Source organism: Clostridium sp. CS1-1, assembly GCF_056135525.1.
Map to the genome: position 1 here is coordinate 2,479,874 of NZ_CM148680.1, position 115,343 is coordinate 2,595,216.

General features: G+C 31.2%; 112 protein-coding genes, 3 tRNA genes and 10 pseudogenes (2 of these 125 running past the window's edge). 24 read left to right on the top strand and 101 right to left on the bottom strand.

Features of this window, described 5'->3' with window-relative positions; all coding sequences use genetic code 11:
- Positions 1-509, top strand: partial view of an adenine deaminase gene (gene ade, locus AC0N0V_RS11650; RefSeq protein WP_474464308.1) — the 3' end only. It extends 1,228 nt beyond the left edge of the window; 509 of the gene's 1,737 nt are visible here — the last part of the coding sequence; the start codon falls outside the window, past its left edge; its stop codon occupies positions 507-509.
- Positions 510-739: 230 nt separating this feature from the next.
- Here ade and AC0N0V_RS11655 read toward each other — a convergent pair whose 3' ends face one another.
- From AC0N0V_RS11655 to nagZ, 4 genes are all read right to left on the bottom strand, one after another.
- Positions 740-1,600 (bottom strand): nitroreductase family protein, encoded by an 861-nt coding sequence (locus tag AC0N0V_RS11655; RefSeq protein WP_474464311.1) that lies wholly within the window; start codon positions 1,598-1,600, stop codon positions 740-742.
- A gap of 197 nt (positions 1,601-1,797) precedes the next feature.
- A complete protein-coding gene (locus AC0N0V_RS11660) occupies positions 1,798-2,448 on the bottom strand; it encodes a hypothetical protein (protein WP_474464313.1) in 651 nt (216 codons plus the stop codon).
- Positions 2,449-2,461: 13 nt separating this feature from the next.
- Positions 2,462-2,560: a ParA family protein gene (locus tag AC0N0V_RS11665; RefSeq protein ID WP_474464314.1), complete on the bottom strand. Its 99-nt coding sequence runs from the start codon at positions 2,558-2,560 to the stop codon at positions 2,462-2,464.
- Between the two features lie 205 nt (positions 2,561-2,765).
- The gene (gene nagZ, locus AC0N0V_RS11670; RefSeq protein ID WP_474464316.1) at positions 2,766-4,202 is read right to left on the bottom strand and encodes a beta-N-acetylhexosaminidase; all 1,437 of its coding nucleotides are present in this window, start codon (positions 4,200-4,202) and stop codon (positions 2,766-2,768) included.
- 408 nt (positions 4,203-4,610) lie between these two features.
- Between nagZ and AC0N0V_RS11675 the strand changes: the two genes are divergently transcribed.
- The gene (locus AC0N0V_RS11675; RefSeq protein ID WP_474464318.1) at positions 4,611-5,774 is read left to right on the top strand and encodes an Ig-like domain-containing protein; all 1,164 of its coding nucleotides are present in this window, start codon (positions 4,611-4,613) and stop codon (positions 5,772-5,774) included.
- A 160-nt stretch (positions 5,775-5,934) separates the two neighbouring features.
- On the opposite strand, the gene AC0N0V_RS11680 is transcribed toward AC0N0V_RS11675, so the two are convergent.
- The 3 genes from AC0N0V_RS11680 to AC0N0V_RS11690 form a co-directional block, all read right to left on the bottom strand.
- Positions 5,935-6,798 (bottom strand): MerR family transcriptional regulator, encoded by an 864-nt coding sequence (locus AC0N0V_RS11680; RefSeq protein WP_474464320.1) that lies wholly within the window; start codon positions 6,796-6,798, stop codon positions 5,935-5,937.
- A gap of 108 nt (positions 6,799-6,906) precedes the next feature.
- Positions 6,907-7,329, bottom strand: coding sequence for a VOC family protein (locus AC0N0V_RS11685; RefSeq protein ID WP_474464322.1), 423 nt, complete (start codon positions 7,327-7,329; stop codon positions 6,907-6,909).
- A 339-nt stretch (positions 7,330-7,668) separates the two neighbouring features.
- Positions 7,669-8,223: a flavodoxin family protein gene (locus AC0N0V_RS11690; RefSeq protein ID WP_474464324.1), complete on the bottom strand. Its 555-nt coding sequence runs from the start codon at positions 8,221-8,223 to the stop codon at positions 7,669-7,671.
- 148 nt (positions 8,224-8,371) lie between these two features.
- Here AC0N0V_RS11690 and AC0N0V_RS11695 point away from each other — a divergent pair, with 148 nt between their 5' ends.
- A complete protein-coding gene (locus tag AC0N0V_RS11695; protein ID WP_474464326.1) occupies positions 8,372-8,692 on the top strand; it encodes a winged helix-turn-helix transcriptional regulator in 321 nt (106 codons plus the stop codon).
- Here the strand turns inward: AC0N0V_RS11695 and AC0N0V_RS11700 are convergent.
- The 4 genes and pseudogenes from AC0N0V_RS11700 to AC0N0V_RS11715 form a co-directional block, all read right to left on the bottom strand.
- Positions 8,685-8,945: pseudogene (locus AC0N0V_RS11700) on the bottom strand (recombinase family protein); the annotation flags it as partial. The gene AC0N0V_RS11695 and the pseudogene AC0N0V_RS11700 overlap by 8 nt on opposite strands.
- 135 nt (positions 8,946-9,080) lie before the next feature.
- On the bottom strand, positions 9,081-9,743 hold the full coding sequence (locus AC0N0V_RS11705; RefSeq protein ID WP_474464327.1) for a flavodoxin family protein: 663 nt from the start codon (positions 9,741-9,743) through the stop codon (positions 9,081-9,083).
- Complete coding sequence (locus AC0N0V_RS11710) at positions 9,743-9,889, bottom strand: hypothetical protein (RefSeq protein WP_474464329.1); 147 nt, start codon at positions 9,887-9,889, stop codon at positions 9,743-9,745. Before AC0N0V_RS11710 ends, AC0N0V_RS11705 begins: the two co-directional genes overlap by 1 nt.
- A 67-nt stretch (positions 9,890-9,956) precedes the next feature.
- Entirely contained in the window at positions 9,957-10,292 is a 336-nt protein-coding gene (locus tag AC0N0V_RS11715) for a winged helix-turn-helix transcriptional regulator (protein WP_474464331.1), read from the bottom strand.
- An 865-nt stretch (positions 10,293-11,157) separates the two neighbouring features.
- Here AC0N0V_RS11715 and AC0N0V_RS11720 point away from each other — a divergent pair.
- From AC0N0V_RS11720 to AC0N0V_RS11730, 3 genes are all read left to right on the top strand, one after another.
- Positions 11,158-11,248, top strand: a tRNA-Ser gene (locus tag AC0N0V_RS11720).
- 9 nt (positions 11,249-11,257) lie between these two features.
- Positions 11,258-11,333: transfer RNA gene (locus AC0N0V_RS11725), tRNA-Ala, on the top strand.
- Between the two features lie 5 nt (positions 11,334-11,338).
- A tRNA-Tyr gene (locus AC0N0V_RS11730) sits at positions 11,339-11,423 on the top strand.
- A 273-nt stretch (positions 11,424-11,696) separates the two neighbouring features.
- On the opposite strand, the gene AC0N0V_RS11735 is transcribed toward AC0N0V_RS11730, so the two are convergent.
- The 5 genes and pseudogenes from AC0N0V_RS11735 to AC0N0V_RS11755 all read right to left on the bottom strand — a co-directional run.
- Positions 11,697-12,044 (bottom strand): hypothetical protein, encoded by a 348-nt coding sequence (locus tag AC0N0V_RS11735; RefSeq protein ID WP_474464333.1) that lies wholly within the window; start codon positions 12,042-12,044, stop codon positions 11,697-11,699.
- 884 nt (positions 12,045-12,928) lie between these two features.
- Positions 12,929-13,279, bottom strand: a pseudogene (locus AC0N0V_RS11740) (peptide deformylase); the annotation flags it as partial.
- 162 nt (positions 13,280-13,441) lie between these two features.
- The gene (locus tag AC0N0V_RS11745) at positions 13,442-13,906 is read right to left on the bottom strand and encodes an SRPBCC family protein (RefSeq protein WP_474464334.1); all 465 of its coding nucleotides are present in this window, start codon (positions 13,904-13,906) and stop codon (positions 13,442-13,444) included.
- Between the two features lie 41 nt (positions 13,907-13,947).
- Positions 13,948-14,025 (bottom strand): annotated as a pseudogene (locus AC0N0V_RS11750) (MBL fold metallo-hydrolase); the annotation flags it as partial.
- A 9-nt stretch (positions 14,026-14,034) separates the two neighbouring features.
- Positions 14,035-14,175 (bottom strand): annotated as a pseudogene (locus AC0N0V_RS11755) (MFS transporter); the annotation flags it as partial.
- Positions 14,176-14,448: 273 nt separating this feature from the next.
- Between AC0N0V_RS11755 and AC0N0V_RS11760 the strand changes: the two are divergent.
- Positions 14,449-14,586: a hypothetical protein gene (locus AC0N0V_RS11760; RefSeq protein ID WP_474464336.1), complete on the top strand. Its 138-nt coding sequence runs from the start codon at positions 14,449-14,451 to the stop codon at positions 14,584-14,586.
- Positions 14,552-14,733 (top strand): annotated as a pseudogene (locus tag AC0N0V_RS11765) (ABC transporter ATP-binding protein); the annotation flags it as partial. The gene AC0N0V_RS11760 and the pseudogene AC0N0V_RS11765, both read left to right, overlap by 35 nt.
- A 254-nt stretch (positions 14,734-14,987) precedes the next feature.
- On the opposite strand, the gene AC0N0V_RS11770 reads toward AC0N0V_RS11765, so the two are convergent.
- Positions 14,988-15,740 carry an MBL fold metallo-hydrolase gene (locus tag AC0N0V_RS11770; protein ID WP_474464338.1) on the bottom strand — a complete coding sequence of 251 codons (753 nt, stop codon included), beginning with the start codon at positions 15,738-15,740 and terminating at the stop codon, positions 14,988-14,990.
- A 109-nt stretch (positions 15,741-15,849) separates the two neighbouring features.
- On the opposite strand from AC0N0V_RS11770, the gene AC0N0V_RS11775 reads away from it, so the two are divergent.
- On the top strand, positions 15,850-16,263 hold the full coding sequence (locus AC0N0V_RS11775) for an Lrp/AsnC family transcriptional regulator (protein ID WP_474464340.1): 414 nt from the start codon (positions 15,850-15,852) through the stop codon (positions 16,261-16,263).
- A 519-nt stretch (positions 16,264-16,782) separates the two neighbouring features.
- Here AC0N0V_RS11775 and AC0N0V_RS11780 read toward each other — a convergent pair.
- Together AC0N0V_RS11780 and AC0N0V_RS11785 are read right to left on the bottom strand one after the other, a co-directional pair.
- Positions 16,783-17,346, bottom strand: a complete 564-nt coding sequence (locus AC0N0V_RS11780) for an ATPase (RefSeq protein ID WP_474464341.1) — start codon at positions 17,344-17,346, stop codon at positions 16,783-16,785.
- A complete protein-coding gene (locus tag AC0N0V_RS11785; RefSeq protein ID WP_474464342.1) occupies positions 17,346-17,519 on the bottom strand; it encodes a hypothetical protein in 174 nt (57 codons plus the stop codon). Before AC0N0V_RS11785 ends, AC0N0V_RS11780 begins: the two co-directional genes overlap by 1 nt.
- A gap of 839 nt (positions 17,520-18,358) precedes the next feature.
- Between AC0N0V_RS11785 and spoVB the strand changes: the two genes are divergently transcribed.
- Positions 18,359-19,861, top strand: coding sequence for a stage V sporulation protein B (spoVB, locus tag AC0N0V_RS11790; protein ID WP_474464343.1), 1,503 nt, complete (start codon positions 18,359-18,361; stop codon positions 19,859-19,861).
- 102 nt (positions 19,862-19,963) lie between these two features.
- Here spoVB and dnaB read toward each other — a convergent pair whose 3' ends face one another.
- From dnaB to AC0N0V_RS11825, 7 genes are all read right to left on the bottom strand, one after another.
- Entirely contained in the window at positions 19,964-21,247 is a 1,284-nt protein-coding gene (dnaB, locus tag AC0N0V_RS11795; RefSeq protein WP_474464516.1) for a replicative DNA helicase, read from the bottom strand.
- Positions 21,248-21,299: 52 nt separating this feature from the next.
- Entirely contained in the window at positions 21,300-22,475 is a 1,176-nt protein-coding gene (locus AC0N0V_RS11800) for a DnaD domain protein (RefSeq protein WP_474464345.1), read from the bottom strand.
- Positions 22,462-23,037: a sigma-70 family RNA polymerase sigma factor gene (locus tag AC0N0V_RS11805; protein ID WP_474464346.1), complete on the bottom strand. Its 576-nt coding sequence runs from the start codon at positions 23,035-23,037 to the stop codon at positions 22,462-22,464. Before AC0N0V_RS11805 ends, AC0N0V_RS11800 begins: the two co-directional genes overlap by 14 nt.
- Positions 23,038-23,064: 27 nt before the next feature.
- Positions 23,065-23,787 (bottom strand): hypothetical protein, encoded by a 723-nt coding sequence (locus AC0N0V_RS11810; RefSeq protein WP_474464347.1) that lies wholly within the window; start codon positions 23,785-23,787, stop codon positions 23,065-23,067.
- A gap of 312 nt (positions 23,788-24,099) precedes the next feature.
- Positions 24,100-24,243, bottom strand: coding sequence for a YvrJ family protein (locus AC0N0V_RS11815; protein ID WP_474464348.1), 144 nt, complete (start codon positions 24,241-24,243; stop codon positions 24,100-24,102).
- 151 nt (positions 24,244-24,394) lie between these two features.
- Positions 24,395-24,613, bottom strand: coding sequence for a DUF2922 domain-containing protein (locus AC0N0V_RS11820; RefSeq protein WP_474464350.1), 219 nt, complete (start codon positions 24,611-24,613; stop codon positions 24,395-24,397).
- 33 nt (positions 24,614-24,646) lie between these two features.
- Positions 24,647-24,871, bottom strand: coding sequence for a DUF1659 domain-containing protein (locus AC0N0V_RS11825; protein WP_474464352.1), 225 nt, complete (start codon positions 24,869-24,871; stop codon positions 24,647-24,649).
- Positions 24,872-25,106: 235 nt separating this feature from the next.
- On the opposite strand from AC0N0V_RS11825, the gene AC0N0V_RS11830 reads away from it, so the two are divergent.
- Positions 25,107-25,889: a ribonuclease H family protein gene (locus AC0N0V_RS11830; protein ID WP_474464355.1), complete on the top strand. Its 783-nt coding sequence runs from the start codon at positions 25,107-25,109 to the stop codon at positions 25,887-25,889.
- 190 nt (positions 25,890-26,079) lie between these two features.
- Here AC0N0V_RS11830 and AC0N0V_RS11835 read toward each other — a convergent pair whose 3' ends face one another.
- Positions 26,080-26,832 carry an SDR family oxidoreductase gene (locus AC0N0V_RS11835; protein WP_474464359.1) on the bottom strand — a complete coding sequence of 251 codons (753 nt, stop codon included), beginning with the start codon at positions 26,830-26,832 and terminating at the stop codon, positions 26,080-26,082.
- 181 nt (positions 26,833-27,013) lie between these two features.
- Positions 27,014-27,139 carry a hypothetical protein gene (locus AC0N0V_RS11840; protein ID WP_474464360.1) on the bottom strand — a complete coding sequence of 42 codons (126 nt, stop codon included), beginning with the start codon at positions 27,137-27,139 and terminating at the stop codon, positions 27,014-27,016.
- A gap of 100 nt (positions 27,140-27,239) precedes the next feature.
- Here AC0N0V_RS11840 and AC0N0V_RS11845 point away from each other — a divergent pair, with 100 nt between their 5' ends.
- Positions 27,240-27,779 (top strand): TetR/AcrR family transcriptional regulator, encoded by a 540-nt coding sequence (locus AC0N0V_RS11845; RefSeq protein WP_474464361.1) that lies wholly within the window; start codon positions 27,240-27,242, stop codon positions 27,777-27,779.
- A 246-nt stretch (positions 27,780-28,025) separates the two neighbouring features.
- Here AC0N0V_RS11845 and AC0N0V_RS11850 read toward each other — a convergent pair whose 3' ends face one another.
- A complete protein-coding gene (locus AC0N0V_RS11850; protein ID WP_474464362.1) occupies positions 28,026-28,634 on the bottom strand; it encodes a DnaJ domain-containing protein in 609 nt (202 codons plus the stop codon).
- A 307-nt stretch (positions 28,635-28,941) separates the two neighbouring features.
- Between AC0N0V_RS11850 and AC0N0V_RS11855 the strand changes: the two are divergent.
- Positions 28,942-29,331, top strand: a pseudogene (locus tag AC0N0V_RS11855) (ribonuclease H family protein); the annotation flags it as partial.
- 53 nt (positions 29,332-29,384) lie between these two features.
- Here AC0N0V_RS11855 and AC0N0V_RS11860 read toward each other — a convergent pair.
- The 17 genes from AC0N0V_RS11860 to AC0N0V_RS11940 all read right to left on the bottom strand — a co-directional run bounded on the left by AC0N0V_RS11860 (position 29,385) and on the right by AC0N0V_RS11940 (position 53,990).
- Positions 29,385-29,768 carry a HEPN domain-containing protein gene (locus tag AC0N0V_RS11860; RefSeq protein ID WP_474464364.1) on the bottom strand — a complete coding sequence of 128 codons (384 nt, stop codon included), beginning with the start codon at positions 29,766-29,768 and terminating at the stop codon, positions 29,385-29,387.
- Positions 29,761-30,069 (bottom strand): nucleotidyltransferase domain-containing protein, encoded by a 309-nt coding sequence (locus tag AC0N0V_RS11865; RefSeq protein WP_474464366.1) that lies wholly within the window; start codon positions 30,067-30,069, stop codon positions 29,761-29,763. The genes AC0N0V_RS11860 and AC0N0V_RS11865 overlap by 8 nt, the downstream gene beginning before the upstream one ends.
- Before the next feature lie 192 nt (positions 30,070-30,261).
- Positions 30,262-30,507, bottom strand: coding sequence for a DUF2442 domain-containing protein (locus AC0N0V_RS11870; RefSeq protein WP_474464368.1), 246 nt, complete (start codon positions 30,505-30,507; stop codon positions 30,262-30,264).
- Between the two features lie 115 nt (positions 30,508-30,622).
- Entirely contained in the window at positions 30,623-30,682 is a 60-nt protein-coding gene (locus AC0N0V_RS11875) for a hypothetical protein (protein ID WP_474464517.1), read from the bottom strand.
- Positions 30,667-30,864 carry a hypothetical protein gene (locus AC0N0V_RS11880; protein ID WP_474464369.1) on the bottom strand — a complete coding sequence of 66 codons (198 nt, stop codon included), beginning with the start codon at positions 30,862-30,864 and terminating at the stop codon, positions 30,667-30,669. Before AC0N0V_RS11880 ends, AC0N0V_RS11875 begins: the two co-directional genes overlap by 16 nt.
- Positions 30,865-31,062: 198 nt before the next feature.
- Positions 31,063-33,447, bottom strand: a complete 2,385-nt coding sequence (locus AC0N0V_RS11885) for a DUF2357 domain-containing protein (RefSeq protein WP_474464371.1) — start codon at positions 33,445-33,447, stop codon at positions 31,063-31,065.
- Positions 33,419-36,049: an MrcB family domain-containing protein gene (locus tag AC0N0V_RS11890; RefSeq protein ID WP_474464372.1), complete on the bottom strand. Its 2,631-nt coding sequence runs from the start codon at positions 36,047-36,049 to the stop codon at positions 33,419-33,421. Before AC0N0V_RS11890 ends, AC0N0V_RS11885 begins: the two co-directional genes overlap by 29 nt.
- A 389-nt stretch (positions 36,050-36,438) precedes the next feature.
- Entirely contained in the window at positions 36,439-36,840 is a 402-nt protein-coding gene (locus AC0N0V_RS11895; RefSeq protein ID WP_474464374.1) for a hypothetical protein, read from the bottom strand.
- Positions 36,841-37,749, bottom strand: a complete 909-nt coding sequence (locus tag AC0N0V_RS11900) for a ParA family protein (RefSeq protein ID WP_474464376.1) — start codon at positions 37,747-37,749, stop codon at positions 36,841-36,843. It abuts the gene before it with no gap.
- Between the two features lie 214 nt (positions 37,750-37,963).
- Positions 37,964-41,068, bottom strand: a complete 3,105-nt coding sequence (locus tag AC0N0V_RS11905; protein ID WP_474464378.1) for a helicase-related protein — start codon at positions 41,066-41,068, stop codon at positions 37,964-37,966.
- 11 nt (positions 41,069-41,079) lie between these two features.
- Positions 41,080-44,538, bottom strand: a complete 3,459-nt coding sequence (locus tag AC0N0V_RS11910) for an Eco57I restriction-modification methylase domain-containing protein (protein ID WP_474464380.1) — start codon at positions 44,536-44,538, stop codon at positions 41,080-41,082.
- A gap of 362 nt (positions 44,539-44,900) precedes the next feature.
- Entirely contained in the window at positions 44,901-46,166 is a 1,266-nt protein-coding gene (locus AC0N0V_RS11915) for an FRG domain-containing protein (protein ID WP_474464381.1), read from the bottom strand.
- 269 nt (positions 46,167-46,435) lie between these two features.
- Positions 46,436-48,013 (bottom strand): RNA-dependent RNA polymerase family protein, encoded by a 1,578-nt coding sequence (locus AC0N0V_RS11920; RefSeq protein ID WP_474458070.1) that lies wholly within the window; start codon positions 48,011-48,013, stop codon positions 46,436-46,438.
- Positions 48,014-48,209: 196 nt separating this feature from the next.
- Positions 48,210-48,860 carry an AbiU2 domain-containing protein gene (locus tag AC0N0V_RS11925; protein ID WP_474458072.1) on the bottom strand — a complete coding sequence of 217 codons (651 nt, stop codon included), beginning with the start codon at positions 48,858-48,860 and terminating at the stop codon, positions 48,210-48,212.
- A 245-nt stretch (positions 48,861-49,105) separates the two neighbouring features.
- A complete protein-coding gene (locus AC0N0V_RS11930) occupies positions 49,106-51,004 on the bottom strand; it encodes a 3'-5' exonuclease (RefSeq protein WP_474458074.1) in 1,899 nt (632 codons plus the stop codon).
- Positions 51,005-51,289: 285 nt separating this feature from the next.
- The gene (locus AC0N0V_RS11935; RefSeq protein ID WP_474458075.1) at positions 51,290-53,449 is read right to left on the bottom strand and encodes a DEAD/DEAH box helicase; all 2,160 of its coding nucleotides are present in this window, start codon (positions 53,447-53,449) and stop codon (positions 51,290-51,292) included.
- Positions 53,450-53,630: 181 nt separating this feature from the next.
- On the bottom strand, positions 53,631-53,990 hold the full coding sequence (locus AC0N0V_RS11940; protein WP_474458076.1) for a hypothetical protein: 360 nt from the start codon (positions 53,988-53,990) through the stop codon (positions 53,631-53,633).
- Positions 53,991-54,396: 406 nt separating this feature from the next.
- Between AC0N0V_RS11940 and AC0N0V_RS11945 the strand changes: the two genes are divergently transcribed.
- Positions 54,397-55,281 carry an FRG domain-containing protein gene (locus AC0N0V_RS11945; RefSeq protein ID WP_474458078.1) on the top strand — a complete coding sequence of 295 codons (885 nt, stop codon included), beginning with the start codon at positions 54,397-54,399 and terminating at the stop codon, positions 55,279-55,281.
- A gap of 47 nt (positions 55,282-55,328) precedes the next feature.
- Here the strand turns inward: AC0N0V_RS11945 and AC0N0V_RS11950 are convergent, their stop codons facing one another.
- From AC0N0V_RS11950 to AC0N0V_RS11990, 9 genes are all read right to left on the bottom strand, one after another.
- Positions 55,329-55,454, bottom strand: a complete 126-nt coding sequence (locus tag AC0N0V_RS11950) for a hypothetical protein (protein WP_474458079.1) — start codon at positions 55,452-55,454, stop codon at positions 55,329-55,331.
- 210 nt (positions 55,455-55,664) lie between these two features.
- Positions 55,665-55,937, bottom strand: a complete 273-nt coding sequence (locus tag AC0N0V_RS11955; protein WP_474458080.1) for a barstar family protein — start codon at positions 55,935-55,937, stop codon at positions 55,665-55,667.
- Between the two features lie 12 nt (positions 55,938-55,949).
- Positions 55,950-56,498, bottom strand: coding sequence for a ribonuclease domain-containing protein (locus AC0N0V_RS11960; protein WP_474458081.1), 549 nt, complete (start codon positions 56,496-56,498; stop codon positions 55,950-55,952).
- 43 nt (positions 56,499-56,541) lie between these two features.
- Complete coding sequence (locus tag AC0N0V_RS11965) at positions 56,542-57,009, bottom strand: low molecular weight protein-tyrosine-phosphatase (RefSeq protein ID WP_474458083.1); 468 nt, start codon at positions 57,007-57,009, stop codon at positions 56,542-56,544.
- Positions 57,010-57,355: 346 nt separating this feature from the next.
- Positions 57,356-57,967, bottom strand: a complete 612-nt coding sequence (locus AC0N0V_RS11970; RefSeq protein ID WP_474458085.1) for a CPBP family intramembrane glutamic endopeptidase — start codon at positions 57,965-57,967, stop codon at positions 57,356-57,358.
- A gap of 1,292 nt (positions 57,968-59,259) precedes the next feature.
- On the bottom strand, positions 59,260-60,447 hold the full coding sequence (locus tag AC0N0V_RS11975) for an acetyltransferase domain-containing protein (RefSeq protein ID WP_474458086.1): 1,188 nt from the start codon (positions 60,445-60,447) through the stop codon (positions 59,260-59,262).
- Positions 60,448-60,724: 277 nt separating this feature from the next.
- Positions 60,725-61,000 carry a hypothetical protein gene (locus AC0N0V_RS11980; RefSeq protein WP_474458087.1) on the bottom strand — a complete coding sequence of 92 codons (276 nt, stop codon included), beginning with the start codon at positions 60,998-61,000 and terminating at the stop codon, positions 60,725-60,727.
- A gap of 103 nt (positions 61,001-61,103) precedes the next feature.
- Positions 61,104-61,595 carry a hypothetical protein gene (locus tag AC0N0V_RS11985; protein ID WP_474458089.1) on the bottom strand — a complete coding sequence of 164 codons (492 nt, stop codon included), beginning with the start codon at positions 61,593-61,595 and terminating at the stop codon, positions 61,104-61,106.
- A gap of 120 nt (positions 61,596-61,715) precedes the next feature.
- Positions 61,716-62,156: a thermonuclease family protein gene (locus AC0N0V_RS11990; RefSeq protein ID WP_474458090.1), complete on the bottom strand. Its 441-nt coding sequence runs from the start codon at positions 62,154-62,156 to the stop codon at positions 61,716-61,718.
- Between the two features lie 376 nt (positions 62,157-62,532).
- Between AC0N0V_RS11990 and AC0N0V_RS11995 the strand changes: the two genes are divergently transcribed.
- Together AC0N0V_RS11995 and AC0N0V_RS12000 are read left to right on the top strand one after the other, a co-directional pair.
- A complete protein-coding gene (locus AC0N0V_RS11995) occupies positions 62,533-64,119 on the top strand; it encodes a hypothetical protein (RefSeq protein ID WP_474458091.1) in 1,587 nt (528 codons plus the stop codon).
- An 802-nt stretch (positions 64,120-64,921) separates the two neighbouring features.
- The gene (locus AC0N0V_RS12000; protein WP_474458093.1) at positions 64,922-65,953 is read left to right on the top strand and encodes a beta family protein; all 1,032 of its coding nucleotides are present in this window, start codon (positions 64,922-64,924) and stop codon (positions 65,951-65,953) included.
- Here AC0N0V_RS12000 and AC0N0V_RS12005 read toward each other — a convergent pair.
- A complete protein-coding gene (locus AC0N0V_RS12005; RefSeq protein WP_474458095.1) occupies positions 65,948-66,172 on the bottom strand; it encodes a hypothetical protein in 225 nt (74 codons plus the stop codon). The two genes, AC0N0V_RS12000 and AC0N0V_RS12005, sit on opposite strands and share 6 nt — an antisense overlap.
- Before the next feature lie 153 nt (positions 66,173-66,325).
- Between AC0N0V_RS12005 and AC0N0V_RS12010 the strand changes: the two genes are divergently transcribed.
- Positions 66,326-66,724, top strand: a complete 399-nt coding sequence (locus tag AC0N0V_RS12010; protein WP_474458097.1) for a (deoxy)nucleoside triphosphate pyrophosphohydrolase — start codon at positions 66,326-66,328, stop codon at positions 66,722-66,724.
- Between the two features lie 93 nt (positions 66,725-66,817).
- Here the strand turns inward: AC0N0V_RS12010 and AC0N0V_RS12015 are convergent, their stop codons facing one another.
- From AC0N0V_RS12015 to AC0N0V_RS12045, 7 genes are all read right to left on the bottom strand, one after another.
- Positions 66,818-67,693, bottom strand: a complete 876-nt coding sequence (locus AC0N0V_RS12015) for a DUF4351 domain-containing protein (protein WP_474458099.1) — start codon at positions 67,691-67,693, stop codon at positions 66,818-66,820.
- 207 nt (positions 67,694-67,900) lie between these two features.
- Positions 67,901-68,728 (bottom strand): DUF3427 domain-containing protein, encoded by an 828-nt coding sequence (locus tag AC0N0V_RS12020; protein WP_474458101.1) that lies wholly within the window; start codon positions 68,726-68,728, stop codon positions 67,901-67,903.
- A 238-nt stretch (positions 68,729-68,966) separates the two neighbouring features.
- A complete protein-coding gene (locus tag AC0N0V_RS12025; protein ID WP_474458103.1) occupies positions 68,967-69,614 on the bottom strand; it encodes a lactate utilization protein in 648 nt (215 codons plus the stop codon).
- A 163-nt stretch (positions 69,615-69,777) separates the two neighbouring features.
- Entirely contained in the window at positions 69,778-70,371 is a 594-nt protein-coding gene (locus AC0N0V_RS12030) for a TetR/AcrR family transcriptional regulator (RefSeq protein ID WP_474458105.1), read from the bottom strand.
- A gap of 167 nt (positions 70,372-70,538) precedes the next feature.
- Positions 70,539-71,285 (bottom strand): nitroreductase family protein, encoded by a 747-nt coding sequence (locus AC0N0V_RS12035; protein ID WP_474458106.1) that lies wholly within the window; start codon positions 71,283-71,285, stop codon positions 70,539-70,541.
- Positions 71,286-71,677: 392 nt separating this feature from the next.
- Positions 71,678-72,055, bottom strand: coding sequence for an HRDC domain-containing protein (locus AC0N0V_RS12040; protein ID WP_474458108.1), 378 nt, complete (start codon positions 72,053-72,055; stop codon positions 71,678-71,680).
- Positions 72,056-72,123: 68 nt separating this feature from the next.
- Positions 72,124-72,414: a YciI family protein gene (locus AC0N0V_RS12045; protein WP_474458110.1), complete on the bottom strand. Its 291-nt coding sequence runs from the start codon at positions 72,412-72,414 to the stop codon at positions 72,124-72,126.
- 380 nt (positions 72,415-72,794) lie between these two features.
- On the opposite strand from AC0N0V_RS12045, the gene AC0N0V_RS12050 reads away from it, so the two are divergent.
- On the top strand, positions 72,795-75,197 hold the full coding sequence (locus tag AC0N0V_RS12050) for a cell wall-binding repeat-containing protein (protein WP_474458112.1): 2,403 nt from the start codon (positions 72,795-72,797) through the stop codon (positions 75,195-75,197).
- 242 nt (positions 75,198-75,439) lie between these two features.
- On the opposite strand, the gene AC0N0V_RS12055 is transcribed toward AC0N0V_RS12050, so the two are convergent.
- The 19 genes and pseudogenes from AC0N0V_RS12055 to AC0N0V_RS12145 form a co-directional block, all read right to left on the bottom strand.
- Entirely contained in the window at positions 75,440-76,843 is a 1,404-nt protein-coding gene (locus AC0N0V_RS12055) for an MATE family efflux transporter (protein ID WP_474458113.1), read from the bottom strand.
- A gap of 151 nt (positions 76,844-76,994) precedes the next feature.
- Positions 76,995-78,056, bottom strand: coding sequence for an iron-containing alcohol dehydrogenase family protein (locus AC0N0V_RS12060; protein ID WP_474458115.1), 1,062 nt, complete (start codon positions 78,054-78,056; stop codon positions 76,995-76,997).
- Positions 78,053-78,712: an MtnX-like HAD-IB family phosphatase gene (locus AC0N0V_RS12065; protein ID WP_474458117.1), complete on the bottom strand. Its 660-nt coding sequence runs from the start codon at positions 78,710-78,712 to the stop codon at positions 78,053-78,055. Before AC0N0V_RS12065 ends, AC0N0V_RS12060 begins: the two co-directional genes overlap by 4 nt.
- 159 nt (positions 78,713-78,871) lie before the next feature.
- Positions 78,872-79,015, bottom strand: a complete 144-nt coding sequence (locus AC0N0V_RS12070) for a hypothetical protein (protein WP_474458118.1) — start codon at positions 79,013-79,015, stop codon at positions 78,872-78,874.
- A complete protein-coding gene (locus AC0N0V_RS12075) occupies positions 79,005-79,424 on the bottom strand; it encodes a 2-thiouracil desulfurase family protein (RefSeq protein WP_474458119.1) in 420 nt (139 codons plus the stop codon). Before AC0N0V_RS12075 ends, AC0N0V_RS12070 begins: the two co-directional genes overlap by 11 nt.
- A gap of 67 nt (positions 79,425-79,491) precedes the next feature.
- Positions 79,492-79,728, bottom strand: a pseudogene (locus AC0N0V_RS12080) (GyrI-like domain-containing protein); the annotation flags it as partial.
- A 385-nt stretch (positions 79,729-80,113) separates the two neighbouring features.
- Positions 80,114-80,374: a hypothetical protein gene (locus AC0N0V_RS12085; protein WP_474458121.1), complete on the bottom strand. Its 261-nt coding sequence runs from the start codon at positions 80,372-80,374 to the stop codon at positions 80,114-80,116.
- Between the two features lie 109 nt (positions 80,375-80,483).
- Positions 80,484-82,343, bottom strand: coding sequence for an ABC transporter ATP-binding protein (locus tag AC0N0V_RS12090; RefSeq protein ID WP_474458123.1), 1,860 nt, complete (start codon positions 82,341-82,343; stop codon positions 80,484-80,486).
- 3 nt (positions 82,344-82,346) lie between these two features.
- Complete coding sequence (locus AC0N0V_RS12095) at positions 82,347-84,065, bottom strand: ABC transporter ATP-binding protein (RefSeq protein ID WP_474464518.1); 1,719 nt, start codon at positions 84,063-84,065, stop codon at positions 82,347-82,349.
- 219 nt (positions 84,066-84,284) lie between these two features.
- Positions 84,285-84,641 (bottom strand): MBL fold metallo-hydrolase, encoded by a 357-nt coding sequence (locus tag AC0N0V_RS12100; protein WP_474464519.1) that lies wholly within the window; start codon positions 84,639-84,641, stop codon positions 84,285-84,287.
- Positions 84,629-85,219: a hydrolase gene (locus AC0N0V_RS12105; RefSeq protein ID WP_474458124.1), complete on the bottom strand. Its 591-nt coding sequence runs from the start codon at positions 85,217-85,219 to the stop codon at positions 84,629-84,631. Before AC0N0V_RS12105 ends, AC0N0V_RS12100 begins: the two co-directional genes overlap by 13 nt.
- 125 nt (positions 85,220-85,344) lie before the next feature.
- On the bottom strand, positions 85,345-86,532 hold the full coding sequence (locus AC0N0V_RS12110; RefSeq protein WP_474458126.1) for a multidrug efflux MFS transporter: 1,188 nt from the start codon (positions 86,530-86,532) through the stop codon (positions 85,345-85,347).
- A gap of 261 nt (positions 86,533-86,793) precedes the next feature.
- Entirely contained in the window at positions 86,794-88,443 is a 1,650-nt protein-coding gene (hcp, locus tag AC0N0V_RS12115) for a hydroxylamine reductase (RefSeq protein WP_474458128.1), read from the bottom strand.
- Between the two features lie 320 nt (positions 88,444-88,763).
- Positions 88,764-90,233, bottom strand: a pseudogene (locus AC0N0V_RS12120) (phospho-sugar mutase); the annotation flags it as partial.
- Positions 90,234-90,391: 158 nt separating this feature from the next.
- Positions 90,392-91,513 (bottom strand): RNA-guided endonuclease InsQ/TnpB family protein, encoded by a 1,122-nt coding sequence (locus AC0N0V_RS12125; protein WP_474458129.1) that lies wholly within the window; start codon positions 91,511-91,513, stop codon positions 90,392-90,394.
- Positions 91,514-92,069: 556 nt separating this feature from the next.
- Positions 92,070-92,333, bottom strand: a pseudogene (locus AC0N0V_RS12130) (phospho-sugar mutase); the annotation flags it as partial.
- 373 nt (positions 92,334-92,706) lie between these two features.
- Complete coding sequence (locus tag AC0N0V_RS12135; protein WP_474458131.1) at positions 92,707-94,242, bottom strand: MBL fold metallo-hydrolase RNA specificity domain-containing protein; 1,536 nt, start codon at positions 94,240-94,242, stop codon at positions 92,707-92,709.
- A 44-nt stretch (positions 94,243-94,286) separates the two neighbouring features.
- Positions 94,287-94,796: a ferritin gene (locus AC0N0V_RS12140; protein ID WP_474458133.1), complete on the bottom strand. Its 510-nt coding sequence runs from the start codon at positions 94,794-94,796 to the stop codon at positions 94,287-94,289.
- A gap of 20 nt (positions 94,797-94,816) precedes the next feature.
- On the bottom strand, positions 94,817-95,194 hold the full coding sequence (locus tag AC0N0V_RS12145; protein ID WP_474458134.1) for a desulfoferrodoxin: 378 nt from the start codon (positions 95,192-95,194) through the stop codon (positions 94,817-94,819).
- Between the two features lie 522 nt (positions 95,195-95,716).
- On the opposite strand from AC0N0V_RS12145, the gene AC0N0V_RS12150 reads away from it, so the two are divergent.
- Positions 95,717-96,484, top strand: a complete 768-nt coding sequence (locus AC0N0V_RS12150) for a transposase (protein ID WP_474458135.1) — start codon at positions 95,717-95,719, stop codon at positions 96,482-96,484.
- Positions 96,485-96,765: 281 nt separating this feature from the next.
- On the opposite strand, the gene AC0N0V_RS12155 is transcribed toward AC0N0V_RS12150, so the two are convergent.
- From AC0N0V_RS12155 to AC0N0V_RS12180, 6 genes are all read right to left on the bottom strand, one after another.
- Positions 96,766-97,134 carry a class I SAM-dependent methyltransferase gene (locus AC0N0V_RS12155; protein ID WP_474458137.1) on the bottom strand — a complete coding sequence of 123 codons (369 nt, stop codon included), beginning with the start codon at positions 97,132-97,134 and terminating at the stop codon, positions 96,766-96,768.
- A 28-nt stretch (positions 97,135-97,162) separates the two neighbouring features.
- A complete protein-coding gene (locus tag AC0N0V_RS12160; RefSeq protein ID WP_474458138.1) occupies positions 97,163-97,456 on the bottom strand; it encodes a CD3324 family protein in 294 nt (97 codons plus the stop codon).
- 329 nt (positions 97,457-97,785) lie between these two features.
- Positions 97,786-98,403: a DUF1062 domain-containing protein gene (locus tag AC0N0V_RS12165; RefSeq protein ID WP_474458140.1), complete on the bottom strand. Its 618-nt coding sequence runs from the start codon at positions 98,401-98,403 to the stop codon at positions 97,786-97,788.
- Between the two features lie 562 nt (positions 98,404-98,965).
- Entirely contained in the window at positions 98,966-99,844 is an 879-nt protein-coding gene (locus AC0N0V_RS12170) for an alpha/beta fold hydrolase (protein WP_474458142.1), read from the bottom strand.
- 325 nt (positions 99,845-100,169) lie between these two features.
- The gene (locus AC0N0V_RS12175) at positions 100,170-100,448 is read right to left on the bottom strand and encodes a CD3324 family protein (RefSeq protein ID WP_474464520.1); all 279 of its coding nucleotides are present in this window, start codon (positions 100,446-100,448) and stop codon (positions 100,170-100,172) included.
- A 900-nt stretch (positions 100,449-101,348) separates the two neighbouring features.
- Entirely contained in the window at positions 101,349-101,546 is a 198-nt protein-coding gene (locus AC0N0V_RS12180) for a cold-shock protein (protein ID WP_318798804.1), read from the bottom strand.
- 297 nt (positions 101,547-101,843) lie between these two features.
- Here AC0N0V_RS12180 and AC0N0V_RS12185 point away from each other — a divergent pair, with 297 nt between their 5' ends.
- On the top strand, positions 101,844-102,386 hold the full coding sequence (locus tag AC0N0V_RS12185) for a tyrosine-type recombinase/integrase (RefSeq protein WP_474458144.1): 543 nt from the start codon (positions 101,844-101,846) through the stop codon (positions 102,384-102,386).
- 418 nt (positions 102,387-102,804) lie between these two features.
- Here AC0N0V_RS12185 and AC0N0V_RS12190 read toward each other — a convergent pair whose 3' ends face one another.
- Complete coding sequence (locus tag AC0N0V_RS12190; RefSeq protein ID WP_474458146.1) at positions 102,805-103,404, bottom strand: LysM peptidoglycan-binding domain-containing protein; 600 nt, start codon at positions 103,402-103,404, stop codon at positions 102,805-102,807.
- Positions 103,405-103,581: 177 nt separating this feature from the next.
- On the opposite strand from AC0N0V_RS12190, the gene AC0N0V_RS12195 reads away from it, so the two are divergent.
- Positions 103,582-104,265, top strand: coding sequence for a hypothetical protein (locus AC0N0V_RS12195; RefSeq protein ID WP_474458147.1), 684 nt, complete (start codon positions 103,582-103,584; stop codon positions 104,263-104,265).
- On the opposite strand, the gene AC0N0V_RS12200 is transcribed toward AC0N0V_RS12195, so the two are convergent.
- A complete protein-coding gene (locus AC0N0V_RS12200; protein ID WP_474458149.1) occupies positions 104,260-104,484 on the bottom strand; it encodes a hypothetical protein in 225 nt (74 codons plus the stop codon). The two genes, AC0N0V_RS12195 and AC0N0V_RS12200, sit on opposite strands and share 6 nt — an antisense overlap.
- Positions 104,485-104,640: 156 nt before the next feature.
- On the opposite strand from AC0N0V_RS12200, the gene AC0N0V_RS12205 reads away from it, so the two are divergent.
- A complete protein-coding gene (locus AC0N0V_RS12205) occupies positions 104,641-105,039 on the top strand; it encodes a (deoxy)nucleoside triphosphate pyrophosphohydrolase (protein ID WP_474458151.1) in 399 nt (132 codons plus the stop codon).
- Positions 105,040-105,220: 181 nt separating this feature from the next.
- On the opposite strand, the gene AC0N0V_RS12210 is transcribed toward AC0N0V_RS12205, so the two are convergent.
- From AC0N0V_RS12210 to AC0N0V_RS12225, 4 genes and pseudogenes are all read right to left on the bottom strand, one after another.
- A complete protein-coding gene (locus AC0N0V_RS12210; RefSeq protein WP_474464521.1) occupies positions 105,221-106,303 on the bottom strand; it encodes a DUF3427 domain-containing protein in 1,083 nt (360 codons plus the stop codon).
- A 177-nt stretch (positions 106,304-106,480) separates the two neighbouring features.
- Positions 106,481-106,642 (bottom strand): annotated as a pseudogene (locus tag AC0N0V_RS12215) (helicase-related protein); the annotation flags it as partial.
- Between the two features lie 15 nt (positions 106,643-106,657).
- A complete protein-coding gene (locus AC0N0V_RS12220; RefSeq protein ID WP_474458153.1) occupies positions 106,658-108,115 on the bottom strand; it encodes a DEAD/DEAH box helicase in 1,458 nt (485 codons plus the stop codon).
- A 119-nt stretch (positions 108,116-108,234) separates the two neighbouring features.
- Entirely contained in the window at positions 108,235-108,567 is a 333-nt protein-coding gene (locus AC0N0V_RS12225) for an NADase-type glycan-binding domain-containing protein (protein ID WP_474458154.1), read from the bottom strand.
- A gap of 342 nt (positions 108,568-108,909) precedes the next feature.
- Between AC0N0V_RS12225 and AC0N0V_RS12230 the strand changes: the two genes are divergently transcribed.
- Together AC0N0V_RS12230 and AC0N0V_RS12235 are read left to right on the top strand one after the other, a co-directional pair.
- Positions 108,910-110,049: a hypothetical protein gene (locus AC0N0V_RS12230; RefSeq protein WP_474458155.1), complete on the top strand. Its 1,140-nt coding sequence runs from the start codon at positions 108,910-108,912 to the stop codon at positions 110,047-110,049.
- A 406-nt stretch (positions 110,050-110,455) separates the two neighbouring features.
- The gene (locus AC0N0V_RS12235) at positions 110,456-111,148 is read left to right on the top strand and encodes a GGDEF domain-containing protein (RefSeq protein ID WP_474458156.1); all 693 of its coding nucleotides are present in this window, start codon (positions 110,456-110,458) and stop codon (positions 111,146-111,148) included.
- A 468-nt stretch (positions 111,149-111,616) separates the two neighbouring features.
- Here AC0N0V_RS12235 and AC0N0V_RS12240 read toward each other — a convergent pair whose 3' ends face one another.
- The 7 genes from AC0N0V_RS12240 to AC0N0V_RS12270 form a co-directional block, all read right to left on the bottom strand.
- On the bottom strand, positions 111,617-112,417 hold the full coding sequence (locus AC0N0V_RS12240) for a GIY-YIG nuclease family protein (protein WP_474458157.1): 801 nt from the start codon (positions 112,415-112,417) through the stop codon (positions 111,617-111,619).
- Between the two features lie 111 nt (positions 112,418-112,528).
- Positions 112,529-112,810: a hypothetical protein gene (locus tag AC0N0V_RS12245; RefSeq protein ID WP_474458158.1), complete on the bottom strand. Its 282-nt coding sequence runs from the start codon at positions 112,808-112,810 to the stop codon at positions 112,529-112,531.
- A 63-nt stretch (positions 112,811-112,873) separates the two neighbouring features.
- Positions 112,874-113,146 carry a barstar family protein gene (locus AC0N0V_RS12250; RefSeq protein WP_474458159.1) on the bottom strand — a complete coding sequence of 91 codons (273 nt, stop codon included), beginning with the start codon at positions 113,144-113,146 and terminating at the stop codon, positions 112,874-112,876.
- 12 nt (positions 113,147-113,158) lie between these two features.
- Entirely contained in the window at positions 113,159-113,707 is a 549-nt protein-coding gene (locus AC0N0V_RS12255) for a ribonuclease domain-containing protein (RefSeq protein ID WP_474458161.1), read from the bottom strand.
- A gap of 219 nt (positions 113,708-113,926) precedes the next feature.
- Positions 113,927-114,034: a hypothetical protein gene (locus AC0N0V_RS12260; protein WP_474458163.1), complete on the bottom strand. Its 108-nt coding sequence runs from the start codon at positions 114,032-114,034 to the stop codon at positions 113,927-113,929.
- 145 nt (positions 114,035-114,179) lie between these two features.
- Positions 114,180-114,743, bottom strand: coding sequence for a Uma2 family endonuclease (locus tag AC0N0V_RS12265; protein WP_474458164.1), 564 nt, complete (start codon positions 114,741-114,743; stop codon positions 114,180-114,182).
- 107 nt (positions 114,744-114,850) lie between these two features.
- Positions 114,851-115,343: the 3' end of an SGNH/GDSL hydrolase family protein gene (locus AC0N0V_RS12270; protein WP_474458166.1), read on the bottom strand. Its footprint extends 743 nt past the window's final position; the window shows 493 of its 1,236 coding nt (coding positions 744-1,236); its start codon lies beyond the right edge, outside the window; its stop codon occupies positions 114,851-114,853.

Here is a 115,343-nt window from a genome sequence, read left to right on the forward strand (position 1 = left end):
ATATAAGTGAATTAAATAATAAGGAAGAATTTAACTCAGATATAAAAAAAGACTTGATTAAAATAGCTGTCATTGAAAGACATAAAGGAACTGGGAACATTGGACTTGGAATTATTAAAGGTTTGAATATAAAATCAGGCGCAATAGCAACAACAATAGCTCATGATTCTCATAATATGATTGTTGCCGGTTGTAGTGATGAAGATATGATTTTTGCAGTGAAAAAACTTAAAGAAATAGGCGGAGGTATAATCGTTGTTAACGATCAAAAGGTATTGGCTAGTATTAAGCTCGAAATTGGAGGACTTATAACAATCCGTAAGTCACAGGAAGTAATATCTGATCTTTATTTACTAAATAATGCAGTAAATGAGATTTCACCGGGTATTAGTTTTAATCCGTTTTTAACTTTATCCTTTTTGTCTCTTCCGGTAATTCCTGCTCTAAAGATAACTGATAAGGGATTATTTGATGTTATAGATTTCAAATTTATAAATGCAGCAGAATAATAGGTTATATCCAAAGCAGCTTATTATGACTTTCAATAATAGTTGTTCTTGGGAAATATAATATAAAAACCTCTAATTAACAGTTAGATATAAAATGTACCTTATAGAGTAGACTTTTTTTAGTGTCTACTCTATAAGGTACATTTTATTTTTAAGCATTGGCTTTGAAAGTACGTAGTAGGTACAAAATCATACTCGTATTGCATTTTATCATTTACATTTACAACATACTACCTCTTCCAACTTATTATATATTCTGCGTTATTTTCATTTGTAGATAAGGATTTATTAAACTGCCACTCACCCTTTAATCCATACTCCCTAGCAGTTAACTCGAAATGGCACATTGCAATACCCATATCTATTTTTTGTATATCATACTCTAAAGCAGCACCGTATCCTTTTGTACGTTGTAAATAAAAATGAAAACTATCCTCATCCTTTACTATTCTCCAGGGCTGCTTATTAGAGGCTGATGGAGCAAGGCGTACCATCTCTAAAGCTATTGAATACTCATTAGCCTCTTCCTTTGATAAAGTCTTTTCAAAGTTACCATCGTAGAAAAGTTCATTCCAAGCTTTTCTGTTTTTTGATCCTGAAGCTAGCCTAAATAAGGAATCAACTATACTTCTATTTTCGCTGGGATTACCGATAGGAGTTACTATTGGAAGCAATTCGCTATCTTTTAAATCTATTGCTTTAGCAAATTCACCCTTTTTAAATGTGCCTCCAAGCCAGCAAGTTCCAACACCTAAGGAAGTACAGTATAATATAAGCTTTTCCATTTCGTATCCCAGTTCTTCCATGTTTCTATCTTCTTTTTCTACCGCAGAAGCTATAAAAGATGTGGCTCCTTTGATAACACCATAAGTACCCAATTTTACGCTTGAGCCTGAAGGCGTCTTATTACTGCCGATTATTTTAAATCTAACTTTAGAACTAAAAGGACCTTTTAAATCAGTACAAAAGTTTATTAATTTTTCTTCTATTTCTTTTGAGATGGGTTCGTTCTTATAAGTTCTAACAGATGTTCTGATTTTTATAATATCTGAAATAGATCTATCGAATAGTTGAAATTGTTCATTTTCCATGTTTATTTATATCTCCCTAATTTATTCTTTTTTAATTATACCAAACTTTGTTTAATTATAGTGTAGTTATAACTTTAAACTTTGATAGAATTCATGCAATTAAGCCAATGCTTATTAAGCATTGGCTTTTAGCTTTAACATTTCTAAAATTCAATATGATAATGTGATTTTACAATACCACAATCTATTTTTTAAGGCTAAGTATAAAATACCCTACCACTTTCCGCAAAATCTTTAACTTTATCTAAAATATACTGCACTAACTTGTCTTTGTTTTTCCACTTATAAGCGTACCCCTTAAGATCTGGTACATATTCTTTTATAATCTGTATTAATTCTCCATTGGAGAGATAATTAAGTTTGTCCTTTAATTTTCTTTCTCCCTCTTTTCTATAAAACACAATTGGGTCAAATAAGGGTTTATCTTCTGTGATATTTTCAATTTTTTTAACAAAAGAGCTATCCCATTCTATAGTAAACTTTACCTTAAAATCTTTTATATGTTTATATTCCTTTTCAATATCTTTAATAAAATTTTCAACTTCTTCTATTTTCATTATAATACTTTCCGAGTTACTAATATCCTCTTCTTGTTTACTATTAAGTATATACTGAATCATTTTTTCCTGTTCTTCTATTTTAAACTTTAATTTATTTATCTCTTCATTAATATAATCAGCGCCTGTTTGGCTTTCATCTATGGCCTTCGCTCCATTGTCTAGAGTTGATGTTTCTATAGCCTTTTTTACCTGTCTAACATATTTTAAACTAGCTCCAATTTTACTTGCAATCTCCTTGTCTTCCATTCCAAGTTCGAATAATTTAATTATTTCATTTTTTTTACTCATACAAACCTCTCTTTTAAATTGCTCTACTAATAAACTTGGCTGCTAAGGCCACGGTTGTAGTAGTTTTACCAACTCCACCCTTTAAATTAATTATGCTAACGATTTTAGCCATTGGCTCCCCCATTAAGTAAATTACTCACCATATCTATATTATTATTTAGGGAACTTAACTATGCATGTGATATCGTTAAACTAATAGCGTATTTGAAGAGAAGCCAAATGCAAACCGTATCAGTCAATAACTTTTCAAATGAAGCTGACTCATGTTAATCCTGATGAAGTCAATTGTCTATCCCTCCTTTTTCTACTCTAAATCCCTATATTTGCTGCTGAATAGCCTCAATATCATTATTGATTTTATTAACATCGATTGAGTTTATTGTAGCATCATTTAAGTTATATTTTTGTTTTAACTTCAGTATCCTGTATACGCTCTCATTTATCCTTTCCATAGAAATTGTGCCATTTCTTGCTGCATTTATTAAAGCATTAATTACTTTTTCTTCATAATCATAACTATGGGCCACTAAAACTATATCGCTTCCTGCATTAACTGATATAACGGCAGCATTGCTTATATCGTAGTATTTGACAATTGCACCCATTGTTATATCATCAGTAATAACTACACCCATGAAGCCTAATTGCCCTCTTAAAATATCTGTAATTATTGTCTTCGATAACGAAGCAGGATATGCCGAATCAATTTTATATAATAATATGTGGGCAACCATTACTGCATCTGCTCCATTATTGATTGCAGCTTCAAAAGGTATCAATTCAAAGCTTTTAAGCCTGTTCAGATCATTGCTGACAGCTGGCAGTCCTACATGAGAGTCAACAGATGTATCACCATGTCCTGGAAAATGCTTGACAACTGGGATTACACCACCAGCCTGGATACCTTTCATGGTCTGTACACCCAATTTGCTTACAATTTGAGCATTGGAGCCAAATGATCTGTCTCCTATTACAGGATTGTTGGGATTACTGTTTATATCCAAGACAGGTGCAAAATCCATGTTAAAGCCAAATGCTTTTGTTTCTTCCGCTATGGTATATCCAATCTTATAGGAAAGCTCACCATTGTTCACTTTCCCTATTACTTCATTAGAAGGAAACTTTCTAAACCCTGAAGGCATCCTGCTTACCCTTCCGCCTTCCTCATCAACCGATATAAATAAAGGTATTTTATTTATACGATTAGTAATCTTTATATAGTTTATTAAAGCTAAAAGCTGGCTCGCGTTCTTCACATTATATCCATATAAAATAAAGCCGCCAACATGATAATTTCTAATCAAAGACCTGACCTGGTCATTAACTTCATAGCCATCGAATCCTACTACAATCATTTGACCAATTTTTTCTTCCAGTGTCATTTCACTGATCAACTTTGCTATAGGATCGTATACCGGCACGCAAAGCTTTTGTCCAATAAATATTGCATTGGGATTTGCTATCTGAGGATTCGCAGACAATAATTCTTGAATGGTTACAGAATATTTACCGGCTATTGAAAACAAGGTATCTCCACTTTTTATCGTATAAGTAGAATGCCCTGAGGGACATCCAAGAGGTATGCATATATGTTGCCCAACCGAAAGATAATTGGGATTGATTCCCGGATTTGCTTCCAGGATACTTGCAAGGCTCACATAATGTGCTAGAGCAATTTTATATAACGTATCTCCTGGTTTAATAATATAGGAATACTGGTTTTGTGGACACTGCCTGTTGAGATGATACAGCATAAAATTTTCACCACTTTCACATGTCTTTCTATGCTATATTATGTTCTCTATTAAGGAACTGTTACGTATAGCAAATATTATTTTCCCAATATTATTCGAAAAATAAATTTTTTCAAAATAATTAATAAAGTACCCCCCTAAATTTTGGAATTAGTTCGAATTAATATATAGGGGTATTATTCTATATTATGATAATCATGGGATAAACCTTACTAATTTAAACTATTTATTGGTGGTGATATACATTAAATTAAAAACTCTTAACCAACTTTAAAATTTACTATACCATTCGGATAACCTGGTGTTTAAACACTAAAGATTATATTTAGTTATTTACAAGAGATAGATTTAGGGACATTTTGTACTATGTAACTATTTGTTTGGAAAAAATATCATGGAGGGATAGATATGAAAATAAAAAGTAATTCAAAAATAATTAATTTTTCATTGTCTACGTTACTTGCTCTGTCTTTATCAGTAGTAACATCATACTCCAAGGCATATGCAGCATCAAGCGGACCAGAGCTTCTGATAACCGAGGTTATGCCTATGTCTCAAACTGGTGATGATGCTTATGAGTATATTGAGTTATACAATAATTCAGATAATGCGATAGATTTAAAGGAGTATAAATTACCTTATCAAAATGTTGACATAACAAATTCAAAGATTATGCCATCAAAGTCTGCATTGGTGATTTGTACAAGAAGTAATACCTCACTCGTAAACTTTAATACATTTTATGGAACAAATCTTACCGAAGATAGGTATATGACACTCCCACTTGCAAATGCAGTTCTAAGCAATAGTACATCTGAAAGCATTTTACTAGCTAAAGATGACGGTGCTGTGACTATAAGAGCTAATTACGATAAAGAAAACTTTGAAGTTAAAAAAAGTGTGACATATCGATATCCTCAAACAGGATTTGATATGCGTTTGCTAGGCAAGGATCAAAATCCAACACCTGGAGCTGTAGCAGCTGATCAAATTCCATACACTGGAATAGGCGTTACAGGATTAAAGCTTAATAAGTCGTTAATAAATATGGAAGTTAACCAAACCGCAACAATATATGCAACCATATCCCCTATTACCGCAAGTAATAAAGCTATAACATGGACATCAAGTGATACCAGTATTGCATCTGTAAGCTCAAGTGGAGTGATAACAGCAAAATCACAGGGAGTAGCTGTAATAACAGCAAAAACTGTGGATGGTGGATATACAGCTAATTGCCAAGTTACAGTATCAAGCAAAATAGATAATACCCTTCCTGTTACAAGTATAAGAGTAAACAGACCGGTTGTTACAATGAAACAAGGACAAAACAAAAAATTGACAGCTATAGTTTTCCCGGATAACGCAGCACATAAATCCGTAAAGTGGGAATCAGATAATCCTGAAGTTGCCATAGTCTCTTCTGATGGAAGAGTTGTAGGATTAAATAGTGGAATTGCCATAATAACTGTAACTACAGATGATGGAAAATACTCTGCTAAATGTTATATATATGTAGAAGAAAACAAAGGCAAAGCTAAGGGACATTCAAATCATTGGAAATATAAGTAACTATTGAAAAGCCCGCGACATCAATCGTGGGCTTTAATGATGTAGACGAAGTGCATCTACATCCGTAATACAAATAATATAACAAACTTAGGAAATATATATTAATTAAACCACACATAATGTTAGTTTTGTTCAATCAGACAAATTGGAATTTGTCTGACTACCATTTTTTTGTTTCTGGATAGTCTTTAATAAATTTTTCATTTACTTCTAATAATCTTTCATAATATTGATTATATTCTACACTTAATCTCCTCATTGCAGGAATAAATTTATGATAATAACCACTTGATTGGCAAAATTGTTTAGCAAGCTCCATTAATTTATTTGCTGGAGAGTTTTTGTATTCATCAGTTTTTTTGTACTCAATATATTCCTTTAATGCATCTTTATTATTTTTCATAAATTCTTCATAGTTTTTTACATTTTCTTCTTTTGATTTTATGATTTTAGTTATATCATTTATGCTAAACTTACTTGTATATCCATCTAAATAATCTTGTAAATCCTTTGGAATTTCTAAATTAGGACTATTATCTAAAAATTCTACAACTTCCTCAAAGGCTTGTTTTTGTTCTTCTGTTTCTATTATTCCATTAAGATAATAGGAAAAATTCATGCTAAAAACTCTTCCATAATAGCTTGGAAACATATCTAGTAACCTTTCTAAAATGGTTGATTTCGCTGTAATATAATTTATTTCTCTTTCTACATTTTCTAATTTATTTCCATCGCATAACTTTTTTAGTACCACTTGTTTTTCTTTCTGTCGATCTAATTCTAAAGATTTTTTATAAACAATATCTGTTAATAAATTTGGATTTTTCAGAATAGCTTTTATGTCAGATATGTTTAATCCTAATTTTCGATATAAAGAAATTTTTTTCAACTTCTCTATATCTTCACTTGAAAAATCTCGATACCCATTGTCTAATATTTGAGGATTTATTAATCCATGTTCATAGTAATATTCTATAGCTTTTTTTGTTAAATCAGTTTCTTTGGAAACTTCTCTTATTAGCATTCTTATCACCTCTAGTTTAACTTTAACTTAACCCCTAAGGTAATAGTCAATAGTGTTTTGAGAGTTTTATAAATTTACTACTTATTATACTCAACCTTAAGTTGGAATTTATTTAACTCTTTTGAACATTGGATGATTTTCATTGAACTCAACTAAATCCCACAAGTTGCCATATAAATCTTTAAATACTGCAACCGTTCCATAATCCTGTTTTTTAGGTTCTCTAACAAAGTCTATTCCTATTTTTCTCATTTCATTATAATCACGCAAAAAATCATCAGTTCCTAAGAAAAGAAAAACTCTTCCCCCTGCTTGGTTTCCTATAAAAGGCTCTTGTTCTGGCTTAGATGCTCTTGCAAGTAATATTGTTGTTCCATTTGAACCTGGTGGAGATACTACTACCCATCTTTTTTCTTGCTCAGGTTGATATGTATCTTCTACTAATGTAAAATGAAGTTTTTTTGTATAAAACTCGATTGCTTCATCATAATCTTTTACTACTAAAGCAATATGTACAACTGATTGAATCATTATTTTTCCTCCTTATTCTATTATAATTAAAACGATAATTAACCAACAAATAAATTATAATTTATACTTCACTTATAAAATTAAATAATACGCCCAATATTCGTTATAATGTTTTATGTAATCATTATATATTATAACCAATTTTATATTACTTGTGATGCGCTATTTTTACTTATAAATATAGCCTTAGCCAATTAAAATCAATGGCTAAGGCTATAAATCTCACTTACTTATTATTGATTCATAGTTTAAGAAGATTGTATTCTAACCATGTAGATATTTATTACAATTTAATTTCATCTACCATTGTGCTTATTGGATACCTGGTGTGTTAAAAATTTATTCAACTAAATTTTCCCCGTCTTTAAATGCTCTTAAAGATAACTCATCAAACATTGCTGAATCAGGATTATGACTAGTTCCGCAGTAATGAATGCTATCCTGTAACTTCCAGCCTAATTCTTCTAACATATTATTGGCAAACTTAACGCCTTCCGTACCTATCTTAGGATCAGGATTCCCTTGAGTAAATATTGTTATTAACTTTTTATCTGGATACTTTGGCTTATAATCGTTCCCAAGCATTGGGAATGTACGATCAAACCAAACTTTTGATTGTCCTGTAATTGTATAATAATATATTGGAGACCCAAATACGATAGCATCTGCTCCCTTAATAGCTTCATACATCGGTTGAAGATAATCATTAACTGCACAACCATCATGAGTACGACAATAAAAGCATCCTTGACATCCACGAATTCCAGAATCATTTAAATCAAATTCAATAACCTCAGCACCTTTAGATTTAACTCCTTTTGCCACTTGTTCTAATAATTTTGCAGTATATCCATTCTTTCTTGGACTACCGTTGAAAATAACTACCTTTGACATCTCTTATTTCTCCTTTTAAATATAAAATTTTCTTGAATCAGTCAATTATCTATTGACTAACTTTATTATATTAAGTAACATATAAATCAACAAGTACGCAAAAAATGTTTAGTTACTAATATTTATATAAGTAATGGAGGTTGCTTTTATGGAAAACTGTTCTATAGAATATGCTTTAAAAATTATAAATGGAAAATGGAAACTATTAATAATTTGGATTATGTCTCAAAACGGAGTTGTTCGTTTTAATGAACTACAAAGAAAGGTTACAGGCATATCAAGCCTAATGCTCTCAAAAAATTTAAAGGAACTTGAAGAAGATTGTCTTATTATCCGCCATCAATACAATGAAATTCCACCAAGAGTAGAATATGAATTATCAGAACTTAGTCAAAAACTTATAGCTGTTTTACAGTTTCTTGGTGAATGGGGAGATGAAGTTTATAAACATAAACATCCATCTATCTAACGCAAATTTTTATATTTACAGGATTTATCATCAACTTTCTTCTGGAAACAAAATAAAGAGGAGAGCCTCCTCCATCATCTGGACTTGGTTCTCCTCCGTTACTTAGATACATTATTAAATTATCATTTATATTAAGATCTATTGATTCTATATCTCTAGTTTTATTTATCGTGATTTTAGAAATTAGCATATGCAGTAGCCTCTTTTGCTGTTCACTTGTAGGAAATTCTGACAGCATCTTATTGAGGCAGCTTCTCCCTTGCTTTTATTTCTTACTTATTATTGCTTATTATTCTTTGCTTATTATATGATTCACCGTAACAGGTATAACGTAGACTTTTTATTGTTATAAGATTTAGTAATAAATAAAGCCTCTTATCTGTTTTTATTAAATGCAGAATTGCTCTAATAATTTATTAGTTTCCTCTGATAATTTCATGTTAATCGCAATTTCCTTTCCTGCCTCTTCTAAATTATGTATATACTGAGTAATAATTGGTTGTAATTCTTCTGTTTCACTACTCAAAAGCTTTCCTTGTGTCGCATAAATCTCTCCAACTAACTCTGTATTCATCTTAGATACAACCCTGTTAATCCAAAGTGATACTACTTGGAATTCTGACCTATCTGAAAAACCACAGCTGGATATCATAACTATCTTAGGGGATTGCGGCTCTATTGGCTTTATATGTCCATTTTCCTCTTTTACATCTTTTCTTGAATGAGGATTACCTGTCATTGTCATTCTGTCCATGAAGACCTTCAGCATACCTGAAATGTTTTCAAAATATACTGGCGTAGCTAATACGATAATATTGGCTCCACCAACAGCACTTAAAACCTCCATCATGTCATCTTTAATTACACATTGTCCTGGACTTTTGAACCAGCATGAATGGCAACCTCTGCAGTGTTTAATATCTTTTTCTGCTAAAAATATATTTACAGTTTCTGCCCCTGCTTCTTCTGCCCCCTTTAGAAATGCACTAACCATTATATTTGTATTACCTGACTTGCCTTTTGAACTACCATTAATTACAGCAATTTTCATTATTCTATTTCCTCGCCTTCATAAGAATATCCATTACCCGTATTATATAAATCTTCTATAGTTGCATTACGAGTAAACTCATCCATATCTTCATCTTGTCTATCAATTTCATAGATATAATAGCATTTTTTCTTTATCTTTGTCAACTACACATTTGTTGTAATAATGCAGTTTCAAGCGTTTGTTTTAAAAAAATAAAAAGAATGACTTTTATCATTCCTTTTCATATTCTCTATAATATTTTATTGACCAATCCTCAATCATTTTTAAGGCCAGATATAACTCTTTACCTTTTTCCGAAAGGTAGTACTCAACCTTTGGAGGAACCTCAGGGTAAATTTTCTTATAGATAATTCCATCTTCCTCCAGTTCTCTAAGTTGTTCATTTAGCACCTTTTGACTCACTCCACAGGTTATTCTTTGTAATTCCAGAAATCTCTTTGGTCCATCATCAAGATGGCATAATATTACAGCCTTCCACTTCCCCCTGATTATTTCAAATCCTAAATCTAATAGGCATACGTATTGTTTCCCCTGGTAATCAATCATAAATCCTCACCTCTATAAATATTATTAACCAACTAATTTTCAAATATGTTCATGGTATACCCATATATTCATATTTGAAAGTATATCTTCAATCAAGTTCCATAACAAGTAAATATTAATTCCTCCGATATCCTGAGTAATGCAGTAATTTCAGTAGTAGACAAGAGCAGAAAAGTTATTTATAGTACACAAACTGACTCAGATGGAACCGCTGGACTTTCAATAAATTTAGCTGCTGGTACTTACTATATAAAAGTTTCCGCATTAGATGGAAGTATTATTGAATCCGGTGTTTACAGAATAGACGGATGGTCTACATCAGGTTGGGCTAGTTTTTAATATAAAAAGCAGATTAAGTATCACAACAGTCTTTTCCATTGAAGCAAGATCTTAATTCAGATGGGGATTCTTTTACCCCATCTGAATTTTAGAGCTGCGAATGCATGGCTTACTTGGCGTTGAACTCCCAGTTAAGCAGAGGACCAAAATCTATGATTTTGTGTGAATCGGTCAAGCAGACATCTCAAATCTATGATTTGATGATGGTCGCTTACTCTGTGAGTACTCCTCTGACGCTAGGAAGAGGAGTTTCATATTAGCAAATTCGCTATGCTCATTAGTATCCTCGGGGAACGTTAATAATTTGTGAACACAAATTATTTTGCTATTAATTTTCACACTACAACGCAACCAGGTGTGTCAACACAAGGAATCATTACTATAATTTCAAATAACGCAGAAAGCTCAACCTAATTTTAAATTATAGCATATTATTTATATAATAACTTTTCTATTTATGATATTATATTCCTCGCCGATTAAAATACTAATAGTTTTCAATCAATAGTATATTTAATTTATTCATGGAAAGATGGTCGAGTTGGTTTAAGGCACCGGTCTTGAAAACCGGCGTACGGGTGACCGTACCTAGGGTTCGAATCCCTATCTTTCCGCCACAAAATTATGGGGGTATAGCTCAGTTGGGAGAGCACCTGCCTTGCACGCAGGGGGTCAAGAGTTCGAATCTCTTTATCTCCACCATATTTGGAGGAGTTCCCGAGTGGCCAAAGGGGGCAGACTGTAAATCTGTTATCATTGATTTCGATGGTTCGAATCCGTCCTCCTCCACCATTAAATAATAGCATGGCCTCTTGTCTTTCATATCTTTTCACACCTTTTTAATCAATCGGATATTTTATTGCATTTTTCACAGCTTTATCTTCAACAGCCTTAGTTAAATCAATTTGAAAATGCTCACAAATTCTTACCAAATACCAAAATACATCTGCAATTTCTCACTTGTACTAGCCACAATCTTTTGAAAATGAAACAATTTTCTTCCTTATCTCATCTATTGTCATTTGTGTATCATCCATTTTATGTCCCCCTTATCTTATATTTTATTCAATATATTCCATCAGGAATATTACCGTACAATTTTTCATTAAGACAACTGCATTGTTCCTCATCTAACTCTAGTGCATTATTTTTATAAAGAATATCAACTACATGTTCCCAATGGTTGAATGAACTTATAGAAATTGCCTTTTGCACTGTATATCGAAGCCGTTCTTCATTCTTATAAAATCGCGGTTGTTCCGCATCATTATAAAACCTAACTGCATATTCTCCTGAAGCAACAGCTCTACCGATTTCCAAAAGAACATCACTTGTACTAGAATTAACAGTATCTATAATAGTTTGTAATGGTATAATATCTTGGAGTTTATACTTACTCCCCATTTTAGCCATGATAAAATCCTCCCTAATTAATAACTGTCGGAATTTCCTCCAATGAATAATTCTTTTATTATATTATAGTCCAAGCAACTATTAACATAAACAATTTTTTATTCTTTATTTCTCTCGTCCCTTATCTAATATATACCTATTTCAAAAATTTTGTTTTCATAATCATATAGTCGCAAACCACAGTATAAAAAGAACCATAAGTAGATTAATTAATAAAAAATCCACTTATAGTTCTTTCATAATAGAGCACGCAATAATCTACGTTGCACTATTATAGATAACATATATTACCTTACTATGATGTTTCCACCATAATAAAGCAGTTCATTACCTATAATAATGGTTCCTTCGACTATATAAAATATCTACATAACTATATATAATCTTTCGACTATATATAACCATCTCAACACTCCATATAATCTTAGCTCGACCCTATATCATAAGTTGGAACCCTAATATAATCAATTTAATCGACTATATTAAAGCTTTTCCCCACAATATAGAATCTTCCCTCTGACTATATATAAACTAACTAAATAACCTATATATAATCGTTGGCCGACTCATATATACCTCTTTTAAAAGCATATATAAATCTTGGCTCAACTGTTACATACCCTATGCTATTATAATAACCTTTTTGTGTTTATCATATACTGGAACATTTTTCATATTATCTAGAAGGCCAAATGTGTAATATGTGAACTAAAGAGAGAATAGATATAAATCTAAAGCTATATAATTTAAGAATACATATGGGTAAAAGTAATTTTGCTAAGAAATCTGTTATTTTGATTTTATCAAACTTAGCTACAAGTATATTGGGGTGGTTTCAACTCAAGGTTATCCCCTATTCTAACAACTCAACTTTTTTAGTTCGATTAGATTATTATACCTTCAAAATGATCCATTTCATGTTGAATTATTTGTACTGTAAATCCAGTAAACACTTGCTTTTGTTTCTTAAAATTTCTATCAAGATACTCCACCTCTATCATTTCATATCTCTTTGTTTTTCTAAATCCAATTAAAGATAAACAGCTCTCTTCTGCTTCATAAAGCTTTTCTTTATTTAATATAACTGGATTTATCATAGGCACAATAATGTTGCCTACAGCAAATACCAATATACGCTTTTTGGCTCCAATCATATTACCAGCCAATCCAACACAATGCTCTAAGTTTGCTCTTAATGTATCTATTAAATCATCAATTACTACTATATCATTTTTATATTAGCACCTAATAAAACTTATCATAGAACACATTATATATGTATAATATGTTTCTATTTAACTCTCTCACTAAAACTCATCTCTTTTCTTTTTATGCTTTTTCTATGTATAACATGTTAATAACTTTGCTGATAATTCGTCATAAAAAAATAATACGAGTTAACTGTGACAGAACTTCATCAATCTATCCTCCAATTGTGCAAGAACCAGTGGCCATGCTTGTTCATGTCCATTCTTTGACTCTTCATCTGGAAACCCTGCGTGAGTTAATCGTAATACAGTTCCATCCTCTCCTTGTTTCAATTCTACAGTCACAATTGTTTCAGCACCTTTAGTTCCACCAGCACCCGTTATCCATGTAAGTTCAACCAGTTGGTCAGGCACAAGTCTAAGAAAACGCCCATAGTGTGGATGGCGATTCCCTTCAAAAGCTGTTTCAAAGAAAAAAACAGTGTTGACTTCTCCTTTCATCAAGACTGAACCCGGTTCCGCAAACCAGAGGTCAAACTGTTCAGTCCAAGCTCGATACAAAATGGTAGGTAAAAATGGCATTGTCCTCTCTACAGAAAGACTAAATGGTCGTAATGACAAATCGGGAACACAAATTGGTATTGTTTGTTTCATAGTTTACTCTCCTTTAATTTAAATTGTTAAAATTCTCTATAAAATTTTTCTACATGTTTTCTTGAATTTCCTGCATCTACAGCTAATGAATATCGGTCTCCATTTATATATCCAAGCACAGGCCTATCAGTCTCTTCTTCATTAGCTTTTGCATGAGCAGGAACATGCAAAAATAAAAATAATGTAGAAATCCCTATAACTGCTGTAATAACATCTATAAAAAATATTGTTTCTATAGAAGCCATAGTTAAAAGTGCACCTCTAAGCATAGGGGATATTAGCAATATTAGTGATTATATACTACAGTTTGTTGCATTCACCTTCTACATAACTCCTTTCTTTATTATATAACCATTTTATACATAAATTAAGCTTTAGTTAATACCTGCTGCTTATATGAAATGACTAAACTTTACCGAAAAAGTGTTATGCTGTCAATGTTAAACTCATTAGAATGTCTTTAGTAAATAAAAATCAAGGAAACTATTATTGAAGAGCTTATTTTTGTAGGCTCTTTTTTAGTGATAAAGAGAGGTAATAATATGATAAAAGTTGATAACTTGTCTTACTCATTTCCCCAAAAGGACCTATTTAATAACATTTCATTTACATTAGAGGATGGAGAGCATTGTGCCTTTATAGGAACAAATGGCACTAGAAAAAGCCATAGAAAATTATAACGGTGCAATTTTAATGATTTCTATTCTATAGTAAACTGTATGGATTTCGTTTTAATTATTGAAGATAAGATAATTAGAAAAATGAGCATACGAAAATTTAGAAAGATGATTTATGCTAGTCATTTTGACAAAGACTATTTAGAAATACCTTGGAGATCCAGAGAATTTCCAAATTATGACCACCTATAACTGGTGGTATTCATTAAACAATAGGAAAACCCTCGACTAATTAATTAGTGGAGGGTTTCATTGGCGGGTCATTACCTATTCATAATCGTTGTCCCAATCATATTTACCTCTAGCTAGAAGCACATATAACTTTTGACTCAACTGTTACATCCCCTATGCTATTATATTGACCTTTCGCAATTTGTTATATACTGGAAAAGTCTTATTATTTATTAAAAATTTAATACTTCTCCATCTTCAGGTATAAAAACAGTGGTATCAATTTTATTGATGCTAATATAATCTTTTAAGTCCTTTCTTGATATTCTACAGTGATTCCATGCTTCCATGTGTACAGCGACAACTTGGATATCTGCATATTTACTGCATAATTCATGGATATCTTCAGTTGCCATTGTAATTGGCTTTCCATGTTCAAATTGTGCACCGCCACAATTACACACTACTATCGCAGGTTTAAATTTTTCTATTGCTTCTGCAACATCTTCACACCAAACAGTATCTCCCGCAACGTAAACTGATGGTTCTTTAGGAGCTGATATAACAAAACCTGACACTGGTGCCATTGCTTCAGCTATTTCATCATGGCCATGCCTTCCATTTGTACGATTAAAGTTTATATCGCCCCAGGTATAACTAGTGTTAACAGGATGTACATCTGTAAAGCCATAGGATCGTAATTTTGTTTCATCCTGAACTTGACATACTATAGGAATATTTTTAGGAAGCATTTTTGCTGCTGTGTCATCAAAATGATCTCTATGGGTATGAGTAATAACTATAGCATCACAATTGATAATAGAATAAATGCTTACAGGTAATTCTACTAATGGATTGCGGCTTTGGTTTGGTACATTTTCAATAGGTGCCACAGCTCCTGCCTGGCTTAACAAAGGATCTACAAGTAACCTTTTACCATTTATATTTATTATTAAAGTAGCATGACGAATCAATTGAATCTTCAATGTTTATCCCTCCAGTTATTTATGATATATTTATTATATACTGACTACTCCTTGAGCAGAGAAACTAAAATAGTCAAAATAATTTCGTCGTGAAAGGATTTTCATTATTATGCTTGATCAAACAGATATACAGATCTTAAATCTACTTACTAAAAATTCACGGATGCAGTGGCAGGAAATTGGTGATGAAGTTCATTTAACTGGCCAAGCGGTTAGAAATAGAGTAAATAGAATGGAAAAGTTAAGAGTTATACAAGGATATACAATAAAGATTGATTCTACGATACTTGGAAGGGAATTAATTGCTTTTGTAACTGTTTTTATGAAAACTACTGACCATTTAGCATTTCAAACATATGTGCATAATAATTCTCTAATAACTGAAGCCCAAAGAATAAGCGGAGAAGGCTGCTATTTGCTAAAAGTGACAGCCCCCACTCAAAAGGAGCTTGTAGATTTATTAGATGAAATTTTACAATACGGAAATTATAAATTGAATTTATCAATAGAAAACATAAAGTAATAGATTGATTTTGGATATGTTACTGTTTAGTTCCAAAATAAAAAGAACTGTAAGCAGATTAATTAATAAAAAACCTACTTACAGTTCTTCTATAATAGAGCACGCAATAATCTACGTTGCACCACTATAGATAACTTATATTACCTTACTATGATGTTTCCACCATAATAAAGCAGTTCATTGCCTATAATAATGGTTCCTTCAACTATATAAAATATCTACACAACTATATATAATCTTTCGACTATATATAACCATCTCAACACTCCATATAATCTTAGCTCGACCCTATACCATAAGTTGGAACCCTAATATAATCAATTTAATCGACTATATTAAAGCTTTTCCCCACAATATAGAATCTTCCCTCTGACTATAATAAGCTATTTTTACCATTTAATATTATCCGTGAAATTTATACTTTTACAAGTATAAATTAACGGCTGCTACGCCCTGGATAAGTTCAATTAGCACTTTTAACAAAGTGAAACTAGCTTAGTATATTTACTTTAAGCTAGTTTATTTTAGAATATAGCTACTCCATTTAGGAATTACATCTCTTTTCCATATAATTATTCCATTACACATATAAGCTACATGTTTAAATTTATTAGTATTATCATATATATTTATTTCATTACATACCTTTAGTACATTTTTTAAATTATCTAGTGATTCATAATATCTTCTTTCTATAGCTTCCTCTGGAATTCCATGCCCACCTTTTAAAACTCTAATCCTAACTCTTTCTTTAGCAATATCTGGAGTCTCAACCCCAATATAATTCATTACAACGTTAAAACCTCGTTGTCTTGCTTTTTCTATATTTCTTATAATACTTTTACCTGAGAGAGTCGTTTCTTGATTAAAAGATATCTCATTTTTGATATAGTAATTTATAAGTTTTACGGCTTCTCTCGCACATTTAATTTGAAGATTGTTGTCTTTCCATGTGCCTATTCTTGCTACCATTTCATCCGTATTTATTCTTTCCTCATTCTTGTTTTCTTCGTAATAGATAGACTTATAGATTGATGTCTTACCAACACCATTTACGCCTGCAAATACAGTATATGTCGCCATTACTCTTTACCGATTACCTTTTCTTGTTCCTTCTGCAGCACTATATCAGATAAAGTAATATAAAAATTTTGTTCCTCTTTTGTTTTTGCTTTTTTAAATAATTCTTTTAAATCCTTATATGAATAGTTCAAGAATTGATCATATAAACTGTTTTGTTCTTTTAGCTTTTCCATAGAACTTCCTCCAATGAATAATACTTTTATTATATTATAGCCTAACCAACTATTAACATAAACAATTTTTTATTCTTTATTTCTCTCGTCCCTTATCTAATATATACCTATTTCAAAAATTTTGTTTTCATAATCATATAGTCGCAAACCACAATATAAAAAGAACCATAAGTAGATTAATTAATAAAAAATCTACTTACAGTTCTTCTATAATAGAGCATGCAATAATCTACGTTGCACCACTATAGATAACTTATATTACCTCACTATGATGTTTCCACCATAATAAAGCAGTTCATTACCTATAATAATGGTTCCTTCGACTATATAAAATATCTACACAACTATATATAATCTTTCGACTATATATAACCATCTCAACACTCCATATAATCTTAGCTCGACCCTATACCATAAGTTGGAACCCTAATATAATCAATTTAATCGACTATATTAAAGCTTTTCCCCACAATATAGAATCTTCCCTCTGACTATATATAAACTACTCTGCCCATTGCTATCATCCGTAAAATTTATACTTTTACAAGTATAAATTAACGGCTGCTACACACTGGATAAGTTTAACTAACACTTTTGACAAAGTGAAGTTTCACTTAAATAACCTATATATAATCGTTGGCCGACTCATATATACCTCTTTTAAAAGCATATATAAATCTTGGCTCAACTGTTACATACCCTATGTTATTATAATAACCTTTTTGTGTTTATCATATACTGGAACATTTTTCATATTATCTAGAAGGGCCAAATGTTGTAATATGTGAACCACAGATAGAATAGATATAAATACTAAGTTATATAATTTAGGAGTACATATGGGTAAAAGTAATTTTGCTAAAAAATCTATTATTTTGATTTTATCAAACTTAGCTACAAGTATATTAGGGTTCATATTTTCTATAACCTTATCAGAAGAATTAGGGCCTGAAGGTATGGGGCTGTATGGACTTATTAGACCGCTATACAGAGTTCTTTTATGTCTTGTATCTGGAGGTTTAGTTACTGCTGTTTCAAAAGTATGTGCTGAATATTATGGAAGAGGAGATTATAAGAACTTAAAGAGAACTATAAAAACTTTAATGACATTTACAATTTTATGGTCAGTATTTATAGCAGTTTTAGTATTCTTATTTTCACCTGTTTTAAGTACATATATTATTAAAGATGTAAGAACAGTTAATGCTCTAAAATTACTATGTCCAGCTATGGTTTTTATAGCGCTTTCCAGCTGTTTAAAGGGATATTTCTTTAGCACTATGCAAGTTAGTGTTCCAGTAGTTATAGATATTTTTGAAAAAGCTATTAGGATAGCTGTTTTAGTAGCTATCATTGGTAGTCTCCAAGTAGTTAATGTTACTGAAACTGTTACAGGTGCCTATTTTGCACTATGTATTGGAGAATTTATTTCTTTTACATTTCTTTATGTGTACTATAGATTAAATACAAAAAAAGCTCCAATTTCAGCAACTAAAGGCGAAAGTAGAGCTCAACTTTTGTTTAATACAATATCAATTTCCTTTCCTCTTCTTATAACAAGTTTAGCATCATCCTTACTTTCTACTTGCGCTACATTAATTATTCCTAGACGACTAGTAAGTTCAGGCATTGAATATAAGGTGGCTTTAGGTATGATTGGAAAATTCAATGGAATGGCTAGGAATATTGTGTTTTTTCCACTGGTAGTAATAGAATCCATATCAATTCTATTGGTGCCGGATTTATCTAAGAATTTGAGTAGAAAAAATTATAGATCCTTAGATGACCGTATATCCAAAGCAATAGGGTTATCCTATCTTTTAGGAGCCACAGTTTTTACAATAACTCTATGTATAGGAGATAGCTTAGGATTTATACTTTATAAGAGAAATGATCTAGGAGACTATATAAAGCTTGCCGCTGTAGCTGCACCGTTTTTTTATACAACTACTACAACCATTGGAATTCTTAACGGTCTAGGCAGGCAAAAAATAATTTTAAGAAACTCACTAATAATATCCTTGCTGAAGATACTTCTTTTATACATTCTTACTGGGATTCCATCAATAAATATTTACGGATATGGAGTAACAAATATTATAACTTCTATAATATCTCTAAACCTTAATTTGTGGGAGATTAAAAAGACAGTATATTTATCCTTTAACTTTTTCAGTCTTATCATAGATACCTTAATTGTTGGACTTACATATTTCTTATTAATCTCAATAAAAGGTATACTACCTTTCAGCATATTAGTGATTAACAATGTATTAATAATAATTTCAGCCTTCTCCATAGTATTCTTACTTAAAATCATTGTTAAAAGAATTCATCTATAAAAAAATGATAATAGTGCTTCGGCTTAAAAGACTTAAGGAAATGTGTTCTACCAAACTTACACAGGGGTATTGGCATACTACTTTTGCAAATAGCTACACTCTTTATCCAACACTCTGAATATCTGGCCTCCACCTTAGCCTCGTAGTTCCAACTTCCCCGTTCCTGTTTTTTGCCACAATACACTCCATAACTCCCTTACTATCGCTATCCTTATTGTAGTACTCATCTCTATACAAAAACATAACCACATCGGCATCTTGTTCTATACTTCCTGATTCTCTAAGATCAGAAAGCATAGGCCTATGATCACTTCTTGCCTCTGGTGCTCGGGATAGCTGTGAAAGTACAACAATGTTAATATCAAGCTCCTTTGCCATAAGTTTAAGCTTTCTTGTAATCCTTGATATCTCTTGGTTTCTATTTTCCGTCCTTTCTCCATTTTCTATAAGCTGAAGGTAGTCAATTATTATAAGATCTAACCCTTCCTTAATCTTTAATTTTCTACACTCTGCTCCGATGCCATTTAAGGTAAATATTTTGTCATAAATTTTTATTGAGGAAGCAGCCAGGTTCGATGCTTCTTTAGAAACCTCACTCCACTGTTCTTCCGTTAATGCTGCATTTTTTATATTTTCCAAAGGTATTTTTGTGCGAAAAGCTATAATTCTATCCATCACCTGACTTACTCCCATTTCAAGGTTAAAGAAAGCAGTTTTAGCTTGTCCTTTAAAAACTGTGTTTAAAAGTAAATTTAATGCCATAGCAGTCTTTCCCATGGATGGTCTAGCTGCAAGGATTATTAAATCTTCCTTTGAAAATCCTCCAAGCATTCTGTCTAGTGTTCTATAGCCGCTCTTTATTCCCTGTATATCCCCACCTTTTTCGTATCTTTCCTGAAGGGTATCCATGAAATTATATAGTATTTTTTCTATATCTCCATCTTCCTTAAGCTCTGAACTTTTTATGGCTAATAGAGAATTCTGAGCATAGCTTATTAAATCCTCAGAGGAATCCTCTCCTTTTTGAAGTTTTCCAATGGATGTATTAAAAATCTTTAAAAGTTCCCTGTTATTAAACTTTTCTTTTACTATTTCTCCGTATTTTCTTATGTTAGCTGTGGTTACAACTGAGCCTAAAATATCCGTTAGATAGCTTATCCCTCCTGCTTCCTTCAGATTCTCTCCTAGTTTTTCTGAAAGGGTAACAATATCTACAGCTAAGTTATCTTCGTGCATTTTCTTTAGCTTTTTATATATGATTTTGTGCTTTAAGTTATAAAAATCCCCTGAGTCTAAAAAGTCTATAACCTCACAAATACTCTCAGGTTCCATCAGTATAGCTCCAATTACACTAACCTCTGCGTTAAAGTTATATATTTTATCCATATTCAATCTAATTCCCCACCTTTTCTCATACTGATTATTTTTCTTAACTCCTTTAATCTAAATATCTATAAGCATCTGCATTACATCTATGCTCCTGCTTTTCCTTGATTCCTTTACTTCTGTAAGCTTTAAGTTTTTCCATGGTGAATAGACCTAGAGTTCTCCAATTTTTAAAAACAGACTCTAAGTATCCAGTATGAGCAGCATTATATTTAACTGCTTGCATAATGGCTTCGATTATTACTTCTTCTTCAAATTCCTTAAGCCAAATTATGATTTTTTCAACATCTCTTATAGTGGCCTGACGTATATTTTTATTAAAGGACTGCAGAATTTTGCTTCGTTTATTTTCCTGAGATTTATGCTGTAGTTTGCTTTTACTGTTATTATCTATTACTTTTTGTTTATAAGAAGATTCTTTTTTATTATATGTTTTTTCTTCTTCTTCTTTTTCCCCTAGGGGCTTAGAAGCCCCTTCTAAGCCCCTAGAAAGAGACTGATTTTCCCTATCGTTATCTAAAAAGACATTTTCCTTATTGGTCTCTAGACTAATCTGTCTATCTCCATTTTCCACCCCATCCTTAGCTAGATTACTACCTATAGCTTCAGCAGTATTATTTTCATCTATAGATTCCTTGTAGAAATCATTGTTGTACGTTTTGTTATCCTCTATTATTTGTACCTTTTCATTAACTATTTCCGCCGCTTCTTCTGCACCTTCTATTACTTCAGTTCTCTCCTTAAAATCCCCCAGCTCTTCTATAGTTACCTCCACTTTTTCTTTCCTAGCCCTTACTATATCCTTTGAATCTAGAGGAATACCTTGAAAAATCTCATCTACAGCATAGCCTTTCTTTGAGCATATTTTATAGAGTATGCTTATAAACTTCTTATTTTTAACTTCTTTTAATTCTTTGTTTATACAGGTTATAGTATTTCTACTGTTTATAAAATTGTACTTCATCCAGTTTAATATCATAATTTCTCTTGTTTCTGCACAGTATAATATCTTCCCATAGTCCTCAAATCTTTTAATAAGTCTATCTATAGTTTCTCTGCTATAGCCAAGTTCAGCCTCTGCCATTCTCTTAGGAAGCTCATATATACCGCATTGAGTTGTCCTTGGGCTTGTCATAAGATAAAGGAAAAAGTATTTATCCTCTGGTGTAAGTTCCATAATAAATCCATCTTGCCAAAATAAAGTTTGAACCTGTCTATAAATCGCCATTGTAATCAATCTCCTCTAAATATCTTCTTAATTTTATAAGTGCCTCTTTCTTCATATCTGCAGCTCTTCTATAGCTTTTGCCTTTAAATTTAGCATAATCTTGCAGGGTCTTGTTCTCAAAGTAAAACCAATAAATTATTTCTTTTTCATTTTCCGAAAGCCTGTCTATAGCTTTTCTTAGCATCCTCTTTTCTTCCTCACTAATAAAACTTTCTTCTAAATCTTCTTCTGAAGATAAAATATCTATTAGCTCATGGCCTTCTTCATTTAAACTATTAAGGCTGCAGTAACTTGTCTTTTTTACATTGTCCCTTATCAAATTGTAAAAGTTTCTTCTAATTGTATTAGTTACATAGCTGATAAAGCCATTGCTTTTATTTACATCAAACATATTCACAGCCTTAATAATTAAGACCCGACCATGCTGAATTAAATCATCTACCTCATAGCCTTTTAGATATATAGTTCTAGCAGTTTTAATAACAAAAGGAGTGAACCTTTTTATTATTTCTTCCATGGACTCCTTATCCCCTGATTTAGCTAAAACAACTTTTTCAATCAAAGCTTTCTCACTAATACTAAAACCCCCTTATACTATTATCATTTCTGTAAGCTTAACTATCTCTATGAGATCAGTTAGCTCTGCTATATTTACAGAATTTATGTACTCCCATATATGCCTTAAGAAGGCAAAAATAATCGTTACCAGACAGTGAAACCTTTTTATCTGCTCCTTATTTTCAATCTTACTTATTGCTCTTCTAAGGGTTCTTTTTACACTGTCTACCTTAACACCTTTTTTGCTAGCATATTCAATAAGACATTGTCCCGAAATATGTGATGATAAAACCCTATCTTCCTCTTTACTTAATTTATCTTTAATGAAACTTTTGTAACTCTCACTGACTATCATATTACTTACTAAAAGGTCATCAAATTTCTGTTCTGAATTTGAGTTATCTTCTTCAAAAAGAGAGGCCATATCTCCAACAAGTATATTATGATTATTAAATTTTTTATTTTTCTTCATAACTTTCTTAGTTTTGTTTTCTAAGCTCTTTGTAATTAAACTTGTTAGCTTCCAGTAATTATTTTCAGAGACCTTCTCAATACATTCAATGATGTTTACATTGCACTCTTGTGTATAGTCACCTTGAAAAATATTTAATTCTTCAAGATTCCACTTTCTGTAACCGTTTACTATCAAGCCTTGAAAGTTATCAATTATTATCTGGATACTTTCCTTATCACCTTTCTTTGCATCCTTTATTAATTTTTTCATTTTCTCATGACATAATTTTTCAAATGACACTAGTTAATCCCCCTTAATGCAAACTACTCCTCTTTTGTTTTCCCTCTATAATATAAAGACCCCAGACGCCTAAAAATCCGGACAGTTTTTAAGAAAAACTTTTCAGCATATAACTCCAGATTTTTCAAGCATTTCTTTTAACAGCCGATTTTATTACATAACAAAACTTTATTTAACCATTTTTAACCTTTTTCATCAAATAATTCTGTCACCAAAAATAGAATTTTGTCTTATATTTTTAATAAATCCGTTGTCTGAAATAAGAAAAAAGGCTAGCTCAACGAAATAATTTCGCAATACTAGCCTTTTTCTCTACTTTTTTATGATAGCGTTAGATAGATTGTTTATGCTCTGTGTTAAAACCTCTAGTTTACTTTCGAGCCTTACCAGAAGATACACAGATACTGCAATGGGAAACCCAATGTTACCTATCATATTAAAAAGATCAGAATTCATTATCTCACCTCTTCTTCTAGAATGACTACCTTCTCTAATACTCTTTCATATGGCATAGAGTCAAAAGAGTACCTACGGAATGGTATGTTCTTAGATTCCTTCATATTAATAATGAGATGGAGTTAATTCCCCATCTCATCAAAGTTCTTTTTTACTTGACTACAAACTCAGTAGTGCTTGTATCCACTAACTCTGCTGAATCCTTTACCTTAAAATCTCCACCGGTAGATGTGAAGATATTTTTAGTAAGTATAACATCCATTGAAGCCTTTACCTCTGCTTCAGTGATATCCTCTCTTACATTGTTAACTCTTATAGAAGCTTTTTTACCTGCTTCATTTAGAAAACTCATTACTAAAGTTTTACTCATTTACATCCCTCCATTTCTTTAATCATCCATTAATTAGGCGTTTGTTATTCCACTTTCGTCTTCTCTTATTAGTTCGTTTAAAGGCTTTCCTATAATAGTCTCAATTTCGCTAGCTACGTCAAATAGATCCTGTTCTGTTGCAGTAGTTTTTACTTTTGAAAACCTTTGACTTTTTATAATCTCCTTCCCTTTTGCATCCACCCCGTCAGAATACTTAAGTACTAATGAACTATTTAGTTTTGTTGCTATTGCAGCCATACTTATCAACTCCTTTCAAGTAATATATACACATTTGGAGTAAGAGTAGGCAGTGATTTTATAAAAAATTATATAATTTTTTATTTTATATAGTTTCATTTGTGTTTTTATGTTTACTTTAAATTTAGTTGACATAATATCATAATAGTTAACTAAATTTAGATAAACATTTTAATCCCCTCAAATCAAAAATGTGATATAATTTTTATTAATCCACCCTAAAGGAGTAATCCCTATGAAAATGCTACTATTTGAAATGGAAATAATAGACGTTCTAAATAACAATTATAAAATCAAGATAAGTAATGATATAGAAGATACTTTGATAGAATTTAACCCTTATAAAAAAGAACTGAATTTTACTGATAACAGTAATTTAACTAATTGTCTTAAGGATAACGAATATCAGCTAAAAAAAATGCTTCATAATAAACGTATAGATACTTATTATGTAGGTTTCAATGTCAAACTTGTTTTAAGATGTAATAAAGCTGTTGCAGTCTTTAAAGATAGAAGTAAAATAGTAGTTTTAGACAAGCGAAACAATGATAATCATAGTTATGTTATAGATGAAGATAAATGTGAAGAAAAGGTTTATAAAATATTCTCAGATGCTTGCTATTTAGAAAATAAGAAGTGTGGTGGTTTTGCTTTTATAATAGAGGATTTAGAAGGTAATTATAAGCTATATACAGAAAAAGTTCAGGAAATAGGTAGTAGTCAAGCTGAACTTACAGCAGTCATAAAAGCCATTGAATTACTAAAAGATATCGAAAAAATAAGAATAATAACTGACAGCCAATATGTAAGAAAAGGCCTAACAGAATGGATTCCTTGCTGGAAATTAAATGATTTTAAAACCATCAACGGAGAAGCTGTTAAGAATATTGAGAACTGGCTTCATTTTGATAATGTCTGTAATGGAAAATATATTGAATTTCAATGGGTAAAAGGACACTCCAACCACTTTGAAAACTCTCTTTGTGATATGTATGCAAGAGATGTAGCTGAGAATTGAACTTTTGCCCATTGAGGTTTTTCTCTTGTATATCCTAAATGGTAATTTTTTCATTGTATTTAGAAATATTGCTTTAGCTCTTAAAGCTTATACCTATAGGAACATACCGCCAGATGCTTCAATGCGTTGAGCGTTAACCCATCCCATTTCATCAGTGCATAAACTAACATGCACCATTATCAAATTCTAATTATGCAAGGCCTTCATTTGAAAATATAACTTGCCCATTAATCCAACGTCCTGAGGTTGCTAAATATGCTACTGTGTCGGCAATGTCTTCTGGTGTACCCAGACGTTCAAGTGGTGCTGCTTTAGAAAGTTTGTCGATTGTTTGTTCATCTTTTCCATCTAAAAATAATGGTGTTGCAGTTGGACCTGGAGCCACAGCATTAACTGTGATATCTTTACCACGTAATTCGCGAGCCAATATCATTGTCATTGATTCAACTGCCGCTTTACTTGCAGCGTATGCACCATATGTTGGGAATTGCGTGCGAGTAACAGAAGTAGAAAAATTGATAATTGCTCCACCTTTGCGAACACGTCGAGCCGCTTGCTTGGATATTACAAAAGTTCCACGAATATTTGTGCGGTGCATTTTATCTAAATCATCTAAGTTCATCTCTGCGATAGAACCGAGTAACATGATACCTGCTGTATTGATTACGACATCAATCCCACCAAATTTTTCTTCAACTACATCGAAAGCTTCTTGCATAGCTTTTTCATCTGCAACATCTCCACCTATACTAATTGCTTTTCCGCCTTGCTTTACAATCTCATCCACTATAGTATCTGCTCTAAGCTTATTGCCAGAATAATGCACAGCAACAGCAAATCCATTATCCGCTAATTTTTTAACTACGGCACGTCCAATACCGCCAGATCCTCCTGTAACAAGTGCAACTCGCAATTCATGTGTTTCAGTCGATATTTTGGTCATAATATTTCTCCTTTATTATTAAATAATTAAGTTACATTTTTTATGTTTTGTAACTTTTCGATAATGTCATTATACCCCACTTAGTTACAAACTCAACATTTTGTAACCTTTTCTCAATAGACTGGATACTATAAATTCGTTATTTCTTACTCTTTCGTAGACTTTCATTGTAAATCATTTTTTATGCAGCTTTATCTTTTTTAAGTGCGTTGTTATAGTATTCTTCTGGACTGTATTGTTCATTCATACCCTTCCCTTCACTTTTGTATTTTACATATAATAGCTTAGACAATACAACTTTTAGCATAGCACCAGTTCCTCGTGTCTACAAACGCGGGTAAGACCCATTGTAACTAAGTGGTGCATCCTGTATAATAAAATTTAGAAAAAAACTAGGAGGATCCACAATGGCAATACTTACAAAAGAGAAAATTTTTTCTGTTACAGAAGAAATCATAATGAGAAAGGGAGTACAAAAAACCACTCTTTCTGATATTGCAAAAGAACTTGGAGTTACTCATGCTGCATTTTATAAACATTACAAAAATAAAGAGGACCTATTGCAGCAACTCGCACTCAGATGGTTAGAAACTACTTCCAAGGAATTATTAGAATGGGAAGCCCCAAAAGATGTAAGCTCTGCTGTTGCACTTCACGATTGGCTCTGGCTTCTGGCTACTACAAAGAAAAAACTTTATCATGATGATAAACGTATGTTTCGGTTGTATACGGATTATTTAGAGCGTACTCAAATCCTCGTTAAAGATCACTTAAAACAATTAGCGCAAAAATCGGAATCCATTAGTGGATTAAAAAAATCAGGCTCTGCTATTATTACAGCATTTGTATATTTCCATAATCCATATTTTGCAGACCGTTGGGATAATGAGTTTTATAAGGAAACTTTTGAAGATGTATGGACGCTAATTGTTAACAAACTGCCATAACTTTATTGTATATTTAAATATTAAAAAATAAACGCATCTAAAATTAAAATGTCCCCTTTGTAGAGGACATTTTTAAAAAGTCTAGGCATTTTTGAGGAGATGTTCTCTGTGTTAGGCAGAGGGCATCTTTTTTAAATTCCACTGGTATCTGTAGTATTTACCATTTTAATGAACCATAAAGCAAAATTTAAGAGTGTGAATAATTGGCTCCTGTCTATCTTTCATCGTTAATACTTTGAAGGATTCCTAATCAGAACTTCCTCTCCTAACAGGCTTACCAGAATAGTTATGTGAATTATTTATACGGTTATTGTCAAAATCAGATCTCATCCTATCTGTTTGGTTTATGTTTGTTTTGATACCCTTATGAATCCTGCCCATTGGGGCGAAAGCGCTGCTAATTATAGTTTTTTCTACAATTATATATATGAAAAAAATCGCTATAGTACTTGCTATAACTAGGTTTCTTTTATTAAACCTTAAAGAATTAAGTCTTTTAACATTATATTTTTTTGTATATTCTTTTCTACTTCTTCTTGTCATGTGAGAATTATAGGTAGTGCTAACACTATCGTTATTAATACTACTATCATCAACACCACCGCTATTAATATCATCTTTCCTGTACAAATCATAAGTTAGATTATATTCTTTTCTACTTTCTGGATTATTTAATATTCTATAAGCTTCATTTATAGCCTTCATTTTTTCATTTGCCTCATTTAAATTATTTAAATTTAAGTCCGGATGATATTTCTTTGCTAATGACTTATACGCTACTGTAATTACTTCTTGTGCAGCATTCCTATCTACCTGCAATATTTTATAATAATCTTTAAAGCTATCATTGTTCATATGTTACTCCTTTTCCTACCCTAGAATAATATGTCTAAGCCATATCTTCATCTATTTCGTATATTTTCATTTAATTGATAGCTTAATCATATATTACCAATGTCACATTAATGTAACAAAATTGTGTCTAAAGTGTAAAAAATTTTTAATAATTTTTTACACTTTACTTTTAAATTTAGTTAACATAATTTTATAATAGTTAACTAAATTTAGATAAACATTTCAATCCGCTCAAATCAAAAATGTGATATAATTTTTATTAATCCATCCTAAAGGAGTAATCCCCTGAAAATGTTGCTATTTAGAAAATAAAAAGTGTGGTGGTTTTGCTTTTATAATAGAGGATTTAGAAGGGAATTATAAGTTATACACAGAAAAAATTCAGGAAATAAGTAGCAGCCAGGCTGAACTTACAGCAGTCATAAAAGCCATTGAATCACTAAAAGATATCGAAAAAATAAGAATAATAACTGACAGCCAATATGTAAGAAAAGGCCTAACAGAATGGATTCCTTGCTGGAAATTATATGATTTTAAAACCATTAATGGAGAAGCTGTTAAAAATATTGAGAACTGGCTTCATTTTGATAATGTCTGTAATGGAAAATATATTGAATTTAAATGGGTAAAGGAACACTTCAACCACTTTGAAAATTCTCTTTGTGATATGTATGCAAGAGATGTAGCTGAGAATTGAAAAATGCAGAAGCCGATGCTTAGTTTTGTTAAGCATTGGCTTTTAGGTTATTATTATAATTTTTTCTTTATATACTCTATTATATTCTCTGCTATCTTGAAAGCCTCTTCAACATCTTCTTTTTCTGCCACCAATGCTTCCTCTGCAGGATACCTTGTTTCTATATAAAAAGCATTTAAGAAAGCGCACTCTTTTAAAAATTTGTTAAACTCTTTATCGTGATTTGAGGCTAACTTACATAACTTAAATAGATTATGTCCATTTTGTAACACTCCAGCCTTATATATTAAAAAACCTTTTATATATTTCTCTACTGCTTGCTGGAGATGAAAACATACAAGTCCAAAATCCCCATCGTATTCATAAAGAATCTTTGCTCCTTTTAAATCTTTGTCTCCCATTACGAACCATTCATTGTATTTTAATGTATCAACCATATATTTTCACTCCTGTCCTCTTTATTAGACTAGCAAAGGATGCTGTATCTATTACATTTCTTTCCCACGAACTTTTTGTGTATACTATAAAATCAATTTCTCTAGCACTCTCTATTTTCATGGTTAAATCCATAAGTAGATCCTTCTTACTTTCAAAATCCAGCACTATACATATATCAATATCACTATCTTCTCTAGCTCTTCCTCTCGCACAAGAACCAAAAAGTATTATTTCGTGAGGATTATATAATTGAACTATCTGATTTTTTATCTTTTCAATTTCTTCTCTAAAAGGTATCATAAAGTTAATCCTTTCTGTATAGTTATCTCATTTTAATTACACCAAATAAACATATAATTAAAACTTAAAATACTTATTAAATTGACATTGTATTGTTTAGTAACAGCAATCTTAGACATTGCAAAACCCTCTTGTGAAAGTACTACACCTTTTGAGTTTATTCTGATAAATATTTCTATTACTGCTTACATACTAACTAATAGAATAAGTAACACCATACTCATATAACGTTTCGGGATCTATATCCGCCTCGTTCTCCCATTCTACCGTATCAAAACTTACTCTTGCGGATTTAAATAAAGATATATCTCTTAACTCCCTAAATATTCCTTTATCTAAATATGGTTTCATATCGAATAATCTTATCTCACCATTTCCGAAAGTTACTACTAATTTATATTCATCTAATGTTTTAACTTCTTTAACAGACAAATACATACTATCACTCCTTACTTCAAAGGTTCTATTTTAGATGGTAATTCACTATCCATAGCTAATTTCCAATTAGATCTTAATTCATCCTGATGAAGTTCAACCCATGCTAAAACCAATCTTAACTGTTTTTGGGCAATTCTCCATCTATTATTTCACAAGAATTTATATCCAAAACCACCTTGTAATCATCATAGAAGGCATGAAAGTGAGATGTGTAGCCTTATTATTTATATCACCCAATCTAATAGTTCCACTTGTATTTAATTCATAATTTATAACTGAGATAAGCAACGTAGATATATTTAATATATAGAAAGTGTTAACCTTTTGCTTAACATCATTAGGATTCACATCTTCCATTAATACATATTTTCAACTCCATAAACATCAAATACCGACTACCACTATAATATCCTTAATCTTTATATTAGAATGCCTAGCTGCCAATAAAACAGCCACGGCATCGTTATATATGTGATTTACATCTAGTATTATTTTTCCATAATTATCTCTACATTATTATCATAAAGCTACCAGCATCACCCTTCATTATTGTATTTAACTTTTATTAATAAACTCATCTAAATAATTAAAATCAACTATCTCTTCATTCACTCTCAATTTCTTAGAATTCAATATCTCTATTTTTATGTTCCCCAGCATAAAATGATCTTTACGCCTTAGTATCTTTAACTCTTTATCTTTACTCAATTCCTTTAGAATCTTGTACAACTCTATTTCATTTCTACTTCTAAAACTTAACTCGTGCATAGTTTCTGCATTTTTCAAGAGATACATAGTAGTATAAGTTATTAGTTCTACCCCGTATTCTACTGTGGATATTGGGCCTACAGACAGTAGTTCCTCTAATTCAAATCTTAAATATTCATCTTCTCCGCTGCCTCTTTTAACTGGCAATTCTGCACAATCTTTTCTTTTACATCTTTTTATTCCCCTTATTCTGCCATAATAATATACTCCTGAACTTTCTTCAAAATAATTTTTTGATTGATAAAATGCAATGTATTCTACTCCAAGTTTAATATTTGATAGCGCCTTAGCAGGTATATGATAAAACTTATTGTTTACATAAGCCTCTAAATGATGCTTATCACTTACATTAGCTACCATTACATTAGTATTCTTAAATTTGTAGTAATCATCTTCCACTTCATGAGTTGGTAGCTTACTCTTAGACTCAATGTAAGATTCACTTAATATTTTATATAGATGCTGTTTAATTAAATTTGTACTGCCGGGCAGCATAGGAAAAGCCCCTATATTTACTTTCTCTATACTTTTGTAAAAATCATGGTTTTTAAACTCTTCTTCATTAGAATAAGGAAACATAACATAGGCACCAAAAGCATCATACTTAAACTGCATACCTTCATCAAGTTCGCTGACTATAGCATCTCTATATCTATGCATTACATTTATGTCATCTTCCATAGGACCTATGATACCATTATCATCTATGCTTAACCTATATTTAGCATCAAAAATATATACTCTACTATTTTTTTCTTTGTTTCTAAGACAAAGAATAGTATCTGGCCTTTGATTAGTAGTTGGTAAATCAGTATAAGCCTTGTTATACCAGAGTTCAACACTCTTTCCATGTTTATTAGTATAGATACTTTTAGATTGCTTATTTTGAGTAAGAGATAATGTAATACCGTTGTCTTTAGTCTCTATTATGCCATTCTTAACTGTTACAAATCCCATGTCATTCAATGTTCTATGTAATTTCATGTAGCACCATATTTCATAAAGCTTCCAAAGCTTTTTGGGTGTTATATTATAAAGTCCTTCACTTATATCTAAACCTTTTTTCAGCATCATATAATAATAGTACACTTCTTTATATCCACTGGACATTTTAAATACTAAAGACATACTCTTCCTACCTTGAATGTCTGATATATTTTTAAAGAATACATTTAAGTGTCTTAACAATCTATTTTCAAATAAAGAAAGAGCTTTAAAGTACTCATTTTCCTCACCGTACATATTTACTATGTTATTCTTTATTAGCTTAATTCTCGTAACAATACTCTTGAGCATAAACTTTACGTATTGATTTTCATATATATCAAAGGTTGTGGTTTTCTTTATCTCTACCACTTTAGATGGAAGATATTTCTCCCCTCTGATATCAATTACACCTCTATTAGATTTAATAAGATTGTTACTGTGCTTTCTTATATAATCTATACTATTTCTAGAGACCTTCTTAGCTTTATCTACACTTTTAATTTCTTCTATATTTATCACACCATGCTTAGGGTGATTTTCAACTCTCTTTATAGCCTTTTCTAGCTGCTCGTATATGTTCATCAAAATGCCTGTAAATTCTACTCCTGTTTGACTAGAAACCTCTTTTAAATGCACAGTTTGAAAAGTTTTTCCTAGAAAATCAAATACCAAAGAAGCTATCTCTTCATTAACTTCATTTAATATTTCTTTGTAATCTTTCATGTAATCCATCTTGGATGGAAAGACTTCTATGGTAAAGGTTAAAATCTCTTTATTGTTCTTTTTAATTTTAAATGTGGAATGACCTATATCTCCATTGAAACCAAAACTTCCAATTAAGTTATTGCCTATAGAAATTATGCAATCTCTAATTTCCTTATCTATATGATACAGCTCCAAAGGTTCCTCCGTATAGTTCTCAATAAAGATTTGATATATGCCATCTTCGAAAAAGGAAGGTCTCATAGAGCCGCTGTTTTCAAATAACTCTCCTTCATCGTTAGAAGTTTTAATTTGTGGATCATACATATTACTATCTACAAACAAATGAGCTTCTAAATTCAAGTTTGAATTTATATACTGAAACTTTTTGTTATATAAATTTCCTGTTATATATAGCTTAAAATCAGAGGTTTCAATATATAAAAGAGTTTTGTTAGAACCAGTACGTTGCAAAGCCATCATACTTATACCCTCTTAACATGTCTAATATTTTCGATGCGCTCTTATCGTAAATAGCATCTTTTAAGAAACTCTCTGCATCTTCCAAATAAGAAGTATCTGAAAATACCGCTTCCTTTCCTAAACAGAAGTTAAATAAATCTACTAAAACTTCCTTTATTATAGCTTCACTTCCACTTATAGCTGGCAGTATCTTCTGCATTATCTGATAGTCAAAAGCCACACTTTCACTTAAAAGTTCTAGCTTCTTGTTTTCTACCATATAAAATATAATTTCATCCCTAACTCTATAGGCAAAGTGCTTTCTAGCCTTCTTAAGTATGATATTTATTTTAACTATCTTATCATTAATAGAAACTGCATATTCTCTATAATCTTCCTCTATGTCATTTATATTTAAGTAATTAGTTTTGATGAAGCCGTTATCTACTTCCTCACTTGTTACTTCATCTATTTCTTCGCTATGAAGAAATAACTGATTTAAATCTACTTCAGAAAATTCTATAGTATTAGCTCTATCTAATACTTTTCTGCTGAATTGGAAAGTGGTATCATCCATGTTTACAGTGCCAATTATATATAAGTTTTCAGGTATGTATAGTTTGCTATAGTCATTATCAATAAAGTTGCTGTTAAATATATTGTCTGTAGTAATCTTATCTCCCTGTACTCTTCTACTTTCAATAAGACTTAGGTATTCACTTAAATAGTATTCTACTCTAGCCAAATTCATTTCATCTATACATACAAAATAAGGCATTGAACTATTTTCTAAAGCTTCTTTTATTATTTCCGTAAGCTGGCCTGGAATAAATTCATCATTTATGTTTTTGTAACCAAATAATTCAGTGCTGTCATTCCAGTCAGGTTTTACCGAAATCATTTTAAATCTTCCGTTATCAGTGTTTGCTCCTATGGCTTCTGCAAATAATCTTACAATTTTTGACTTACCTGTTCCACTGATGCCCGCTAGGATGACGAAGGGTTTTGTTTTTAGGGAGAGATAGAAGTTTTTGATTGAATCGGGGCTGTAGATGTATCCTTTTGATGTTATGTAGTTATGTATTTGATTTATAATTTCCCTTGGATTAAGAATAACCTCAACTTTAGTTCCTGGGTTAAACCCACTTACATATGCTTTATAATATCCCATAATTCTTAACAAATCCTTTTTTAAAATATTATCATCTGGCAAACTTTTAGGATCATATTCTATAGTTGCAATAGATCCTGCTTCATAAGATTTCCCTAGTTCTCCGTCCCCCAAGTATATTGGTGCTTTTAGGTACGTATCATCTAAATTTAGGTTCTTTCTAATATTATCTGCATTTCCTTTTAATTTCTCATTTGCTGCTTTTTTATAGTTATTAACGTATTCAGTTACACCTTGATTTAATGTCAAATATAATTTATCCATGTTCTCAGAAAATAAATAAACAACATATACACCTTTCTGCGTTGAGGTTGCAATTGATTTATCCATTATGGCAATCCAAGGAACCTTTGCCCAATTTCCCTGACCTATTGAGCCTTTTATTTCATACTTATCTTTATCTATAAAATCTAGCTCCTTTATATAATTAGGAATTTGATTTCTGATTATTTCACCTAATTTATGGCCTTTGAATTCTTCACTCCTTCTAGCATTTACATAGGTATCTATAACATATTGAAAGAACTCTTTTAATTTAGTCTCTTCCACTGTGGTTACTCTCTCCTTATAATATAGATTTAATTTTGAACTTAGTATGTCTTTAAGCTTTAACAAGTCTTCATCGCTTAAGGTTTTCCATAATTCATCGTTAAAGCATATGTATTCTTTGCCATCTATTGTTTCTTTATAAATATAACCTTGATTATTAATAACTTTATATGCATTTTCATTCATTACAGCTCTTACTGTTGGTACATCTAGCTTATCTATATTTTGAACAATTTTACTATCAATGTTTTCAACTAATAGGTTAGATTTGTTTCTTTCTATGTAGAAGTTTGCTATATCATTACAAACCTTATAATAATCTGATTTACCTTCATTATTTACGTTATTTATTAATGATGATAACAAGACTATCTTATAGGATTTTTGATAATTGGACCCTAGTGAATATTTATCTCCTATATAGTTAAAAAATCTACTTTTTATATCATCGCTTATTGAGTTATCATTATTGACACCAATATCTTCACTAGATATTATTAATTTCACTTTTACTACATTTGGCCTATCAGTCTTGTAAAATTCTATATATTCATCTATGCTATCTTGTGCCTCAGGACTATTCTCTTGAACAATCTTGTAACTTTTTTTAAGTTTATCTTTTAAATAGTTTGCCATCTTAGAGTTGCCGTTGTATCTTATCTGTAAGATATCATCTTTTCTATTTTGAGCATTTATGTTCCTTAGTTCTACTTCCTCTGAAAAGTCTTCAAATTCTAATGTTATTTTTTTTGCCCGACCTTGTGGGATCTTGCCTTCAGGAATAACGCTTAGGAAAGCTTTTCTATATTCAATTGGAATATGAATACCATACTTAAATAATGATAAATCTACTTTTTTTCTAGCTATTATATTTTCTATATTTGGTTTATCCCAAGTAGTCATTATAACGCAACTTCCTTTCTAAACAATAGTTCAATTGCAATTAAACTTTAAATTATTTGTGCAAGCTTATTTTAAAACTTATTTAGTTTAATTTTACCACACATATAGAAAATTTTTCTAAAATAAAGGAACATTTCTATTAATTTAGTATAATTAGCAAGCAGTAACGTCCAATACGTACTATCGGTTCATACCCCATAGCGAGAGGCTCACCCCGAACATGGTAGATATTCATATATAAAAATAAACGAATCCAGATAGATTCGTTTTATTACTTAAATATAAATATTTTATTGCTTTTCATTAGAGACTTAAAACAACAATATTCAAAAACTCAGGGATCTTATCTTAAATCGTTTATTTGATAAACCAAGTTGTGTTCATTTACTTTATTTATTTTCCTTTAAACTGATGTTTTTAAAAGCCTCATTTCTCAACTTAGCACCTATGGTAGTCTCTATAATCTTTCTTACTATGGTATCTTTTTTATCACTCTTATTTAAATGTACTTTTAACTGATTAGCTAATTCCAGCATATCAGCTTTTTTAAGGTTCAGGCTTTGAATATAATTATGAGCTTCTTCTCTATTATCAAATTGCTCAATTTCATTTACATAAGATTTTGTATTTACCTCTTCAATTTTTTCTATATTTTCATCTACTGTTAGCTCTTCATATCTAATCTTTCCCTTACCACTTAATATACTTTTACACTGTTCTTCTGTTAAGGATTCTAAAATCTTAGAAGTTACCTTTAAGAATAAAATAAATTGCTTTTTTACTTCACTCATCTATATTACCTTCCTTGTAAACTCTAAAGTAAGCTTTTTCAACTCATCAACTACAGTTATATGAGATTTGTGCGAATCTAATATAACAGGTACCCCATATTGAGGCGCATCAGCATATATGGTTTTATTTTCTCTAATCTTACTTTCAAAAATAGGTATTTTCATTTTTTGTATATTATCCAAATACTGCTCTTGAACAGAATATACTTTCCCTTCTCTTATGCCTACCATAGTTGGAACAACACCTAGTAATTTAGGCATTACTTTTTTCAAATCTGGGTTTTCATCTTTTTCTAAGTAATTGTTATAATCTCCAATTAGCTCTGTTATGTGTCGTTGCAATTGCTCTATCCCTAAAGTTGATAAGTAATCAAGTTTGGCAGGAATCATATAATAGTCACTTGCCACTATAGCTGTTTTGGTAACTATATTAAAGTTAGGGGGACAATCTATTAAAATGTAATCATATGAACTTTCCATAGAATCTATTCCTTTGGTTAAAAGAGAATACACTTCTAGAAAGTTATTTTTTTGCTGTCTTGGTGTAGCTCCTCCTAACATAACTGCTAGCTCCAGATCTACATTTATTAGAGCTAGATGAGAACAGATTAATTGTAAGTTCCCATTAACTATTTTATTTACTTCTTCTGGTATGATAACAAGTTTATTTAAATCCTTTACGTTTCCTCTTTCAATAAAACTGTCATACCATGTTTTTATTGTTTTGCTATCTTGATATTTATCCTTCCATGTGTCAACTTGAATAAATGAAAAAGTTAGATTAGACTGCGGATCTAGATCTATAGCTAAAACTTTTTTACCTTGCTTAGCTAAACCTGACGCTATATTAGCTGTTACTGTAGTTTTCCCAACTCCTCCCTTATAGTTTATTACTGATATTACTTTCATTAAAAGCCTCCTACAACTATTGATAGACATACTTTATAAATATTTTTATTTTGTTAAACTTATGAATAAATGTACTAAATATTACTTTAAGTTAGGCTTATATTATTCTCCTGTTTTTATCATATAGTTGGCTCTTATTCTGCAATTAAATTACACTATTTAATTGCAATTACTTTTATTCTAACTGTTAACCCGCACCTATAGACTACTAATCCTATATAAATACTTCGTAGCATATTAATTTAATTTCTTTATCATCTACTTTTGTTTCCTTTCCACCGCCATTGACCTCCACATCTTGTAATACTTTAATTAATTGATCTAGTAATCGTCCATCATCAAGTTCTTCAGATTCTAAGTCTTTTAATCTTTTAACTATTCCTCTATGCAACGGTTGATTTATTTTCTTTAGAATTAGTATTTTTTCATTCGTTAAAATACCTTTATATTTTTTATTTCTGAAAATTAAATCAAGTCGTTTTGCTATATTTTTCTGTATATAATTAATTTTCGGTGTTGCAACCTTATATTGTATAGTTTTTTCTATTTCCTGCTTTACAAAATTAAATCCTTTATCTAATATTTCATCTACATTAAAGAAAACATCTTGTTTTACAGGCTTAATTTTTGGAACTTTAACCGCTGAAATTATTTGATATATATATGCTCTGTTTGTAATAAAGTTCTTTTTATTAATATCATAAAATAGCCAAAAATCCTTTTCTCTTATTTTGTAGTATATATAAACACCTCTATAATTTTCTGATTTAACTAAAGAGTATATACCATCGCTTAATTTTATTGCTTTTTTTCTATTGCTATCATTCTTAAAAATTAGCTCTTCAAAATCACTGTATATATCCTCTTCTGATTTCAGTAAATCGTCTTTCTCCAAATCACCTATTACCATGCTATCTTCACTATATATTCTAAAAATAGTTTCTTTATCGTCATCATTAAACACTTTTTCGATAATCATCTCATTATCAGAAATAATTTTATTTTCATTACCTATAGTCTCGTTAATGTATTTAATCTTATCATTTAGTTTCTTAACTAAATTTAGTAATTCCTCTAGCTTATCATCAGGCATAAAATTGTATATATAAATATCATCAAATTCAGTAGTAATTCTATCTATCCTTCCTTCTCTTTGGATTATTATTACAGGATTCCAGGTTAAATCGTAATTAATAATTATGTTACAGTCTTGCAAATTTTGGCCTTCTGATAGAACATCTGTTGAAACTAATATATTTAGTTCATCTTCAATTTTTGCATCTACGTTGTTAGACTTAGGCGAAAATCTTTTGATTATATTCTGCTTTTCTTTTGCATTACAACTTTTACTATCTAATTCAGCTATATTTTTAAACTTATTAACTTGTAACTGATTATAAATATACTTTGCCGTATCTTTAAACTGTGTAAATATTAATATTTTCTTATCTTGAAGATTTTTACTAATGTACTTAATTAAAGTTTTCAGTTTTATATCCTTATCAGCAGTAATATCACTTATTTTATTAAGTATGCTTTCAAATATGTCTTTATCAGCGTTAACATTTTCAATTAATTCATTTATATCACCATCAAAATTAGATATACTAATTTTTTCGTATTGATTAGCCTCTTCGTTATCCTCAAATTTGAAGACCTTATATATGTCCTTTTTGCAGATTAAATAGCCTTTATCAATACACTTAAGTAATAATTCACAATAATATTTTTGTTTCCTTATTGATTTTCGGAATGCTTCTACTGAACTTTCAAATCTTTTTAAAAACATTATCTTTATCAATATTTTTGTGTATGTTAACTGTTTTTCTGTTAGTTTATCTTTTGTAATAATTGGTAAGCTTAAATTTTCTAGGGTGATTGCTATTTCCTGAAATATGTTATTACCATATACCCTTGCTATATCATACATAATTGTCTTTAGATATCTTTTAGGAAATTTGACTTCCTTTCCACTTATTAAAAGTTTTTGATCTTTATTTCCATATTTTTTTCTAATAAAGGCCTTACTTCTTTTAATCATAACCTCATTTAAAATATTATTAATTTCATCCTTATGTAAATCATGATTAAGAAAGATTTCTCTTAGATTAGTTATTCCGTACTTATCCTTAAATTCATCTTCTTTTATAAATAAAGTAAGTATATTATATAGATCCATTATTGTATTATTTATTGGAGTTGCTGTTAACATAATCATTTTTTTATCTGATGTGATTTTTACTAGTTCTTTAAATCTGTTTGCATTTTCATTTCTAAAATTGTGCACTTCATCGATAATTATAGCTTGTATGTTAGAATATTTTTCTAAATCTAAACCGTTTCGACCTATGCTTTCCTGCGTTACTATTTCAGCATATATACATAACCCTTCTATCTCATGCTTCCACATTTCTCTAAGAGATGCTGGACATATTACAATTACATTCTTATGCTCAGAACTTAAAAATTTCAATAGACCTTTAGCAATATAAGTTTTTCCAAGTCCAACACTATCGGCAATAATAACACCATTATAATTATTAAGAATTTGTATTGCTTTTTTTACTGCAAATAATTGAAATTGTGTTAAATCATCCAAATTTAATCTTTTTATTTCTTTAAAAATTTCATTGTTCTTTAAAAATGTATATAGAGTTTTCAAAATAATATCAAAAGGAGAATATTCCATTGTTTCTACTTTTATGTTTCTATCTATAATATTTAAAAGCTCCATGTTAAAATCTTCTGACTCATTCCAAATTAATCCAAACCATTCCTTAATTCCCTGTACGGCAGAAGGTTGGCTTAAAACTACATTTAGCTCTGTATTAACACCTTTTGATTCACTTGAACCTAATCCCCTTCTAGTAAAATTACTTGAACCAACGATAGCATGACTTTCTTCAATGTCTCCGTTATTATATTCAACGTCAAATATATAAGCCTTTGAATGGAATTTATCCTTAACATATATTCTAAAATCTATAATACCTAGTCTAATAAATTCAGCTAATTCGTATATATTTTGTTTTTTCTCCTCTGTTAAATTAGAAGACTCCTGTGATATAGAATTCATGATACTTGCCTTTATGGTTTCATATCCTTTATTTATTTCATTAGCTGTAATTCCATCAGTCTCGTTTCCTATTAAAATCTTAATTTCACAATTAGGTTTTATGTTCTCTTTTACAAGCTCAAAGCCACTAAGGTAGAAATAGCCTGTAGCTATTTCTACCTTAGTGGAATACTTTAAAAGCTTATTAATTGTATCCTTTAACATGTTAATTCTGTTATCTATTATTTCCGGTATCTTATTCATAAACACCTCATTTATTCTAAATTGATTCCATATAATTCATATACAAAACTATCTACTTGTTTCTGTATATGATCTAGTTTATAATCTGCCTCTACCCCACTTATTCCTTTGGTAAACTGTAGTTTTCTTAGTTCTATAGCTTTGTCTACTAGATCATTTACATATTTTAATTGTTCTTTATTCGGTATAATTATAGGAATTTTCCTAGCATCATTAATTTGGAAATGTGAAGTATTATTTAAAAATTCCTGTACAAATTCACTCATAAATTTTGAATTTATTAACGCAATAATGTACTTTTCACTTATTAAGTTATCATTGATCATATTAAATAGACTCATACTTAATACGTCATGAACACTTTTTCCTTTAATCCTGGACTTAAGATATATGCTATTTACATCGGTCCAACAAAATCCTTCTTTGAAATAGGTATCCCTATTTCTTACCACCGGCATACCTTTACCACTTTTTCCTGAGTTAACCAATAAAAACTTAACTATTTTCTTACTCCAATTAATACAATAAGGAGTATCTAAATACCACCTATTTCCTTCCTTATCTCCCTTATCATAAGGTACATAAACTCTATCATTACTACTAATACCGCCTGTTTTTTCTTCTTCATTCAATTTGTCTACATCCGCCATTTCGTTTTTACCTATTATTCTATAAATAAAACCTTGTCCAAAAATATCCTTTTCTATTTTTTCTTTAATTTCATCAAACAATTTCCTTATTTGATATTCACTTTTTTTACTTAGCATTTCTCTAACTTGTTCTTTTGTAGTAATATCTTTAAATTCAGGTCTAAGCTTTACTAGCCTTGACTTATTTAATTGATTTTTGATTAGCATTTCATAAAACTTGTTAGCTCTATTAATTAAAGCTTTTTCTGCTAATTTAGAACCTTCAATGACTCCTACATATTTCCCATTATCTCCTGTAGCTAATCCTTGACCGCCTTCTGTAATAAGCCCTAAAAGTGTTATGTCTCCTGGTTTTAGTGTTTTTCTATATTTCTCAATTAGAATATTATTTTTCTTAATATCCTTTGATGTTTTTATTTTGTCCCACCATACTCTATAGAGTTCATTTATCTTCATTATATATTTTTCATATATCTGCATATTTATATTGTTTGGTTTGAAGAAAGCCTTTAGTAAATTATTTCTAAATACATTAATGCCTATGTCATAAGATTTATCCCCTACACAATCATCTATATTATATATATTTTCAAGGTTTAATTCAGTAGCATCAATATATTTAAATTTATAATTTGATTTTTCAATTTCGTTTTTGACTATAAAAATAGCTGTATCAACCAAGGCTTTAAAAGATTTTGGCATATCTGCAAGTATCTTTAAATGTCTATTCTGTAATAACGCTCTCATATTTAGTTTAGTTTGTATTGTTAAAAAAGTATTGGAAGTAATAAAAGCTAATACCCCTTTGTTTTTAGTTAGAGACATTGATTTGAATACAAAATGATTATATAAATCGTCACTAAATTTGTACGTTAATTTTAATTCATCTTTATAAGAGAGTTTTTGAACTTCTTTGGTATTAACATACGGTGGATTGCCTATTACAATATCAAAACCTTTATTTGATGATTCAATAAAAACTTCTGGAAAATTAATTACCCAAGAGAAAAATTCCTTTTTATAATTTTCTAACATTTCCTCTATACCTATATTAGTTTTTTTATTATTAACAGATTTTAATATTTTAATTAATAAGTTTTCCTCGGAGTCTATAATCTTTTTTTCTAGCTTTTCTTTTTCTTCCATAGTAGAAAAGTAACACTTTTTATAATTCACAACTTCTTCTATTTCTTTTTTATAAATACTATAATCAAATAGACTAGTTTGCTGCTCTTCGTTAAACTTATTAATATTTGAATCAAAGTCCACGTTATGAAATCTTGATACTAAACTGTTCCCTTGCATTATTTTAAAATTCAAATTAGGAAGTGGTTCTATATCCGTTAAAGATTTGGCATTATATTCAACTGCTAAAGATAACCATAATCTTAAATGGGCTATTTCAACCGCACCTTCTTGTATATCAATTCCATAAAGATTCTCTTTTATTATTTGTCTCTTAATTTTATAAAAATCTATGTTTTTAGATAACTTTCTATATATAGTAACTAGCAATTGTAACATACCTAGTATAAAAGCACCCGAGCCTACTGCAGGATCACAAACCTTTAATTGTTTTAATGCGTCCAATATTTCATGCGATTCAATTAGGCTAGGGCTCTGTTCACTATATATATTTTTTTCTAAGTTATCTATAAAGTCATTTATCTTCGCTTTAGATGTTATTAAGCAGTTTTCAGTAAGATACTCTTTTAAAGATTCTTTACACATATAACTAATAATTGGCCTTGGCGTATAAAAACTTCCTGTGCTTTTTCTTTCTTCTGAATTAATCATATTTTCATATATCTGTCCCAAGAGTTCTGGATCAACAGCTATATCTGCATCATATCCCAAATCTTCTTTCACGGTGAAATTATACTTGTTTAGTAAGTTACCAAATAATTGCTCAAACACTTCGTTATCTAATTTTATATTTGTTTCTTTTTCATATTTTTTATGAGGCTGAAATAGTCCTCCGTTAAGGTAAGGAATGCCTTTAAAATTAGATGTCAAACTTGTATCAATATATAACTCTGAATTCTCGTATAATTTCTTTGCTTTTTTATCTCTCTGTTTTTCAGGAGTATTAAGACATTGAAAAAACAATGGTTTTAATATATTCTCATAGTAATTTATAGGATCATCCTTGCTTTCACAGTATTCAAACATATTAAACAAATAATTTTTATTCCCATTGAGCCATCCTTTCTTTTGTATAAAGTATAAAAAAATCATCCTACCTAATAACAATACAGCATAATTTTTTCTATCTTCCTTAGTATTTAAGCCTTTTAAATTATTTTGTATGTTTTCTACCTCTATTTTAAATTGCTCAAAAAACTTAGAAGTTACCTTTTCAGTATCAAAGGCTTTAATATGTTTTTCATGAATACTTTCAATTTCCTCTATGTCCTCTAAATTGATCTGTATTTCTTTTAATATTTGTTCTTCTGTAGTTGTGATACTATTAGAGTTAATAAATAGTCTTCTAATCTTTAGAGTTTCACTAGCAGCTTCCATATGATAGTGCAAAAAAGCTACATCTTTTTCACAAATAAAAACTAATAGGTTACGTTCTAGTGGGCTTCTGTTATAGAGTTTATATGCTATTCTATTCATCCACTCAGTTCTTAACTCTTCAATTTCAATAGCCCAAACTTTAAAACCATTTGTATCTGTTAATAAGTGCATTTTTCTAATATAATCGTAATTTAAACCATTTAAGGATTTATCAAAATTGTATATAGGATTATCTTTGTAGCCTGATTGCACAAAATAATCCTGGATGTCATTTAAGTTATCCAATTTTAAAAACAAATCTACCATCCTAAATAATTACTATGTTACAAGTATATTCATAACTTCTATAAATACTTACTAAAATTATATTAAAGTTCAAGTATTGATGATTTGACAACGATTACAGTATATATCGATGAAGCATGCACTTACTTCCCTCACCTACCTAAAACATCCACTTTTTCTTATAGCAATCAAAAACTTAAAGTTCTTATCATGGCCTGAGTTTTAATCCGAGATTTCTATTATGTCTTATTCTTGTTTTCTTATTAAAAATAAATGACTATCATTATAGCTGTAATGATAGTCATTTATCGTATTTCATAATTCTTGCTGTTATTATGGAACTGCTAATTATATGGATAATGGGAAGATTATTACTATTTTGAAACATCCCATATCTGTGATATAAAATCATTTTCTTTTTTATTAATTATATTTTGAATTTCATTTTTTTGTGAAATATTTTTGTAATACTTTGCTATATGATCCATATCGCAATATACTGTAGCCTCATTAATGTTAATACCTGATAGTTCTTCAATAATTCTTTTTTTACAATTAGAAGGAATAATAAAATGTGTAATATTGCAATTAGGCTCCATAAACTCAATTTCTGGCATAACTTCTTTATTTTTATTTATGCCAAAAAGAGCAAACAATCCATTCTGATGAACGATTCTATCAAATTCTTGTTTTGGCTTGACAAAAATAATTGTATTTTCCAAATGTTCAGGGTTAATTTCTGGTTTAAAAAAAGGCTTTTCAGTTCTGATTAAATGAACAAGTTTTTTAATATCTGTACGTTTATTAAATAATTTTATTACTTCATCTTGATTCTCAGTATTACGCTTAAAATCATTAATAGAAAAAGAATTTTCAGCAAATGCCAAATTAGCCAAAACACTAACAGTGTCGCTATCATAATATTTAAAACTACTATTTGGTACATCAATTCTAATAGTATCCGAATGTTCTAACTCTTCACTACTACAAGCCATATATAGTGCTATCAAAGGATTTTCACTAAAATCAAGTAATCTTGTTGGAAAAGCATGATGCTGTAAAACAGATAAAAAATCCAACGCTGATTTACAGTGAATAAAAAATCTGGGATACGAAGCAATAATATCTCGAATATATTCGCTCTCATTTTTCAAAATATGTTTATTTTGCTCTCTATAAATCCCTGGGACTAATTCATATTTCCAGTTTCCATGCCCTCTATAAAAAGTTTTGTATTCATCTGTTTTTGGGGAATATATTACCTTTTGAATAAATTCAGACAAGCATGTAATAACTTCTACCTTAACTGTACCAACATTGTTGTTAGTATTAGTTGGGTATATAACCATAATTCTATTGTCTTCATCTTCTTTAATATTAATATGTATACGAAAATTAACAAAATCCTCTTTTTTACTTAAATCTTCAACTTCTCCAATAAAACTTATCCTTGTAAAATCCTTATTAAAAACCTCGTTGTTGTCCACAACAACAATTTTGTTTTCAAGTAATCTAGAATAACATTCAGATAATACATCTTGAAATTTTTTTGCACATTCCTCATGTTCTCTAACTAGCATTTCATAATACTCTTCTTCACTTTCATTTTTTGATAACATCTTACTGTTTTTATCACGCATAATTGATCTCCTTATACCTTAATATTCAATTCTTCTTATTCTCATTATAGACACAACTTGTCTAATTAGATGAGTAATTAGAAATTTAGCAATTACAACAATAAATATCTAATACATCCTTTCTTTAAAATTTAATTATCCATAAATCGTCTATTTATTCTAATTTTAACTTACTATTGATACATTTACAAAGAAAGACTTGCCATATGCCGACAAGTCTTTCTACTTTCATTTTATTTAAGTATCTTTATGTATTAAATTTAAATATTCTAATCTTCTTCTACTGCTTCAAAAGTAGCCTCGTTTTCTTCAATTTTTAGTCTTAAGTAATCTTTAATTTCAGCAAGAACATCTGATATATCTCTAATTATAGGATTTTTCAATTCTAAATTTTCTTTATAAAAATCCATATATGATTTCTTTTGAAGTTCCTTCTTTGCCTTTCTGGCAGGTTTATCACTCGCTTGCTCTTTTGAATTTATAGGTATTAAATACTTATAAATGCTATTTTCTAAGTCAGCTAACAAATCAGGTGAATATAATATTAAGTGGTAATTTTGGAACCAATATTTCTCATCATTATTTGCTTTTAGAATATCAATATCTTCACTTCCAAATAATCCATCTTTTAAATAATATGAAATTAATATTTGATTATTTGACTTAAGCACAATATCTTTCTGTTCTATTAGTAAATCTGTAAAATTCAATATTTTTATTGCATAATAGAAGTATAATTGTTCATCATTAAACGATTCTTGAAGTATCTCTTTATATCTTACCTTGAAAAATTCAAGTAATCTGTTCTTATCAAAATCATTCATTATATTAAACTTATCAATAGCATATAGCATAGCTTCTGGAGAAAACTTAAAGATAAAGCATAACTGGTGGTAATCATAATTCTTAACCTGATATTTATCAAGATTTAATTCTCTAAAATATTTTGTTTTAAAGAAATTATTAATGAAGGTTTTCTTTAATTTATTATCCTCTAAGTTTGACATTCTATAAACTATTTGATTAATAAAATACAACTTATTATTATTTCTTCCTTCATCAAATCTTACATTACAATGAGCAATTACTTTTTTCCAATATCTTGCTACTAAATTATAGTTGTTAAAGGTTTCATAAGTCCATATTTCTTTTTTTGCATCATTTCTTTCAAGTTCATATTTTTCTAATACTTTATCAAAAATTTTAACTATCTTCTCATTATCATTTTTATTGCAGAAGAAGTAAAAATCATCAGAAAAATAAGAAAACTTACATTGTATCCCTAAGTCTTCAATTTCTTTTTCTATATCCTTACTGATGTTCGTTAAATTAACTTCTGCAAAATATAATGATAAGTAATTTCCCATTATCAAACCGTTAGTTGCCCCTAAATTCATGTTAGATAAAAATCGATCGCTATGTTCTGAAGGAACAATGTTATGTGTATATATTCTTCCGTAATATTCTTTTATATCCATTTTAATCAAATTATCGTATGTACATAAGCCTTCAAAATCTTCTTCCAACTGTCTATCATATTCTCCTGATGTAAAATCTCCTGTTTTAATATTTGTCGATAAACGTTTATGTGAATAATCCATACTTTGAATTTTGCTGAAATGTGGCATGTCCTTAAATTCTTCATATGCACGTGCAAAATTCAAGATATTAGGCATTTTAATGATACGATACTGATCATCTTGCTTTCTTACTCTAAAATTAAAAGGTGCAACCCAGCACAGTTTTTCAAGGTCAAAAGAAGATATATTATCTGGCAATTTAATTTTGTCTATATCTAAGAAATTTTTAACTGGATTTTTAAAATTATACAAATTATTAAGTTCCATCGCCTACGCCTCATTTCTTTTCATTCTATTTTTTAACTAAAAATTCGTTTTATTGTTTCCTTTAAATTGCAAATTGTTAATTGTGAGATAGTTAAAATAAATATAACTTATAAACTTTTTATCTTTTTAGATAATTATCTAATTCCTGTTATTAGCCTAATAAACTCCTTTTAATAATGAACATCTCTATCTTTAATTATTTCAAACTATCTTTTGGTATAACTGCATCTTTTAGTTGTCTCTTTATATTATTAGGATAATCTAATATATTTGAAAATTGCATTTTTTTAACCAATGTACCCCCACCTCCCTCATATGATAAAAGTTCATATAAAACATGCTCTTCTAAAATTTTTTCATTTATCTCATTCATTAATTCTCCAGTTTTCTTAAGGATATCTTCAATCTTTTTGATTTCAATGTCAGGTAATTTTTTGCTTAGTATAGGAACATTTACCTCCAAATCAAAATGAGCTATTCTCTTATTTCTGTGTAATTTTATTTCTTTACATAAGTTCTTAATTTCATCTAGCTTTTTTGAACAATTTGTATGTAAATCACTATGATCTTTTATTAAATCAACCAATTTATCTAATGTAAGATTTTCTTTTTCTTCTCCTCTTACTTTCGTACTTTTAGGATCTGTTATTTTACTTATATGCAATAAGATATCGTTCCAACAAGCACTTTGTACCAATGCAAAAAAAGTAGGTGCTACCTTATTCAGGAAATCAATATTTTCTTTTCCTGCTGAGTATACCTCTTTAAAATTTTTCCACTTTAAATGTAAATATTTTATTTCATAATCAATTGCTTCGTAGACTTCTTCAAATTTATTAGAATTCATATACATCCTCCCAATTTTAATTTTCTTAAATTATTTATTTTTCATTATTATATACTTTATTTTAGCTATCAAAAACTACCTTAGGTTGTAAATGTAGTCAGATTTTACTTATTACACTTAGCGAAGTCAATCTGACAACTTATGGATCGCATTACTTTAATACATGTCTAATAGACTTTATCAAAAAACTCTACTAATTCATTTTCTCAAACTTCACATTATAGACATTATATACATCACTGCATCTATCTACCAAACAATCCTCTTAACCTAGAAAACAATCCGCCCTTGCTTTTCTCCTCACTGCTTTCCTCACTCGTTACAGCCACCAGCTCCTTTATCTCCTCACTAGTTGCTAAATTTATATTTATCTTAGCCTTTATTAAATCCTCCACAATAGCATTACTCACACTATAAGTAACCTTCAACACGTCCCTTGCTCTTGTCATTCCCACATAAAGAAGTTTCTTAGATTCCTCCATACTATCTATTAATCTATCATTAATACCACAAATAAACACATACTTAAAATCTAATCCCTTTATACTATGAATTGTGGATATATTCACAGTTCCGTTATCTAACTTAAACTTCGACTTACTGTTACCACTCTTACTAATAACAAAATAAGGTATTCCCTTACTTGTAAAAACTTCCTCTAGAATACTTAAATAATTTATATCCTTATAACTACTGTGAATATAGGCTACACACATGTCTCCATAGTCTACTCCCGATTGTTTTAGTTTCATAACATCCGCTGCTATTTTACTTATCTCTTCATCAAAATCCTTGCAATGTATTAGATCAGGTTGTACACCTTCTCTTAAGCTGTTATCCGGTGTAATTATAAAGTTATTATCTTCTTCATTTATATCCTCTCTTGATAAACTACTCAATAAGAAAGTATGAGCAAAGCTAAGTATCTGTTTTGTATTTCTATAGTTTTCACGCATTATAGTTGTTCTACCCGCCGCTTTTATTCCTACTGATTTAAGGGTATACTTTCTGTTATATAAATTTTGCGCACCATCAGATGCCAGCATAAGGTGGCTATGTTCTGGATTTCTTAGCATTTTCACTATAAACTGAAGCCATTCTTTTTCAAGGTCTTGTCCCTCATCTATTAATATAGCGTCATATTTTTCTATGATATTTAGCATATCCTCCGATACTTTTCCTATATTCTGGCTAATATCTTTATCCCTAAACAATCCACTATTTAATTTTAGTGAGCTGAATATCTTATTTATCCATCCATGAAAATGTATAACCTCAACATTTTGCAAGTTATCATCAACTATAGAATTTCTTAAAAAGTTTGCAAGGGTTTTGTTATAACATAGCACTAGTATGTTCCAATCTCTATGAGCTTCTGCTAAATATCTTGCTCTGCATATTAGTACAACTGTTTTTCCACTTCCAGCTACCCCTCTTATAACTCTATGCCCATACCCTAATCCCTTTGCATGCTTCTCCTGATTCAAGTTCATTACCTTTAAAACAGCATCATTATCAGTAGATAACTTTACTTCCGTAAACAAATTACCTCTAACCCTGTTTATTACATCCTTTGATATTCTTCCAAATTCGAATTTAACTGGAATCATGTTTTTTAACATTGCCTGAAGTTTTTCTTTAATAAAGTTATCTTCAAGCTCCTTGAGATCATCTGCAAATATTACACATTGTTCATCTATGCTTCTTGAAAAAGGACTGGATAGAAAGGTTTTTCTATTTATTTTACTAAACACTACTCCACATCCAAAAGTAAAGCGCAGATTACTTCTGTAGTCGCCTTTATTTTGGAGCAATCCCTTGTCCTTTTTTAGTTCATCAATCATATTAAACATGTATTCCCTTGCTTGTCTTAGTGGATTAGACTTTGTACCTAATGTACTTAACGTATATGTATTAAGGTTTGCACTTTCTATAGAGCTTAATGCCCAGTCCTTTACTTCTAAAACTACGATTCCTAGATCTGGGCCAAGGACTATAAAATCTGGATATCTCCCATTGACCCTTAAATCGTACCAAACTATATAATCATTTGGTAAGTTATACTTTAATATTTTAAATAACCTTTTTTCTCCTGCCGTAGCGCTTTCTAAGGCGCTTATGCTTTCTGGAATCATTACTGCCATGTTAACACCTCTTAAACATTTAACAATATCTTCGCAAATATTAATCGTCAAATTATGGTTATAAAACTAACCATTCACTATATTGTACCATATAATGTGAAAAATTTGTATATTTATCAATTTTACGTAATAGGCTACAATATTTAGTAACATAAAATTTAAAAATGGTCCTTCACCAAAGTTGATGAAGGACCATTTTTAAATTGGCTTCCATATAATTATATTAATACCTTTACTAAAAGAGTAAATATAGAATTGGGGATACATTCGTTATTTATACAATAACTACTTATTCTCTAAATCATCGACAACCTGACTAGGTTTCTTATACACAAACTCAAAATTCCCCTTAGCCTCTATAGCCTTCCTAAACTCACCATAAAATCCATAACTACCTACTCCCATAACTTTAACCCAACACCTGGCCCTAGTCAAAGCCACAAACAACTCATTTCGGGTATTCATATCTCCTTCATGTTTTGCAACATTTTCTATTCCTAAAACATAAACCATATTCGCTTCATTACCCTTTGCCTCATATATATTAGCAATGGTAACTGCATCATCATTCCAGAACTTATCCCCTTCTTTATCTCTCCAATCATATTCTGTAACATTATTGCTTGGCGCCTGTGGCACATAATAATTTAAATCTGCCTTATTTACTGCTTTACCTATTTTTCCTCGAGTACTTTTATTACCAATATACACAATAAGTATCTGCTTCCTAGGGTTTAACTCGTGCTTCTCTATATCTTCTCTAATATTTTTAGTTAACTCATCATACAAGTCATATTCAGTATTAAAAGTTTCAAATTTAATTAAATCACCACTGAAATGCTTATTTATCGGATTAGGTGAATTTTCTACCGGTCTTTCTAATCTTACAACTTTACCACTGGCCTTAAAATCTCCTAAAACAACCTTATAGCCTATATCTTCCCAATCCTCTTGTCTTGTATAGCCACAGATCATACCTTCTGGTCTAAATAAGCCCATCCCGATTGCGTGAGCTGATGTTAGTATTAAGTGTGGTGTTCTATAGCAAACTTTCATTACTTCAGATTTTTTTATACCTCCTTCGTAGAAAGGACCATTTAATATCTCTCTTATCTCTTCATCATCACCGAAAATTTCTTTATTACTTGGGACCTTCATAGAACTTAAATTTTGCAATTCATCATAAGCCCATATTAGTCTCTTAAGTTTAGGTTTACTAGGATTGATTGGTTTTAAAGCCTTATATGCCATATAATAAAATGGTTGCGTTCCGTTATACTTAAGCCAATCTTCACCTACTAAATCTTGGCCTTCATCTATTAGTATAGCATCGTACATTTCATTGATATTTTGCCCTTTATCTTCCAATAGCTTTTTACATGCAAATAATAATCCCTCACTAGGTCCTAGTGATTTTCCTCCATTCAACCTTTTAACATCCTTTACATTTAGAGGCGCAACTCCATTATTCATAGCAATTTCTCTATATAGTCCTGTTAAATCATAACCACCCCATGCATGTAGTATTTTTAGATTTCCTCTTGGATCATATTTCGAAGTTCCTACACTGAACATTTTTATATATCTATCTACATTGCTTGTTATGTTATCATAAAGACTTCTTGTGAAGAAAACTAGTGCAATTTTATAATCTGGATACTTTAAATGCATATAAGCTGCCTTTTGGCATAGTAATAACGTTTTTCCTGATCCTGCAATTCCTCTTATTCTCTGTGGTCCTGGAGGTATTACCTTGCCTATTTTTTCCTGCTGAATATCTAAGTCATACATTTCTTCATCTACTGCTTTGCATATGCTAGCCTTTGTATTATCACCAAAGTCTACTTCTGTCTCTTTCACAAAAATATTTTCTCCACCTATACAAGACAGAAGTACTTTCCATTGATTATCACTTAAAGGATTTGCAGCAAACACATTTCCTGATTCTTCTATAGTTTTCTTCAATGCAGCTGGTGACAGATTATCACTAAATATTATAGGAGTCTCACCTGCTAGGCCAAATTTCTTACTTTCCCATTGTTCTTTTGATATAAAAGGTAACGCCGCTAAGACCTTTGTGTTAACCTTTCCATATATATCTTGATGATAAAGCCTACTCATTAGAGCAAATAATTGATTTTGTGCTTGCCCAATAGGATTTAATGTTTTTTGATAGAAGTCTTTTACTGTCCACTTATTGCCTTCGATTTTCTCTATTTGTTCTATTCCTATACCTTTTACCTCAATAATGATTATCCCAAATTGTTTATCAACTATTAATATATCAGGTTCTTTTCTACTTTCTCCTACATTAGAAAATAGCGGATACTTTGAGTAAGCAACACACTCTCTATTCCTAAAAGCATCTTTTACTTTCTGCCATACCAGCTTTTCTGCTTCTCCTCCTGGACCATCAAAGTTATCCCCCTGTATAAAGCTGTTCATTAATAGGCCCCCTAATCAATCATTACTTTATACTTTTATTAGATATGCCGACATAATATTACTTATTTTTGTGAAGTTGAAAGGAAGCCTTTTCAGACTCCCTAGCAAGCGGGGTAATTTGTACCCCATGAAGGAGTCAGACCCTATATAAACACTTGTTTCATTATGTTGCACATGCTTTCTAATTTATTAATGTTTCTTCAGTTTTACAGCATTTCTTATGAATATAGTTTTCATATCCTTCAGCCTTACAAATCTCGTCTCCTTGATAAATTGGCTGATTACAAAAGTCACAGGTATTATTATACATAGCTGTCTTTTCCGTATCTGGAATAGCTACAGGCTTTTTCTTTTTCTCCACCTTCTGTATTTCCTTTATCTTTTTCCTAATTTCCTGTCGATTATTGCTGCATATAAGCCAATTAATATAATAGTCCAAGTTTCCTTTAAACATAATATCTGCCTTTTTTTGTGCTGCTTCTATAACATAGTCATCTAAGGTTACAGTAAGACGCTTTGTTTTAGACTTAGACTTTCCCATATAATACTCTCCTACTAACTTGCTGGCTACTAGCAGAGTATGCATAGACTATGAAATTTGTTACAAAGATATTTTTAAAAAGCCCCTTCTGGTTTTATTTACGCTGAAGGGGCTTTTGAATTTATTCTTTTTTTGCTCTACACTTGGCATATTTTCGTCCAACTTATAAATTTCAAACCAAAAGGGCTCAACCTGAACACTTACCCTGCCCAAAAAATAAAACACTTATATATCAGGCGGGAATCAAAAGTTCCCGTCTTGTGATTTATGCTCTTAGCTTGTAATTCTTCAGAAGCTTTCAGCTTAACTAATACACTTGTTTTACTATTTAACAAACTGTAAATCAGTCGCATCCTGCAAGCGTAATACATATTCTAATACTAGAGGTGATACAAAAGTGAATACCATGAAAAACTCTATGGAAATTAAATCCAAGAAATGTTCCGCAGAAACAAATGCGAGTACCCCTGTTGTTCAATGTATAGGCCGCGCTAACTCTGTACAAGATTACTTGGATATAATAGATACAACATTCAAAAACATTTGCCCAATTAATAGAAACTGCGAATTGTGGTATCGTGGCCAACCACAGTCACAATTCAATCTAACACCGAAAATCGCAAGGTCACCCTTAAACCCTAATGACGAAATATTATTTCTATCAAAATTTAAATCTCTCGCAATACCTGATGTCCAGTGTCTCCCATCATTCCCTATTCCCAACGGTTCTGCAGCTTACTGGCACTGGCTGTTCCAAATGCAACACTATGGCGTACCAACTAGGCTGATGGACTGGTCCCGTGATGCATTTGTAGGCTTGTTTTTTGCCGTTACTCAAGCACCTGCCGATGTAGGAAATGATGCGGCAGTATGGGTACTGAACCCAGTAATATTAAATAAAGCTTTTTCATTTCACAGCTTCGTAAATCCGGGGTATATACCAAATGTGGATGAACCAGTGGTGGACTTGTACTTTGGCCCTAATGCGCAAATACTTGAAGCTACAAAACCAGCTGCCGTAATTGGCCCTATGAACAACCCTAGGATAGTAGCCCAGAGAGGAACCTTTACAGTATTTCCACGTGTCGCAGATGTTACAGCTCTGAACCTATTCTCTGACGCTTCTAATTATTTGGTAAAGATTTGCATTGCTTCAGAAAGCATTAATTTCATCAAGAAACAATTAACACGCTATGGAATAACAAGATTTGCCTTGTTTCCAGATCTCTGCAATATTGCAGATGAGATTAATCTCGAGCTGATGCAGGAAGGACAGATACCTTCATCTTAATTTAGGATATATTTTTTGTTTACTACTTTAAAAGCTGTCCCTAAGTTTTAATACTTAGGAACAGCTTCATTTAATACTGGAAGAATCTTACTAAACATTTCTGACCGTTCACCTTTCTTAGTATTCACTAACCATTGGTTAATCTCATCAGAGTCTGTGGTATCGCCAAACATTATTTTTTGTCCTCCTATTAATCTATGGAATATCCTAGTAAATGTTATGCGAAGAATTTATTTAAAAAATTCTAGGTTAACAGCTTTTACTATAGCCTCACCTCCAGTATCATTTGGATGAAGATGATTTCCGCTGTCATAATTAAATTAAAAGGGGCTATTACACTAAAAAATTAGTGCGACAGCCCTTTTCTTTTCTAATTTTGTCCTTTAACTTTCAATATCCACATCAATATATTCATTCTCTTTAGCAGATTCTTGAAGAAGGTTTATAATGGACTCTCCATAAGTGCCTAGATTTTTTGTTATAGCTGATGAATTATATATGATAATTTTTTTAAAGGATGAGTCTGTTGAGAGACAATCCCACAAAGCGTCTAAATTTTCACCATAGTAATCAGGTAAAGCTAACTTTTGTTTTAAATAGGCATGAGTTGAAGCTTTATCTAGCATTTCATCTCCGTTTAATCTAATTTCTTTCACGTACTTACCTCCTTAATATAGCTTCTTAAAGGTTTTATAATGGTCATTAGTATAAAAAATGAGACCATCACTAGAATAAATTATTCTCTCTTCCCCACGATAGCCGCCTTTATAATTTATATCACATTCATAATACTTACGTCCACTTGCCTTTGGTAATAATCCTTCCATATTACCAAAACTATCTCCACCAATAGACTTTTGTTTGGTTACTTGCCAAAGGTTTCCCTTTGAGTTATCCCAACCTAACTTTTGGGCTTCTGCCTTTTTAATATAGTTAGGTGGCAAGGTTTTGAATTCATGAATGTATGCTGCCACTTCGTCCTTAGTTGAATAATTTTGCCCTTTCGTTACTTGAACTTTACTAGTAACCTCTTTATTAGTTGACTGGTCCTTTGGAATTTGTTTTACAGATGTTCCATCTTTTGTAGTAGATATATTTGTATTAGGTGTCTCTGCTGGAGCTGGTGTTTTAGCTGCTTGACATCCTGTTAATATAAATATAAATAAAACGGTGAACATTTTTATTAACCAATTATTCCATTTATTATTTTTATGCATATACTTTCTCCTTACTTATTTATGTATAATTAAAACTTCAGCTTTATTTATTCATTTGTTTTTTCAAAATATAATCCAGCAATGCTGCGCACCCCTCTACAATGTCGTCATAGGTTTCATCAAAATTTCCTGTATACCAAGGGTCAGCAATGTCTCGAGAATGTGTGCAAAAATCAAGCAATCTATGAATCTTACCCTCTTTATCATCTCCAACAATCCGTAAAACATTTTTGATGTTGTAGCTTTCCATACAAATTATATAATCATATGTTTCGTAGTCTTTTTTGGTAAGTTGAACTGCAGTCTTTCCCTCACAAAAAATTCCTACTTCACGCAACTTTCTTTTTGTACCTGGGTGTACAGAATTTCCTATTTCTTCTCTACTTGTAGCAGAGGACGCTATGTAAAACTTGTCCAAAAGATTTTTTTCTTTTAATATATGACGGAATACAAACTCAGCCATTGGGCTGCGACAAATATTACCATGACATACAAACATTATTTTTATCATATTTTACTACTCCTTATATAGTATATATTTCTACACACCGATTCATTTAACTTATTTTATACATAGGCTATATAATCTATGTAGTTTATAATTCATTATTTTGTTTATAACTTTTGATTCGTGAAATAAGAAGATTACGACTCTCCGTACCCACCAGTGAAATGTAAAAATTCTATTTTTTTAACTTTATAATTGCTTATTACATTGCCTGTTTCTTTGTCATATAGATTACAGCCCACACTAGTATAAATCATAGCATTTTCGTTATCAAGAATATTTTCATCTAATTTATACTATAGCTTATTAGCTTGTATGGTTGCTTATTTTACCATTATTATATCTGCTATCATATTTTTTCTTTTTTATATTTTAGTGCTATATATTTAACTAAGTCTATTCCATAACTTATTATACAAATTATTCCATAACTTATGTAGAGAAAATTAATAGCCCACATAGATTTTATTGAAACATCGGTCGCTGGATAATGAAATGTATTTAATATAAAATGAATAATCGCACTTGGCAATATACTTCCTGTATTTGCAGCTATACATGCAAAAATAAACCCACCACTTGCTTGTAACATTCCTTGAAATCCTAAAGGTGCATGTATTATCATAAAAAGAAATGATGAGAAAAATATAGCAAAATTTTTAGAATGGCTTTTAGAAAGAATCGCTATCATAAATCCCCTAAATATCAATTCTTCTACTATGGAAGGTCGTATATTGTTAATCCATAAAGCTACATTGATTCCCCTCGGTGGTACAATAATAATATTGATTATTTGTATAATAATCAATATTAAAGTCAATACATAAGCTTTCTTATTACCAACGACACCAATTTCCTTTAGGAACTCCTTATAGTTGCTTTCATTTACTCCTAAATATGGTGGAACAACTCTGAGAAAAATTATTAAAGTTACAATAATAGCTAAAATGCTACCAATCATTGTGGGGACATAACTTTTTAAAGTTGTTGGAGCTATGATACTACACATACCATAACTTATAGCAGCGGTTAAATATACTATAATCCACTATAGGATAAAATATATAAGACTTAATTCTATAGACTCAGATTTTGGATATTTGAAAATTTCATGATTATTTTCCATACTACTCTCCATATTCTGCATTAGGAAATTATTTTATTTATAGTAATAATAACAAGTAATGTTATTCATTAATTAATATTAAAATTGTACCATATTTTCTATATAATTATGAAAATATATAGAAAATGTGGAAATTTTCAAACACCATTATTCATGCATTTTGGTTCAGTAGTTATGTTGTATAATGTGCATAATTAGTCTTAAAATAAGGCATGTATCTGTACTATATAATGGAAAGACAACGTAAATTAGGCATTTAAATCTAAGAATTACGTCGTTTTAAATTACAATTCCGTTTTAACTTAGTACATTAAACAGACATAAACTTCAATAAAAACAAAGCCTATATCAGAAGTGGCACAGGCTACTAGTTTATTAATTATAGTGATATATATGCTTATGTTTATTATATCAACTACCCATTATTAGCCTTATGAGGATGATAACAGCATGTCCTATTATAGACATAATGTCTCATAAATTGTTTCTATTGATTTCATTATTCTACAAATTAACTAAAAATCCTTTAATATTTTAAAGTTCATTATTATAAAATAAAGCAAAAATAAAAACACTCGTAAGAAAAGCAATCTCCGATAATCTTATGGGTATCCCAGTATCAATAATTTAACTTTATATTTACTTTAAGTCCAGCTAGGAATATAATCTCTGCCTCACTATCGGAATCATCTTAATATAACTTAAAGCTTTAAGCATTAGCCCGTATGTCATCTTGCTTAATATCCCCTCGCTCTTTGTCAGCCTAATTAATTCAGTTACTCTGTATTTTTCAAGTACTTCTTTACAAGTTGTAGTCTGCTGCTATTCCTGATCTTTGCAATTTGATTTCATGCTCTTATAAATATCTCCTATAGAACAGCATCTTTTATACTTAATCCATTATAGCACGAGTTTACTCCAGCTGATTTATATCTCCTATCTCTATACCTCTTTTATTCTTAATTCTAGTATTTCAAGAAATAAAAAAAAGCGCTAATTAGTTTTAGCGCTAAAATATAGTTATTTTTTTGTTCTAAAGTAGCTTCATTATACTTTAGAACACTTCTTATTGTTATATATGATGTATGTCATAAATTGTTCTAGTAACAACTGTTTCCTCTAGTAAATTAAATATACTTAAGCCATGGCCAAGTCTTTTCTTTCTTAAGACGTCCATACAAGCGACACAAAGGCCACAATGAAATCACTACGAAAATCCAAAGTAGATAAATTATAGATAATTGGGTAACTTTAGCAGTTACAAATAGGTTAGTTGCTGATAAACCGAATCTAGCTAGTCCACTTAAAATTAATAGAAGACAAATATAAGGCAGATGAACAAGGAAGTAGAAAAGAGGTACCTTACCAAAAGTGATAACAGGTTTTAATATGCGTGGTGTCTTTCTTTCCAGAAGTCCAAGGAGTATTATAATTGGTCCTAATGTCATAAGTAAGTACAGTAGTGATGGTGGATATTTCTGACAATTAATAAATGACAATGCTGTGAAGAGTCCACTTTTCTGAACGGTCCAAGGCTGTGGATCACCATATATGTTGCTTGCTCTTAGAACAATGAAAAGGACAGTTAATATAGCACCAATACGGATGAGCATACGACTACGTTCGGCCTGTTCTCTTGAAAATAATTTTCCGCAAACATACCCAAGCGCCATCACGCCAATCCAAGGTATCAATGGATAGACGACTAAAACAACTGTTGTATTTGAAAAAGGAAGTAAAGTTGGGGCATGAAGAATTGTCCATAAATATTTAAGACTTATCGGACTGTTGATTTTAATGGCATCTAGTGTGTTGTGACCAACAACCATTACAACACCAAAGGTGAATATTAAATAATCTGGTAGCCAAATCAACACTGCAAGGACAATCATAGAACAACCCAATGCCCATATTACTTCTAATAGAATCATATTTGGTGGAAGCGGTACTTTCATAGCTTGTAAGTTAAGCATTGCAGGTATAGATAATATTTTCGACAAATAGAATACTTCTAGCAAAATTAGAACAAAACCACGGGTAAGAAGATATTTACATAGTTGTTTCTTTGTTTTTCCACGGAGAACTGATAAATATGCTCCTACTCCTGCAAGAAAAACAAAAGTTGGCGCGCAAAAGCCTGTAATCCAACGAGTCATAAATAGTGCAAAGCTTGTGTGGGCAGGATCGGTAATAGATAACGGGGTATCATGCCAAAATTCACGTACATGATCCAGCGCCATAACCACCATTATAATTCCACGTAAGCAGTCCACGGATAAAAGCCGTGAGTTATTAGTATTTGTCTCACTTTTCATTCATTAACACCTCCAAGTTTTAATATAAATTGTTTAGCATCAGTATACCCTCCATGAAATGCAAAGTAATATTGATAAGCTTGAAAATAGTCATCTTCAAAAATGTCTTGCTTACAATAGTTTTAAAATTCTTCTGAAATGTATATTCACCTTAAAATAGCAATATGACTACATTTGTTTTATAAAATGACTCTGTTTAAAACCATTGTTGATTTTGTGAAATTTTTAAGGGTACTATTAATGGTTCACCTTATTCGTACTTTAAGAACATTACGAACTATTTATTAATAAATTTGTTAATTGTTATATTATAAGTAAAAAACAAGAAAACACCAGTCATTACCACACCACTAACCGTTAAAAGCATTTTTTCCTTATTGCTCAAATCAGTTCTATTACCAATCAATTTTTTATTAAAAATAGAACTAATAATTAAAAAGAACCAAATCATATAGATAGCCTTTTGGGTATATAAATATGCACTTAAAAGTAGAGTAAATAAATAAAGTAATATAGAAGTTATTATTCGGTTTTTATAAATTATTGATTTCATAATATCAATCCCTTCATTAAATTCGCAATATTCTACGATTGCTTATATATTTTGCCTTAATAAACAAACAATTTAAGAAGATTACGTCATAAACTATTCGTTATTAATCTAATTTAAATTTCTCATTTATCCTGGGAACAACTTTAATTTGGAAACTATCCTTAACTCTCTCATTAATTAATAAAGCACGACAAGTATCATTTTCTGCAATCGGATAGTTTTCCTCGATTGATAAGAGGTATGTATAATCCTTTATATCCTTACCCTTTTCTAAAATAATACAAACGTAATCATAGTAATTATTTTTAATTAAATTTACTAATTCATTAGTGTCTTTTGGTGAATACCAATATATATTCTCACCATCATCTGGAATCCAATAAATGATATGCTCCCTGCTTATTGCAATAGTTCTGTTTATAACAAACTCTTTTTCTTCATTACTAATACATAGATTCTCTTCGTCAGAGAGAAGCCAACTTTCATTAAAGGGAAATAATATTTGCTCGTTATCAGATGAAAAGCATTTTAGGAACTCTGCTTGTTTTTCACTATTTAAATAGAAATTTAGAACCACATTATTTTTAATCCTCAAGCAATATCTCTTCCTTTCTAAAATCGTTTCTTACGCAATTCTTTACCACTCCGACGCAAATCATTAATATTATAACATCTTTTCTTACTGGTTATAGCATTTCTTATCGTTTTTTACTTGCTATCTTATAATCTTCAATGTTAACAACTCTGAATTCATATACTTACCACCCTTTTCAAACTTTCTAAAACAACCCTTATACTTCACATCGGGATAAAAAGTAGCTTGTCTCGCATAGCCCTCAACCAATAAAATAGCATTGAACATCTTACACCTTACCTCATCTTCGCTAATCTCCTTAGGTATTTCAACCCAAAGATACCGTAGTAATCTTCCGTAAATATCTCTGTCGCTTATATCTTTCTCTAAGTAAACTACCTTACCGAGTAACTTGTCCTTAGTATAATCAGAAGCCTCCTTTCCATAAGGCTCTTGCTTCACTGTACTTTCCGGACAGTTCACCCCTATAAGTCTAACTCTCTCTTTCTTACCATTGTCCAATTTAACTACTACTGTATCACCATCAATATGAGCATATACAACAGCTTTTTCAACTCTCATAAAAATCCCCTCCATAAAATGTTATCATTATTAAGAAGGAACTCTTTTTGTTAACAAGATGAAAAAAGTCCCTTCAGCTTATATCTACGCTGAAGGGATTTTTATAGGAAGTATATAAATTATTAAATTTAACAAAAAAGAATAAAAAAGTCACATAAGGTTCAATCCTCATGTGACTTTTCTAATTTTAAGAAATTCTAATAGAGTTAGCTAGGTTATTTATACTAATTGTTAACCCTTCAAGTAATATATACACACTTAGGGTAGTAGTAGGCAGGTAGCAAAACAAATTTATCCTGTTATTTCTGTGAATTAAAACATATTGCTTAAACACTAAGAATATTATGTTATATATTCTGTGAAAGGAATGAATAATATGAACAATTTATATCCTATGTGTGATACCTGTAAAATGTACTCATGCCCTAACTGTGTTTATAAACCAATGTATAACTCGTACTTATCGAGACAATTCACTAATTATATAAATAATAAGGATAGAAAGATAACAGATTTTATCTCTACATTAGAAGAAAGAGGTTTTATTGTTCAGGAAGGAAAACTGGAGTATTTAGACATACTGAAGCTAGTTAGTGAGGGTAAAATTGACAATGCCTTTGCGAACAATGCAGGTGCTCCTTATGCAACTTATTTCCTTCCACCGGCGCCAAATCAAAATCCATCTCCCGGTCAGAAACCTCCAAAAGGATATAATCCTCAGGTTCCTAATAATTATCCAGCTAATATAGAATACGCAGCACCTGGAATGGACTATAAGCTGCGTGCTGACGAAGCTATTGTATTAATCGGAAAGACCCCTCCGCCTGCTTATAACTTTAGTTACAGAAGTTACCTTGGATTTGTAGAAAACAAACCGTTAAAAGATTACAGTGATGCTATTACGGTAGGCAATGACTATACTGGTTTTTACCACGCTATCACTGCCAGCTTAGGTGATCAAATCAATAATCGTCGTATCTGGACTGATAATACACCTTATGGGTCCCCTGGAAGTCCGTTTAGCAGTTCCACCATCATCATTACAACTGCAGACAGAGGCATTAATAGACATATGCGTGATGCTCTAGTTGCTTCAGGATTTAGCCCAGGTATTATGAACGATGACAACATCCCTATGGGAATGGTTAACATGGGGCTTGAAAAAGGAAAAGATACTTTCTCGTTTATTATGAGGGCTGCAATTTGGCAAGATCATGATGTTGGCTGGGATTATATCAATAACCTAGAAAACTATGTGAAGGTATTGCGTATTACTCCAAAAATGCCTTATCCTTATCTAAATCCGTGGCCGATACCAACCCTTAAAATGCATGAAACTGGCACTACTGAATTTCAAGTTGTTCCTTATGCAAGGAATGAACTAAACTACCTGCGAAATGAGATTATTAAGAAATATGGAAATGAAGAATATAAACCTATAGATTTGGATTCAAAACTCTGGATACTTGATGGTTATGAGGGAATATTACAGGATGTTAATGTGTATTATGATAACAGAGATGGCCTCTATATAAGGACAGATAATTTCCAATTAGAAACTGATGAGGATTTTGTAATAATATATGGCGTTGACCACGCACAAACTGGATTCGCAACATTCTTCAACATTAGTTTTTACGGCGAAGAACTCTGGAACGGTGTTGTGGGAGCCAATATTACAAATGAGTTAAGGTACCCTGCCACCGAGTATTTCCCTAAAGGTTATATGAACTCAAAATACTATTATGCTGTAAAAATGGCAAGAAAAGCTAACGAAGGTAACGAAGTTATAATACCTTATAGTACCGGTAACTCCGCTGGATCAGCATATGGCGTTGATAACAATAAGGACGCTTATGTAGGCTTTAGGGTTTATGCAAATCCAAAAACAAATGTTGCCCCAGCTATATTTGATACTATTTGGAGTCACGCAATCTTATTTACAAAAAAGAAAAAACAATAAGAGGATAATATAAAGAGCCATATGCGGGAAATCTGCCCGTACAGTTCTGTGGAGGTTTTGGGGAAGTAATTCCACAATTCTACTCGACCTATAACGAGATGCTCATATCAAGCTTACTAATACTATTTTATGGATTATTTTTTAGTTTAGCTTTTTATAAAAAATGAGAAGTAGCTTTTATCGAAACTACTTCTCATTTTTCCTACATATTCTATGATTGTCTATAATATTCCTATAAACTTAGCTACAAAGGTATTCTTTAATATTATTATCATTTAGTCTTTTTGCTGATTAATATGGAATACCAATTTATCCTCTTATTTCTTTGAGTAAAAGCACATTGCTTAAACACTAATCATATTATGATATATAGCCTGTGAAAGGAACGAATAATATGAATAGTCTATATCCTATGTGTGATATCTGTAAAATGTGTTCATGCCCTTAGCAAATTCGCAATGCTCATTAGTATCCTCGGGGGACGTTAACAATTTGTGAACACAACTTTAAAATACAATTAATTTTGAGCTTCTTTAAATCGATACAATTTAAAATAATGGTAAAATTTTAAAAATAAAATATTTTCAACAAAGTGGCTTAGAATAAAACTCTAATGCTACTTTCTTTTTGCTACTATAATAGTATTTCAAAAGATTGACTTTCTTCACTAAATTTTCTCATTATAGTATTCGCTTAAATACAATTAAAATATTTTTAAGTGCTAAATTTAGCATATATCTTGCATATATACATATTGTATCAACATATTAATCATAATATAGCAATATTATTGGGAAGATATATGAAAGTTAAATATGTACCCGTACTACGATACATAAGAGAAGAAAGAAAAGCTCTAATAAGTGTAAAAATATCAAGGAAAATACTTCCTTTGCTAGAACTGGTGAATGAGAGAGCTGCACAGAAAAGAACAGGAAGCTTTCGTGATACCTATTTAAATGACCTTTCTAACTTTAATTATCCAATACTAATAGACATACCTATCTACATGAATTTAAATAAAGGAACACGAGATAATGTCAAACTTTTTTTAAGCAAGTTTAAACAGAATCCTTCGTTGAAAATTGATTATTATAGGCTGTTAGAATTCAACAAGAACATTATTCCTATTCTTTCTTATGATCCCAAAATGTCTTACACCACTGGCACTTTCGTAAATGATTGTTTAGAACTTAGAAAGAGTTTTAACACAATTGGATTCCGTATATTTAATACAAAGTCTTTTCAAACTATGCTTTTGGAAATAGAAAAAATTATTAGACCTGGTGACTTTTTAATTCTAGATTTACAAAAAACTTCACAAAGTGATATGAAACCAAAACCCATAATTCATTTAATAAATAAATTAAAATCCTATATTGGATTTACTTCCATTATTATTAGATCGGCAATTAATCCAGATATTATATATAACAAAATGAATCATGGTAGCATTGTAACCAAGGCAGATAACTCTATATTGAAAGATTACTATAAGCTGGGATTTGATGCATTTGGTGACTACGCAGGTATCAGAAAAGATCCAACAATTTCAGGTGGTAGAAGCAATATACCTAGCGCAGGATTTTTATACTATTCTTGGCATACAAATAGTTACATCGGTTTTAGGGGATGCCTTCCTAACTATAATGAATTTATTAACTATATTAAACCCAGTGTAATTAATTCTAATTATTGGAGTCAATATAGTAATAAACACCACACTAATTGTCCCGGATGCACAGGAATAATTTCAAGTTTAAGTACTAATACTTGGGATTGGAAGAGATATGCTATACAGCACTATTTATTTACAATGGATGAGAACTTATAATGTTTTTAATTGTACGATTAGTTCTTCGTGCTTTGTGCTGTACACTAGTTGGCCTGGCTTACAATTAATGAATTCTTTCATAGCTTCTTTTCCATCAACAATTGCCTTAACAATTGCAACTTCATCAATAAATTCTTTGCCATCTTGTATATGTGATTCTACGATTTCAAACTTTACAAATTGTTCTGGATAAAGTTCTCTGACTTCTTGCCATTTCACTTTGAATCACCTCTTAATTTAAAATTTCGATCAATTAATGTTGTTATATTATAATCTATTTAACTACTATAGAGTTTCCCTTTACAATAACCTCGGAAAATTGCATTATGCTGTCCAAATATGGTAAACTTGTCTAGAAGAGAGGTGTTACATATGAAAAAATTAATAAAAGTTGTTGGAGCTGTTATAGAAAACAAAGATAATGAAATACTATGTGCTCTTCGTTCTCCAATCATGTCCCTTCCAAACATGTGGGAATTCCCTGGTGGTAAAGTAGAAAAAGATGAGAATCTAAAAGAAGCTATAGAAAGAGAAATACAAGAAGAGCTAGGCTGTAATATTGAATTTTCTAGTGTTTTCAATGACAACACTCATGAATATGATACTTTTATAGTAAATTTAATTACTGTTAAATGTAGATTAATATCTGGTACTCCTACTGCTAATGAACATTCTAAGCTTATATGGTTAAAGAGAGAGAACTTGCTTTCTTTAAAATGGGCTCCTGCTGATGTCCCTGCTGTTAAACAACTGATATCAGAAAAGGTATAGCAGAAAACCGCTATACCTTCTTCAATATACAATCTTTTCTTTATACGCTCTTTTCCATCAATAATTTTAACTTCACTAATAACCTCTTTTATATTAATCAAAATACTGTCTTAATTCCTCAATTGAATTTATATCAAAAATATCAACTGCAATTATATCTAATGTTTCTACTGGAAGTAATTTTATTTTTTCTTTATATTCATTAGGTATCTTCTTAAATCTTTTTATCAGCTGCATTATCAAAATTTCCGCTTTTCCTTCATCTCTACCTTTTTCTCTGCCTTTTTCTATACCCTCTTGTATTAAGCTTTTACCAAGTTCAGTCATTCTTATTTCCTCCTTTACTTTTTCTAAATCTCTCCCACTTAAGAATTTACTTGCAAAAGCATATAGTATTGATTGTACATCATATATGTACTCCTTATTTAAATCTTTTACTATTCTTATAGCATTAATTATTTTGTCTACTGTACTTATTCTACCACCCATTATTGGAGTAAAAGTTAACGATATTATATCTTCCTTTGTAACATCCATTCCATATTTTATCTTTTCTAAAATGTCGCTATATACCTTATCTCCATCCTTTTCAGACATAGATATTGTATTTACCCTATATTCATTTATTCCCGTTACTAAAGTGTTGTTTGGATTTTTAATATTACCTGAGTAAACTACATAAGTAATTACATCTTTTCCTGTTTGATGACTTAACAATGATTCATAAGCTCTGAATCTTCTAAGATCTATATTACCACGATCAGTAGTCTGAAATTCAAAATGTATAAAGTTATCATCTTCCATTAAAAATGTATAATCCATAAACATATTTTTAGTTTCTAAAACTACTAATTCAGTAGGCCCAAGTTCTTTAACCTTTTTATTTATACCAAAGAATTTTAGTCCTTCATCAGCAAAAAGATCCATAGCTCTTTTCATTATTAAATCTTCATAATGTACAGGCTTCATTGGTTCACCTTACTAATCTATAGTGTATCTTCATTTTAATTGATACAATTAAATAGTTCAATAAAATAATTATTGTAAAGTGTAAATTAATATCAGACACTCCTACGGATAATGAACATTTTAGGCTGATATACTTTCTTTGAAATGAGCTCCTGCAGATATCCCTGCAGTTGAACAGTTAGTATCAGAAAAGGTATAGCAAAACCGCTATACCTTTTTTATAAACTCTGTATATAAACTTATAGGCATTACATTTTGTAACTTCATCTTTACTGTTATAGGCTTTTCTCCAGAATATTCTACTACATCGCCCTTTCCTATATAGATATAAGATTCTACAACTCCGTCTATTTGTTTGTACTTTCTTACAAAAATATGCAGATTAATTCCTCTCTCTTTATTAAATATGATATTTTTTCCTCTTTCAGAGCTTTGAGATGTACTATTAGGACTTTGCCACTGAAAATATTGTCTATCTAAAAACTTATCTTTGTAGTTTATGCTTTCTTTTATATTATCTTCTTTATGCAAATCCACAAATAAGAAATAATCATTTCCATTAGCCATTAATCCGCTGCCTCTAAAGGAGCTATGTGTTTTTGTATAGTTTGATAAGAGCGCTGCATCTATCATTTGATATTGCTCATATAGTTTAAAGAATGGAATTCCATAATACTTGCCTCCAAATTCCTTTTCATATCTTATAAGAGCATACTTTATAACATCTTCAACATATATTCTGTATTTTTTATTTTGTGTTATCTTTTTAAAATCCCATGTTGTGCTTAAAACTCTATCCTTCAATTCAAAGCATCGTACATTGTTTTTAATTTGTCCTGAATCATAATAGCTTCCATTTAAACAATTTAAAGTATGGATAACACTTTCATCGTCTACATAATCAATGTATTTTAACATTTCATTTTTGGCTTTTTCTATACTTATTTCATCATTAACTAGTAAATATTTTAATATGCTAAATTCATATATTCTTTTTATTGGTAGTTTCCCTGAAAGCTCCTTCAGTATTTTCAATAAATCTTAAAGTTTTTAAATCAAGTACTTCTTGCACTCAAAGGAGAATAGGATTTGTCTAAAAATATTAAAGTAATAGCTCTTGAAATCACTAATAATCCAAGAGCTATTACTTCAACATTTTCACAAACTGAACGTTCATTCTATAAATTATATATTTAATACATCATATTAACTTTGTGCCACCAATGAGAACTTCTAATAAATGATTTAAAAATTTTCTAAAGCTTATACTAAATTAAAATCCACCATTTTCTCCTACAACAATTACAGTAATATCAGTAATACCTGGTTTTTTTCTCATTACTGAATAAGTCCTACAAATTCTATTTTTTACTTGACAGTTTACGCAGGAACCTGCTTTTGTACATGCATTTTGAGTTCCAATTCTCACATTATTCATAGGTGCTGCTGTAGTTTTTAATCTTTCAAAAGCTGCAGCTTCATCTTTACATACTTTATCAACACTGACTACAATTATTACCTTCTTAGGACCAAAATTCATAGCTGCAATTCTATTTCCCCAAGAATCTACATTTACAAGTATTCCATCTAGGGTAATTGCATTGCTGCTGCAAAGATATAAATCACTTAACATTTCTTTTCTCGCTATAGCAACTCTTTCCTCTATGGTTAAATCTGGAGTACCGTGATCTAATACTTCTGCTCCAATAGCCTTGGCTTTATCTTGAATTCCCATATTATATATTGTCATTGATCCTGGAAAGCCTACTTTAGATTCTGAAGTTATATGCTTCATGATATAATCAGAAGCTTCCCCCATAGTTGATACATATAAAGCATCAAAATCATTTTTTACTAAAGCCTCTACTACTTTTTTACCAACCATTTCCTTATGCCAGTTTTTTGTTTCATTTGTGTTCATTATTATTCCTCCTATACTTTTCATACATAAAATAAATTATAATACCACTTAAACTGAACGTTCATTCTAATGAATTTATTAAATTAAAATACAAGGGAGATTAGACGTTTTCGTTTTAACAATTTAATTTTTCTAAATCTCCTATATAGGTTTGTTTTTATGTTTATAAATTATTATTTTGTTTAAGTGCAGAATTCCAGCATGCATTAATAGCTGCTTGAATAATCTTGTCTGTAAGCTCTACGTTTCCTTGAAAATATGATTTCAGTAAGTAAACCATGGATCCGTAGTGCATTTGGACCATCAATTTAGGATTAAATCGAAAAAATAATCTTTGTTCCATAGCTTCATTATAAAGCTTTCCAACCTCTAGACACCAAGATAATTCGCTTGTATCTTTCTTTACATCTTCACTAATATATGGTGAAAATGAATACTGCTCGATAAACTGAAAAGCTTTTGAATATTTTATTCCAAATTGTACAAAGTTCTTCCAAATTGTCTGAAAGCTATCTTTAATTGGTACTTTTGAAGAAAAGCCTCTTAACACTTGATCAGAATGAAATCTAACAATTCCCCTATAAAGTTCGTTTATAATAGCTTCTTTGCTAACAAAATAATGATATATACTTCCAGTTGATATTCCAGACTCTTTAGAAATTAGAGACATAGATGTAGCCTGCAGCTCTTTTTCACTTAATAACCTAAGTGTAGTCTCCAATACAGCTGCTTCTACCTTATTATAATTCTCAAACATAATCTTCCTCCGTATTAGAATCTTATATAAAATTTCCAGACCGAATGTTCATTCTAATTATATTGAAAATAATTTTTACTGTCAATATTTTTTTATTAGATTTATCTGTCTAAAATTTTTTTCTCGTTGACCCTTACCTACAAGCCTAAGCGTAGCTGGTTATAGAATTAAAGTAACTTGTATATAGCAATAGGTATTAACTCAGCTTTATCCTTTTCCTCGCAAAGAAATCTCTGAAAAGAAATACAGTTATGCAACAGAGTTAATTCTAAAAAATACAAAAAAATCCCTATATCAATTGAGTTATAAAATGGTACTTTGTCTTTAGGCATAATAGATTTAATATTTTTTGTCCTATATATTTTTAATTTATTCTTTTCACAAACAACTCTCCACGGCTGTGTATTGCATGCACTTGGAGCATATTTTACAACTTCAGCTATTTTTTCTAAACCTGAGACACCATTCCAAGTTTCTTGCGTTTCTTTTCTCTTAGATTTTGTATAATCTCTTCTAAATTCGCTAGGCTGCCCTTTACCCAAAGCCATCATAATAACAAATTTCAAGTTTTCATATTCTGACTTCTGTGTTTTACCCATTCCATACCAGCATACTCCAATATCTTTAGAAGTCAAATATAAATCCAATTGTTCAAACATATATCCAATATTTAATAAAAATTTCTCTTTTTCTTCACTGTAAATAAGTAAGCAATACTCCCCTCGTTTACAAGTAGTTTCTTCTCTCCGCACAATACGGTATTTAACATCTATATTGTCTACAAGTGATATTAAATCCTTAATTTTTTCATCAATATCAGCTAAATCATCATTAGAGAGCTTAAGTGTGTCGTTAAATTTCCTGAATGATTTTCTTTTAAAAATCATTTTATAGTATTCTTTATCTATCACCATTGATTATTCTCCTATTTTTTAGTACATCGATGCCTGAAATAATCATACAATGCTTTAAAATGAAAAACAATCTACTTTTTAAAATTCTCCTTTCAAATTACTATTCTAAGTCCCGAGTTATATTAATCTTATGTTTGAATAGTATTTAACCCCATTATCATAGATAAAAGCCGACCAATTATCACCATAACATTCATCTGTAGAAAGTGCTCCATTCGCTCCCACTAAGGTACCTGTTTCCCCTCAAGTTTTGTCAAAATACTGTAAGTTGTCCTTTTGAAATTCGCCAAGAATCTGATACTTTAGTAGGGTGTTCAACACCCTACTTACTTATATAATAATAATAATCTTCGTAATCTAACGCAATTTCATTTTAAGATCTCCAAAATATCTTACCCATACTTATCTACTTTCTTTTCTCCAAACCCCCTTATTTTCAATAGCTCGTCCCTGCCCTGAGGTCTTTTTTCTATCAATGCTTCCATTTCTTCATTATTAAAAACAAAATATGCTCTAATATTTTCTTTTTTAGAAGTTTCTAATCTGAATTTTTTCAACTGTTCTCTTAAAGTATCCATATCTTCGAATTCAATTTCTTTACTTTTTATTAATAGCTCATTATTCTTAGCTATTTCATCAGTTTCTTGCTTCTTATCTTGTTCTATTTTATCCTCATCATAACTTACAACTATTTCTTTTTCGTCCAACTTGTGCTTTGCATTATAATCAAAAGTAATAGGTTTATGATTTTCTTTTAAATAATTAGCCACAGTAAAAACCTGGTCTTCCTTTAAAAAGTCCCATAAAAGCTCCTCCCTATGTTCCCACTTAATGAAGATTATTCACTTATGAAGCGTTCAAACCCATCAGCATATTTTGTAGGTGAAAACTCGATAATTTCGTATTCTGCAATTTTGTTAATATAAAATGGGTCTTCTTTAATTATTATTTCAACCTCTTCCATATTCTTTGCATTGCAAAGAATTACTCCACCTAGCCTCGGATTTCTTCTGCCTGAACAGATAAATTTTTTTAATGAATAATATTTTTCTAAATAATTTATGTGTGGTTTTAATTCTTTATCAACTTCCTCAAGTGGCTTTATGTACTTTAATACTAAAATAAACATCGATATTCTCCTTTTAAAAATTATTTTCGCATGTGAAATAGTATCCGTAGAACTTAATGACAAGTCCTTTATTCCTAAATATATAAGTCCTAAATCTAGTCCTAAAAGAACATACAATCTTCAGCCAAAACCATATAATTTTACATTTTATACCTATATATTCCAATAACCCCTATTATTTTACCACATTTAGGACAACTTTGCAGTACGTTAAGCCCTTTTGTCTAATACATCCATAGTAAAACCATCCTTCTAATATAATAATTACTTGTAGCTAATATCAAATTATAGGTGTTACAATAGGACATGAAATCAACTATGAAAGGATAGGAGTATATATGAAAAAAAGTAGAAAGTTCAATATTTCTCGGTTAAGTATCTTGTCGTCCCTTGCTGTCTCCATTCTAATTTCAAACAAGGCATATGCAGCTTCCCCTACAATTCATAGAATTGACGGTTTAAACCGATATGAAACAAATTTATCAATAATTGATAATGCTTGGACTGAAGCCTCAACTGTAATAATTGCTAGTGGTGAAGCTTTCCCAGATGCACTATGTGCAGCTCCTCTAGCTAAAGCAAATAATGCACCTATACTTCTTACTGGAAAAGATGGTTTGAACAACTCAGCTATAGATAAGCTAACTAAACTTAAAGTGAAAAATGCTTATATTGTAGGCGGGACAGGAGTTATTTCTACTGAAGTAGAAACTCAATTAAACAATCTTGGTATTACATGGACAAGACTAGCCGGGAATAATAGATACGAGACTTCTGTGAAGGTTGCAGAAACCCTTGGTACAGAAAATGGAATAGTAGTTGCTTCTGGTGAAAACTTTCCCGATGCCTTAAGTATTGCACCAATCGCAGCTAATATGGGTATGCCTATTTTACTTTCTACTAAAGATACTCTACCTAATACGGTAAGCACTTATATCAATAGCAAAGATACACCTGTTTCATATGTGGTAGGCGGATTAGCTTCAATTAGTGATAATATAAAAATGTCATTAACAAACCCAAAGCGTCTCTCTGGTATTAATAGATATAAAACAAATTTAAATATAGTAAAGGAATTTGAAAATGCTCTGAACTTTAATTCTATATATGTAGCATCTGGCAGTAACTTCCCTGACGCACTTTCAGGTAGTGTACTTGCTTCTAACTTAAATTCTCCTATAATTCTTACTGATAGCACATTACCTCAAGATACCTCCGACTTCTTAAAAGAGCAGAACAGTGAAAGAATAAATCTTCTTGGTGGTACCGGTGCTATAAATAAGGATACAGAGAGCTCCTTGCAAAGTTCTGTAAAATATTCAGCTATAACCCGTGTTGACGATATATCAGACTATGTCTTTATATCCCATAACTACAGCTTTCCTACCAGAGTGCTTGCAGCTTACGAAGATGGAACCACAAGACTTGTTCCTGTAACGTGGAATTCTAATGTTATAGATACTTCTAAAACAGGCACTTATAATTTTGAAGGAACATTAGCTGGTTATAATAACAAAGTAAAATTAACAGTAAAAGTAACTTTAGAAAATGGAAATGTACGTGGAAACCCTACAATGAGTACATTTTTAGTTAATTACAAAGATAATGTTTACTATACAGGTCTAGAAAGTAGTACAGGGTTGTCTAAAATTGGCTCAAGTAGTGATGAACCAAAAAAGGTTGTTAATGGTCTTATTGGCTATATTAGCATAGTAAATGATTGGATTTATGTTACAAATGGAGCTGATGATAACAATCTTTTTAAGTGCAAATTAGACGGAAGTGAATATACCAAGCTTACAACTGAGGGGGCCTCTCCATTCCTTGTGGTAGACCAGTGGATTTATGCTAGTAATAGAAAAAATGAATTCTATAAGATGAAGACTGACGGAAGTAATAAGATGGTTTTAGGTAATGAGTTCGCTTATAACATGCTTGTAGATGATAATTATCTTTACTATCAAAATAATAAGGATGGTGACTCTGTTTATAAAATGGACCTAACTACAAATAACAAGGTTAAGGTAATTAATGATAAAGTCTCATCAATGAATATAATAGATGGCTGGATTTATTATTCTAACTATAATGATGGAAAAAAACTCTACAAAATTAGAACAGATGGCACTGAAAATACAAAGCTTTCAGAGGATTCAACAAGCTATTTAACTGTTTATAATGGTTGGATTTATTACAGCAACGATTCTGATAATCAAAAACTTTATAGAGTCCGTACTGATGGTACTGACAGAGTAAAATTTGCGGATGAAGGCTGTTACAAAATATCTGCCCTTGGTGATTATATTGTATATTCAACCACGGTATCACCTTTCATTGGAAAAATTGCACAGATTGATGGAAGAGTAGCTGGACGTTTTGCAATACCAGATGTATTTGAAAAGGAACCAAATAATTCTATAGAATCCGCAATAGCTTTTCCATTTGGTGGAGGATGGAATTCTCCTGAGGATACCTCCCCTGCAGTCTATGGATCACTGCAAAGCAAAGATTCTGATTTTTATAAAATAGACCTTAGTGACGAATCAAATTTTCATTTACTATTTAATTCCTCCGATATCCTGAGTAATGCGGTAATTTCAATAGTAGACAAGAGCGGAAAAGTTATTTATAGTACACAAACTGACTCAGATGGAACCGCTGGACTTTCAATAAAGTTAGCTGCTGGTACTTACTATATAAAAGTTTCCGCATTAGATGGAAGTATTATCGAATCTGGTGTTTACAAAATAGACGGATGGTCTACACCAGGTTGGTCAGGTTAAAAGAGAACGTATATAGATTTGTGTAAATTCAAATCTATATACGTTCTCTAAATATTTAAATTATTACTAAACATACTTGTTAAAAGCCGCTCCACGTTTTTTGCTTTTACGTTATTTATTATAGTTTCAAATAGATCATCCTTTTTTGCTTTTTTCTTCTAGTGGTTTGGTTTCCAATGTTTTTTCTGTATTTGAACATATCCTTCAGTCCCGTTTACCCTTATATATCGTTCCTTATTGCTCTACATGTGCAAAGCCTCAGCCTTTAGATCTGCAAGCTTACGAATCTGTCGCCGTGCATAGAAGAAGATGCCTACCTGGCCAAGTCCTGCCAGTGCCCATGTAACTGGATAGCAAGCAAAGAGAACAATCTCAGTTGGATACCTGTTAAATATCGTAGCCAGCCAAACGATTCTCATAAGACAGGCACCTACCAACGTAGAAAGCATGGGCATTATTGAATATCCCATTGCTCGGGTAAGACCTGGGAATACGTTCATAATTCCACAGGTAAAGAATGCAACCATCATTATATTCATTCTCAACATGCCTAGTTTAATTACTTCCTGGTCAGATGTATATATGCCAAGCAGCGGCTTTCCGAAAAGCAATATTGCACTGCCCAAGAGAATCCAAGTTGCAAAGACCAATATTGTGCACACCTTCGCAATTGAGTCTATTCGATCATATTTCTTCGCGCCCATGTTCTGCCCGGTAAAAGAGATAGCTGAGTTATAATAGGCATTCATTATGGTGCCGATATAGTTTTCTACATTACCTGCAGCGGCACTGGCAGCTACCATTGTGGAGCCGAAAGAATTAACGGCTGACTGTATCAGCACATTGGAAATGGAAAACAGCAATCCCTGTATACCCGCAGGCAAGCCAATCCTCATAATAGCCTTAAGATCTTGCCTGTAAATACGCATCTTCCGTGGTATAAAGCGTATTGGTCCATTACTCATATACAAACATATCATAATAAGCAGCACTGAGAGATACTCGGAAATGACTGTAGCATATGCTACGCCTGCTAAGCTCATGTGCAACACGATTACAAAGAACAGGTTGAATATTATATGCAAAATTCCAGATATAACAAGGTAGTACATTGGGCTGCGGCTATCACCTGCAGCCCGCAGTATAGCCGCAGCAAAGTTATACACCATGGTAGCAGGTGTACTAATAAAGTAGATTTTCATATACACTACCGACAAGGCGATAATGTCCTCCGGGGTGCCCATCATTTTAAGCAAAGGCTCACAAAGAGCGATACCTAAGACCATGACAATCAGCCCGCCGATAATGCTGATAGCAATAGAAGTGTGAACAGACCGACTTACAGCAGCTGGTTTATCAGCGCCAAGATCCTGCGCCACGACGACGGTCGTACCTACCGATAATCCCATAAATAAGGTAATGATGAGGTTAATGAGGGACCCTGTCGCACCTACTGCAGCCAGAGCCTTGCTACCTGAAAAACGCCCAACAACTACCATATCAGCAGTATTGAACATCAGCTGCAGCATATACATTGCCATGATTGGCATGGAAAAGATAAATATTTTACTAAACAGTGGCCCGTTACACATGTCAATTTCATATTTTCGTGATGTCATAAAAATATTCGCTTCCTTTACATTCATTGTTTAAACTTAAATTGGATTTCCATTCTCATACAGATTAATTATATCACTTTCATTGTTTCCTTACTATGTATTGGAAAACATCTATATTAGAAGCAATTTACTTAAAGTCAGAACCATCCATAGAGGGCTCTGACTTTAAGTAAATTGCTTAATATAATATTTTATCTAATATTTCATCATTTTGAATAATTTTTTTGGCAATCTCTATATTTTCTTTTACATGAATATAGGTAAATCTATTTGGTTTTATTGATGGCGCAATTTCCACTGCTTTTTTAAAATCTTCTTTCTTCATTTTTAATGTTTCTACATAATTAAAAAAACCTGTTTCTTTTAGTATTTTTGTAATTCTTGTTACTCTATGATTTTGTACCTTTGCCATTATATATGTTGCTATTCCAACTTGAATACCATGAAGCTCAGGTACTTCAATAAATTTATCTAGGGCATGAGATATAAGATGCTCAGAGCCACTGGCAGGAGAACTGTTGCCTGCTATCTCCATAGATATACCATTCATAATTAAAGAATCAATTAGTTCCTTTAAAAACAAATCATCTTTTATAGTTTCAAATTCAGTTCTTACAAAACTATTTACTGCTTTTTTAGATATCATTACTGCAAAATCATCAACAAAAGCTTTTTTATTTTCTTCTTCAAACTTCCAGTCATATAATGCAGTTATATTAGATAAAAGATCTCCTATTCCTGAGTATATAAATTTTTCAGGTGAACCTTTGATCACATCTATATCTACTATTATTCCATAAGGAGTTTTAGCTGGAAATGACATTCTCTTTCCCTTTAACATTAGAGATGCTACTGAACTAGAAAAGCCGTCATTTGATGTTGAAGTTGGTATGCTTATAAATGGCACTTTTCTTAAAAAGCTCATGTATTTCACAGCATCTATTGCCTTCCCTCCACCAACCCCAATTAATATCTCTACTCCATTAGGAATTTCAAAAGCCTTTACTGCAATATGCTCGAAATCTATATCGGTAATAGTCCCTACATTTTCAACTTCAATACCTGCTGACTTTATGGAATTTGTAATACTGCCCCCTAATAACTCATAAATTCCTTCCCCAAAATAAATTGCAACCTTTGTAAATGCACATTTTTTCATTATGTTTCCTACATTATTTATATTTCCTTTTCCAACTTCCAGTATGGATGGAATCGCTATTTTATGAGCTACACCTTTCATTCTTTCCACTTCCTTAAATAATTTTGTACATCATCCCAAATCTCAGAAAAGCTCTCAAACTTTATAAAATCCTTACCTTCTTTTTCTAAAAGCTCTACAAGGCCTCCCTTGGCAAATATAACATCTGCAATAAGCGCTGGTTTAAGATCTGGCTCACTGTCCCCTGCATAGAAAACCTTATCGTACTTTTCTTTTAGCTTTTTAACAACCTTATATTTATTAATACCATAAACATCAGAGTAAAATTCGCTATTTTCATCTAAAACAAAATGTATTCCATTTTCTTTAAATTCACCTCTATTCGAAAAGATTTCCACTCCTTCTATGCTATTTTTCTCAAAAACTTTTTCTATATAATAACTAGTTCCTGCACTTAAGACAATAAAGTCTCCTCCTACCTGTTTAACATTATTTATAAATTGCTTTACGCTTGAATCAATCGAAATTTTCATAATATCTTCGTATATTTTTTCTTCACTTCTTCTTATGTTTTTAAAAACATACCCTAAATACTCTATATCCTTTATTTTCTTATCTCTCCAATCGTTATACATTTCATAACATTCATCTTTTAAATATTCATCCATTATTATCCTGTAAAAATCTTTTTCTGTAATTGTTCCATCGAAGTCTGATATAAATGCAAAATTCATCATAACTATAATCTCCTTTTGTTTCATTCGTATATCGTAAAAGCTAGTATATATTATTCTTCTTATTTTTAAAATTATATTCCTTTGTTTTTTCCTAATTTATAGTACTATCAAAGCTAAACCAGAATTTGTAAAATACAAAAAGAACCATAAGCAGATTAATTAATAAAAAATCCACTTATAGTTCTTTCTTAATAAAGCACATAATAATCTAAGTTGCACCACTATAAATATATCCTTACCGTCTATATTTAATCTTTCTTTTTTCCACTCCTTATTTCCTTGCTTTGTAAAATCAAAAATCACAATCAGAGTCAATTACTTTATAGCCAGCATAAATAAGAGCCTTAGCAAATAGTCCTTGACCTTCAATCAATTTTCCTGTAAAGCTCCCATCATAAATTCTATTAACTCCACAAGTCGGACTACGTGGCTGAAGAATTACTAAATCAATATCTTCGTCTTTTATTTTTTCTAATGCCAACTCAACCCCTTTTCGATATTCCTTGTCAACATTTTTACCATTAAATTCAGTAACACATCCATCTACTATTTCAGCAGAAGCTCTTGGAATACTCATACCAGCTAACATTTCTGGACAAATTTCAATTACTTCTTTATCTTTTAAAAAATCTACTACTCTTGAATTTAAGTTGTTACCACCATTATATTTGCAGTTACATCCTATAACACAAGAACTAACCAATACTTTCATAATTACCCCCTTTAAAATCACTTTTTCTTTTTTACTTTTGGAGTCGGAAGTTCTTCATACATTATACAACCTTAAATTCATCCGAAACAACCAAACATGTATCATAACGACAATCTTTAGGTTCTGTGAATTGAGGATTATCTTGGACTATTCCTAATATAATTGAACCTTCATTAGGTAAATTTTTTTCTCTAGCCCAACCTTTTAATTGTTCCATTATTTGCGCATTCCCTGAACCATAAGGACCTGTTTTTCGTATATAAGCAATTTTATATGATGATATCATTTCAATATTAATATTCATAACTTACCTTCTTTTTTAATAGAGTACATCGATGCCTGCATTTAGCATATAATGCCTTAAAATGTATTTCAACTTATTTTTTAAAATTTCTAAAATTGATCTCAGGTACCCCTACGTCTAATGAACACTCTAATGTAATCTTTCTTTTTTCCAATCCTTGTTTCCTTGCTTTGTAAAATCAAAAATCACAAGAAATCCTTCACTTAAACTCATAACATCTAAGTAATCACACAACTGCTTAATGCCTATTTCATGCGCAGCCTGACCTTTCTAAGCTTTTCTCTCATAATATTCTTCAATATAAAAAGAACCATAAGCAGATTAATTAAAAATTTACTTACAGTTCTTCTATCCGACGACTACTCACTATGATGTTCCCACCATTTTATTTTTCATTCTTAATTTTTAAACTTTCTTCCAGCAAGGTGGTGATTCGCATCATCTTTTTCAGCAACTCTTCATTCTGCTTTTGTAGTTTCACTTGCATACGCCAGCTCAAATACCCTCGAATAAGATAAATGACAAAACAAGCTACTATAACTACTGTAGCAGTCTTAATGCTTCTGGTCACAAGTATTTGAGTTTCAGTTATTTTGGCTTGAAGATTAGTCACCAAATTTTCAATATTTCCAAAAATATTGCTCATAATGATATCCCCCAATAACCTTTAAGTTTCTTTTAAATTATTTCATTTATATAAGCACTATTATGCAAGTTTTACAAAATTATACCATAGGAACTAAAGGTCTTTGCTCCTAAGACACTTGACCTTCAGGTAGTTTTCCCATTTGACTAATCACCATTTTATAATATTGTCCTTTTTTATCCATAAGACTTTTATGATTTCCACTTTCTAATATTTTTCCATCACCAATTACCATAATGTGGTCCGCATCTCTAATAGTAGATAGACGATGAGCTATTAAAAAACTTGTACGATTTTTCATTAAACTTAGGAGTGCACGTTGAATATCTTTTTCGGTTTTTGTATCAACACTACTGGTTGCTTCATCTAAAATCAAAATTGGACTATCACATAGCACTGCTCGAGCAATGGATATTAGTTGGCGTTGTCCTTGACTTAAATTATCTGTAGCTCCAGAAACCATTGTATGATACCCTTTTGGTAACTTATCAATAAAATCGTGGGCATGGGCTACTTTGGCAGCCTTTATTACCTGTTCATCAGTTGCATCTTTTTGCGAATATCGAATATTATCCATAATTGTACCAGTAAAGAGACAGGTATCCTGAAGTACTACGGAAAAGCATTTTCTAAGGCTATCTCGTTTTAAATTTGTAATTGGTTCGTTATCAATTAAAATTCTACCGCTATCTGCATCATAAAAACGAGTGATAAGATTCACAATAGTGGTTTTTCCTGCACCAGTTTCACCTACTAAGGCAACTGTTTCTCCTGCCTTTACATTAAAGCTTATATTATTTAATATAGGAGTAGATTTTTTGTAGGAAAAGCTTACATTTTCAAAGGTAACATCCCCCTTTGGATTCTCCATATCAATAGCATTTTGTATATCCGCTGACTCTTCTTCCCTATCCAAAATTTCAAAAACACGTTCTGCTCCGGCAAGTGCTGATTGAATAGTATTAAACATTCCTGCAACAGAGTTAAGCGGCTGTGCAAACTGCTTTGAATAACTTAGAAAGCTAACTACAGTACCAATACTTAGACCATATCCTACTGAAAGTATTCCACCAACGAAAGCAACAATTGTAAAGATAAAATTGTTAATAACATTCATAAGAGGCATCATATATCCAGACCATATCTGTGCCTTAGTACTGCTTTCATTAAGCTTTTCATTAATCTCTTTAAACTGTTTTAGCACATCTTGCTGTTTTCCAAAGGCTTTTACCATTTTTAGCCCTAGTATATTTTCCTCAATAACTCCATTTAGGACACCAAGGCTTCTCTGCTGTGCTAAGAAGTAAGCACGGCTTCGTGATGCAATGGTTCTTGTTAAAAGTGTTACAAGAGGAATGCATAATAAAACAACAAAAGTGAGAGGTACATTTAGCATTATCATCACCACAAAAGAACCTACTAGTGTTAAAACACTGGAGATTAATTGTGTAGTTGTTTGCGCGATAGTAGAACTGATATTATCTACATCATTTGTGATTCTGCTCATCGTATCACCATGAGACCTTGTATCATAGAATTCCAGAGGAAGCTTTTGCATCTTCTCAAAAAATTCTGTACGCAGTACAAATACAAGCTTTTGCGAAACCTTAAGCATTATAACCCCATTGAGAGATGAGAGCAGCCAATTGGCCGCATATAAGGCTGCAATTATAAATAGAAACCCCATAAGCATTTTTGTATCCACTGTTCTAGTTGCAATTTTAAAGCTATTAAAAGTTTTTCCTACAAAGTAAGGAATTGCAACGGAAATTACTGATGAAAAAACTGTAAGTGCCATGGCCAAGAAGATGGTCTTAGCAAAGCGCATATATATTTGTATAATACGCATTAGTGTACCCTTTGCGTTTTTGGCTCTTGCTGTTGGCGCAAAGCGGTTTGCACCACCGCCTACCGGTCTCATGCCAATAGAGGGTCCTTTTACATCCGTCCTAGAAAATTGTTGTGCCATAGCTTATGCCTCCTTACTGCTTTCTATTTGTGTTTTGTAAATATCTCTATATACTTCACAATCTTCCATAAGCTGATCATGTGTACCATATCCAACTTTTACACCATTGTCCATAACTAAAATTCGATCTGCAAACATAGCTGTTCCACAACGTTGGGTAACGGTAATTACAGTCTGATTTCTTGTTTTAGAACTTAGATTCTCTCGCACTTTAGCTTCAGTTACTGCGTCTAGTGCACTGGTTGCATCATCTAGTATAAGTACTGAGGAGTTTTTAAGAATTCCACGAGCTATAGAGATACGCTGCTTTTGCCCACCGGAAACATTAACTGCAGCACTTCCTAAAAGGCTTTCATAGCCCTTTTCCATCTTCTCAATAAAACCTGCTTGTGCCTTTTCTCCAGCCTGGTGAAGTATTTCATCCGTAGCGGACCTGTTCCCCCATCTAATATTTTCAGCAATAGATCCTGAAAATAGCATTGGTTTTTGCGGTACAATAGCAATATTATTTCGCACCGAATCAACATTTAGTTCTTTAATATCACAGCCGTTAACTAAAATTTTCCCACTGTTTACATCATAAAATCGCAAAAGCAGCCATGCAATGGTAGATTTACCACTACCAGTTGGTCCTATTATAGCCAAACTTTGTCCACTTTTAATAGAAAAAGATAGATCCTTTATAGCAGGGACACCACTTCCACTAGGATATGCAAATGTGACGTCTTTAAATTCAATGTCACCATTTAATCCTTTTATTTCACCTCTGCTTGCAAAATCTCCCTCACAATCAAGTACTTCTTTAATACGGGCAGTAGAAGCCTTTGTTCGTACAAAAGTATTAAATATATTTGTTATCATTATCAAAGATGTTAGAATTTGCGCCATATAAATTACAAATGCTGTAATGTCGCCTGGCTTTGCAAGATTTAAAGAAAACATTCTGCTTCCAATAAAAATTACAATTACTGTACCAATTCCAACGGTAAGTGTCATTAGTGGTGCAACCAACGTAATAATCATCTGAGAGGATACTCCATTTTGCATTAAATTAACATTGGCATTTTCAAACTTATCATTTTCTTTGTCATAAGTTCCAAAGGCTTTAACCAAGCGCACTCCTATAAGGTACTCCTGCACAACGGAGTTTACCTTATCCATAGCTTTTTGTAATTTATAATAACGAGGATAGCTGAGCCTCATACTAACTATAATAAGCACAGCCACTATAGCAACAATTATATAAATAATAAGACTTAGTTTAAAATTAAGCATGCTTGCAAGGACGATACTCCCTACGCATGTAATTGGTGCTTTCATAAAAATTCTCATAATTCCGTTTACAAACTGTACAACTTGCGAGGTGTCATTAGTCATACGGGTTATAAGAGAACCGCTTTCAATTTTATCAGTGCTTTCTTCTGAAAAATATACTATTTTTTCAAATAAATCATATCTTAAATCTGCTCCCATACGCTGTGATACCTTACTGGCCAAAATATTTCTTGTTACAGCAAAACATGCACCAATAGCGGTAACCATAAGCATAAGGGCTCCCCAATAATAAATTTTAGAAAGTAATCTCTGATCAATTCCTGTGTTAATGATATTTGACATAAGTGTAGGACCAAGTAAATCACAAAAGGCCTCAAGAGCAACACAAAAGACAGCTACCAGAAATGGAGACTTATATTTTCTAAAATATTTACTGTATAAATTCATCTTATCCTCTTCTTTCATTTAAAATTCCATGCAATTTTATCTATCTACTTGTACAGTTTTTTCTATGTAGTAAGTTAGTATCTCAGGGACTTAACTATTATAAACCCCTATTGTTACAACTTTGTGTCAAGTTTGTTTTTTCACTAGAAATTTCATCATATTTTTACCTAAAATAAAAAAACTGCAGCAGATTAATTGATTAATCTACCTACAGTTCTTTTATTTATAAATATGGATAATTAATATAGAAATGAATTTATCCACTTTGCCAAACACATAGCCCATTAACCCTAAAGCCTTTGTCCTATAGTGCATAGGTATAACAACTGTTGGTTTTAGCTGCTTCATTACTTTGTCAGCATCAACTCCATTAATTGTAACCAATCCACCAACAGGAAGAAGTAATATATCTACATTTCCTATTTCTTCTATTTGCTTGGAATTTAGAATATGCCCAAGATCGCCACAATGACAAACATTTATCCCATCAATTTTAAAGTTATATATAGTGTTTTTTCCTCTCTTAGCCCCTGAGACTTTATCATGAAATGTCTCGACACCTTTTATCTTAATGATAAAAGTACTTCTTCACAGCTTCTAATTTTGCCTATCCTAGGGAAGATGTGCTTACAAACATAATCATGCTCTTCCTTTGACGCAGCTACCATTGCATCCTCTATAAAAATTTGATTATAACCATGCTGATAAGCCTCTCTTGCTGTAGTATCTACACCAATTCCAGTAGAAATACCGCATAATACAATAGTGTCAATTCCACGGCGTCTTAACTGTAGATCAAGGTCAGTACCATAGAATGCTCCCCATTGTCTCTTTGTAACAACATGAGCATCTTTAATCTCCGCTAATTCAGGGATAATGGTATCCCATCCTGGTGGGAATTGCCCTTGATTCATTTTTAAGTCTGTCGCTGGCTTTGGCATGTCCTTTCCATCTAAAGTTGAAACCCTTACAAGAACTACAAAGCCACCCTTTTCTTTTAATGCCTTTGCCAATTTTGTAGTATTCTGAATAACTTCTCCACAAGTATGAGGTGAAAGTTCTCTGTTTACAATTCCATTTTGTAAGTCAATAACTACAATTGCTGTTTTTTCTCCTTTAACAAGTTCAGTTTCTTTTAATTTTAAATCTTCCATTTTTTATTCTCTCCTTTATATACCTATTGTGCAAGGTACTATTAGCCCCTTCCATGGCTTCTATAATAGACTATATATAAGGATTCCTAACTTGAAAGTTAACTTTCTATTTGAAATCCCTGTATCTAATTTAAACTTAGCTTCTTATACACTTTAAAATAAACCCATACTGCATTTATCAGCAACAATGAACTTGTTACGAAAAATACATATCTGATACCTAAATAGGCTGCTACTTGTCCCCCTAAAATTGCACCTCCAAATACACCTAAATACCCAGCGGACATACTAAAACCAAAAACTCTCCCCGTTAGCGAATCCGGTGTGATTTTCTTAATAATTACATTAACAGAAGGATTCAATCCTGCCACTGCTAATCCCAGTAGGAAGCGAAGTCCCATGAGCTGCCAAGGATTTCTTACAAAGGCTTGGGGAATAAGAATAATTCCTGCAGCTATCAAGGCAACCGATAAAACCTTCTGTGCTCCTATTTTATCTGAAAGTTTCCCCAATCTAGGAGCTGCTATTATATTTGCGAGCCCCGATGCTGAAAATGCCAGTCCTGCCAAAAGTGCAACATGACTAGAATTACTGGATAATTCAGTAATATATATAGTAATGATTGGTTCTACAGAATATACTGCTACAGCAAGCATAAAAAAAGTTACAAACATTGTAACAGTTAGACCTTTATTAGGAATAACACTCCATATTTCCTTAGTACTATGAACCTCTTTTTCTTTACGAGTAAAAGATTCCTTTACAAATAAAGCGATTGTAATAAATGCAACTAGGAGTAGTGCACCTGTTATAAAAAATACACTTTGAAATCCAAAATTCTCTTCTAAATAAGCACCAATCATAGGTCCAAGTAGAGACCCTGCAATATTAGCTGTTGAAAGTGTCCCTAAAGCCTCTCCAGCATGTTCTTTATCCGTCTGAGTTGCAATTAATGTAGTGCATGCTGTACCGTATCCAGTTATAACTCCTTGTAATAGTCTTAATCCTATCAGTACATATACATTTGGGGCAAATCCCATACTACCTATGACTATGGCCATTCCAAGACTTGCACGAAGCAGCATTGGTTTGCGTCCAAATTTATCAGCAGCCATCCCCCAAATAGGTGAGAAAATAGCTGAAATTATAAAGGTGACACCAAAAGCAATTCCCGAAAATTGTTCAATTAAAGCCGTATTGTTAACTCCAAGATGCTTTATGTAAAGGGGCAATACCGGAGCAATCTGACTCATTCCCACACCTGTTACAAACATCCCAAACCAGCAAACTATTAGCAAATTCACTACGCTCATTAGTACCCTCGGGGGACGTTAACAATTTGTGAACACAAATTGTTTTGCTAAATGCAGGGTATACCTACAATATTAACCATTAATATGAAGCGGATCATAAAGCTTCTGACAGAGCAATAATCTTAAAACACCATATAAAAAAGAAAATAGCACGAAGTGTTTCAGAAAATGATGAAACACTTCGTGCTATTTTAAGCATCTATTTCATGTTTAGCGAAAAAGCGAATCTTTTTCAGTGGCCTCATTTTAATCTGTTATTTACTAAGCAAGCTTAAGCGAAGCTTTTAAGTCCTCATCTGGTGTGCTTATTGGCTTTATATCAAAGGTATCAACAAGGAATTTTAAAACATTTGGAGTTATGAAAGCAGGTAATGATGGTCCTAAATACATTCCTTTAATTCCAAGTGATAATAATGCTAATAAATCTGCCACAGCTTTTTGCTCATACCAGGACAGAACGATTGTTAGCGGTAATGAATTAACATCTGTGTTAAAAGCATCAGCAAGTGCTGTTGCTATTCTCACTGCTGAATAAGCATCATTACATTGTCCAACATCTAATAATCTTGGTAGACCAGCTACTGTTCCAAAATCTAATTTATTGAATCTATACTTACCACAGGCTAAAGTAAGAATTACACAATCTTCTGGTACCTTTTCTGCAAACTCTGTGTAATAATTCCTTCCTGGTTTTGCACCATCGCAACCTCCTATTAAGAAGAAATGCTTTATCTTACCTTCCTTAACAGCATCAATTATAGCTCCGGCGTGTGACAAAGTTGCATTATGTCCAAAGCCTACAAGTATTTCTTTTTCTTCTTCATCTTTATCAAAACCGCCAAGTTCAAGAGCCTTATTTATTATTTCTGAGAAGTCTTTAGTTCCATCTTCTAAAAGTCCTATGTTTTTTACTCCATCCCAGCCAACAACATTTGTAGAGAAAATTCTATCTTTATATGTATCCCTTGGCTTCATCATGCAGTTAGTAGTCATAAGGATACATCCTGGAATACCGTCAAATTCTTTTTGTTGATTTTGCCATGCTGAACCAAAGTTACCTACTAAGTGCTTGTACTTTTTAAGTTCAGGATATCCATGGGATGGCAGCATTTCTCCATGAGTATAAATATTTATGCCTTTGCCTTCTGTTTGCTGAAGCAGCATTTCTAAATCTCTTAAATCATGGCCAGATATTATAATAAATGGACCTTTTTTAATATTAACGTTTACTTTTTGTGGTGATGGGTTTTTGTAAGTTGAAGTATTTGCCTCACCAAGTGTTTTCATAGCTTGTACACTCATTTCTCCAACTTTCATAGAAACATTAATTAAATCCTGAAGAGTTAGGCTATCATCAGTTAATGCCTCAAGAGCTATAAAGTAAAAGTTATCTACTTCATCACTGCTATAACCTATAAATCTTGCCTGATGACCATAAGCACTTATACCCTTTAATCCAAATAAAATTGTAGATCTTAGAGAACGTATATCTTCATTAAGTGTTTGGTCAAACATAATTCCTGCTTGCAGCGAATCTTTTAACATCTCATCTTTAGTATCACTTAAGTCATATGTAGCAGCAGAAGGATATACTCTAGCTGGTGCCTCTTTTCTTAAGCTTTCTTTTATTTTTTGTGATTCCTTTAAAAGCTTTATATGCACTTCTGGATCAAAGTTTACATTTGTAAGTGTAGTAAAAAGAGAATTCTCAACAAATTTTACTAAATCTTTGTCTAATTTTTCACCTCCATCAATTAAAGGTTTTACATAGCAAGAAATTCCCTTCAACTGATAGAGTAACAAATCCTGTAACTTTGCGATTTCTGGTGTTTTTCCGCAAACCCCTATCTTAGTGCAGCCTTTTCCACCAGCAGTTTGTTCACATTGATAGCAAAACATTAAATTCTCCATATTTATTTCTCCTCCTAATTAAATATATATTTTTAATTGGTTATTATTAATCAGCAAAATAGCATTTAATAAACTTCGAAAGGGAAAGATAACTTTAAAATGTAGGTTAGAGCAGTTTTTTTAACCTGAATTAAGATCTTCCTTCAAAGCTACCCGCCCTCGAAGATGAATTGAACTATTGATTATGGAAATATTTATGATAATTATATTATAACTACTTATTATTAAATAATCAATATCACTTTATAATAATTATTAATTTTCGTAAGAGTTTTAGTGTTTTGATTAATGTACCTATATATAGTTAAGGAGATAAGATTTTATTGAATCGATTCTAACTTTTCCAAAACTACCTTTTTCATTGCCTCAATTTTTTCAAGAGAAGCCTCTGGAGTATTGCCCTTAGAATATAGGTAAATCTTAATCTTAGGTTCTGTCCCTGAAGGTCTAACAGCATACCAGGAACCATCCTCCAGAGTGAATTTTAATACGTTTGAAGCTGGTATATCACTCTTTCCCTCCTGGCCAGTTATTAAATTTACTTCCTTTCCAAAGCTGTAGTCAACATATTCAGCAACCTTCAGTCCATTTATTTCAGTAGGATATTTCTTCCTATAGGTTTCCATCATCCTGTTTATTCTTCTGCTGCCTTCGACACCTTCAAGGACTAAAGAAATCTGTTTTTCACTGTAGTAACCAAATTCCTTATATATATCCTCAAGAACATCAATTAAGCTCTTGTTTTGTGATTTATAATAAGCTGCAGCCTCGCATAGAATCATTGAAGATATAACCGCATCCTTATCCTTTACGAAGTCACCGGTAACATATCCAATACTTTCTTCATAACCAAATACAAATTTGTGCTGACCATCTTTTTCAAGCTCATTAGCCTTTCCACATATATTCTTAAATCCGGTTAAGGATTCGAAGGTTTTAACACCATACTTCTCACATATTGCTTTTCCAAGATTTCCTGTAACTATGGATTTAACAATAAATCCGCTGTCAGGCAGCTTTCCAAGCTCTTTTCTGGCCTGAAGTATATAATTTACAAGAACAGCACCGGTCTGATTGCCATTGAAGGAAACATATTTTCCAGATTTGTCCTTAACCATTATAGCAAGTCTGTCGCAGTCCGGATCTGTTGCTATAAGAAGGTCTGCTTCTAATTTTTTCCCTAGATTCTCCGCATATTCAAAGGCTCTCGTATCCTCTGGATTTGGAAATGGAACTGTTGTAAAGTTTGGGTCTGGATTCTCCTGCTCAGGAACAACACTAATGTTAGTAAAGCCTCTTTCTTTTAACACTCTTCTAACTAATATGTTTCCTGCGCCATTTAGCGGTGTATAAACAACCTTTATATCCTTATCAATATCTTCTCTTAATGCAAGCTCCTTAACCTTTGACACATAAATATCATCTATTTCTTTTCCAAGGATAACAAGAAGTCCCTTACTTATAGCTGTTGCTTCATCTATAGGCTTGATATCCTCGAAGTTCTCTATTTTCAGTATATTCTCGGTTATGGCATCCGCAAGCTCCTGGCCTATCTGAGCACCATCCTCCCAATATACCTTGTAACCGTTATATTCTTTTGGGTTATGGCTGGCAGTAACAACTATTCCGGAAGCTGTATTCAGATGCCTTACAGTAAAAGAGAGCAATGGCGTTGGTCTAAGGCTTTCAAATAAATAAGCTTTAATATTATTTGCTGCAAATACTAAAGCTGCCTGTTTTGCAAACTCATTTGAAAAGTGTCTGCAGTCATAAGCTATAGCAACCGCTCGATAAAATCTACTCAGAATTAATCATAACTAATCAAAAGGTAGAATTTCTCTTCTCACTTCAACGAGTCCAATTTCGCCGCAGCTACAGTTGTTTGGTATGACTCTCTGTGAGCGTAATTCCCGACGAGCGTACCGGTACTATTAGCAATGTAGTCAAGTTACATTGCTAACTTTTTAAGATTCAGTGCTGCATTAAAATCTCTATCTATATGAAGACCACATTTATCACAAACAAATACTCTTTCGGACAAAGATAACTTCTCTTTCTTTTCTCCACATTTACTGCAAAGTTTGCTGCTTGGGTACCACTTATCAGCAGTTATAAGCTTTATATCATTCCAGGTACACTTATACTTTAATTGCCTTATAATCTCTGCAAACTTAGCGTATTTTAATGTTTCAGATAGATGTTTATTCTTAAACATGCCCTTTACATTTAAGTCCTCTATAACAATAGCTGAAGGGTTCACCTTCACCAACTCTGCAGTCATTTTGTGGATATTATCATTGAGTATATTTGTTATCCTTTGGTGGGTTTTAAGTATTTGCTTTTCCAGTTTAATAAGCCTTTTTGACCTTACCTTAAAACTTACATTATTCTTCTTCATATTTAGATAGATTCTGTTAGCACTACGCTGAAATCTTTTAAGACGTTTTAAGTGCTTCTTGATGGAAGGTCTCTTTTTATCCTGTCCATTAGAATATACAGCCAACTTCTTTAATCCAAGGTCAATTCCAATAGGTTCAGTTTTTTCTTTGTCAGCTTGATTTTCACCAACTTCTACTCCAACTGTAAGCCATATATTTATGCCGTCATACTTTACTCTAGGGTTATAATATTTAATCCCTTCTCCTACAGGTATGATATTTTCAGCCATGGCTACATACCCTATTTTCTCTAAATGAACCTTTTTACCTTTAATTCTGAAGTCATCTTCCCTTTGAAAAAAACTGTCCTTATTATGTTTCTTCGACTTGAACTTAGGGAAACCAGACTTTTTCTTGAAAAACTTCTGATATGCTTCGCATAAATCAATAACTGCCTGTGCAGCAACCTTTGCTGAAACCTCACTGAGCCACTTAAAGTTTTCCTGTTTTTTAAGTTTGGTTATTCCCTTTTTCAGTTCCACAGCACTTATGAATTTACCTCCGGCTTTATGATTCTCCATTTGTCTGTTATGTGCCCAGTTATAAGCCCATCTAGCTGTTCCAAAGGATTTTAGCATCAGAATCTTTTGTTCATCTGTTGGATGTAATTTAACTTTAAAACTTCTTATCATATTGTTCACCTCCTTTGCATATACTAATAAGTTTACAGGTTTAGTATGTGCAATTAAGAGAACAATTATTCGCTACCCTTTAATTAATTATGAAACTTTGAATAGATTTTATCTTTTATTCACACAAGGACGCTACTCCTCATGCAGTTCTCAGGACCTAAGTCCATGAACTTCTCATACTTTCGTATGAGCGTAGACTATATCACCTACTTGCTGACGCAAGCAGTCACCCATTTCCCCTGCCAAAAGCTTACAAAGTACGAGAATTACTCTCTAGTCGTTGAACATTCACCTGTTCGGCGCTTTGCTGCTGATTGCCCATTGCTTTGACACTTAGGATTTAACCCTATGTCATCTAACATACTTTTTTCTACTTTCGTCACATTCACGCTTAAGCATATCTCATCTTTACGTTGTAGTGATGTTAGCTTTAGGGGTTTCCAGCAATTAAAGTTATTTGCTGTACAGCTTACGCTATACAGGGGGTTATCTTAACAAAACTACCTAAAAATCTCTTTAAGAATAAGATTTAAGCAGATTTATTTAAGCTGTTTGTTATCCCTCTATCCATGTAATCCTTGCCATTACTTTTTATGTAATCAGCAAGTCCCTGTGTAGCTCTTGAAATTATGTATATATTCATTCTATTAGTTCCTGCTCCAAGCTTTCCTCTAAGACCTGCAGTACCAAATTCAAGCTCTCTATAGAATCTATCCTCTATTTCTTTTTCATCATTTCCTATAGAAGTGAGCTCAGTCCTTATAGCTTCATCAAAATATGTATTTTTAAGCCATTTATTATAGGTCTCTCTGTAATTCATTATGAATTTTCCTTTCTTTAATCAAAATAAGGTGATTATTACAATAATATTACTTTCCAGGAATTAATTACAACTTAAATCCCTTTTAAATTAGATTTAGGTATCTGAAAGAAAATAACAAGTCAAAATGCGATGGATATTTTCCGTCAGGCAAGGAGACAGGTTCCGCAGATAGCCGACCCTATCTAAGGGTTCTGCCGACGCAGCATGACGCAAAATAGACTAGCAGATTGACTAGTTATTTTTTGAAGATGCCTTATATTAATAAACCAGTAAGAAGCTCTATCACTGGTTTATTTTTTCTCAATATATAAATATCATTCTTCATTTTTATTTTAAAAAACAGTATCATTAATATTATTAATCCTCTACTTTATTCATTTAATGCTTCTTTAATTTTCTCAAGTAATACTACGTTGCTAATTGAATCCATATCTTCAATTGAATCAATTAACTTTAAAATTTTACCCTTAGCATTTAAGTTTTTATCCTGAATTTCTTCATTTACTATTTCGCTATCATTTATTAAGAAACTTTCGCCAAGGTTCATTATTCTTGCATTATATCCTTTTGATTTAACAAGTTTTTCAAACTCAGATTGAGCTTCTTTATCACCATGCACAAGCAAAATTTCCCTTGGTTTCTTCTTAAAGCCTTCAACCCATTCAAATAATCCATTTCTGTCGGCATGTCCAGATAGCGCATGAAGTGCATAAATATTTGCGTTAACTGCAACCTCTTCTCCAAATAATTTTACTTTTCTAGCTCCCTCTAATATTTGTCTTCCTAAAGTTCCCTCAGCTTGATATCCAACAAATACTATAGAGCATTCTTTTCTCCATAAATTATGTTTTAAATGATGCCTTATTCTTCCAGCTTCACACATGCCGCTAGCTGAAATAATAATTGCTCCACTCTGGATTTTATTAATAGCCGCAGATTCCTCTACAGAATTTGTGAAAATCAGACCTTCAAAATTAAGAGGGTCTATACCGTTTTCAATTTTTTTTCTGGCTTCATTGTTATAATTTTCTCTATAATTTGCAAACACTTTTGTAGATTCTGTAGCTAATGGACTATCAACATAAACAGTCAAATTCTTTAATCTTTTATTTTCAATATATTTATCTAATTCATACAATACTTCTTGAGCCCTGCCAACTGCAAAAGATGGAATAACTACATTTCCGCCTCTTTTAACAGTGTCTTCTATTATTTTTGCCAGTTGTTCAAAATCTGAACTTACATTGCCATGAAGTCTATCACCATATGTAGTTTCCATAATTACATAATCTGCATAATCAACTAAAGTTGGATCTTTTATTAAGGGCAAATTCTTATTGCCAAGATCTCCACTATATACTAGTTTTATTTCCTCTTTATCATTTTCCTTTATAAACATTTCAACAATAGCTGCTCCTAGTAAATGACCAGCATCTCTAAATCTAACTTTGAAGCCTTTAAAAAGTTCAATTATCTTGTCATAAGGCTCACCTTTAAAAAGATACATCGCACTTTCTGCCGTCTCAGATGTATATAATGGTTCTATTGTTTGTAATCCTTGTCTTAATTTTTTTCTATTTTTCCATTCAACTTCCCTCTCTTGTATATGACCACTATCAGGAAGCATTATACTGCATAAGTCCAAGGTTGCCTCTGTACATATAACTTTCCCTTCAAAACCTAACTTGTACAAAAGTGGAATCCTACCACTATGATCAATATGAGCATGGGATAATATAACATAATCTATTTCTTTTGCATTAAACTTAAAAATATCATTGCTTCTTTCCTTTTCATCTTTCCCTTGATACATTCCACAATCTAAAAGTATCTTTTTACCGTTTACATTCAGTATGTGGCAAGAACCAGTAACGCATCCTGCTGCACCATAAAATTCAATTTTCATATTTTTGTCCTCCACTAGTTAGTTTTAGTAATTTTAAAACTTTACTATACATTAGCTGGTGGTACAAACACCCTTGCTGCCAATTCAGTATCCAGCATATATATAGCTGCCATATCATTTTCTATTCTTCTTAATTTTTTTATAATTGAATTAAGACTTTTCTCTTCTTCGACCTGTTCATCGATAAACCATTTTAGAAAACTTAAAGTAGCATGCTCTCTCTCTTCTATAGCAATATCAGAAAGATTGTAAATTCTCTTGGTTACAATTTTCTCATGCTCCAAAGCAGTTTCGAACGCTGCGAGTGGTGATTCAAAATCATTAGGCGGATTTTCAAATCCTTTTAGTAAAACTCGACCATCCATATCATTCATATAGTTGTAAAACTTCATTGCATGAAATTTTTCTTCTTCAGCCTGAACTGTAAAAAAATTTGCAAAACCATCTAAATCAATGGAAGAAAAGTAAGCCGCAACTGCCAGGTATAGATGAGATGAGTAGAATTCAAAATTAATCTGTTCATTCAAAGCTTTTCCTAAGTTATTACTAAACATATAGATTTCCTCCTTCTTGTTTACTTTTTAACCCATAAACCATGTAAATTGCAATATTCTCTTGCAAAAAGGACCTCTTCCTCTAGCTTGAAGAAAGCTTCAGGCTTATCTCCTGGTTTTAGGAATTTCTTGTAAACATTTTTTTCTGTATGAACTTCAATCCATTCAATGTAATGATTATCAAGCATTGGGTGTTCTATACTTCCAACCTTCACCAGTACGCCATCATCAACCTTTTCTATAACAGGTACATGTTTTTCCTTTGCAGCATCAACTGTATTTTCTACTATAAGCTTCATATCTTGTCCACAACATTTCAGCGTACCACCAGCGTTATGCACTACTTCTACCATATTGCCACACACTTCACATTTATAAACCTGTTTTAATTCAGTCATTTTTATTACCCCCTAATATTTTTTACACTTCTTTTACTATCTCTTCATAGCCTTTTCGATAAGCTCTTGTCTAATGCACGAATCATATTTGGATTGTTTTGATGTTATTGTCTTAATATTACAACAATTTTAAAACATAGTCAATATCAATTAATAATTTTTCTTCACAAAATTTTGAAAAAATTGACGTCTATAACATAGAAATCCGATAGGATAAAATAACAGGTATCAAAGCAAAAGGGGAAACCTGTTATGAGTAGAGAAAATAAAGATGTTAACTGGCTTCTATTATCTAAAAAATGGACTAAGTATAATTACTACATTAATAGAAGATGTCATGTTTATGTTTGATTTCAGAACTAAATAAACATATTTCACAAGGATTTGAAGATGTAAGATGAATTTTAAAAGTATAATTTTATTTATTAGCAAATTCGCTACGCTCATTAGTGTCCCCGGCAGACTGTGCGAAAATATAATAAATAAGCCTTTCTAGGAAATACTAAAAATAAAATTTCGAAAATGAAAGAATTGGCTCAAAATAAAATAAATGAGTATATGCATGACCTTGAGAAGAATGATTTAACAGAGAATGAAGAGGAAACCAAGCTTGAAAAAGAAAAAATTGAACATGCAATAAAAATACTTAAAAACAAGATAACCGAATATACTGATCTTGAAAAATGTTTAGAGGATGAGGAAATTAATGAGATTAATCTAACAGATTTAGATGCTAAAACAGTTAAATTTGGCTCTCATCAAGGAACTGACGTTGGTTATAGTATTCAAACAGCTGTGGATTCTAAAAGTAAGTTAATAGCTACTTTTGAAGTAACTAACAACTCAGCTGACCAAGGACAATTGTATAATACGAGTTTAAAATCCAAAGAAAAATTCAATGTAGAAAACATTGAGGTTTTAGCAGATAAAGGCTACTTCGAAACGTCTGATTTGAAAAACTGCGAAGAAAATCAGATTATTTGTTATGTTTCTAAGCCTAGATATTCTAATAGTATAGGTGATTCTAGGTATTTTTCTGATAAATTCAAATATAATCCACAAGAAAACACATATATTTGTCCGGAAGGACAGATCTTGCTGTGCATAACTAAAAAGTTGGATATTCCACAAAGAAAATATTGTAATTTTGAGGCTTGCACAAATTGCCTAAGTAAAGACAAATGTACTACATCCAGCAAAGGCAGAACAATAACTAGAAAAATAAATATCCTAGGAGTTGAAAATCTCCTAGGATATTTAGTTAATAACAACATTATAAAAGCAGCTTAAATTAGGAGTTATTTTAGCCTTTAATTAAGAAGAATACTGAAAGATGGTTTTGAATATATCTAATACATTTAATAAGCATGATTAAAACCTAATTTTTGCACAGTCTGTCGGGGGACGTTAACAATTTGTGAACACAGATTGTTTTGCTAATGTATAATAAAAAAATAAACTATTGAACAATAGTATTAAATGGTGAGCCAGCATATTAGATAAATATTTATAAGCCACTCTTATTTATGATACGGTTCACTGTAACGTAGCCTTTTTACCAGAAAGCCACCTTACTTCTTAGCAATAATTATTGTAGTATTTTCCATCCTCCAATTCATTTTCACAGCTTTAGACAACAACTTAATCTGATTATCAATTGTACATGGCGTATCATAATGATAAAATTCTCCGTCAGGAATATTCTGTTCTTTTTGTATCCGTTTATTTTCGCTATAATAAAAATCTTCCTCTTGTTGGCCTTCTACCATATAATCATATTCAATGTATTGTCCATAAACTTTTAATGCATTATAAATCTTTATACACAATTTAAGCTTGTCTTCGTGTGAAAAATGATGTAGATTTTGAAAAGATACTGCTGCATCATATTTAAAAATGCCAAAATCATAATCAAAATAACTTGCATTTATTAAATTCATAAACAAAAATGAGCCACCTAAAAACAAATTAGGTAGTACATTCTATGTTAATGCATTTTCTCTTTTCTGAAACAATTCTTTGAATAGTCTTAGGCGACAAATAATACTTCTCTGAAAGTAATTGTGTAGACATTCCTTTTAGATAATCTTCATATATATTTGTGTTTCTCTTCAAAAGTTCATTTTTACTCTTGGTTAGTTCACCCCATGCAATCTTATTTTCTTCTTTCTTGGGTATATAAACGAATTCACCGTCCACGTATCTTTGAATTATTTCTAACACCTCATTAGGGAAAATATCTCTCGCATTTGAATAGCTCATTTTATGCTCCTCCTAAATATAATTTTATTTTAGGATTAGCAAAGGCTATTTTATAATTTTAATCTTTAAACATTATGCAACAGCCTCTGCTATGCATAAATAATATATTTTCTCATAAAAAATAATACCCCTTTCCTAACTGCAACTGTATAATTGCACTGGAGCTTACCCAATAATAACAATAGCTACTATTACTTGTTTCTTGTATATAAATTATACCATATACATCCTATATACATCCTATATACGTCTAATAAGTTCAAGTTATTTATTGTGCTATGCTAAACCCACTGGATATTAATAGCATTCATACATGTTGTTAAAGCGGCTTATATTATAGCTTGTAAAACTTCTATATCCTCTGCTTCCTTCAAAACATGTATCCCCATTCTATCTCTTACTTTTGTATTTAATGAATTTTTATCATCATCAATGAGGATTACTCCTTTCCTATGCATATCTTTTATTTTACTTCTTGAAAGTCCAAGTTTATCACTTAAGAGCTTATCAACTCTCATTTCTATTGGATACTTACAAATAATTTCAATAACTAGTTCATTTGCATTTATATAGTATGCCTCTAATTTTCTTTGGATTAATTTATAATTTACATCCTCTAAAATAACTTCAGCTTTGTTTTTATTATATACACTTAAATCAAAGGCATATTCTCTAGCCAATTCTTTGTCATTAGAAAGAAATTTTTCATATTCATATTTGTTAATATCATTAGGCTTTACTCTTTCGTATATTGCCATATTCCAAGTAGACTTACATTTTTCACATTGATAAATTAGCCAAATATCAATGTTGTTTTTATTTGCGTTTACCCTAAATTTTTCAATATTTATATAATGTGATTTTTGATTGCATTTAGGGCAACTTCTTTTTACTATTGGCAAATTCTCGGGAACTAGTTCCCATTGATATTTATTTAAATAGCTCATTTTGTTCCTCCTAGTCATTCAATTTTTAGGATTTACAAAGGCTATTTCACTATATTTTTTACTAATAATGCAATAGCCTCTGCTATGCATTAAAAATTTCCATTGTCATATAAAATCCTCCTTTTGTAAGAACATTGAGTAATATACTCTCATAAATTTTCCTTTAAAGCTCACTTAAGACTTCACATCTAATCTTTTTTCTATATATATTTTATCAGCTCTATTTGCAACTAAAAACCTCATTCTTATTTATAAAATAAGAATGAGGCCAAAATGCCACGTGTTATTCAAAGGCAAACATTTAGATAGAGTAATAGCTTCACTATCTAACTCATGATCTGTATCTGTATTCTACAAGCTAAATGGCAGCCATATAACTTATAACTTTTTATCAAAATGAAACTCTATCTACGCCTTTCAGATATTATACCAAAGTTTTCCTAATTATTTAATCTAGAATACAATCTTATAAGCTATAAATCACCTTAAAACCAGTCATGTCAGGATTTTCAAAGAAAGTCTACTTCATTAAAAATATATCATTTAATAGTACAGCGCCACATTAGGATTCTGCTCTTTCTGCTTTGTGTAATATATTACGCAGCGTAAAAGCCCATTCATCAGGCATATCTGCTAAGGACCCATGATGTCCTGGAAAGGTTACCAGCTCACAACCTAGCTTCTCCGCCAAGATTTTATTACTTATTGCATACCATGTCTTCTTATTTAGTGACCATTCCCCAACTGCCATAAATACTTTAACGCAATTCTTCTTAAGTTTCTCAACATCCGGCATATAGTTAGTGACTGGAAGCAATTCAAGTTTCATAGGGACATCAGCTTCATCCTTTGTACTTTTGTGATGTTCATTGCTTAGGTTGTAGTAGCTTTTTATATATTCATCTGCCTTTTTTGATGCCTTAATCATCTTCATTACAGGAACTTGAGCACCAAACATGAACCTAAGTGATGCGACTGTTGAACCGAAACGAAATGCTGTTAAATATACACTAGCAAAAAATTGTTGCCATTTTAGGGCCTTTGGATGCATCCTTGCCATTGGTGCTTCGTGAGCCACTACAGCACGAACAGCACTTGGATATGTCTTGGCCATATCCAGTGCAATTACTGCACCAGCACTATTGCCAAATACGAAACTAGATTCCTCACCTGCTGCATGCAAAATAGCTACAGCATCGCGGCTTTGCTGCCCAATCTCAAAATTTTGTGGGTTATTTATCGTACTGCGTCCATTGGCACGACGATCATAAGTTATAACTTTATACTCATTACTAAGCAAATCTGCAAGACCTGAATAGTATTTTCCCTCACCAGCAGGAATCAACAGTAGAGGCTTACCCTTACCACGTACTTCGTAGTATAGGTTATCACCCTCGGTTGTTATATAGCCACATTCTATATTTCTGTCTTTTGTAATCATACTGATTGCCTCCTCATCTTTAACTGCTCAAATTTATCATTTACTCCCTAAATTCTCTTAATTAACATTGATACTACATAAATCTTGAAAACTTATATTTATCGCTACAACCATTGACGATAATATAACCATCTAAGTCATTTAGTAAATCTTTTCTTTGAAGAAAACCTTATTATCTTAAACTTCACTAAATATTATATCTTGATGTATGTTTTTGTATCAAGGAATTAAACAGTTCTGTCATAAGGTTACCCATTTCGCTGTTATAAAAAAACAAAAGCAGTACTTGAACATCACAATTCCTGATTTCAAGTACTGCCTTAATCTATTTGGTCTTTTTCACTTCTCTAATTATTCTTCTAATAGTATGCTCAGTAAGATAATATTTCTCAGAAAGTGATTTAATAGAAGTTCCTTTTTGGAAGCTGTTATAAATCTCCCTATTTCTATTCATCAAATCATCTTTTGCTCCGTTATTTTCTCCCCAAGCCTTCCTATTTTCATATTTTCTGGGTATGTATAAATAACCTCCATCTATATATTGTTGAATCATTTCAACAATATATTCAGGTAATATATTTTGTGCTTTTTCATATTTCGTAATAATTGCTCCTATCTACATTTTTGTAAATAACGAAGCAAAGTCTGCACAAAAATATTTTAGCCTCAAAAGTTAGTAAATTAGGCTCCGAACAAATTTATGTTCTATATCTTCATGCGACTTTGCACGGAGCACCTACTAGTAATAGGAAATTTTATGTTTTCCACTCTTTATCCCCCCAACCTAGTCTATATTAGTCTAAAAAACGGTTATATCATATTTTCCTAATGATTTAAATCAACTTCCACTACTTTACTACGCTCAGTAATTTGCACAACTTGAGAATTGGATAAATATGCAATGATTCAAAAACGCGACAACTAACCGAAGTATTACTTACTATAAGATTCATAATTATAGCATATATCACCAATCCATATATTTTACTTTGTGTTTACTTTTTCAATAAAGTCTACGTCGTTTATGGTACGGTTCACCTTTTATAATCATAAGCCATAGTAAAGTTAACAAACCGTATTGAATTTCTTCAATACGGTAATTTGTCGTCCTGAATTTGCTTGGTGAAGATTAGGCTACAACTTCGATGTCAGCAAGAGAAAGATGTGCTAGTAATGCACCAATTGAAACATTTTAAGACTACATGAAGAATGAAATCAATTTAAATATCAATTTTCCTACAACTGAGCCTCCATCTATAACGCCGATACTCTTATCTCCGTAATAAGCAGCCCTGCCATGAACTGAACGCATATTTTGGGTATTCTCGCTTCCATAGCTACTAGCAAATTCGCTACGCTCATTAGTATCCCAGGGGGATACTAACAATTTGTGAACACAAATTGCTTTGCTATTAGATTGGGCCTATGCTGGAGGCACGCAAAAACCCCTCAAATAGAATATCTATTCGAGGGGTGAAATATACACTAATTAAATTGCATTAACTTAGATAGCTGTAATATTTTCTGCTTGAGGTCCTTTTGGTCCTTTAGCAACATCAAAAGAAACCTTTTGACCTTCTTCAAGTGACTTATAGCCTTCTGATTTTATTTGAGAAAAATGTGCAAAAACATCTTTTCCATCTTCTCCTGTAATAAATCCAAAGCCTTTTTCTGAATTAAACCATTTTACTGTACCAGTCATTTAACTGTACCTCCGAAATTTTATTATTCTTAAACTCATTGCACTAATTCACTAATAAAATTTCGATATCATCATACTATACGTAGAAAGTACTAACTGAAATATATTTTGTTGAATTGTTAACTATCAATTTAAGTTCTTACTAAGAATAACATAGTTTACTAAATAAAGCAAGTTATCTTTTTTAATTAGCTCATTTATATTAATTATTTGTATAATCCTTATGAATAGTATATGATTAAAGGATATGGCAGCTAGAAGGTTCTAATTGAGCTTCCATTGAGAGGGAGAAACAATATGAAACTTATTCAGCCAATAAAGGATACTAACTTAATTAATACGCTAAAATCAGAATTACTTAAGGTCGGATATAAAAATTATTTGCTATTTGATATAGCAATAACTACAGGCTTAAAGATTATAGATATAATAAATCTTACAGTTTGGGATGTGAAAAACAAGTCTCAAATTGAAGTAAAGGAAAGTAGAACTGGCAAGCCATTGAAATATGACCTGTCTCCTGAAATTCACAAAGAAATTCAGGAGTTTATACTTGGAATGTCTGCAGGAGAGCTGCTTTTTCCAAGTAAAAAAGGTGGAAGAAGTACTATAACAAACAAGCAAGCCCATAAGTGTCTAAGTGCAGCAAGCCGCAAACTTGGCCTAGATGATATCTGCACCCATACACTGAGAAAAACCTTTGGGTATCACCATTATAAAAAGCATAACGATGTCGCCTTGTTGCAGAACTTATTTAGTCACTCTACCCCTGATATGACTCTTAGATATATAGGTATTGCTGATATTGAAGCAACCACCATTGAGGATTTTTTTCAATAATAACTAAAAGTGCGGACATACTTAAATTTTTATGAGCAAGTATACGCTTTGCTCCCACTAAGGTACCTGGTTCCCCTCAAATTTTTACCGAGTAACTTGTCCTTAGTATAATCAGAAGCCTCCTTTCCATAGGGCTCTTATTTCACTATACTTTCTGGACTGTTTACTCCTATGAATATTGCTCATTAGTACCCTCGGAGGACGTTAACAATTTGTGAACACAGATTGTTTTGCTATCAATCTCATATAGGATAAAAATGCAATATAAAAAGAACTATAAGCAGATTAATGATTAAAACTCCACTTACAGTTCTTCATAATAGAGCACGCTATACTGGTAATTTTCTCTTCAAAAATATTCACTGATAACTATGAGATATTACTAAATAAATATTTTTACCACTAGTAGTTATACGAGTTATTTAGATACCGCAATAAATAATTGTTCACCAGCATTAAGCTCATCATTAGCTAGAAAATTGTCATTTAAAATTTTTTTGATACCTTCTTTAGGGATTGAGTTCGGAATAAATTTTTTTGCTATACTAAAAAGTGTATCTCCCTTTTTTATTGTATATATAACACCATTTAAAAAATACTTATCAGGTATTAATAATGTCATTCCTTCCTTTAAGCCGTCTGCTTCTGAAAGATTATTTGCCTTTAATATTGTTTTTACTGCCACATTGGTTGGACAAGATGATTCATACTTTTTACATATACTGTATAATGTATCTCCTTTTCTAACAATATATTTCTTCAATTCTTCACTATTCTGTGAACTCGAAAGGTTTGGGTTTGTATTAGAATTAATTTTCTGATTCTTATCTTCGTTAGACAATTCTCCACTATTCTTTGAAATTGCGACCTTTTGATTTGTATTTGAGCTGGTTTTCGAATTGTTACTTTCGTCAATAGACTTCTTATCTTTGTTAGTACATCCACAAATCGTACAAATGCATAACAACATAATTAATAAAACTTTTGTATATAACAACCTTTTCCTTTTTGTATACATGCCACCACTCCTTTATATTTATTAGTGATTATATCCATATCTATTAGAACTATTCGAAAGCTCTATCTTTAAATAGCAAATTCGCAATGCTCATTAGTATCCTCGGGGGACGTTAACAATTATAGTCTGTTAGAGTTCAACAAGAACATTATTCCTATTCTTTCTTATGATCCCAAAGTGTCTTACACCACTGGCACTTTCGTAAATGATTGTTTAGAACTTAGAAAGAGTTTTAACACAATTGGATTCCGTATATTTAATACAAAGTCTTTTCAAACTATGCTTTTGGAAATAGAAAAAATTATTAGACCTGGTGACTTTTTAATTCTAGATTTACAAAAAACTTCACAAAGTGATATGAAACTAAAACCTATAATTCATTTAATAAATAAATTAAAATCCTATATTGGATTTACTTCCATTATTATTAGATCGGCAATTAATCCAGATATTATATATAACAAAATGAATCATGGTAGCATTGTAACCAAGGCAGATAACTCTATATTGAAAGATTACTATAAGCTGGGATTTGATGCATTTGGTGACTATGTAGGTATCAGAAAAGATCCAACAATTTCAGGTGGTGGAAGCAGTATACCTAGCGCAGGATTTTTATACTATTCTTGGCATACAAATAGTTACATCGGTTTTAGGGGACGCCTTCCTAATTATAATGAATTTATTAACCATATTAAACCCAGTGTAATTAATTCCAGTTATTGGAGCCAATATAGTAATAAACACCACACTAATTGTCCCGGATGCACAGGAATAATTTCAAGTTTAAGTACTAATACTTGGGATTGGAAGAGATATGCTATACAGCACTATTTATTTACAATGGATGAGAACTTATAATGTTTTTAATTGTACGATTAGTTCTTCGTGCTTTGTGCTGTACACTAGTTGCCCTGGCTTACAATTAATGAATTCTTTCATAGCTTCTTTTCCATCAACAATTGCCTTAACAATTGCAACTTCATCAATAAATTCTTTGTCATCTTGTATATGTGATTCTACGATTTCAAATTTTACAAATTGTTCTGGATAAAGTTCTCTGACTTCTTCCCATTTCACTTTGAATCACCTCTTAATTTAAAATTCCGATCATTTTGTAATGTTATTATATCATAATCTATTTAATTACTATAGAGTTTCCCTTTACAGTAACCTCGAAAAATTGCATTATGCTGTCCAAGTATGGTAAACTTGTCTAGAAGAGAGGTGTTACATATGAAAAAATTAATAAAAGTTGTTGGAGCTGTTATAGAAAATGAAAATAATGAAATACTATGTGCTCTTCGTTCTCCAGTCATGTCCCTTCCAAACATGTGGGAATTCCCAGGCGGTAAAGTAGAAAAAGATGAAAATTTAAAAGAAGCTATAGAAAGAGAAATACAAGAAGAGTTAGACTGTAACATTGAGTTTTCTGGTGTTTTTAATGATAATACTCATGAATATGATACTTTTATAGTAAATTTAATTACTGTAAAGTGTAAATTAATATCTAGTACTCCTACAGCTAACGAGCACTCTAAACTGATATGGTTAAAAAGAGAAAATTTATTTTCTTTAAAATGGGCTCCTGCAGATATTCCTGCAGTTGAACAATTAGTATCAGAAAAGGTATAGCAAAAACCGCTATACCTTTTTTATCCGATGATTACCCGCTCTAATACTTCCATCGCACTCTGTGAAAGCGATTCGCACCAAATCAGAGATTTGGGCTCTCTGCTTTTCTTCAAAGTGGAAGTAAAGAGCGGCTACGTCCCTGGATTCGTTCAACTAAGAATCAGGTCGCCTGATTCAAGTTTCACTTTATAAACTCCGTATATAAACTTACAGGCATTACATTTTGCAACTTCATTTTTACTGTTATAGGCTTTTCTCCCGAATATTCTACTACATCTCCCTTTCCTATGTAGATATAAGGTTCTACAACTCCATCTATTTGCTTGTACTTTCTTACAAAAATATGCAGATTAATTCCTCTATCTTTATTAAATATGATATTTTTTCCTCTTTCAGAGCTTTGAGATGTACTATTAGGACTTTGCCACTGAAAATATTGTTTATCTAAAAATTTATCTTTGTAATTTATACTTTCTTTTATATTATCTTCTTTATGCAAATCCACAAATAAGAAATAATCATTTCCATTAGCCATTAATCCGCTGCCTCTAAAGGAGCTATGTGTTTTAGTATAATTTGATAGGAGCGCTGCATCTATCATCTGATATTGCTCATATAGTTTAAAGAATGGAGCTCCATAATACTTGCCTCCAAATTCCTTTTCATATCTTATAAGAGCATACTTTATGATATCTTCAACATATATTCTGTATTTTTTATTTTGCGTTATCTTTTTAAAATCCCATGTTGTACTTAAAACTCTATCCTTCAATTCAAAACATCGTACATTGTTTTTAATCTGCCCTGAATCATAATAGCTTCCATTCAAACAATTTAATGCATGGATAACACTTTCATCGTCTACATAATCAATGTATTTTAATATTTCATTTTTAGCTTTTTCTATATTTATTTCATCATTAACTAGTAAATATTTTAATATACTAAATTCATATATTCTTTTTATTGGTAGTTTTCCTGAAAGCTCCTTCAGTATTTTTAAAAATGTTTCATCTTGTAATAACTCTTTCAGTTCTTCATCCTTTTCCATATTGGCAACAAAGCCAATATAAGTTTTTTCCTTGTTTAAAAACTTTAGCGGATCTGGTGCACCGTCATATTTTGCATAATCCATCATTAAATAAGGCGTTTTTCCACCATTCATCTTTTTAAACTCAAAATATTCTTCTCTTAAGTATTTCATTGAGTTAAAGTTTTCTTCATTTAACTGCTCCAGTATTCTTTCCTGAGAAATTTTGTCCATTTGAATATTAGTACATCCAGGAATATTGGCAAATTGGGTTGCAACTGCTACTTTTAAACTATCCTTATCGTAATACCTTGCACCATTTAAAGCTATAGCAATTAAAAAGGCTTTATTGTGATTTCCTATAAAATCTAATACGGTTAAAAATGATTTATTCTCGTGTTTTCTTAAGCCCCTACCTAATTGTTGTATAAATACTATTGGAGAGTTCGTTGGTCTAAGCATTAAAACTAAATTAATAGATGGTATATCTACACCTTCATTAAAAATATCTACTGTAAATATAACCTCTAAATCATCTTCCTCAGACTCTAATCTTTTAATATAGTATTCCCTTTCTTCTGGGGAATTTTATCCTGTTAAATATACACTGCTTATTCCTCTTTTATTAAATTCTTCTGTCATATATGCAGCATGATCTACTCCTACACAAAAGCCAATACATTTTCTTTTTTCTCCATCATGACCATAAAAATTCATCCTTTCAATTACAAAATCTACTCTTTCATTAACCTTTAGCCTTTTAGATATTTCTGCTATGTCATCAACATTTATACCATTTAAATCTATGCTTTCAATATCTGTTATTCCAAAGTAGTGAAAAGGTATTACAAGGTTTAATTCCAGGGCTTCCCGTAATCTTACCTCTAGAGCTATATTGTTATTAAAAATATCAAATATGCTTTCACTATCACATCTTTCAGGAGTTGCAGTCATTCCTAAAAGAAATTTAGGTCTAAAATACTCCATAACTTTTTTATAAGATGGACTAGCTGCATGATGAGCTTCGTCTATAATAATATACTTAAACTCATCTCTATTAAATTCTTCAAGATGTATATTCAGCGATTGTATAGTCGCAAATAAATAATCAGCATCTATATCTTTGCTATTTCCAGTTAAAAGCCCTGTAGTCCTTTGCTTATTCTTTACTAGCTTTCTAAAAGTTTTTTCTGCACTTCTTAATATTTCTTCTCTATGTACTAAGAAAAGTATTTTTTTAGGCTTGTAGTTCATAACATCAAAGGCTGACATATATGTTTTACCTGTACCTGTAGCTGCTATAACTAATGCTTTATCTTCTCCTGAGTGTCTTAATCTATTTAAATTATCTATTGCTCTCTTTTGCATATGATTGGGTTTTATTAATTCATAATCACTAAAATCTAATTTTTTATTCTTTTCTACTTTTCTTATTTCGCTTATAAAACTGCTATAACTGTCTAAAAATTCTTCGTTAACAATGGTGGTACATTCCCATAAATTTAAATATTCCTCTAATACCTCTTTTACAAAAGTATGATCTTTCTTAGAAATAACTCTAACATTCCATTCAACATTACTCTTTAAAGCCCTTTGAGTTATATTTGAAGATCCAATAATTATCTTGTATTCATCTTTATTTTCAAAGATATAAGCTTTGGTGTGAAAGCCTATTTCTTTAGTAGCTATAAATATCTTTAAATCAATATTTCTGAATTTAGCAATTCGTTCTAATGCCTTAGGTTCAGTAAAGTTAAGGTATGTAGAAGTTACTATTTTCCCCTTAACTCCTTTTTCCTCTAGTTCCTTAAAACTATCTAGTAAAAGTTGAAGTCCACTGAAATTAATAAATGCAACACTAAAATAGAATTTTTCACATTCGCTTAGGCATCTTTTTAATTCATTTAGAAGATTTCCTTCTTCTGAGTTAACTATTAGTTTGTTATTTATTAAGAACTCTTTGATTTCTGCTTCTTTGGGTTGTATGTCTAATAATTCAATTTGCTTTTCATTTACAACATTTGATTCCTCAAGTATTGAATTCATAATTATGTTCTCCCTAGATTTTGTACTTAATTGTACTCTTAAGTTATATTACTAACTCTAAAGATAATGAAGAAAGCAAGACTTATGCTCGCTTGCTCCATTTCTGCTACTTAACAATTTTAAAATGCATGTATTCCTGTTATAGCTGTATCTGAATATTTACTTCCCTTGTAAACCTCTAAAATAGTAATTTTTATAAATGTTGTTGTTATCGCTTTGTCTAGCGAAATAATATTATTATTTTCATACCCATCTTTCAGTTCTTGAACAATACTGCTTCCATCTGAAAATTCAACTTTTATCTTTTTTACTCTATTATTTGCTTCAAATATTTCTTGTGATTTTTTGTATCCATTTGCTATTTCAATTCCCTTTATATTTTTAGCAGTATTACTTTTTAATAATATCGATGAATCAATTCCATCACCGTTTTTTAATATAAAAAAATCCATAAGCAGATTAATTAATAAAAAATCCCTTCCTTTGCTTTATTATTGGGAGCGACTTGTCTCATACTTGCTAGCCTCTATACCTTTGATTAAATTAGTTACAATACTGTTCAATAACTTTTTTCCATACAAGATACCCTTTACCATTACATGCATCCCACCAACAGTATATTCAGGTTTAATATTATGTAATTATTGTTTAATAATTCACTCCAATTACCTATATCAGTCAAACTATCTCCTAAAAATAGCTTTCTGCAACTATATTCAGTGGTACCTTTTTAGCAAATCATTCTTATTCAGCATATTATGATTAGAAACAATGTAGTTCATTGGAGGGAGCATATGATGAAAATGGAAGCACGCCAATATATACCTAGCTCTATAAGTGTTGATGATTTTTTTAAACTGCTAAATCAAGAACAGATTAAATATATTATATTAAGATGGTTTGATAAATTTCCAAAAATTAAAAAAGGAGAAGCTATTGATTTACTTGTCCATGATGATGATTTAGTTAACATTATTAAGTATGTTTCTCCCCATTGTGAAAATAATTCTATTGAATGTAATATTTATAGTATTAGTGGCATGACTGGAACTGATTACAATGGACTCCCTTATTATCCTAGTCACTGTGCACAAGAAATGCTTGATGAAAGAATTCTTTTCAATAATAAATATTTTGTGCCAACTCCTAAACATTATCTGCTAAGTATGGCCTATCATGTTGTTTATCATAAAGCAGAAAATTCAGGTTTGCCTCGAGGTATCAGAGACGAGGATAGTGAATTAGTCCACAATAATAAATATACAAAAGCGCTTCGCACTCTAATTAAGCGGTACGGCATAGATGTAAAATTGACCTGGGCTGATTTACAAAAGTTTTTGGATAAGAACAACTGGACTCCAGAATTGTCAGTACTAGAAAGGCTTTCTGAAAAGAGCAATTGGGTGAAAAATTTATATTATTTAAAGCTCCATGACCAGCAAAACACAGGTGAAATTATGGCATTTATCGTTAGAGAATGGGCTTATGAAAACAACTTGACTGATTGGATAATCAAGTGGTTAGAGAATCACGGCCTACACATACTAAATATTTATGAACTTGATAAAGATCGTAGGAAAAAGGCAACACGTAATTTACGAGGCGGCGACTGGGGATATACAGACTGGAAAGAATATGGAGGAAGCGGAAAGCCAGCTGTTTTAATTATAGCTTATGATTTCTATCCAATTCCTTTAAAAAAGAGGTATCAAAAGTATTATCCATATGTATCGAACGGAAATTTCCTTTTGAAAATAAAGCTGCGAAATGAACTGAATAAGAATCAGCCTCCAGAAATAGAAAGAAATATTATCCACTCAAGTGACAATACCTTAGATGCTTTGGAATTCATTAATACTTTATACCCAGAGGAAATTCCTAAAATTCTAAACGAAATTACTTTAGCTAAAGAAAAAAATGAAAAATTGAAATAAAAGAATACTTGACTAAATGACAATGGAATAAAATCGTAAAAACCCACGACACTCCTATCGTGGGTTCATTAGTCCACTATCTTCATTTAGCTTCTCACTTATCTTAACCTATTGTTAGTCTAACCCTAATACCTCTAACTATCTACTAATCTGTTTCCAGCTTGAATTAAGTTATCTCTTGTTGCAAGTTCTGTATATAATTTGTTAACCAATAAAAATAGCAAGCAGTAACTGGTAGTTCCTGTAATGGGGTCTGACCCCATTGTGAAAGACTTGTCTTGAGCTTTCTAAAATTCACCTTTTACCTATAATATCCACCAAATTTCGATTTATTTTTTCAAAAAACTTCATTTTTATCCTCCTATATTTAACACAGCCTACGTATATATTACTGGAGGTGTTACAAATGAATAAACTTTTTATTAAGTTTTTACCAATCATATCATCAGTATTTATACTAATCTTCCATGTATTGGGATATATTTCTACTTTATACTTACCAGATCATTCAATGTTGCTAATATGGGTATTAACAGGATGTATTGATATTATCTTTATACTCAAACTCGGAAAAATAACACAATCTTTTTATAAGTCTATGTATATAGATACCTTAACCCAATTGAAAAACAGAAACTTTTTTTATGACAGCGTATCTGACACAATGGAAAAACTGCAAAAAAAACATTCAAATCTTTCTCTATTAATAATAGATTTAGATAACTTTAAAAATATTAATGATACATATGGTCATATTGTAGGGGACGAAATTCTAAAACAAATTTCACATATTTTAAAAAATAATATTAGATCTACTGATATAGCCACTAGATGGGGTGGCGATGAATTTATTATAATTCTTCCTAAAGTTAATAGGAAAGACGCATTAAATATTGCAAATAGAATTAGAAGTGCCATACATACACATGATTTTTTCTATGATAATATCCTTTTTAAGGTTACTGCTAGCATAGGAATCACATCAATTAAAAATAAAATGGATATAAATTCTTTTATAGATTTTGCTGATAAAGCCTTATACAAAGCAAAGGCTAGTAAAAATTCAGTGGCATTTTTAGATGCCTGTGTTAACCTATAGTGTAGATTATCATTTTAAGCTACCTAAAACGCTTCTATAGCTTATCATATTAAAGACTCTCCTTAGGAGGACTATAAAAGAATCAACTTCCAGTGGTTATCATGACCTCAAAGGTTGCAATACAAACTGGAAGTTTGGAAACGCCAATAGTTTTGCGTGAAATTAATTAGATATGATTAAATTTATCTAGAAATTAGTACTGAGTATGTCCCAGTACTAATTTTTTATTTTTTTGGAATTACTAAATAATAAGATATTATAGCTATTATTTGTTATCATATTTTACCGGTTTCCATATAAACAGAGTTCTTAGTGGCTTTGCCACTTAGAAATCGTTATCCAGGGACGTAGCCGCTCTTTACTCCCCCTTGGAGAAAAGTGATTCATACCGTGCGGTGGAGTATTAGAGCGGGTAGTCATCGGATAAAAATAGACTTGCTAAAAAACAAGTCTTAGGACTATATTAATCTAATTATTATTTAATTGAATCCCATTATAAGGTCCATAATTTATTGTGCCTAAAATTTGCTTCCACATATTCTCCCTTTGAATAATGTCTTCGCGATCACAAAACTCAATTACAGAGAAAACAATCTCATTATAACCATTCTCAAGTACAAACAGGTTTAAGTGTTGAGCATCTCCATTAGAGCTTAGGTGCTTCATCCATCTACCAATTATTCCGTCTACACCATAAGCACTTCCAATATATCTGCTCTTACCATCTTTTGATCTCTGAATATATATTCCATTTTTACTTAATTTCTTCTTTAATTCGTTATCTTCTGAATCGTCTTCCCAAATGCTTATTATCTCTCTCCAAGTAAAAGTTTGTCCCATAACTTCATCTTGACTTGTATCAACATCTGGTAAGTCTAACCCCTCAAACTTAGAGGTTCTTGCTAAAGTACTGCTATTTTTACACTCGTTTATTATCTCATTGTTTAAGAGAATATTTTTTATTGCAATTGCCAGTTGTACGTAGTCGCTTGATTTATAATCAACTACATTTCTTATATTCCTTATCACACCAGTAACTGCAACTAATTTCTCTTTTAGGCTATAATTTATCTTCTTTGAATGATAAATTCTAAAATAGAAATCATCCTTGTTTCCCCACAATTCGAAAGCTCTTATTCTGTATATATTAGGTTTCACTCTGTAAGCTATATGAGGATTTTCTAAGCCTGTATTATCATCTTTAGTTTTTAATGAAAATAAATCAGTTAGTCCACTTCTTGATAGTATTTCTTCCAAAATGTCAAACATCCTGCACACCCCCCTTTTTATTTATATAACTATTATAATGTAAATATTATACAACATTTACCTATTTCCTACAAATAGCAGGTATACTAGGTTAAACTAGGGTTATCTGTTCTATCTCGCAAATAACCCTTTTATTCTAAAAAACTCCAACTCAATCGCCTCTGCCATAGCATTACCTCCAGCATCACTTGATTTTTCATTTATACCTAATGAGCTTAAAACCTCTTGTAGTTTACCTATCCTTTTATAAAGATCATTCCAGCCTCTTGCCTTTATTTCTATTAGTCCAGAACTTGATTGTTTAATTATTTGTTTTATCTCTTTAAAGGAGCATAGTTTCTTTAAAACTTCTACAGATTCCCGGTTTTTTAGCGTGGGAATCGTATTTTGCAAGGAAAAAGCTGTTGCACTAATTTCTTAGTGCAACAGCCCCTTTTGTTCTTCTAATTTTGTCTTTTAACTTTCAATATCCACTTTAATATATTCATTCTCTTTAGCAGATTCTTGAAGAAGGTTTATAATGGATTCTCCATAAATGCCTAAATTTTTTATTATAGCTGCTGAATTATATATGATGATTTTTTTAAAGGATGAATCTGTTGAGAGACAATCCCACAAAGCATCTAAATTTTCACCATAGTAATCAGGTAAAGATAACTTTTGTTTTAAATAGGCATGAGTTAAAGCTTTGTCTAGCATTTTATCTCCATTTAATCTAATTTCTTTCATATACTTGCCTCCTTAGTATAGCTTCTTGAAGGTTTTATAATGGTCATTAGTATAAAAAATGAGACCATCATTAGAATAAATTATTCTCTCTGCCCCACGATAGCCGCCTTTATAATTTATATCACATTCATAATATTTACGTCCATTTTCCTTCGGTAATAATCCTTCCATATTACCAAAACTATCTCCGCCAATAGACTTTTGTTTGGTTACTTGCCAAAGGTTTCCTTTTGAATTATCCCAACCTAACTTTTGGGCTTCTGCCTTTGTAATATAATTAGGTGGCAAGGTTTTAAATTCATGAATGTATGCTGCCACTTCGTCCTTAGTTGAATAACTTTGTCCCTTCTTTACTTGAACTTTACTAGTAACCTCTTTATTAGTTGATTGGTTCTTTGGGATTTGACTTACAGATGTTCCATCTTTTGAAGTAGATATATTTGTACTAGATGTCTCTGCTGGAGCTGGTGTTTTAGCAGCTTGACATCCTGTTAAGACAAATATAAATAAGATGGTGAACATTTTTATCAACCAATTGTTCCATTTATTATTTTTATGCATATATATTTCTCCTCTAGTTTATTTTATTATGCTATTATAACATTTTTTCTTACTGGTTATAGTATTTCTTCTCGTTTTTTAGTTGTTATATTATAATCAAATTTACTTTCACATCTTATTTTTATTTATAATGTTTAATATATTCCTATTATTAGTAATAACCCTTGGAATCTTAATTTGATTTTTGGATATTCCTCTATTAAATAAAGATTCCTTTATTTAATTAAAGGTATTTGTTGATAAAAGTATTACTTTTACCATACCTAATCTCTTATTATTCCTAGCTCTATCATATGCTAAATTTGAATTTCTAAGTTTACTATCCAATGTTTCTTCTAATTGTAATTTGAAAAGTTATGAATGAAAAATCACATAAGTTTCAATCCTCATGTGATTTTTTATCCCTTTACTATTTTTAAGAATTCTTAGCAGAATTAGCCAAATTATTCATACTTAACGAATGTCAAAAACATTAGCTAAATAAATATTCCAAGTCTACAGTAAATTCTTCTAAAAAAGCAGATTTTATAATTCCCTTGCCTACTTTTATATCTGCCTGCTCATATAAACCTTCATTATTTAGCAAATATACTGTAACTGCATCTTTCATTGGATTAACTATCCAATATTCCTCAACTCCATATTTCATATATAAGTTTAACTTAGTAATTAAATCATGAGCTTGATTAGAAGGACTTAATATCTCTATTATTAATGAAGGCACACCTATGTATTTAGTATCTGTAAATCCATCTGAATTACAGATAACACTTAAATCTGGAATTACTAAATTTCTACCTTCAACTCCTTCTTTTCTTAGTTCTATATCGTAAGGTGCCTGAAACACTTCGCAGGTTTTGCCTTCTAAGAAAATCATCAGCTTAGTGTTAAGTCTACCAGAAATCCTTTGATGTTTTGTAGATGGTGATGGTGCCATATAAATCATCCCATCAATATATTCCATCCTATCATCACTTTTCTCTTTAATTTTTATATATTCTTCAAACAAAACATGTGTATTAATAGGTAAAGCCATAAGACAACACTCCTTGCTTCTATTATTGAATCCTATTAATTTTCATTATAGCAAATATAAAAGCTTACTGTAACTCCTATTATGTATATTTTATTAGTACCTTCGTATCATTTAAAAAACTTCAAGTCAACCGCCTCTGCCATTGCCTTACCTCCAGCATCACTTGGATGAAGATGATCTCCACTATCATACTGCGGTAACAACCTTGAAGGATTACTAGGATCAAAGGTAGCTTTATCAAAATCAATTACTCCATCAAACTTTCCGCTAGTTCTAATCCAATTGTTAACCTCTCTCCGCTTAGCATCAAGCTCATCACTGTATACCATATACCCCTCAAAAGGCATAATAGTTCCTCCGTATATTTTTACATTATGTTTATGTGCTAACTGTATGTATTTTTCAAGCCCCTCAATTATTTGATCCTTACTTACAGTCTCAGAAGCTGGAGCTGGTCCTCCTGGTCCTGTATGCATAATGTCGTTAACTCCTTCTAGAACAATTACGTACTTAACTCCCTGATGATCTGTGATTGCTTTCTCAAATCTTGAAATTCCTGATGGTCCAAACAATCCCTTAAGTTTACTTTCACTGTCATGT

Bases quoted from the DNA above. Each gene is read 5' to 3' on its own strand.
- AC0N0V_RS11715 (WP_474464331.1), bottom strand. From the start codon at position 10,292: ATGATTGATTACCAGGGGAAACAATACGTATGCCTATTAGATTTAGGA.
- AC0N0V_RS11960 (WP_474458081.1), bottom strand. From the start codon at position 56,498: ATGCATAAAAATAATAAATGGAATAATTGGTTAATAAAAATGTTCACC.
- AC0N0V_RS11870 (WP_474464368.1), bottom strand. From the start codon at position 30,507: ATGTATTTGTCTGTTAAAGAAGTTAAAACATTAGATGAATATAAATTA.
- AC0N0V_RS12010 (WP_474458097.1), top strand. From the start codon at position 66,326: ATGAAAAAATTAATAAAAGTTGTTGGAGCTGTTATAGAAAACAAAGAT.
- AC0N0V_RS12085 (WP_474458121.1), bottom strand. From the start codon at position 80,374: ATGAGCAATATTTTTGGAAATATTGAAAATTTGGTGACTAATCTTCAA.
- AC0N0V_RS11885 (WP_474464371.1), bottom strand. From the start codon at position 33,447: ATGATGGCTTTGCAACGTACTGGTTCTAACAAAACTCTTTTATATATT.
- AC0N0V_RS11880 (WP_474464369.1), bottom strand. From the start codon at position 30,864: ATGGAAGATGTGAATCCTAATGATGTTAAGCAAAAGGTTAACACTTTC.
- AC0N0V_RS12000 (WP_474458093.1), top strand. From the start codon at position 64,922: ATGAAAGTTAAATATGTACCCGTACTACGATACATAAGAGAAGAAAGA.
- AC0N0V_RS12210 (WP_474464521.1), bottom strand. From the start codon at position 106,303: ATGGACAAAATTTCTCAGGAAAGAATACTGGAGCAGTTAAATGAAGAA.
- AC0N0V_RS12235 (WP_474458156.1), top strand. From the start codon at position 110,456: ATGAATAAACTTTTTATTAAGTTTTTACCAATCATATCATCAGTATTT.
- AC0N0V_RS12220 (WP_474458153.1), bottom strand. From the start codon at position 108,115: ATGAATTCAATACTTGAGGAATCAAATGTTGTAAATGAAAAGCAAATT.
- AC0N0V_RS11745 (WP_474464334.1), bottom strand. From the start codon at position 13,906: ATGAAACAAACAATACCAATTTGTGTTCCCGATTTGTCATTACGACCA.
- AC0N0V_RS11735 (WP_474464333.1), bottom strand. From the start codon at position 12,044: ATGGCTAAAATGGGGAGTAAGTATAAACTCCAAGATATTATACCATTA.
- AC0N0V_RS12225 (WP_474458154.1), bottom strand. From the start codon at position 108,567: ATGGATTTTTTTATATTAAAAAACGGTGATGGAATTGATTCATCGATA.
- AC0N0V_RS11970 (WP_474458085.1), bottom strand. From the start codon at position 57,967: ATGATTGGTAGCATTTTAGCTATTATTGTAACTTTAATAATTTTTCTC.
- AC0N0V_RS11950 (WP_474458079.1), bottom strand. From the start codon at position 55,454: ATGTTTGGCGATACCACAGACTCTGATGAGATTAACCAATGGTTAGTG.
- AC0N0V_RS12255 (WP_474458161.1), bottom strand. From the start codon at position 113,707: ATGCATAAAAATAATAAATGGAACAATTGGTTGATAAAAATGTTCACC.
- AC0N0V_RS11860 (WP_474464364.1), bottom strand. From the start codon at position 29,768: ATGGTTGATACATTAAAATACAATGAATGGTTCGTAATGGGAGACAAA.
- AC0N0V_RS12075 (WP_474458119.1), bottom strand. From the start codon at position 79,424: ATGAAAGTATTGGTTAGTTCTTGTGTTATAGGATGTAACTGCAAATAT.
- AC0N0V_RS11800 (WP_474464345.1), bottom strand. From the start codon at position 22,475: ATGGCGATTTATAGACAGGTTCAAACTTTATTTTGGCAAGATGGATTT.
- AC0N0V_RS11695 (WP_474464326.1), top strand. From the start codon at position 8,372: ATGGAAAACTGTTCTATAGAATATGCTTTAAAAATTATAAATGGAAAA.
- AC0N0V_RS11945 (WP_474458078.1), top strand. From the start codon at position 54,397: ATGAAAAACTCTATGGAAATTAAATCCAAGAAATGTTCCGCAGAAACA.
- nagZ (WP_474464316.1), bottom strand. From the start codon at position 4,202: ATGCTGTATCATCTCAACAGGCAGTGTCCACAAAACCAGTATTCCTAT.
- AC0N0V_RS12030 (WP_474458105.1), bottom strand. From the start codon at position 70,371: ATGTTTGAGAATTATAATAAGGTAGAAGCAGCTGTATTGGAGACTACA.
- AC0N0V_RS12125 (WP_474458129.1), bottom strand. From the start codon at position 91,513: ATGATAAGAAGTTTTAAAGTTAAATTACATCCAACAGATGAACAAAAG.
- AC0N0V_RS12135 (WP_474458131.1), bottom strand. From the start codon at position 94,242: ATGAAAATTGAATTTTATGGTGCAGCAGGATGCGTTACTGGTTCTTGC.
- AC0N0V_RS11890 (WP_474464372.1), bottom strand. From the start codon at position 36,049: ATGACTACTTGGGATAAACCAAATATAGAAAATATAATAGCTAGAAAA.
- AC0N0V_RS11900 (WP_474464376.1), bottom strand. From the start codon at position 37,749: ATGAAAGTAATATCAGTAATAAACTATAAGGGAGGAGTTGGGAAAACT.
- AC0N0V_RS11925 (WP_474458072.1), bottom strand. From the start codon at position 48,860: ATGAATTCTAATAAATTTGAAGAAGTCTACGAAGCAATTGATTATGAA.
- AC0N0V_RS11940 (WP_474458076.1), bottom strand. From the start codon at position 53,990: ATGGGAAAGTCTAAGTCTAAAACAAAGCGTCTTACTGTAACCTTAGAT.
- AC0N0V_RS11780 (WP_474464341.1), bottom strand. From the start codon at position 17,346: ATGGCGACATATACTGTATTTGCAGGCGTAAATGGTGTTGGTAAGACA.
- AC0N0V_RS12060 (WP_474458115.1), bottom strand. From the start codon at position 78,056: ATGAAAGGTGTAGCTCATAAAATAGCGATTCCATCCATACTGGAAGTT.
- AC0N0V_RS12055 (WP_474458113.1), bottom strand. From the start codon at position 76,843: ATGAATGTAAAGGAAGCGAATATTTTTATGACATCACGAAAATATGAA.
- AC0N0V_RS12155 (WP_474458137.1), bottom strand. From the start codon at position 97,134: ATGAATTTAATAAATGCAAGTTATTTTGATTATGATTTTGGCATTTTT.
- AC0N0V_RS11850 (WP_474464362.1), bottom strand. From the start codon at position 28,634: ATGAACAATGATAGCTTTAAAGATTATTATAAAATATTGCAGGTAGAT.
- AC0N0V_RS12110 (WP_474458126.1), bottom strand. From the start codon at position 86,532: ATGAGCGTAGTGAATTTGCTAATAGTTTGCTGGTTTGGGATGTTTGTA.
- AC0N0V_RS12160 (WP_474458138.1), bottom strand. From the start codon at position 97,456: ATGAGCTATTCAAATGCGAGAGATATTTTCCCTAATGAGGTGTTAGAA.
- AC0N0V_RS11820 (WP_474464350.1), bottom strand. From the start codon at position 24,613: ATGAGTAAAACTTTAGTAATGAGTTTTCTAAATGAAGCAGGTAAAAAA.
- AC0N0V_RS11665 (WP_474464314.1), bottom strand. From the start codon at position 2,560: ATGGCTAAAATCGTTAGCATAATTAATTTAAAGGGTGGAGTTGGTAAA.
- AC0N0V_RS11660 (WP_474464313.1), bottom strand. From the start codon at position 2,448: ATGAGTAAAAAAAATGAAATAATTAAATTATTCGAACTTGGAATGGAA.
- AC0N0V_RS11775 (WP_474464340.1), top strand. From the start codon at position 15,850: ATGCTTGATCAAACAGATATACAGATCTTAAATCTACTTACTAAAAAT.
- AC0N0V_RS11865 (WP_474464366.1), bottom strand. From the start codon at position 30,069: ATGATACCTTTTAGAGAAGAAATTGAAAAGATAAAAAATCAGATAGTT.
- AC0N0V_RS12035 (WP_474458106.1), bottom strand. From the start codon at position 71,285: ATGGTGATAGATAAAGAATACTATAAAATGATTTTTAAAAGAAAATCA.
- AC0N0V_RS12045 (WP_474458110.1), bottom strand. From the start codon at position 72,414: ATGTTTATTTTAGTATTAAAGTACATAAAGCCACTTGAGGAAGTTGAT.
- AC0N0V_RS11685 (WP_474464322.1), bottom strand. From the start codon at position 7,329: ATGATTCAATCAGTTGTACATATTGCTTTAGTAGTAAAAGATTATGAT.
- hcp (WP_474458128.1), bottom strand. From the start codon at position 88,443: ATGGAGAATTTAATGTTTTGCTATCAATGTGAACAAACTGCTGGTGGA.
- AC0N0V_RS12230 (WP_474458155.1), top strand. From the start codon at position 108,910: ATGATGAAAATGGAAGCACGCCAATATATACCTAGCTCTATAAGTGTT.
- AC0N0V_RS11680 (WP_474464320.1), bottom strand. From the start codon at position 6,798: ATGCTAATAAGAGAAGTTTCCAAAGAAACTGATTTAACAAAAAAAGCT.
- AC0N0V_RS11760 (WP_474464336.1), top strand. From the start codon at position 14,449: ATGATAAAAGTTGATAACTTGTCTTACTCATTTCCCCAAAAGGACCTA.
- AC0N0V_RS11965 (WP_474458083.1), bottom strand. From the start codon at position 57,009: ATGATAAAAATAATGTTTGTATGTCATGGTAATATTTGTCGCAGCCCA.
- AC0N0V_RS11930 (WP_474458074.1), bottom strand. From the start codon at position 51,004: ATGGCAGTAATGATTCCAGAAAGCATAAGCGCCTTAGAAAGCGCTACG.
- AC0N0V_RS11935 (WP_474458075.1), bottom strand. From the start codon at position 53,449: ATGAACAGCTTTATACAGGGGGATAACTTTGATGGTCCAGGAGGAGAA.
- AC0N0V_RS11825 (WP_474464352.1), bottom strand. From the start codon at position 24,871: ATGGCTGCAATAGCAACAAAACTAAATAGTTCATTAGTACTTAAGTAT.
- AC0N0V_RS11915 (WP_474464381.1), bottom strand. From the start codon at position 46,166: ATGCGTGATAAAAACAGTAAGATGTTATCAAAAAATGAAAGTGAAGAA.
- AC0N0V_RS11830 (WP_474464355.1), top strand. From the start codon at position 25,107: ATGAAAATGCTACTATTTGAAATGGAAATAATAGACGTTCTAAATAAC.
- AC0N0V_RS11835 (WP_474464359.1), bottom strand. From the start codon at position 26,832: ATGACCAAAATATCGACTGAAACACATGAATTGCGAGTTGCACTTGTT.
- AC0N0V_RS11905 (WP_474464378.1), bottom strand. From the start codon at position 41,068: ATGAATAAGATACCGGAAATAATAGATAACAGAATTAACATGTTAAAG.
- AC0N0V_RS11690 (WP_474464324.1), bottom strand. From the start codon at position 8,223: ATGTCAAAGGTAGTTATTTTCAACGGTAGTCCAAGAAAGAATGGATAT.
- AC0N0V_RS12105 (WP_474458124.1), bottom strand. From the start codon at position 85,219: ATGGAAGATTTAAAATTAAAAGAAACTGAACTTGTTAAAGGAGAAAAA.
- AC0N0V_RS11815 (WP_474464348.1), bottom strand. From the start codon at position 24,243: ATGAATTCTGATCTTTTTAATATGATAGGTAACATTGGGTTTCCCATT.
- AC0N0V_RS12250 (WP_474458159.1), bottom strand. From the start codon at position 113,146: ATGAAAGAAATTAGATTAAATGGAGATAAAATGCTAGACAAAGCTTTA.
- AC0N0V_RS11675 (WP_474464318.1), top strand. From the start codon at position 4,611: ATGAAAATAAAAAGTAATTCAAAAATAATTAATTTTTCATTGTCTACG.
- AC0N0V_RS11975 (WP_474458086.1), bottom strand. From the start codon at position 60,447: ATGAAAAGTGAGACAAATACTAATAACTCACGGCTTTTATCCGTGGAC.
- AC0N0V_RS12090 (WP_474458123.1), bottom strand. From the start codon at position 82,343: ATGGCACAACAATTTTCTAGGACGGATGTAAAAGGACCCTCTATTGGC.
- AC0N0V_RS11990 (WP_474458090.1), bottom strand. From the start codon at position 62,156: ATGAGAGTTGAAAAAGCTGTTGTATATGCTCATATTGATGGTGATACA.
- AC0N0V_RS12065 (WP_474458117.1), bottom strand. From the start codon at position 78,712: ATGATGAATTTTGCATTTATATCAGACTTCGATGGAACAATTACAGAA.
- AC0N0V_RS11845 (WP_474464361.1), top strand. From the start codon at position 27,240: ATGGCAATACTTACAAAAGAGAAAATTTTTTCTGTTACAGAAGAAATC.
- AC0N0V_RS12190 (WP_474458146.1), bottom strand. From the start codon at position 103,404: ATGTATACAAAAAGGAAAAGGTTGTTATATACAAAAGTTTTATTAATT.
- AC0N0V_RS12145 (WP_474458134.1), bottom strand. From the start codon at position 95,194: ATGACTGAATTAAAACAGGTTTATAAATGTGAAGTGTGTGGCAATATG.
- AC0N0V_RS12170 (WP_474458142.1), bottom strand. From the start codon at position 99,844: ATGATTACAAAAGACAGAAATATAGAATGTGGCTATATAACAACCGAG.
- AC0N0V_RS11785 (WP_474464342.1), bottom strand. From the start codon at position 17,519: ATGGAAAAGCTAAAAGAACAAAACAGTTTATATGATCAATTCTTGAAC.
- AC0N0V_RS11655 (WP_474464311.1), bottom strand. From the start codon at position 1,600: ATGGAAAATGAACAATTTCAACTATTCGATAGATCTATTTCAGATATT.
- AC0N0V_RS12095 (WP_474464518.1), bottom strand. From the start codon at position 84,065: ATGAATTTATACAGTAAATATTTTAGAAAATATAAGTCTCCATTTCTG.
- AC0N0V_RS11995 (WP_474458091.1), top strand. From the start codon at position 62,533: ATGAACAATTTATATCCTATGTGTGATACCTGTAAAATGTACTCATGC.
- AC0N0V_RS11980 (WP_474458087.1), bottom strand. From the start codon at position 61,000: ATGAAATCAATAATTTATAAAAACCGAATAATAACTTCTATATTACTT.
- AC0N0V_RS11840 (WP_474464360.1), bottom strand. From the start codon at position 27,139: ATGCTAAAAGTTGTATTGTCTAAGCTATTATATGTAAAATACAAAAGT.
- AC0N0V_RS11895 (WP_474464374.1), bottom strand. From the start codon at position 36,840: ATGAGTGAAGTAAAAAAGCAATTTATTTTATTCTTAAAGGTAACTTCT.
- AC0N0V_RS12180 (WP_318798804.1), bottom strand. From the start codon at position 101,546: ATGACTGGTACAGTAAAATGGTTTAATTCAGAAAAAGGCTTTGGATTT.
- AC0N0V_RS11920 (WP_474458070.1), bottom strand. From the start codon at position 48,013: ATGGAACTTAATAATTTGTATAATTTTAAAAATCCAGTTAAAAATTTC.
- AC0N0V_RS12240 (WP_474458157.1), bottom strand. From the start codon at position 112,417: ATGTTTGACATTTTGGAAGAAATACTATCAAGAAGTGGACTAACTGAT.
- AC0N0V_RS12025 (WP_474458103.1), bottom strand. From the start codon at position 69,614: ATGAACACAAATGAAACAAAAAACTGGCATAAGGAAATGGTTGGTAAA.
- AC0N0V_RS11705 (WP_474464327.1), bottom strand. From the start codon at position 9,743: ATGAAAATTGCTGTAATTAATGGTAGTTCAAAAGGCAAGTCAGGTAAT.
- AC0N0V_RS12265 (WP_474458164.1), bottom strand. From the start codon at position 114,743: ATGGCTTTACCTATTAATACACATGTTTTGTTTGAAGAATATATAAAA.
- dnaB (WP_474464516.1), bottom strand. From the start codon at position 21,247: ATGGATAAAATATATAACTTTAACGCAGAGGTTAGTGTAATTGGAGCT.
- AC0N0V_RS12015 (WP_474458099.1), bottom strand. From the start codon at position 67,693: ATGAAGCCTGTACATTATGAAGATTTAATAATGAAAAGAGCTATGGAT.
- AC0N0V_RS12185 (WP_474458144.1), top strand. From the start codon at position 101,844: ATGAAACTTATTCAGCCAATAAAGGATACTAACTTAATTAATACGCTA.
- AC0N0V_RS12165 (WP_474458140.1), bottom strand. From the start codon at position 98,403: ATGAGCTATTTAAATAAATATCAATGGGAACTAGTTCCCGAGAATTTG.
- spoVB (WP_474464343.1), top strand. From the start codon at position 18,359: ATGGGTAAAAGTAATTTTGCTAAAAAATCTATTATTTTGATTTTATCA.
- AC0N0V_RS12150 (WP_474458135.1), top strand. From the start codon at position 95,717: ATGAAAGAATTGGCTCAAAATAAAATAAATGAGTATATGCATGACCTT.
- AC0N0V_RS12140 (WP_474458133.1), bottom strand. From the start codon at position 94,796: ATGTTTAGTAATAACTTAGGAAAAGCTTTGAATGAACAGATTAATTTT.
- AC0N0V_RS12205 (WP_474458151.1), top strand. From the start codon at position 104,641: ATGAAAAAATTAATAAAAGTTGTTGGAGCTGTTATAGAAAATGAAAAT.